A 111,656-nucleotide genomic window follows, 5' to 3' on the forward strand; every position below is an offset into this window, starting at 1 on the left:
GCGCAGCAGGCGAAATGGGCCGCGGCGAGCGCGATGAATTGCGGCGTGCGCAGCGCCTGCGCCGCGGTCAGCTCCACGGTCGGTGCGGCGTCTGCATTCGTGTTGCCGGCGGCCAGCGGCGCCGGACGCACCAGGAAGCAGGCGGGGATCAGCAGCGCCCAGGCCGCGCACCCGATCACCAGCATCGCGGTGCGCCAGTCATAGGCCGTGATCAGCCAGCTCGCGGCCGGCGCGATCGTCACCGGCGACACGCCCATGCCGGCCGAGACCAGCGCCACCGCGAGGCTGCGATTCTTTTCGATCCAGGCGCTCGCGAGCGCCATCATCGGTGCATAGAAGCTGCCGGCGGCAATGCCGATCAATACGCCGAAGAAGAGCTGGAATTGCCAGAGGCTCGTGGCCTGGCTCGCGGTGACGAGGCCGAGTCCGAGCAGCAGGCTTCCCGCGAGCACCACGATGCGGGTGCCGAACCGGTCCGACAGCGTGCCCCAGAAGAACGCGGCCACGCCCATGCAGAGAAAGTCCAGCGTCGCCGCCGCCGACACGCCGGCGCGCGACCAGCCCATCTCTTCCGAGATCGGCTGCAAAAACACCGCCAGCGACAGCATCGTGCCGAACCCGACACACGTCATCAGCGCACCCGCGGCGACAACGACCCAGCCATAGTCGAAGCGTGACGGGTTGCTCATGCGTTTCCTCGGCGCTGTTGGTTTTGTTGATGGTGCGCGGCAGGGATGGTGACTGATCCGCGGGGCGAGAGCAAGGCGGGTTGCCACCGCAGGCTGACACGGCCCACCCGCAATGATAGCATGCGGCGCGTCACCAGCCTGCGATGTTGTTCTCGTGAAGCGCGCACCCACCAACGTGCGGGGAGGCAAGTGCAATGAACTGGGGAGCGTCGTTTAGGCCGCGCGGGTGCCGCTGGCTTTTCCTGCCCGTCATTTTTGCGTCCGCGATCTGGTCGCCCCTAGCGTGCGCGCAGGACGTCCGAAGCGCGCCCGCCGCGCCGGGGCCGGTCTTTTCGGATAGCGGTCCCGATGCCGAGCTCTACGGTGCGGCTGAAGGCTATCCGGTCGGCACGCGCGGAGCCGCTCCCCCGCTCGATAAGCTCGTCGGCAGCTACAGCCATTTCGGCGAGATCTATCCCTCGCGCCGGGTCGCTCGCTCGACGGCGCCCTGGCAATTCAAGCGCGCGCCGGAGCCACAGGTCACCTACAGTTTTGGCACCGAAAAGCTCGGCATTGCGGACTACCTCAAGCGCAACCCGGTGACGGGCCTCCTGATCGCGAGGGATGACACCATCCTGTACGAGCACTATCAATATGCGCGGACCGACCACCACCGCTTTGTCTCGCAGTCCATGGCGAAGACGGTGGTGGCCATGCTGGTCGGGATCGCGGTCTCGGAGGGACGGATCAAGTCGATCGACGACCTTGTCTCGACCTACGTCGGCGGCCTTGCAGGCACGGAATATGGCGACACGTCCATCCGGGCCTTGTTGAACATGTCGTCAGGCGTCGCATTCTCGGAAGTCTATGACGGGAACGACGACATCGCCCGGCTTGGGCGGGCCCTGTTCGCCGGCCCGCCGAAAGACCCCGCCGCCATCGTCGCGCAGTTCAACACACGGACCGCGCCGCCAGGCACCAAATTCCACTATGCCAGCGTGGAAACGGAGATACTCGGCTTGGTCCTGCGCGCCGCCACGGGCACGCCGGTCGCCGACTATCTCCGCGACCGGATCTGGGACCCCATCGGCACCGAAGCGGATGCCTCGTGGGCGATCGACGGCAGCGGACAGGAGGTCGCCTTTTGCTGCTTCAACGCGACCTTGCGCGATTATGCGCGCCTGGGCCGGTTGCTCGCCCATGACGGCGCCTGGGAAGGCCGTCAATTGATCCCCCGGCAATGGTTGCTGGATGCCACGATTGTGCGGCCGGCCGATGGCCATCTCGCCCCGAAAGTGGCCACGCCGTATTTCGGTTACGGCTACCAGGTGTGGCTCCTCCCCGGCGAGCCGCGCCGATTTGCCCTGCTCGGCATCCGCGGTCAGTTCATCCTGGTCGATCCCGCCTCCAAGCTCGTCATGGTGCACACCGCCGTGCGCCAGAAGCCGTCCGAGCCGGGCGCACTCCGGGAGCCGCTCGCGTTGTGGTTCGCCGTGCTGCAACAGCTCGGGCAATGATGAATTGCTGACGCCTGCCAATGGCATACAGCTGCGGCGGTGCGCGGTCGATTGCGTTCATCCTCCTGCCTGGTACTTGGCGACCGCCCGGCGATGGGCCCACGAGCCACGGCTGCATTGAACCTGTCCGGCGTCCGGGAGCACCAACCGCGCGTAAGTCCCGGTAGCCACCACGAGGGAAGGCGCGATGAGGACCCTGAAAGCATCGATCTGCATTGCAGTCACGGCGCTTGCCTTGGGCCTGTCGTTCGGCGTGCCGTCCGATGCCGACGAGGACGAGTCGGGCACGCTCGCGCGGCAGATGAAGGTGCTTTATCGGGCCGGGAAGTACATGGAAGCGCTGCCGCTCGCCCAGAAGTCGCTGGCCCTTCGCGAGAAGGAGTTCGGCCCTGATGATGCCCACGTCGCGATGCCGCTGAACGACCTTGGCACGATCCATTACAATCTCGGCCAATACGCTGTTGCCGAACCGCTGTACAAGCGCGCGCTGGCGATCCGGGAGAGGACACTCGGTCCGAATCATGCCGAAGTCGCCATGGTGCTGAACAATCTGGGCGATCTCTATCGCGCGGAAGAGCGTTACGCAGAAGCGGAGCCGCTCCTCAAGCGCTCGATCGCCATCAGCGAGAAGACGGTCGGCCCCAATGATGCGTCGATCGTGATGGCGTTGAGCAACCTCGGCGCGGTCTACAGCCATCAGGGCCAGTACGATCAGGCCATACCGCTATTCAAGCGAGGCCTCGCCGTGCTGCAGAAGGCGCTCGGTCCCGACGATCCCGAAGCCACGGTGCTGATGAACAATTTGGCCGACGCCTATATCAATCGCCATCGCTATGCCGATGCCGAGCGCCTGCTGAAGCGGTCGATGGCGGTGACCGAGAAGGCGTTCGGCCCGGATCATCCCGACATCGCGCAGGCACAGAACAATCTGGCTGCGCTCTACGGGCGTCAGGGCCGTAACGCGGAGGCCGAGCGGCTGTTCAAGCGGTCGGCGGCCACTTTCGAAAAAACCCTCGGCCCCAACCATCCGGATCTCGCCGGCGTTCTGGAAAACCTCGCCGGTCTCTACAAGTATCAAGGCCGCTATGCCGATGCCGAGCAGGTCCTGAAACGGTCGATGGCCATTCGCGGGAAGACAAGGCCGATCTGAAGAGCAGGATGTTAGGGCAATGCGTCCGCTGTAGCTCGAAAAACAAAGGCGCAATCGAAGCCCTTCGAGCGCCGTGCCTGCCATTCTTCCCGACCGCACGCAATCTCGTGGGCACGCTCCGATTTGCCCACCCTACGAAGCCATCGAATGCATCGACTTGCATCAGTCAATCATTCGATTACCCCGTCCGCGTGGGCCAGCAATGTAGCAGGTAGTTCGATCCCGAGTGTCTTTGCAGTCTTGAGGTTGACGAATAGTTCATACTTGGTTGGTTGCTCGACCGGCAGATCCCCGGGCTTGGCGCCCTTGAGGATTTTATCGACGTAATCAGAGGCTAGCCGGTTCAAGTCGATGATATCCGCTCCGTAGGACAGGAGCGCACCGAGTTGAACAAATTCCTTGCCAATGGCAAACAGTGGCAGCCGATGCTCTGCGGCGAGCTCGGCGATGCGCTTGCGTGCAATGAAGAACATCGGGCTGGGAAATAGGAAGACTGCATCGGCACGCGCGCCCGCAAGCGCGGAAAACGCCTCGCCCAGCCCGTCAGGATCCTGGACGGCAATCAGTTGCAAATGAACGCCCACGGTTTTTGATGCGGACTCCGCAGCGCTGATCATGCCTTGAGTTGTCGTCTTGCCGTATGCGGCCGGGTGCCAGATCGCTGCTATGCGAGACGCCTTGGGCAATGCTTCCTTCAATTGCGCGAGCCGCTTGGGAACAAGCTGCGGGCCGATGAAGGTTAGTCCCGTGATGTTACCTCCTGGTCGGGCGATGCTGGCGACGAGTCCGTCTTCGACGGGGTCGCCCATAACTGGCACAACAACAGGAATTGTTTTGGTAGCTTGCTGCACTGCCCGCGCAGCAAGCGAATTCTGTGCAACGATAAGAGCAGGATTGAGACGGACGAGGTCACTCGCCAAGGCCGGGAGTTGTTCGGCCTTTGAATCGGCTGCTCGAAGCTCGACGATGATATTCTCTCCGTCGACATAACCGCGTTCGCGCAGTCCTTGATGAAAGGCAGCCATCGAAGTCCGGGTTTGCTCGATCGAGCCGGTGGTCAAGAAGCCAATATGGGGGACTTTCTTCGGCTGTTGCGCGCGAGCAAGGGGTGACCAGGCCGCCGCGGCGCCGATCAGTGCGAGAAATTCCCGTCGCTGCATGACACCTCCTCTGATTGAGGCTCAACCACAATAACGCGAGCGCCGACCCGAGCCAACAACCACTTGCCCAGCGCCCACGCAATCGTTCCGTGACGCGATGGCGCTATCGGGGTCCGTAATACGCGTGGGAACGAGCACGCATGTTTCCCGAGCGGGATTGCGCGCGGGCCGAAACAATTAACGACGCTGACGCTATTGCAGAAGCCCGGTATGCCGCAGCGCCTAGGCTGCCAAGTATCTTTGCGACGCGTGATATTTGCACGGACCATGAAATTGCTCCATGCATGAATGATCGAGAGTCGAAAAAATCAGATGGACTATCGTGCCGGCTCATCCGGCCCTCTCCGATAGTGCCACCATACCCCTGTTTTGCCCGACGGATCAAACCGGATTCGCAAAAAGCGAAAAAGCGCAATGCCGCCAAGGGGGCGGCTACTGTGCATGGGGTTGTTTTCGCACTTTTGTTTTGCCGCCCGGAGGCCGCCTGTTTCCCGGCCCCGAAGACCGGACCGGCCCTCCCAAGCCCCCGCCTCAGCTATCCACCTTCAGCGCGGCAATGAAGGCTTCCTGCGGGATGTCGACCTTGCCGAACTGCCGCATCTTCTTCTTGCCTTCCTTCTGCTTCTCCAGAAGTTTTCGTTTACGCGTGATGTCGCCGCCGTAGCATTTGGCGGTGACGTCCTTGCGCAGCGCGCGCACCGTCTCGCGGGCGATCACCTTGCCGCCGATCGCCGCCTGGATCGGGATCTGGAACATGTGCGGCGGGATCAGCTCCTTCATCTTCTCGACCATGGCGCGGCCGCGCCCTTCCGCGCGGGTGCGGTGGACCAGCATCGAGAGCGCGTCGACCGGCTCGTTGTTGACGAGGATCTGCATCTTGACGAGGTCGGCCGGCTTGTAGTCGGTCAGATGATAGTCGAACGAGGCGTAGCCCTTGGAAACCGATTTCAGGCGGTCGTAGAAGTCGAACACCACCTCGTTCAGCGGCAGATCGTATTTCACCATCGCGCGGGCGCCGACGTAAGTCAGCTCCTTCTGCGAGCCGCGGCGGTCCTGGCACAGCTTCAGGACGCTGCCGAGATATTCGTCGGGCGTGAGGATCGTCGCCTCGATCCACGGCTCCTGGATCTCGGCGATCTTGACCACGTCGGGCATGTCGACGGGATTGTGGATCTCGAGCTCGCTGCCGTCGGTGAGCTTCATCTTGTAGATGACGCTCGGCGCGGTCGCGATCAGATTGAGATCGAACTCGCGCGACAGCCGCTCCTGGATGATCTCGAGGTGCAGGAGTCCGAGGAAGCCGCAGCGGAAGCCGAAGCCGAGTGCGGCCGAGGTCTCCATCTCGAACGAGAAGCTGGCGTCGTTGAGGCGCAGCTTGCCCATGGCGCCGCGCAGCGTCTCAAAATCGTCGGCGTCGACCGGAAACAGGCCGCAGAACACCACGGGGATCGCCGGCTTGAAGCCGGGCAGCATTTCGGTGACCGGCTTCCTGTCGTCGGTGATGGTGTCGCCGACGCGGGTGTCGGCGACTTCCTTGATCGCGGCGGTGATGAAGCCGATCTCGCCGGGGCCGAGCTCGTCGACCTGTGTCATCTTCGGCGTGAAGAAGCCGACACGCTCGACGTCATAGGCCGCGCCCGTGCCCATCATGCGCACGCGGCTGCCCTTCTTCATGACGCCGTCGACGACGCGAATGAGAACGACGACGCCGAGATAGACGTCATACCAGCTGTCGACCAGCAGCGCCTTGAGCGTCGCGTCGCGGTCGCCCTTCGGCGGCGGCAGGCGGGTGACGATGGCCTCCAGCACGTCGGGGACGCCGAGGCCGGTCTTGGCCGAGATCATCACCGCGTCGGAGGCGTCGATGCCGATGACGTCCTCGATCTGCTGCTTGATCTTCTCGGGTTCGGCGGCGGGAAGGTCGACCTTGTTCAGGACCGGGACGATCTCGTGATTGTTGTCGAGCGCCTGGTAGACGTTGGCGAGCGTCTGCGCCTCGACGCCCTGGCTGGCGTCGACCACCAGGAGGGAACCTTCGCACGCTGCCAGCGACCGCGAGACTTCGTAGGCGAAGTCGACATGGCCGGGCGTGTCCATCAGGTTGAAGATGTAGTCCTTGCCGTCCTTGGCGCGGTACTGGAGGCGCACCGTCTGCGCCTTGATGGTGATGCCGCGCTCGCGCTCGATGTCCATGGAATCGAGCACCTGCTCCTTGCCCGCCATCTCGCGGTCGGAGAGGCCGCCCGTCATCTGGATCAGGCGGTCGGCCAGCGTCGATTTGCCATGGTCGATATGGGCGACGATGGAGAAATTGCGGATGTTCGAAATGGGGACGGTCGTCATGGGCGCGGGATACCACTCACATCCCCGTGCGGCAACCATATTGCTGTATTTTCAGGGCCTTTGTTCACGCCAAGCTGATTCCACGGCGGGACGAAACGCGCTACGCAAGCCCCCATGTCCACCACGTCTCTTCCTGCCCATAGGGCGCGCACGAAGACCCGCCTGAGCTTCAACCGCTTCCGGGCCTGGCTGGTTGCCTGCGCGGTCCGCCCTGAGGCGAGATTGTGGCTGGTGATCCAGCTCGCGATCCTGCATGCGGTGCTCTGGACCCTCATCCTGATCAATCTCAAGGCCGCGCAGGACGTTCACATGGACGTCGCAGAGGCCTATGGCTGGGGCCAGAAATTCCTCTGGGGCTACGGCAAGCACCCGCCGCTGTCGGGCTGGGTCGCCGGCCTCTGGTTCACGGTGTTCCCGGCGGCGGACTGGGCGACCTATGCGCTGGCGATGGCGACCGTCGGCGTCGGCATGGTGATCTGCTGGCTCCTCGCGCTGCGCGTGGTGGATGCGCGCCGCGCGTTCCTGGTCGTGGTGATGATCGCGCTCTACCCGATCTTCAATTTCAAGGGCTTCAAGTACAATCCGGACCTGCTTCAGCTCGTCACGCTGCCGCTGCTCGTGCTTGCTTATCTCAACGCCTTCGAGAAGCGGAGCTGGCAGTCAGGCGTCTTGCTCGGTCTCGCCGGCGCGCTGGCGCTGATGACCAAATATTGGGTGCTGACCATGATCGGCGCCGTCGGCATGGCGGCGCTGATCCATCCCGAGCGGCTGAAATTCGTCGCGTCGCCGGCGCCATGGGTGGCGATCGCGACGATGGTGGTGGCGATGATCCCGCACATCGTCTGGCTGGCGGATGCGCATTTCGTGCCGCTGACCTATGCCGGCGATACCTACAGCCTCCAGGACGCGAGCCAGGTGCATCAGCTCGTCGCCGGCTACATGCTGCATAATCTGGGGCTGCTGGCCTTGCCGGTGGTGCTGGCCGGGCTCGCGATGGCGCTGGTGCCGCCTTGGTTCACACTGCTGTTGCGCGCGCCATTGCGCATCGTCACGCGCGCCTGGGCGCGCGGCGCCAATTCGGGCGTCAATCTTTCTCAGGCGCTGAACGTGTGGACGATCCAGATGATCGTCGCGGTCGGCCCGCCGCTCGGCGCGCTCGTCTTCAGCATCTACATGAAAACGGATTGGGGCATCTCGCTGTTCTTCCTGGTGCCCCTGGCGCTGGTCGCGATTCCCGCATTGCGGGTGCAGAGCGCGAGCCTGTTCAATATCGCCGCGATCTGGTTCGTGCTCAGCGCCGCGACGCTCGCCGGCTCGCCCTGGATCGCCGCGCGCGAGATGGGCGCCAATGCCGGCAACACCGCGACCTATGGCGCGCGTTCGGAACTGGCGCGCGAATTGACCCAGGCCTGGCACGCCCGCTTCGCCTCGCGCTGGGCCGTCGTTGTCGGGTCGATGGAGACGATCCAGCCGATGGTATTCTACAGCCCCGATCATCCGAGCCCGTTCACGCCGAACGAAGCCTGGGCGTCCGGGCTGACCTCGCTCGACGACGTCAAGCGATACGGGTTCATCGGCGTGTTCGATGCGACCGACGAACGCCTGCCCAAGTTCGAGAAATGGGTCTCCGAAACCGCGCCGAACGCCGAGCGCATCGTGATGACCACACGCCGCTTTGCCCACGGCAAGCCCGGCCCGGCGATGGTCTGGAACGTCTACATCGCGCCGCCGGGGAAGTGACCGAAGGTCATTCCGGGACGATGCGCTGCAAGGGCCTGGTGCTTTCGCGCCATCCCGGAATGACGCGGAGAATCTAAACCCCTTCCTCGTTGAACTTGCTTTCAACGAGCTCCGTGATCGCCGCGAGCGCGGCTTCCGCTTCCGCGCCGGACGCCGCGACGGTGATCGTGGTACCCGGTCCGGCCGCGAGCATCATCAGGCCCATGATCGAGGTACCGCCGACGGTCTCGCCGCCGCGCGTCACCCAGACCTGCGCGTCGAAGCGTTCGACCGCCTGGACGAATTTCGCCGAGGCCCGCGCATGCAGGCCGCGCTTGTTGATGATCAGGAGATCCTTGGAGATCGCGCCCGCGGGCACGCCTGTCCCCGCTTGTGGCGCCTCCTCGCTCATTTGCCGGCGAGCACCCGGCTGGCGATGGTGACGTATTTGCGGCCAGCTTCCTGGGCCATCGCGATCGCGTCCGGCAGCGGACGCTCCTCGCGCACCTTGGCGAGCTTCACCAGCATGGGAAGGTTGATGCCCGCGAGCACTTCGACCTTGGGCCGGCTCATGCAGGATATTGCGAGGTTCGACGGTGTGCCGCCGAACATGTCGGTGAGGATCGCAACGCCGTCGCCGGAATCGACGCGGTTAACCGCCTCGATGATGTCGCTTCGACAAAGATCGGAATCGTCTTCGGCACCGATCGTGATCGCTTCGATTTGCTTTTGTGGGCCCATGACATGCTCAAGCGCTGCCTTGAATTCGTCGGCAAGGCGCCCGTGGGTCACAAGTACTAGACCAATCATCGGAAAACTCCTCGCGGGCGCTTTTGGTGCACCGCACGAACGCGCCACTTTGACCATCCAGAGCCCCTGCGCAAGAGGGGATGTTGCGTATCTCCCTGAATCTAGACGGATGGATGAGGGGAGCTGCGCCGGTCTATTCGGTCGCGATAGTGGGGTTCATGTGGTTACCATTTCCCTTCAAACAATCGCCTGAAGGGTTAACGGAAGATGAACTCTTGGTAGTGGTCAAGGCCGCGACAACTAAAGGGAGCGGTGAATAGTCGCGTCCAACCGGGATTCGCGGTATTTCGACACCGAAAATGCTTGTTTTCAGGGATTCGGCCGGCGGCAGGCGTTCCGCGTCGGCGGCGTCCAGATCGACCACGAGACCGACGGTCGCATGCTCCACGTAGTCGCACCGGCGGATCCCCAAGCCGCGGATCTCGATCAGGCCCGCCAGGCGAGAAGCGGCGCGAACCTCAATTTCATCGCCGACTGTCGCCAGATGGACACGGTCATCCCCGACCAGAACGGCCCTTTCGACCACCCCGGCGCGGCCCGCCATGATCAAATCGAAGGCAAGGCGCGACTTGCCGGAGCCTGAGGGCCCGCGGATCAGCACCGCCAGAGGCCCGACCTTGACCGCGGAGGCGTGAACGCTGGGCCCGCCGTCGCTCATAGCGCCGGCAGCCTCACGACGAAGCGCGCGCCCGATACCGTCGGAACGCCCTCGTCATCCGGTGGGCCTGCGCGGTTCTCGGCCCAGATGCGTCCGCCATGCGCGTCGATGATCTGCTTGGAGATCGACAGGCCGAGGCCGGAGTTCTGGCCAAAGCCCTGATGCGGGCGATCGGTGTAGAAACGCTCGAAGATGCGCTCCAGCGCGTCGTCGCGAATGCCGGGGCCGTCGTCGTCGACCACGATCTCGATCTCTCCGCGGACGCGGCGGCAAATGAGACGTACCTTGCTGCCGGCTTCCGAGAAGGATTGTGCGTTGGAGAGCAGGTTGGAGACCACCTGCCCGAGCCGTGAATCGTGACCGGTCACGGCGAACGTGTCGGACGCGCTGCGGCCTTCGAAGCGCATCTCGACCGCGACGTCGTGGCCGAGCTTGGTTTCATTGGCGACGGAGACCAGGGTCGTCAGCAGGCGGCGCAGGTCGACCGGGATCGCGTCCTGGCGCTGCAATTCGGCATCGAGGCGGCTGGCGTCGGAGATGTCGGAGATGAGCCGGTCGAGCCGCTTGACGTCGTGCTCGATCACCTCGAGCAGACGCGCGCGGCTGTTCTCGTTGCGCGCCAGCGGCAGCGTCTCGACCGCCGAGCGCAGCGAGGTCAGCGGGTTCTTCAGCTCATGCGCGACGTCCGCAGCGAACATCTCGATCGCCTCGATGCGGCTGTAGAGCGCGCTGGTCATGTCGCGCAGCGCGCCGGAGAGGTGGCCGATTTCGTCGCGGCGGCGGGTGAAATCCGGGATCTCGATGCGGGCCTTGATGCGGCGGCGGACGCGCTCGGCGCTGTCGGCGAGCCGGCGCACGGGACCCGCGATCGTGCTCGCGAGCAGCAGCGACAGCATGATCATGACGGCGGCCGCGACGCCGCCGACCTTCAGGATGGCGAGGCGCTCGGCGGTGACCATCTGGTCGATGTCGTCGCCCTGCGTCGAGAGCATCAAGGCGCCGCGGATGGCGCGCGAGCGCAGCACGGGGACCGCGACCGAGACGATCACCTCGCCGCGTGCATTGACCCGCACCATCGAGCGCTTCTGGCCCTGGAGCGCATCGCCCACCTCCGCATAGCCGTTGCCGTTCTCGGGGCCGAGCTCGCGGTAGAGCGGCAGGTCGCCGCGATTGAGCCAGGTGCGCACCGCGACCATGCCGCGCTCGACGATGCCGGGCTTCTCGGCCGGCGGCGGCAGATTGTAGCGCAGCACGTTCTCGAGATTGCGGCTGTCGACCAGCAGGCTGCCGTTCGGATCGTAGATGCGGGCACGCGTCTTGGTCGGCGAGATCAGCGTGCGCAGCACCGGGGCCACGCGCTCCGGATTGATCGGGAAGTCCAGCGGCGAATATTCGTCCGGGCCGCCATAGGTCTCGCCCGGCTTGAGGTCGAGCAGCCGGTCGGGGTCGATGGTGATGGCGTTGGTCTGCACGGTGGCGGAGGCCGCGATCGCGCCGGCGATGATCTCGGCCTGAACCAGGAGGCTCTGCGCCCGCGCGTCGATCAGGCCGGCGCGGAATTGCGACAGATACAGGATGCTCGCGACCAGCGCGACGAGACCGGCGAGGTTGAGCGAGACGATGCGGCGGGTCAGGCTGGAGAAGGACAGCGCGAAGAAGAACTGCCCGGCGCGCGTCAGCCAGTTCAGCGGCCGAAAGCCCTGCCGCTTGTCTTCGGCGACGTGCTCCTGAACGCCGTCGGACGTGGCATCCCCGGCGCTCTGGTTCGAATCAGGCTGCGTTCGGTCAAGCAATGCTTACGCCCGCGTTAGGACGGCTCGTCGAGAAGGTCCCCGCATCCTAGAGCCATCCCGGTCCCGATGGAATCAGAACCGGCGATGCCCTCAGTCTTTCGTGAAGCTATGAGCCTCAGGCTTCCTTGAAACGGTAGCCGACGCCGTAGAGCGTCTCGATCATCTCGAACTCGTTGTCGACCACCTTGAACTTCTTGCGAAGCCGCTTGATGTGGCTGTCGATGGTGCGGTCGTCGACATAGACCTGGTCGTCGTAGGCGGCATCCATCAGCGCGTTGCGGCTCTTCACCACGCCGGGCCGGGTCGCCAGCGCCTGCAGGATCAGGAATTCGGTGACGGTCAGCGTGACCGGCTCGTTCTTCCAGGTGCAGGTATGCCGCTCCGGATCCATGCGCAAAAGGCCGCGGTCGAGCGCCTTGGCATCGTTCTCCTTCGGCGCGACGGTCGGGTCCTTCGGCGCCGAGCGGCGCAGCACTGCCTTGACGCGCTCGACCAGAAGGCGCTGCGAGAACGGTTTGCGGATGAAGTCGTCGGCGCCCATCTTGAGGCCGAACAGTTCGTCGATCTCTTCGTCCTTGGAGGTCAGGAAGATCACCGGCAGGTCGGACTTCTGCCTGAGACGGCGCAACGTCTCCATGCCGTCCATGCGCGGCATCTTGATGTCGAGGATGGCGAGGTCAGGCTGGGTGGTGCGGAAACCGTCGAGCGCGGAGGCGCCGTCGGTGTAGGTCATGATGCGGTAGCCTTCGGCTTCCAGCGCGATCGAGACGGATGTGAGAATGTTGCGGTCGTCGTCGACCAAAGCGATTGTGGGCATGAGCCTCTGCTTTCTGCTTTCCGTTTGGGTCGTGGCTTGAAACGGCGAGCAATCCACTGATGCGCCGCATACATGGGTGCCGAAATCGGCATTCGAACCTTGTCACCGAGCAATGCAAGCTGGGCTGAAGTGTGACCAAGTTCCACGAAACACGGCAGATTCGCCGCATGTCGACCCATAACCGGGCCCTCGTTTACCCGAAAAAAGGCCCTCCTTGCAACCACCTGAACCGAGAAAGCCGATGCAACTGACCCCTGATTTCGACCCCGGAAGGCTCGCAAAATCCCTGCTGCGTCGATCACGGCAGGGGGCGCTGGCAACTCTCATGGCCGGCAGCGGCGATCCCTATTGTTCCCTGGTCAATCTGGCCAGCCATCCCGATGGCTCGCCGATTTTGCTGATCTCGGGCCTCGCCGTGCATACCAAGAACATCCTGGCGGACAGCCGGGTCTCGCTCATGCTGGACGAGCGGGCGGCCGGCGATCCCTTGGAAGGCGCCCGGATCATGCTGTCGGGCCGGGCAGAACAGGACGACGCCGAGAAGGAGTTGCTCCAGCGGCGCTATCTCAATGCCCATCCTTCGGCCGAAGGCTTTGTTTCCTTTAAGGATTTCTCGTTCTTTCGGATCCGCCCCATGGGAACCCATCTGGTGGCCGGCTTCGGCCGGATCGTCGATCTCAAGCCCGAGCGGTTCCTCACGGACCTCACCGGCGCCGAGGACCTCCTGGCCGCGGAGGAGGGGGCTGTCGCGCATATGAACGCCGACCATCGCGACGCCCTGAGCCTCTATGCGACGAAGCTCCTGGGTGCGGCCGAAGGCGACTGGCGCTGTACCGGCTGCGATCCGGAAGGTCTCGACATGCAGGACGGCCAGACCGCGCTGCGGCTGGATTTCCCGGAGCGGGTCACCGACGGCACGTCGCTGCGCAAGATGCTGGTTCGTCTCGCTGGCGAAGCGCGCAGCAAGGTGGACGATTAGGGCGTGTATTCCCGAAATCGAGGTCGGCTCTGAGCGCCGAGCGGAAGTTTTCTGATCGGTTAGGGCGGGACTTGCTGACCCGGTGCGGATGAGCCGCTCTATTTCAAGCGCCGTCCACGCGCGAGAACCTCCGAGGGAAGTTCTCCGAACATATTCCGGAAGTCGTTGGCGAAATGACCTAAATTGGCAAAGCCGCATTTGAAGGCGATTTGGGAGACGGAGGTTCTTGGATTTCCTTCCAGGAGCATTTGCCTGGCACGTCGGAGCCGAACGGACTTTGCAAACTGCATCGGCGAATATCCGCGATACTTCTTGAAAGCTGCGTAGAGGCTGCGAATGCTGGTGTTCGTTTGTGACGCCAACTCCTCGATGACAACAGCACGAGCCCAATTAGCTTCGATGTATTCTTCGGCCGAGCGGACTATGAGAGGCGCAGGCTCCGTGGCGGGGCTCTCCAATAGTTCGGTGTAGTTGTGTTTCTGAGCCGAGAGAAACGTCATGATCAGCGCTTGCTCGAGTTCGATCAGCGTCGGTCTAGGTAACTGCGCTGCCGTTGAATTGAGCTGGTCAGCCAAGAACATTGTGAGCTGGCGCAACAGATGAGCTGCAGGCTGCTTCAGCGGCGCGATGGGGTCAAACAACAGTTCCCCACGAGGTGGTCCTCCCAAAAGTGCTGTTAACGCCTTCTCCAGCGCACTCGTCTTGATGCGGAGGATCAGCTGCTCGAACCCGCCTTCGAAGATGATGGTGGCGGGCTGCCCTGGCGGGGTAATGCCGGAATGCTGCTCGTCCACGGGCAGCGTCGTGGCGCCTAGAACGACTCCCGCTTTCCCCTTGAGGCCAACTTGTAGTCTTGCAAAATCGCCCTCGGGAAAATCGACGATCGTTCTGGCAGCATATCCACAAAAGCCGAGCCCGATGTGAGGCAATACCAGGTAATTCGCTACTCCTTCGAAATCGATTGAATCCGTGACATCAAATCCGGTTGCCCCATAGACCGTGCGCAGCGCGTCTCTCATCTCTTCCGGGTTGCGTGTGCGGACGACCGGAGAGCGGCTGAGCGGGTGATCCATTTCATCCATTTAAAAGCTGCTGAAGCAGAATGATGCATTTGGCACTGATCTGGATCAAGACATGCTTCGATGCCGGAATTGAGTAGTGTTTGCAGAATCTGGCCATGAGAAATCGTTGTGCCGGCACGACAGGTGAGACATGCTGCCGCAATCGATAGCGGTGCTCACTACAAGATCCGACTTGGAATCGTGACGAGTCCTGCCAAAGGCGCTGCCTGCGTTCGCAGCGGTGACTAGGAATGCCACCAATATCGTTGAGATAACTAAACCGGACAGCTTTCAATCACGTAATTATACTACTTTCTTTCGTCCGTTGGCAGCCGGCTGTGGCCGCCGCCCATGGCTTCCCCAAGCTGCACCGAACGAAAACTGACCGTCGCATGTCCGGCGGTCCATTTCTCTCTCGGATTCAGCAGGCAATTGCTCAATGAGTGCCTGACGCTGCGAAACTTGAGCACACTTTGCAGGATTCGATCTTGGATGACTGTTCGCATACGGCGCGAACCAGATTAGCGTCTTATGGTCCGAAGGAGAAATGAGGTGAGCCATCCGATAAGCGATGCCTTCCTGACCACTCAGAACGTCAAACACTTCAGAGAACTCTTGAGCAAGGAAAGGCGTCCGGAAAGGCGCAGCGAAATACTCGACTTGCTTGCAGCTGAACTGGCCAAGCTTCCCGAACCTTCACAACGGGTCGAATTGATCAGGACGGCGAAGTATCTGGTAACGTGACGGGACATCTCGGTTTAGCCATGCACAACGTCATTCAATTTCCAGCGGCACGTCCTCGGCCCGATTTGGAAGGAGATGTTCGGCGCGCCATACTCCTTCTCGAGGTCTCCATTTTTCGGACTGCCAGCTTGATCGCGACCTGCCCTGCGAGCGAACGGAAGCTTGAATTCGATGGGAAGCTTCTAGATCTGCAAGCCAAGCTCGAACACCTGCGCGGTCTGGCTCGAAGCACCTTTGCTGAAACCCGCCGTTGAAAGTGATTTCCGATTTTGGGCCCATCCGCGACCTCCGACAACGACCGGCTTTGGACCGCTGTTGACGGGGGCGGACACCCCGGGGGGCGCCCAAACCAAGCGCCGGATTATGAGTACCCCTGGAACGCAATGCTTTGAACGCCGCGCCCCATCGCTGCGACCCAAGATGGTAGGTCTTGAGGCTCGCAGCGAGAGGGTTCATGGCGCGTCGTCGTTTGGCATTGGCTGCGGGGCTGGCGCTCGCGATCAATGCGTCCTTTGCCGTGCCCGGTCTTGCCCAGAAGGGCGATCTGTCGGCGCAGAGCGCGCGCGTCACCGCGCTCCGGGGCGCCGGCAAATATTCAGAGGCGCTGCCGCTGGCGCAGGCCATGGTGGCCTCGCTCGAGAAGACCGGCAACAATCGCGACCTGGCCGCCGCGCTCAATAATCTCGCGCAGATCCACGCCGACCAGGGCCACGACGATCAGGCCGAGCCGCTCTACACGCGCGCCATCGCGCTGATGGAGAAGGGGACCGGTCAGGGCAGCGTCGAGATCGCGCCGCTCCTCAATAATCTGGCGGCGCTCTATCAGCGGCAGAGCCGCTTCACCGAGGCCGAGCCGCTGTTCAAGCGTGCGCTTGCCGTTCGCGAGCAGGGGCTGTCGCGCGAGCATCCCGACGTCGGCCAGGCCCTCAACAATCTCGCCACGCATTATGTGAAACAGCAGCGTCATGCCGACGCCGAGCCGCTGTTCCGGCGCGCGCTCGCGATCTATCAGAAGGCGGCCGGGCCCGAGCATCCCGCGGTCGCCACCGTCCTGAACAACATCGGTCAGGTCGATCGCGACCTCAACCGCGACGTGAATGCCGAGGTGCCGATCAAGCGTTCGCTCGCCATCCGCGAAAAGGTGTTGGGACCGGATCATCCCGACGTGGCGCGTTCGCTGAACAATCTCGCCGGGCTCTACGAGCACCAGCAGCGCCATGCCGAGGCCGAGCCGCTCTATCGCCGCGCCCTCTCGATCCGTGAGCGTGCGCTCGGACCCGGTCATCCCGATGTCGCGACCTCGACCAGCAATCTCGCCTATTTCCTTCAGGTGTCGGGCCGGACCGCAGACGCTTTGCCCTTCGCGCAGAGGACGCTTGCCGGCGATCGCGCGCAGCTGCGTGTCGTGCTGCCGGTCCTGTTCGCTGCGCGGCAGCAGGCGCTGCTGGCGAGCGACAAGGCGCTTGACGACGCGCTTGGCGCTGTTCAGCGCGGCACGCAATCTTCCGCCGCCTCCGCCGTGAACAAGCTCGCGGTGCGGCTGGCCGCCGGCAGCGACCGGCTTGCCGAGTTGGTGCGCCGGGACCAGGATCTCACGGCTGAAGCCGAGGCGCTCGACAAGGCGATCATCGCCGCCGTGTCGAAGCAGTCGGCCCAGCGGGACGCCGCGGCCGAGCAGCGCAGCCGCGCGCGGATTGCAACGATAGCGAACGAGCGTGCAGGCTTGCAGAAGACGCTGGCCGTCGAATTTCCCGATTACGCCTCGCTCTCCAACCCGCTGCCATTGGCCGTGAAGGATATCCAGCCGCTGCTGTCCGCCGACGAGGCGATGGTGATCTATTCCGTCGTCGACAAGCAGAGCTATGTCATCGCGATCACGCGCGAGGGCGCCGAGTGGAAGGAGATTTCGCTCGGTGCGGACGCGATGGCACGGAAGGTGGCGGCTTTCCGCAGGGGGCTGGACGTCGGCAAGGCGCGCGATGCCTCCGGCAAGTCGGGACTGTTCGACCTCGCGTTCGCAAACGAGCTCTATGTCGCGCTGCTCGGCCCGGTCGAGGCGTTGACGAAGGACAAGCGCAACCTGTTGGTGGTGCCGTCGGCGGCCCTGACCGCGTTGCCGTTTCATCTATTGGTGACGGAGAGGCCGCAGGCTGCGATCCCGGACAGGCTCGAGGGCTATCGCGACGCTGCCTGGCTGCTCCGGCGTCAGGCCGTCTCGGTGCTGCCGTCGGTGATCAGCCTGAAATCGCTGCGTGCCTTCGCCCGCAGGGATCAAGGCACGAAGCCGATGACCGGCTTCGGCGATCCCGTCTTCAACCCCGCAGCCGAAGGACCCGCCGACCGTCGCGCTGCCGGTGGCAAGGTCGCCGCGCGCAGCATCGCGACGATCGCCTATACCGATTTCTGGCGCGGCGCCGGCGTCGACCGCGCGCGGCTGGCGCAGGCGCTGCCGCAACTGCCCGATACCGCCGATGAGCTGAACGCCGTGGCGAGGGACGTCGGCGCCACCGATGCCGACATCCATCTCGGGCGCGATGCCAGCGAAACGACGCTGAAGCGTGCAACGCTTGCTCAATACGGCATCATCTACTTCGCCACCCACGGCCTCGTTGCCGGCGACGTCAAGGGACTGGGTGAGCCCTCGCTTGCGCTGTCCATTCCCGAGCGGCCGTCGGAGTTCGACGACGGTCTTCTGACCGCGAGCGAGGTGGCCCAGCTCAAGCTCAACGCCGATTGGGTGGTGCTGTCCGCCTGCAACACCATCGCCGGCGACAAGCCAGGCGCCGAGGCGCTGTCGGGATTGGCGCGCTCGTTCTTCTACGCAGGCGCCCGCGCGCTCCTGGTCTCGCATTGGGCCGTGGATTCGGAAGCCGCCACCCGCTTGACCACATCGACGTTCGAACTGCTCAAGAACGAACCAAGGATCGGTCGTGCCCAAGCCTTGCGCCGCGCGATGTTGACCTTTGTCGATGACACCTCGTCGCCACGCAACGCCTACCCCGCGATGTGGGGGCCGTTCGCGCTGATCGGCGAAGGTGAGGTAAGATAAGAAGCTACGGCGGGATTGTGCGTCGCAATAACCTGACGTAACGCGCAAACACGCGTTTGGTTGCGCGATCATTCGTGATTTCTTGACGCATGCGCTCAAGGCAGACATGCGCGACGTTTGGCGCGGTCCTTGAATAAACCAAATCCTGCGGGATCAGCTTGGCAACGCCAGCGTTCATCATTATTAGGTCGTTCAGCCGAGGCCGAATGGCCCATTCATCACGGTGACCGCGATGGCGTCCAACCATGGTCGCGCTGAGTGTCGCGGGTTCTAGGAGGATTTTTTCGTGCAAGAGACGGGCGTGCGCAACGGTGCCTTCGGCGCCGACAAATTCGGCTTAAAGAATCTCAAGCAGGTTCACTGGAACCTCGGTGCGCCGCAACTCTATCAATACTCGCTCGCTGCGGGCGAGGCGGTGCTGTCCGCTGACGGCGCGCTCTGCGCCGACACCGGCGAGTTCACCGGGCGCAGCCCGAAGGACAAGTTCACGGTGCGTGACGCCACCACCGACAAGAAAATGTGGTGGGCCGGCAACCAGTCCATCACCGCAGAGCAGTTCGAGACGCTCTATCAGGACTTCCTCAAGCACGCCGAAGGCAAGAAGCTGTTCGCGCAGGACCTCTACGGCGGTGCCGATCCTGCCTACCGGATCAAGACGCGCGTCTTCACCGAGCTCGCCTGGCACTCGCTGTTCATCCGCACGCTGCTGATCCGTCCCGAGGCGATCGAGCTGCCGACCTTCGTGCCGGAGCTCACCATCATCGACATGCCGAGCTTCCGCGCCGATCCTAAACGTCATGGCTGCCGGTCGGAAAACGTCGTCGCGATCGATTTCGCCCGCAAGATCGTCCTGATCGGCGGGTCTTATTATGCCGGCGAGATGAAGAAGTCGGTCTTCACCACGCTGAACTATTATCTGCCCGAGCGCGGCGTGATGCCGATGCACTGCTCGGCCAATGTCGGCGCCAAGGGCGACGCGGCAATCTTCTTCGGCCTGTCGGGCACCGGCAAGACCACGCTGTCGGCCGATCCCAACCGCACGCTGATCGGCGACGACGAGCACGGCTGGGGCCCGAATGGCGTCTTCAATTTCGAGGGCGGCTGCTACGCCAAGTGCATCAAGCTCTCGCAGGAAGCCGAGCCGGAGATCTACGCGGCCTCGACGCGCTTCGGCGCGGTGCTTGAGAATTGCGTGCTCGACGAGGACACCCGCGTGGTGGATTTCGACGACGGCTCCAAGACCGAGAACACGCGCTCTGCGTATCCGCTCGAGTTCATCCCGAACGCCTCGCGCACCGGCCGCGCGCCGCAGCCGAAGAACGTGGTGATGCTCGCCGCCGACGCCTTCGGCGTACTGCCGCCGATCGCAAAGCTCACGCCGGCGCAGGCGATGTATCACTTCCTGTCCGGCTACACCGCCAAGGTCGCCGGCACCGAGCGCGGTCTCGGCAACGAGCCGCAGCCGGAATTCTCGACCTGCTTCGGCTCGCCCTTCCTGCCGCTCGATCCATCCGTCTACGGCAACATGCTGCGTGACCTCATTGCCCAGCACAATGTCGATTGCTGGCTGGTCAACACCGGATGGACCGGCGGCAAGTACGGTGTCGGCTCGCGCATGCCGATCAAGGTGACGCGCGCACTGCTCACCGCCGCGCTCGACGGCTCGCTTCGCAACGTCGAGTTCCGCACCGACAAATATTTCGGCTTCGCGGTCCCGACCGCGCTGCCCGGCGTGCCCGCCGAGATACTCAACCCGGTCAACACCTGGAAGGACAAGGACGAGTTCGACAAGACCGCCCGCGCCCTGGTCGGCATGTTCCAGAAGAACTTCGCAAAGTTCGAAGCCCAGGTCGACGCCGAGGTGCGCGCGGCCGCGCCGGACGTGAAGCTCGCGGCGGAGTGATCGCTCCGTCTTCAATGCAAAAGGGCGGCCGCGAGGCCGCCCTTTTTTCTTACCTTCTCCCACAAGAGGAATGGGTAAGAACAGCTACGCCTTGAAATACGCGATCTGCGTGCTCGTCGCGAGCAGCCGTCCGTTCGGTGACCACAGCTCGGCGTTCTGGTCACCATAGCTCTTGTGGAAGATCTTTGCGTCCGCCGTCGCCAGCACGCGCGTGATGTCTTCGCTCGCGAGCGCCTCGCTGTCGGTGTGGAAATACGTCGTGAGCGACACCGTGCCGAACGGCACCAGCGCGCGCCGGGCGTGGAAGACGCGGCCGAAAAAGGCGTCCGACATCGCCATCAGCGACAGCATGTCGAGCTTGCGCGGCGCGCGGTCGCTGATCCAGAGCTTCGAATAGGTGCCGGCAGGCTCGGATTGCTGTGGGCCGATCCGCATCTCGCCCTCGACGAAGCGGAACTCATACTGGTTGGCCCAGGACGCCGCGATCTTCGGGAACGGCAGTGTCTCTTCGAACGGCCTTGCGTCCGGGCACTTCGCCACGTTGTGCTGCCAGGACGGCCGGCGCTCGGCGAACACCGCGGTGGCGAGCGTTGCGACCTCGCCGCCGCCTTGGCTGAGCTCGACGCTCCAGTGCTGGCTGGAGCGATTGGCCTTCACCAGCCGCACGTCCAGATCGAACGGGCCCTTCGCGATTGGCGCGCAGTAATTGACGGTCAGCGCCAGCGGATCGCCGGCGCGTTGCGGATGATCGATCAGCGCGCGCAAAATCGTCGCGGCGGTGGCGCCGCCGAACGGGCCGACGAAGGCCCAGTAATCGTCGCTGGTGTGCCCCTGCCAGCTGGAGTCGCCGACAGTGACGCGCGTGACGTCGTCGAAGGGGTGCGGGAGCTTGGCGTGCATTTTCATTTCCGTCTGTCGTTCCTAGGCCATGCGACGGAACCGCGCAGCGGCCCGGAGCATCGAACCCGGAAGCTCGAGATTCCGGGTTCGGCTCTGCGAGCCGCCCCGGAATGACGGTCGTCATATCGCAGTCATTGCGTCGTTGCGCAATTACCCAAGGCGTAACGCCACTTCCACGCTGCGGAAAATCAGCCTGCGATGTCGCGCAAATTCGGCAGCTGCGGCGTGGTCGGATTGACCGGCACGTTCCAGATCTCCTCCGCGTATTCGCGGATGGTGCGGTCCGAGGAGAACCACGCCATGCGCGCGACGTTGAGGATGGAGGCGCGGGTCCATGCCGGCGAGACCAGCCAGCGCGCATCGACGCTGCGCTGCGCCTCGTAATAGGAATCGAAATCGGCGCTGACCATGTAATGGTCGAGATAGCGCAGCGCGTGCGCGATGGATTCGAAGCGGCCGGGATCGCCGGGCGAGAACTCGCCGGCGCCGATCGCATTGATGGCGCGCTGCAGCTTCGGCGAACTGCGGATCACGTCGGAGGCGTCGAGCCCCTGCTTGCGGCGGATCATCACGTCGCCGGCCTCCATGCCGAAGATCGCGATGTTCTCGGCGCCGACATGGTCGCGGATCTCGATATTGGCGCCGTCGAGCGTGCCGATGGTGATGGCGCCGTTGAGCGCCAGCTTCATGTTGCCGGTGCCGGAGGCTTCCATGCCGGCGGTCGAAATCTGCTCGGAGAGGTCGGCCGCTGGAATGATCACCTCGGCCAGGCTGACATTGTAGTCCGGCAGGAACACGACCTTGAGCTTGCCGCCGATCGCCGGATCGTTGTTGACGGCTTCCGCGACGTCGTTGATCAGCTTGATGATCAGCTTGGCGTATTTGTAGCTCGCCGCGGCCTTGCCGGCGAAGATCTTCACCCGCGGCACCCAGTTGCCGTTGGGGTCGTCCTTGATCGCCTGGTACAGCGCGACCGTCTCGATGACGTTGAGGAGCTGGCGCTTGTATTCGTGGATACGCTTGATCTGCACGTCGAACAGCGCGGTCGGGTCGACCTTGATGCCGAGCCGCTCGCCGATCAGGCGCGCCAGCGCGGTCTTGTTGTGGAGCTTGACGGCGCGGAATTTCTTCTGGAATTCGACGTCGCTGGCGCGCGCTTCGATCAGCGAGAGCTGGGTCGGGTCGTCGAGCACGGCCTCGCCGCAGGTCTCGCGCAACAGATCGGTCAGCTTCGGGTTCGCCAGCATCAGCCAGCGGCGGAAGGTGATGCCGTTGGTCTTGTTGGTGATGCGGCCGGGATAGAGATGGTTGAGGTCGTGGAAAACGGTCTCGCGCATCAGGTCCGAATGCATCCCCGAGACGCCGTTGATGCGGTGCGAGCCGACGAAGGCAAGCTGGCCCATGCGCACGCGGCGACCGCTCTTCTCGTCGATCAGCGAGACCGAGGCGCGGAAGTCGATGTCGCCGGGGCAGCGCGCCTCGGCGAGCGCCAGATGCTGCACGTTGATGCGGTAGATGATCTCCAGATGCCGCGGCAACAGCCGCTCGAACAGCTCGACCGGCCAGGTCTCCAGCGCCTCGGGCAGCAGCGTGTGGTTGGTGTAGGAGAGCGTGGCGACCGTGATCTTCCAGGCCTCGTCCCAGCGGAAATTGTGGAGGTCGACGAGGATGCGCATCAGCTCGGTGACGGCGAGGCTCGGATGGGTGTCGTTGAGCTGCACCGCGACCTTGGACGACAGGCTGCGGAGCTGGCCGTCGGAGGAAAGATGCCTTTTCACCAGATCCTGAAGCGAGGCCGACACGAAGAAATATTCCTGACGCAGCCGCAGCTCGCGGCCCGCCGGGCTCTCGTCGTTCGGATAGAGGAATTTGCAGATCGCCTCGGCGCGCGACTGCTCGGCGCTGGCGCTGACGTAGTCGCCCTTGTTGAAGGCATCCAGCTTGAGCGGATCGGGTGAGCGCGCCGACCACAGGCGGAGCGCGTTGACGTGCTGGCCGCGCCAGCCGACGATCGGCGTGTCATAGGCGATCGCCTGCACGGTCTCGGCCGGATGCCAGATCGCGCGGTCGCGGCCCTTGTCGTCGACATGCTCGACGCCGCCGCCGAAATTGATGTCGTAGATCACCTCGGGCCGCTGCAATTCCCAGGGGTTGCCGAAGCTCAGCCATTCGTCCGGATATTCCTGCTGCCAGCCCTGGTTGATGATCTGGCGGAACAGGCCGTAATCGTAGCGGATGCCGTAGCCGATCGCGGGGATCGACAGCGTCGCCATGCTCTCCATGAAGCAGGCTGCGAGCCGCCCGAGGCCCCCATTGCCGAGCGCGGCGTCCGGTTCGCATTTGCGCAGCTCCGGCAGCGAGACGCCGAGATCGCCGAGCGCGACCTCGAAGATCTTCAAAAGGCCCATATTGTTGAGCGCGTCGCTGAAGAGGCGTCCGATCAGGAATTCGAGCGAGAGATAATAGACGCGCTTGCGGCCTGCGTCGTAGCTGTGCTTCTCCGCGGTGAGCCAGCGATGCACGATGCGGTCGCGCAGCGTGAGCGCAGCGGCCAGATACCAATCGTGCCTGGTTGCCATGCCGGCATCCTTGCCGATGGCAAGGCGCAACTTCGCCAGGATCGCGCCCTTGATCTCAGCCAGCGCGAGTTCGTCGATGGGCTGCGTGGAGGCGGGAAAACTGGGCTGGAACGATTGATCTTGCAAAGCCGTCACTTCCTGGTCGAAAGAACACTACTCACCCTACGCGTCCTGCCCCTGCACCGGAATCGTCACCGGCGCGGCCGTGCACTGCGCTGGCGTCAATTTATGCAAGTAATGGGCCGCTTTGGGAACCCGGACGAGCACGGAGAAACCGGGATTCGGTGATAGATTGCGGATCAATTCAGCCATCAGTGTGGAGGAACATCCTCATGAGACTGCTGATCGAAATCGCCGCGGCGGCCCTGCTCGTCGTCTGCATCAGCGCCTCCAGTGCCGCGTTTGCCGCCGGCAAGCCCGGGCGCAGCGCCGACGGCCTGAGCTGCGGCTTCACGGTCCCGCAGAATGCGTCGCCAGCGGCCCGCTGCGCCGCCATCAAGCGCCAATGCGGCGGCAAGTTTCATGCGAGTGCGTGCGGCGACAGGCTGATGTCCGCGGCGAATTGAGCGGCGGTGGCCATCTCGCGGCGCAAGCCGGCTTCAGGCCGCCTTCAAGCCGCCTTGGCCTGCACCGCATCGCAAAACTCGGCGAGACGACCCGCAAGCCGCAGCGTTGCCGGGCTCGCGTCCGGCGAAGCCATCAGCGCGACCTCGGTCTTGTCGATCGGCGCAAAACCGTCCTTCGCCGTCAGCACGCGGTGGTCGGACTGGATCGACATCTCCGAGAGGATGCTGAGGCCCATGCCGGCGGCCACCGCGGCCTGGATGCCGGAGAGGCTCGATGAGGAATAGGCCATGTGCCAGGCGCGGCCGGCGCTTTCCAGCGCGTGAATGGCGCCGGCACGGTAGAGACAGCCGGTCGGAAAGCCGATCAGCGGCACGGACGCCGCGTGGACATCGACCGGATGGTTCTTGCTGGTGACCCAGTGCACCCGCTCCGGCCACACCGCGATGGCGCCGTTCTCGCCGGCCGCACGCTTGAACAGCGCGAGGTCGAGCTCGCCGCGCTCGAGATCGCGCGCAAGGTGCTTGCTCTGGTCGGCGCGCACGTCGAGCCGCAGGCCCGGATGCGAGCGCGAGAACGCGCCCAGCAATTTGGTCAGCCGGTATGCCGCGAAATCCTCGGGAATTCCGAGCCGGATCGCGCCTTCGCCATCAGGCTGGCGCAGCACGTCGCGCGCCTCCTCGGCCAGAGAGAGCAGCCGTCGCGCATAAGAGAGCAGCCGCTCGCCGGCCTCGGTCGGGCGCACGTTCTTGCCGTCGCGATGCAGCAGCACCTGGCCGACGTCTTCCTCCAGCCGCTTGATCTGCTGGCTCACGGTCGATTGCGTGCGATGGACGCGCTCGCCGGCGCGGGTGAAGCCGCCGGCCTCCACCACCGAGACGAAGCTGCGCAGCAGCTCGAGATCGAGCATGGCCGCCTCCATTCGAAATGCCACTGGATCTGAGTTAATCATTTAATTTCCAAATGACAAGCGGCCTCCCTAGATCGAGGTTTCAGGAGAATGCCCGCATGTCGCTCGCCCCCTCGATGTCGGTTCCCGGCCGCCGTTTCAACACGCTGCCGCTTGCCATCGGACTGTTCTGCCTGCTCTGGAGCTACGCCTTCGTCGCCGGCAAGATCGGTGTCACCCATTGTCCGCCGCTGATCCTGCTCGCCGGGCGCTTCTCGCTCGCGGGCATCTTGATCCTGGGCGCCACGCTGCTCCGCGGCGAGACCTGGTCGCTATCCTGGCGCGACGCGGCGATCTTCGCCGTGCTCGGCATCGCAAACAACGCGCTCTATCTCGGCCTCGGCTACACGGGCCTGCAATCCGTCTCCGCCGGCCTCGGCGGCCTGATCGTGTCGGCCAATCCGGTCTTCACCGCGGCGCTGGCGGCCTTGCTGCTTGGCGAAAGCATGACCTGGCGCAAGGCAAGCGGATTGCTGCTCGGCATCATCGGCGTGACCGCGATCGTCTGGCATCGCCTGTCGGTGGGCACGGATTCCCTGCACGGCATCGCCTTCACGCTGGCTTCGCTGGCCTCGCTCGTCGCCGGCACGATCCTGTTCAAGCTGCTCGCGCCGAAGGGCTCCCTGTGGATCGGCAACGGCGTGCAAAAACTCGCTGCCGGCGTCGTGTTGACGCCGGTCGCGCTGACCTTCGCCGACATTCACGCGATCGATGTCACGCCGGGCCTGATCGGCGCCTTTGCATTCCTCGTGCTGGGCGGCTCGATCCTGGCCTACTGGCTCTGGTTTCATCTGCTGAAAGTGTGCGGCGCCACCGCCGCCAGCGCCTATCATTTCCTGATGCCGCCGCTCGGCATGCTGTTCGCGTATCTCGTGCTCGGCGAGCACGTCGAGGCCCGCGACCTCCTCGGCATCATCCCGGTCGCGCTCGGCATCTATCTCGTGACGCGGCCGGCGAAGGCGGTGTCGTGAGGCCCGTTTCCCCAATGTCGCCCGGCCTCAGCCGGGACGACATGCTCAATCCTTCCGAAACACAATCGAGGCCATCCAGCCCGTCATCAGCGCCATTGCCGCGGTGACGAGGCCGTAGATCAGCCCGTTATGCCTGGCGGTGGTAGCGACGAACTGCTCGAAGCCGACCTTGACGATCTCGAACGCGGTCTCGGTCTTGCCGATGAACGCGCCGTTCGCAAACAGCTTGATCTCCACCTCATACGTTCCGATCGGCACCTCCGCCGGCAATGGAATGCCGGTGCGGAACAGCGTCGGCGTCAGGAACGTCACCGCGCTTCCATCCTCGCGGTAGAGCCCGCGCTGGGTGCGCAGGCGGATGAAGGCCGAGCGGAACGCATCGTTCGGCACCACGTCGGCAAAGTCGCCGCTGACCCGCTGCGTCAGCAGCACGTTGTTCAGTCCGATCTGCTGCCGTCGCGCGATCTCGGGCGAGGTGATCCCGTCGAAGGGGCGGTTGGCGAACAGCGCCAGATAGCTCGGTACCTGCAGGAACTGCCGGTAGTCGGTGTTGATCCAGATCCCGAAGGTGCGCTCCTTGCGCCGCGTCACCATGTCGGCGCGCGGGCCCATCACGGTGACCACGAGATCATAAGCCGTGCGATCGGCAGGAGTCGTCGCATCCTTCTCGACCGAGCCGAACAGCACCAGCTCCTCGCCGGAATAGTTCGGGGTCACCGTGACGCGGTGGTTGGAGACCGACACGATCAGCCGCTCGGCGCGCGCGGCGCCGCAGGCCAGCAGAACGAGAAGAGCCGCCACGAGCGCGCGCGTCATCCGGTAACTCCGAGCTCACGGATGGTGAAGAGGTCCGCGGGGCGGATCACCAGCTCGATCGCGAAGCGGATTCCGACCGAGAGGATCAAGAGTCCCAGCAGTAGCCGCAGTTGCTCGCCGCGGATCTTCTGCCCGGCACGGACGCCGAACTGCGCGCCGGTGACGCCGCCGACCATCAGGATCAGCGCCAGCACGGCGTCGACGAGGTGGTTGGTCACCGCGTGCAGCATGGTCGCGAACAGCATCGTGACCAGCGTCAGGACCATCGAGGTCCCGATCACCGTCGAGGTCGGCACCCGCAAGAGATAGATCATTATCGGCACCAGGATGAAGCCGCCGCCGATGCCCATGATGGCGCCGATGAAGCCGATCATGACGCCGACGACCACGATGGGGATGACCGAGAGATAGATCTTCGAACGCTTGAACCGCATCTTCAGCGGCAGGCCGTGGATCCAGTTGTGCGTGCGCCGCGGCGGCAGCGCGCCGCGCCGGGTCCGCATCAGGGCGCGCAGGCCTTCGGAGAACATCAGGCTGCCGACGGTGGTGAGCAACACCACGTAAGAGAGCGCGATCATCAGATCGAGCTGGCCGAGCGCGCGAAGCTGCGTGAAGGTCCACACGCCGAGCGCTGTCCCGGTCACGCCGCCGCAGAGCAGAACGCTCGCCAGCGCCGGATCGATCGCCCGCCGCCGCCAATAAGACAGCGCGCCGGAAAAAGAGGAGGCCGCGATGTGGCTCGTGACGGAAGCGACCGCGACCGCCGGCGTGATGCCGATGAAGATCAGCAGCGGCGTCATCAGGAAGCCGCCGCCGATCCCGAACATGCCCGAGACGAAGCCGACCGCAGCGCCCATGGCGAGCACCAGGAAGACGTTGACCGGAAGATCGGCGATCGGAAGATAGAGCTGCATGGGACCACGCGCCGGCGAGACGGATCGACGATCGCGGAACGCCCGCGGGACGATCGGACCGATTGCCGCGCCCCTCAATAGCGGAATTTGCGGCTGGGAGGGACCGCGAATTTCGGGCGTGGTGAATGTGTTATGTGAGATCAGGTGGTTGCTCACCGCGCGCCGCGGCTTCCACCACCTCCTCCACTGTCATGCCCCGGCTTGACCGGGGCATCCAGTACGCCGCCCCCGTTGTTGTGAGAGCGAGCTTCTTAACGTCGGCCTCTGGAATACTAGGTCGCCCGGTCAAGCCGGGCGACGACAGGAGGAGAGAGCGCAGTAAGTCGCTTAATGCGCCGCCGAGGCGGAGCGCTTGGTCGCCACAGCCTTCGCGGCCGGCTTCGTGCTCGCCTGCGGCGCGCTGTCCCAGCCGCCGTTCGGGGCCGGAACGTTGACGGCATCATCCGGCTGCGGCTCGGCGCTGAAAGTCTGAATCGCGAGCTTGGCGGCGGCGAGCGATTGCGGGTCGAGGCGCTTGGCGACGTCGTCGCGCTTGCCGGACGCATCCCCATCGCCCTGCGCGGCGGCCAGGCTGAACCATTTGTAGGATTCGGCGAGGTTCTGCTCGACGCCGATGCCGCGGGCATAGAGGATGCCGAGATTGAACTGGCTGTCGGCGACACCGCGATCGGCCGCTTTCCGGAACCACTGCGCCGCGCTCTTGTAGTTGGCGCCGCGTCCGCCGCCGTCGGCGTCGAGCACGGCGAGATTGTGCATCGCCTTGGCGTTGCCGCGCTCGGCGGCCTGGGTGTAGTAGCGGCGGGCGATGTCGGCGTCCTTCTTCACCCCCAAGCCCTTTTCGTAGAGCGTGCCGAGGCGGAAGGTGGCGGGCACGACACCGGCCTGCGCCGCGCGGTCGTACCACTTGGCAGCTTCGTCGTAATTCGTCGCAACGCCCTTGCCCTCGGCAAAGCGCACGCCGATCTCGTAGGCCGCGGTCGCATCGCCCTTCATCGCAGCGGTGCGCAGGCCCGGGCCGCCGATGCCGTCAGGCAGCTTTTCGCTCGGCGGCACCTGGATATGACTGAGCTTGGCGCGGCTCGTGCCCGACAGCGCACCGGTGATGTCGCTGTTGGTCGCAGGTGCGGGCGGTGTCGTGGCTGGCGCCGTCGGAATCTCGACCGAGGCCGAGTTGGCGGCTGGAGCCGGTGCGGCGTTGTTCTGGGATTGCCGTCCGATCGGCGTCGGCGACGTCATCGATGGCGTGACCTGCTCGGGCGTGGCGGGCTTGTTCTCGATCACCGGCGGCGGCGGGGCCGGCGGAGCGGGCTGGCTCGAGGTGTTGTCCATGGCCTGAGGTGCCGGCGTCGGGCTGCCCTCCAGGAGATTCATCGCCATCTTGAAAGTGCCGAGCACGATCACCACCACGCTCGCGCCGACCAGCAGCGAGCGGATCTTCGAGGTGATGGTCGAGCCGCCGTCCTTGTCCTTGGCGCGATCTGCGCCGGCCTTCGCTCCACCCTTGGCACCGCGCGCCGGCTTTTCCGGCTGCGCTGCGGCGGCCTGGGCGGCGCGGCGGGCGGCCGCGATGAAGCTCGACGACGAGACCGGCTCTTTCGCAGCAGCGGGGATGCCGCTGATCGCGCTCTCGGAGGCGGCGATGCGTTCCGACGGCGATGCGGCGCGTCCGCCCGGCCGTGTACCCGGCTCGAGCGGATGATCCGGCGGCAATTCCGGGGCGAGCGCGGCGCGCGCGGGCGCCGTGTGCGGCTCCAGGATTTCGCTGATCGCGCGCGGCGGCAAGGGTGGTGCGACTTGCGACGCCATCGGCGCGGGCACCGGCGGCGGGGCAGGGGCCGCGGCATGGAATTCACGCGGCGCCGCGGCGAAGGCGCCTTGTGCCTGTTGCTGCGCGGCGGGATTCGGAAGCTCGGGCTTGGGATCGTATTTCGGCTGCTGCGCTTGCGGCCGCGGCTCGCGCGCGACAGGCGCGGCCTCCATGGCAGGGGCAATGGGAGCGGCCATCGCCATGGGCATGGGCTGCGGCGCAGGGGCCGGCGGCGCGGTCCGCACCGCGCGCAGATCGCCCTCGATCATCGAGAGGCGATCGACGACATGGCCGAGCGCGCTATGGACGGCGTCGAGCGAGTCCTGGGTGCTGCGGTTGGTCTCGGCCTGGTTGAAGCGGATGTCGGACAGCTCGCGCTTGACGAGATCCACCATGCCGGAATCGGCAGGCGGCACGGAGCTGCGGCTTTCCGCCAGCGCAGAGTAAGTTGCCTGCTGCCGCTCCAGGTGCCGCAAGATGTCGTGCAGCCCGTCCTCGACGCGGCTCAAATTGCCGTTGCGCGGGTCGGAGGCGGCTTCGATCCGCTCCAGCAGATACGAGACGCGCTGTTCGAGATGCGCGAAGGTCGAGGCCGAATCGTTGCCGACCTGCATGCGGTCGAAGCGGTCCGACAGAGCGCGGATCGCAGATTCGAGATGTTCGGTGCTTTCGGACGGCTGGGGCCGCTCGCGCGTTTCCAGCGCCGCGGTGAGCGCGGCGATGCGCTGCTCGAGCACCGTAAAGCTGTCGCCCTGGCCGGAGGCGCGGGTAACCTGGTCGACCTTGGACGACAGCAGCTGCACGTCTTCGGACAGGCGGGCCAGCGCTTCGTTGGACGCGACGTTGGAGACGATGCCGCGCAGCGCCGCGATCGCGCTTTCGAGCTGATGCACCGTCGAGGGATCGTCATTGGCGCGCAGGATCAGATCGAGCTTGGCGCCGAGATTGCGGATCGCCTCGTCATAGCCGGTGAGCTGCTCCGCCGGCGTCAGCGTGCGCAGCACCTGTTTGATGTCGGACAGCGCGTGCTCGATGCCCGACAGGACCTGGCCGTCGGTGCCGCTCGAACGCGTCTCGTCGATCCGCCGATGCAGCGAGCGGATCTCGTTCTCGATCGATTCGATCGCGCGCCGCGGCATCGCCTCGGTGATGGCGGTGCGGATTTCGGCGAGCTCGCTGCGGAAGGCGTTGATCGCCTGCTCGGTATTGTCGGGGCGCTGCAGCGACTCGATCTGACTCGTGATCTTGAGCAGATGACGCTCGAGCGACGAGAAATCCGGCCCCGCCTGCTGTGGCGGCGGAGCATAGGCAGGCGCGGGTGGCGCCGCCATTGGCGTCATGGGGGGCGCGAAGGCAGCCGCATGGGGCGCAATGGGGGGCGCGGCACGCGGCGGCATCTGCCTGGGCGTAAAGCCGTCGAGCTCGCTCTGCCGCGCGGTGATCTCGGCGACGGCGACGTCGAACGAAGCCGGGCTCAGGGGAGGGGAGTTGCGATAGACCTGCGCTGCCGCGCGCTCGACCGCGTCGGCCTGTCGCTGGCGCGTCTCGACGGGAGACGGCGCAGGCGAAGATGAAGGTGCCGGCCGCGGCGCCGGAGGCTGCTGCGGCTTGGAAATTTGCGACAGCCGCGCGTCGAGCCGCGAGATCGCATCGTTGAGCTGGCGCGCGACGCCCTGCTCGCGTGAGACGTCTTGCCGTGAAGGGTCTTGTCGCGAAGCGTCCTGTCTTGAAGCGTCCTGGCGCTGCGCGGGCTTGGAGATGCGTTCGATCTGCTGGGTGATCGCGTCGAGCCGCTGGTGGATGTCGGCGACTTCGCGGCTTTCCTGACTCGGTGCTGGCGGCATGTGGTGCGGACGCTGGTCATAAGGTCCGCGAAAATCTGGCGGGGCGGTCTCGCCGAGCGTGGAATTCAGCCAATCGTTGAGTGACATGCCGGCTCTGCGCGCAGCAGCTTCGGCCCTCTCCCGGACGGATGGGTCGATGCCGTCAACACTCCACGATACGCGCGAATTCATGACTCTGTCCGGTTCCGACTCCGGCGCCCACCCGACGCCTCCAGCCTTCCCACGCGTGCCAGTTGCAAACACAACCGAATTTGGCGCGGGTCGTCTGCCTCGAAAACCGACTTTTGTCCGTTACGGTAAATAACGGGTTAAGGAATGCGGCACCCCTGTCTTAAAGTTGGGCGGGGGAACCCGCGATGGATCGGCGATCTCGCCATCTCTACCGCTGTCATGCCCCGGCTTGACCGGGGCATCCAGTATGTCGCGCCTTCTCGATTCTGGCCACGCCGTATCTGGAATGCTGGATCGCCCGCCTTCGCTGCGATGGCGGTGAGGCGGCGGCGAGAGGCTCGCGCAACGTGGGCGCCCTTCAGCCCTTCTCGCGCTTGCTGTCCTCCAGCGGCACCACTGTCCCCTTGCCGCTCATTGCCGACAGCGCGGCGAGCGTCTCCTCGCAGAAGTCGGCCACCATCTGCTCGTGGCGGGCGCCCAGGCGGAGCAGCAGCAGGTTGCCGAGGTCGAGCCTTCCCTCGGCGGTGCCGTCCGGAAAGCGCTTCTTCAGGATGCGCTCGTAATTGGCGTGGCGGTCGCGATGGTGCTCCAGGCGCGCCATCAGGTCGGTGCGCAACGGCTCGATGTCGATGCTGTCGAGTGCATGGAGGCGGACCAGCAGGTCGTCCTTGGTCGAGGCTGGCGTGCTTGGTCGCGCGGCCCAGTGCCGCAGCGCTGTTCGCCCTTCCGGAGTGAGCGTATAAACCAGCTTGTTGGGCTTACCCGTCTGCACGACCTCGCGGCCCTGGATGTGGCCGCGGTCGCGCAGCTTGGAGAGCTCGCGGTAAATCTGCTGATGGTCGGCCTTCCAGAAGAAGCCGATCGAGGAATCGAATGTTTTGGCGAGCTCGTAGCCCGTCATCGGACGTTCCGTCAGGCATGCGAGGATCGCGTCGCCCAGGGCCATACCCGGCCTCCTTGTTTCAACCTCGACCATCATGCTTGACTTTATGCGCATTGGCGCATATGCGTCAATGTGCATATAGGGATACATCGGGCCGGACGAAAGATTCGACCCGAAAAGTCCAGCGAAATCAATTGCCTCGCTACTGTGCATGGGGTTGTTTTCGCGTTTTTTGTCCAGGCCTTTAGGGAGGCACCGAGAATGACCGGCCTCGATTCCTGGTACGCCTACATGAAGTCTCACGACCGCGCCGCGCTCTGGGACCTCCTGCATCCCGACGCCGTGTTCGAAAGCCCCGTCGTGCATTCGCCGCAGCGCAGGCGCGACATCACCTTCAAATACCTTTCCAGCGCCGAGAAGGTGCTCGGCGGCCCCGGCTTCACCTATGTCGGTGAATGGCACAGCGACAATGGCGCCGTGCTGGAATTCAAGAATGTCATCGACGGCATCGAGATCAACGGCGTCGATATCATCAGTTTCGATGCCGACGGACGCATCACCCATTTCAAGGTGATGGTGCGTCCGCTCAAGGCGATCAACATGCTGCACCGCCTGATGGCCGAGCAGCTTGCCGCCGCCCAATCATAAGCCCAACATCATCCCTTCAAGCCCCATGCCGGGAGACCACCATGCCGATCTACAAAGCCCCCGTCGAAGACGTGAACTTCCTGCTCAACGACGTCTTCCAGATCGACCGCTACGATAATCTCGCCGGCTTCTCCGATGCGTCGAGCGACGTGCGCGAAGCCATCCTCGGCGAAGCCGCCAAGCTCGCCGAAGAGGTCCTGCAGCCGCTCAACCGCGTCGGCGATCTCGAAGGCTGCAAGCGCGCCGACGACGGCAGCGTGACCACGCCGAAGGGCTTCAAGGAGGCGTACAAGCAGGTCGCCGAGGGCGGCTGGCTCGGCCTGTCGGCGCCGACCGAGTTCGGCGGGCAGGGGCTGCCGGTGACGCTGAGCCAGGCCGTCAACGAATTCCAGATCTCAGCCAACATGGCGTTTTCGATGTATGGCGGCCTCACCATGGGTGCGACCGCGGCGCTGATCGTTCATGGCTCGCCCGAGCAGAAGAAGACCTATGTGCCGAAGATGGTCGCGGGCGAATGGACCGGCACCATGAACCTGACCGAGCCGCATTGCGGCACCGATCTCGGCATGCTCCGTACCAAGGCGGTGCGCCAGGCCGACGGCAGCTTCAAGATCACCGGGACCAAGATCTTCATCTCCGCCGGCGAGCACGATCTCGCCGACAACATCATCCACCTCGTGCTCGCCCGCATCGAGGGCGCGCCCGCCGGCATCAAGGGCGTGTCGCTGTTCGTGGTGCCCAAGTTCCTCGTGAATCCGGATGGCTCAGTCGGTGCCCGCAACGGCGTCGTCTGCGGCTCGATCGAGCACAAGATGGGCATCCACGGCAATTCGACCTGCGTGATGAACTACGACAACGCCACCGGCTGGCTGATCGGCGAAGAGAACAAGGGCATGCAGGGCATGTTCGTGATGATGAACGAGGCGAGGCTCGGCGTCGCCGTGCAGGGCCTTGCACAGTCCGAGGTCGCCTATCAGAACGCGGTCGCCTATGCCCGCGAGCGCATCCAGGGCCGCGCGCTGACCGGCGCCAAGGCGCCGGACAAGCAGGCCGATCCGATCATCGTGCATCCCGACGTGCGCCGCACGCTGCTCTCGATCCGCGCCTTCAACGAGGCCGCGCGCGCCTTCGTGATGTGGACCGCGCTGAAGAGCGACGTCGCTCATCGCTCCGAAGATCCGAAGGACCGCCAGGCCGCCGACGACCACATGGGCCTGATGACGCCGGTGCTGAAGGGCTTCCTCACCGATTACGGCTTTGCCAATGCGGTGCAGGCACAGCAGATGTATGGCGGTCACGGCTACATCGCCGAGCAGGGCATGGAGCAGTTCGTGCGCGATGCGCGCATCGCGATGATCTACGAAGGCGCCAACGGCATCCAGGCACTCGACCTCGTCGGCCGCAAGCTGCCGCGCGACGGCGGCCGCGCCATCATGGCGTTCTTCGGCGAGGTCATGGCCTTCGCCAAGGAGAACGGCGGCGACGAGGCGCTCAAGCCCTTCATCACGCCCCTCTCGGCCTCGCTCGGCCATCTCCAGCAGGCGACGACCTGGCTGATGCAGAACGCGATGGCCAAGCCTGACAATGCCGGCGCGGCCGCAACCGATTACCTGCATCTCTTCGGCTTCGTCGCGCTCGGCTATATGTGGGCGAAGATGGCCAAGGTGACGCAGGCGAAGATTGCCGAGAGCGGGGCGACGCCCTATCTCTCGACCAAGCTGGTCACCGGCCGTTTCTTTATGGAGCGGATGCTGCCGGAGACCGCCGCCAATCTCGCGCGCATCCAGGCCGGCTGCGCCACCATCATGGAATTGCCGGCGGAAGCATTCTGAGCCTGCTTCCGCTGCCTGCTCCCAATCGTATCGAACATCATACCAGGAGGGCGTCATGCCTGAGGCATTCATCTACGACCACGTTCGCACCCCCCGCGGCCGCGGCAAGGCGGACGGCGCGCTGCACGAAGTCACCGCGCTCGCGCTCGCGACCGTGCCGCTGAAGGCGCTGAAGGACCGCAACAACCTGCCCGAGGATTCCGTCGATGACGTCGTGCTCGGCGTGGTCGATCCGGTCGGCGAGGCCGGCTCCGACATCGCGCGCTTCGCCGCGCTGAAAGCCGGTCTCGGCGAAGCCGTCCCCGGCGTGCAGATCAGCCGCTTCTGCGCTTCGGGCTTGGATGCCGTGAACTTCGCTGCCGCGCAGGTGATGAGCGGCCAGCATGAGCTGGTGATCGGCGGCGGCGCCGAATCGATGAGCCGCGTCGGCATCGGCGCCTCCGGCGGCGCCTGGCCGATGGATCCCTCGATGGCCGTGCCGGCCTATTTCATGCCGCAGGGCGTCTCGGCCGATCTGATCGCCACCAAATACGGTTTCTCGCGCGACGACGTCGACGCCTATGCGGTGCAGAGCCAGCAGCGTGCGGCGAAGTCCTGGGAGGAAGGCCGCTTCGACAGGTCGATCGTGCCGGTGAAGGACATCAACGGCCTCACCATCCTGGCCAAGGACGAGCACATGCGTCCCTCGACGACGATGCAGTCGCTGGCGCAGCTGCAGCCCTCGTTCACGATGATGGCGCAGATGGGCGGCTTCGACGGCGTCGCGATCCAGTCCCATCCCGAGATCGAGCGCGTCAACTACGTACACCATGCCGGCAATTCGTCGGGCATCGTCGATGGCGCCGGCGCCGTGCTGCTCGGCAGCAAGGACGCGGCGGCGAAATACGGCTTGAAGCCGCGTGCAAAGATCCGCGCGTTCGCCAATATCGGCTCCGAGCCGGCCATGATGCTGACCGGTCCGGTCGACGTCACCGAGAAGCTGTTTGCGCGGTCGGGCATGAAGAAGTCGGACATCGATCTGTTCGAGCTCAACGAAGCCTTCGCTTCGGTCGTGCTGCGCTACATCCAGGCCTTCGACATCGACAACGCCAAGATCAACGTCAATGGCGGCGCCATCGCGCTCGGCCATCCGCTTGGCGCCACGGGTGCGATGATCCTCGGCACCGTGCTCGACGAGCTCGAGCGCACCAACAAGTCCACCGCCCTCGTCACGCTGTGCATCGGCGGCGGCATGGGCACCGCGACCATCATCGAGCGGGTCTGACTTCTTACCCTCTCCCACAAGGGGAGGGGGTAAGACGAGATCTCAATTCAACCGCCGGGCCTGAGACCGGCTGCGGCCCGAGGAGCCACCAACATGTCGTACAAGAACTTCAAGGTCGAGACCGACGCAGACGGCATCGCGCTCGTCACCTGGGACATTCCGGGCCGTTCGATGAACGTGCTCGACGAGACCTCGACCAGCGAGCTGGACGCGATCGTCAAGGCGACCACGGCGGACGCCGCGGTGAAGGGCGTCGTCATCACCTCTGCCAAGGAAGCCTTCTGCGCCGGCGCGGATCTGTCGATGCTCGAGGGCATGAACCAGGCCTATGCGAAGGTCTTCAAGGAGCAGGGCGAGACCGCCGCGAACCAGATGCTGTTCGACCAGAGCCGTCGCTTCTCGCAGGTGCTGCGCTCGATCGAGACCTCAGGCAAGCCGTGGGCGGCCGCGATCAACGGCCTCGCGCTTGGCGGCGGTTTCGAGATCACGCTGTGCTGCCACTATCGCGTGGCGGCTGAGAATCCCAAGACGCGCCTCGGCCTGCCCGAGGTCAAGGTCGGCCTGTTCCCCGGCGCCGGCGGTACGCAGCGCGTGCCGCGCCTGGTGCCGCCGCAGGACGCGATGACGATCCTGCTCAAGGGCGATCCTGTCACGGTGGACAAGGCCAAGGCGCTGAACCTGATCCACGCCATCGTTCCTGCCGCCGACCTCGTCAAGGCCGCAAAGGACTGGATCAAGGGCGGCGGCAAGGCGGTCGCGCCCTGGGACGAGAAGGGTTTCAAGCTGCCCGGCGGCCCGGTGTTCTCCAAGGCCGGCATGATGATGTTCCCGGCCGGCAACGCGATCTACCGCCGCGAGACCTACGACAATTATCCGGCCGCGCGCGCCATCATGAGCTGCGTCTATGAAGGCCTGCAGTTGCCGATCGACGCGGCGCTTCGCGTCGAGTCGCGCTACTTCACCTCGGTGCTGCGCTCGAAGGAAGCGGCCGCGATGATCCGCAGCCTGTTCCTGTCGATGCAGGAGCTGAACAAGGGCGCGCGCCGCCCGAAGGACGTAGCCCCGACCAAGGTGAAGAAGATCGCGGTGATCGGCGCCGGCTTCATGGGTGCGAGCGTCGGCTACGTCTCGGCCCGCGCCGGCCTCGACGTCGTCTTGATCGACCGCGACCAGGAGAGCGCCGACAAGGGCAAGGCGCATGCTCAGAAGGTGATCGAGGAGCAGATCAAGAAGGGCCGCGCCAAGCCCGGTGATGCCGAGGCGCTGCTCGCGCGCATCACGCCGACCGCGGACTATGCCGCGCTGAAGGACGTCGACCTCGTCATCGAGGCGGTGTTCGAGGACCGCAAGGTCAAGGCGGAGACCTTCGCCAAGGCACAGCAACATCTCAAACCCGACGTGATCTTCGCCTCGAATACCTCGACGCTGCCGATCACCTCGCTGGCCGAGAGCTTCAAGGACCAGGGCAAGTTCGTCGGCATCCACTTCTTCTCGCCGGTCGAGAAGATGATGCTGGTCGAGATCATCAAGGGCAAGAACACCGGCGACCTCGCGCTCGCGACCGCGCTCGACTACGTCCGGCAGATCGGCAAGACACCGATCGTCGTCAACGACTCCAGAGGCTTCTTCGCCAACCGCTGCGTCGGCCGCTATGTCGCCGAGGGCAACGAGATGTTCCTCGAAGGCGTGCCGCCGGCGATGATCGAGAACTGCGCCAAGATGGCCGGCATGCCGGTTGGCCCGCTCTCGCTGTCGGATGAAGTCGCGCTCGACCTCGGCCTCAAGATCATGAAGGCGACGGAGGCCGATCTCGGTCCCAACGCCATCAACCCCGACCAGAAGAAGCTGATGGTGGAGATGGTCGAGAAGCAGGGCCGTTTGGGCCGCAAGAACAGCAAGGGCTTCTACGACTATCCCGAGAAGGGCAAGGGCCAGAAGAGCCTGTGGCCTGGCCTCTCGGCCTTGCAGCCGAAACAGCTCGACCCCGACACGCTCGATATCGAGGAGCTGAAGCAACGCTTCCTGGTGGTGCAGGCGGTGGAAGCCGCGCGCACGGTCGAGGACCATGTCATCACCGATCCGCGCGAGGCGGATGTCGGCTCCATCCTCGGCTTCGGCTTCGCCCCGTTCACCGGCGGCACGCTGTCCTATATCGACTTCATGGGCCCCAAGACGTTCGTCGAGCTCTGCCACAAGCTGGAGGCGAAATACGGCTCGCGCTTCACGCCGCCGAAGCTGCTGGAGGAGATGGCCGCGAAGGGCGAAACCTTCTACGGCCGCTTCGCGCCGAAGAAGGCGGCGGCCTGACGGGGCCCGGAGCCCCGGATTGCGCTGCGCTCCATCCGGGCTACGCACAAATGAAAGGCCGGATCATTGATCCGGCCTTTCCATCATCTCGTATGTTGAGCCCCGGCCTTACTTCGCCTGGACCAGCCCTTCCTCCTTCAGGGCTTCCTGCACCTGAGGCCGCGCCGCGACGCGCGCCTTGTAGGCGGCGAGGTTCGGCATCGCCGAGAGGTCGAACTTCATCCGGTCGCCCCAGGTGAGCATCGTGAAGAGATAGCCGTCGGCCACCGTGAACTGCTTGCCCATGAGATAGTCGCGGCCGGCGAGCTGGCTGTCGATGTATTTCAGCTTGCCCATGACGCGATCCCTGAAGAAGGCCTTGGCTTCGTCGTTGAGGGCCGGCGCGAACAGCGGACCAAAGCTCTTGTGCACCTCGGACGTGAGGAAATTCAGCCACTCCAGCAGCTTGTAGCGCTCGGAACTGCCGTGGGCCGGTGCCAGCGCCTTGGCTGAAGCCTGATCGGCGATCATCTGGACAATCACCGGACCTTCCGTCACGATCTCACCGCTGTCGAGGCCCAGCGCAGGGACTTGGCCCTTGGGGTTCAGCTTCAGATAATCCTCGCCATTTTCGAGCTTCTTGGCCCGGAGATCGACCTTGACCAGCTCATAGGGCAGGCCGGCTTCCAGGAGCGCTATGTGGGGGGACAGCGAGCAGGCACCGGGCGCATAATACAGTTTCATGGAATTTCCTTCTCTTGAAGCTTGGTTCGGCCGAAACTGCGATTACATGCAGCTGCTTGGAATAGTCAAGATTGATGCAGCTGCATCAAATGGGGTAAGAGACGGCGACGAGCTTGAGCTGGGACCATGAAACGCAAACCATCGACCGAAGCGACGTCCGCCTGGATCCGCCTGATGCGCGTGCCGAGCCGGGTGCTCGATTGCGTCGAGCAGGACCTGAAGAAGGCCGGCTTCCCGCCGCTGGCCTGGTATGACGCCCTGCTCGAATTGTCGCGGGCGCCCTCGGGCGAGCTGCGGCCGGTCGAACTCGAACGGCAGATGCTGATCCCGCAATACTCCACCTCGCGCCTGATCGACCGCCTGGTCGACGAGGGCCTGGCGTCGCGGCGCGAATGCAAGATCGACAAGCGCGGCCAATTCGTCGAGATCACGGAAGCCGGCCGCGAGTTGCAGAAGCGGATGTGGAGTGCCTATTCGGCCGCGATCGAGAAGTATGTCGGTTCGAAACTGTCCGACGCCGATGCCATCAAGCTCAGCGGGCTGCTCGACCGCCTGGGCTGCTCGTGCGGCGAGATGAAACTACCGCCCGCGGGCGTCAACGAAAGCATGCCGTCGCGATGATCGCGCGGCAAATCCACGCGTCCGCGCAACCGGTGGGTTCGCGGACCATCCTGTCACCCGCGCGCGTTCGGTCGAAGCGCCTTTTGATTAGAGTTTGATATGGCGCGAGACCAGATCGATATGACGCCGCTGCAATCGCGCGACGAACTCGTCGCGTGGTTCGAGGCCGGCAGCAAAGACCCGTCCGAATTCCGCATGGGCACCGAGCACGAGAAGACGCCGTTCACGCTCGAAGGCCACCGTCCGGTGCCTTACGAGGGCGCGCGCGGCATCGGCGCGTTGCTCGAGGGCATGAAGCTCCTGCTCGGCTGGGAGCCGATCATGGAGAAGGGCAACATCATCGGCCTCTACGACGTCACCGGCGGTGGTGCGATCTCGCTCGAGCCCGGCGGACAGTTCGAGCTCTCGGGCGCGCCGGTCGAGAACGTGCACCAGACCCAGAGCGAGTTGATGGCGCATCTGGCGCAGGTGCGCGAGATCGCAACGCCGCTCGGCATCGGCTTCCTCGGTCTCGGCATGACGCCGTCCTGGTCGCGCGCGGACATCCCGATGATGCCCAAGGGCCGCTACAAGATCATGACCAACTACATGCCGAAGGTCGGCCAGTACGGCCTCGACATGATGTACCGGACCTGCACGGTGCAGACCAATCTCGACTTCTCCTCCGAAGCCGACATGGTCAAGAAGCTGCGCGTCTCGCTCGCTCTTCAGCCGATCGCAACCGCCCTGTTCGCCAATTCGCCGTTCACCGAAGGCAAGCCGAACGGCTTCCTCTCCTTCCGCTCGGAGATCTGGCGCGACACCGACAATGCGCGGTCGGGCATGATGCCGTGGGCCTTCGAGGACGGCATGGGGTTCGAGCGCTATGTCGACTACGCGCTCGACGTGCCCATGTATTTCGTCAAGCGCGGCGAGGAGTACATCGACGTGTCGGGCTCCTCGTTCCGCGCGTTCTTCGACGGCCGCAACAACAACCTTCCCGGCGAGCGTCCGACCCTGTCGGACTGGGCAAACCATCTCTCGACGATCTTCCCGGAGGTGAGGCTCAAGCGCTATCTGGAGATGCGCGGCTCCGACGGCGGCCCGTGGGGACGGTTGCCGGCGCTGCCGGCGTTCTGGGTCGGGCTGCTCTACGACGATGTCGCGCTCGATGCCGCCTGGGAGATCGTCAAGCACTGGAGCGCGGCTGAGCGTCAGGCCCTGCGCGACGACGTGCCGCGCTTCGGCTTCAAGGCACGGATCAAGGACCGCTATCTGTTCGAGATCGCCAAGGAATGCCTCGCTCTGGCACATGCGGGCCTGCGCCGGCGCGGCCGCATCGACCAGCTCGGTCGCGACGAAACGCGGCATCTGGAGCCGCTCGACCGCATCATCGATTCCGGCCGGACCCCGGCCGAGGAAATGTTGGACAAGTTCAACGGTCCCTGGAAGGGCTCGGTGGAACCAGCCTACGCCGAATACGCGTTCTAGTGGGTAGGCCGCCGCTCGGGATTTCAGCCGTTCATCGCCCATACAGGTTTGCGGCGATCAAATGACCGGCTGAAAAAACCTGAGCGTCGTCAATAACTCGAAAGCTGTTCCGATGGGGAAGGGCCGCCTGTCCGGCGCCGTCATGGCAAAGGTCCTGCCAAGCGTCGTGGCATGTGTCACGCTGCTCTCGCTCGCATGCGCGAGCGTGCCGGCGCGCGCCCAGACTGCGTTCGACCGGCCCGGCGGCGACTATTTCAGCTCACCGGTCGCCTCAGGCGATCCCGAGGATTGCGCGCTGCTGTGCGAGCGTGACCGCCGTTGCCGTTCCTGGAGCTTCAACTATCCCGACGTCGAAGGCGGTTCGGCGGTGTGCTGGCTGAAGAACACCGTGCCGGCGCGCGTGCCGGGCAGTTGCTGCATCTCCGGTGTGCGCGGCGCCGGCGTGATCGAGCCGCGGGTCGAGGGCGTGGAGACGTCGATCGACCGTCCCGGCGGAGATCTGCGCAATTTCGAGCTGAAGGAGGGGGAGGGCGTCGAGGCCTGCAAGGCCGCGTGCACCGCCGACAACAAATGCCGCGCCTTCACCTATGCCCGCCCCGGCTACACCGGACGTGAGGCGCGCTGCTTCCTGAAAAAGGAAATCAAGCCGCCGCGCCGCAAGGCGGGATTCACCTCGGGCGTGGTGCGATAAGCTCCGCTCTCTTCGTCGTCGGCGCTGCCGTAGGGTGGACAAAGGCGCAAAGCGCCGTGCCCACGATCTTTGCGATATGACGACAGACGAGTGGGCAGGCTACGTTTTGCCCAACTGCGATCTCTCACTGGCAATCACCTACGAGATCTCACTCTGTGGCGATCACGGTGAGCTCCGGCCACAGCGCCCGCCATCGCGCGGCCTTTGCCGCGTAGTTCGCCGTTGAAAAATTCGGGCTTGGATTTGGCCGCACGATCAACCCTACGACATCGTCAAACCCATGCGGCGCGTAGACCTCGTAACCATCTCCTGCGCGCCGGACGCCGACCTGCGTGTTCTGCGTCAGGAAGCGATCGATGCCTTCTCTCGAGCTTCTCAGGGACGGATAGGGCAAGCCGTGCTTGGCGGGGTACCACAGATGCACGCGGGCCTGGTTGCGGATCTCGACTTTGACGCCGAGATGCGCGAGCCGCGCGTGCAGCTTGCGGATGACCGTGTCCTCCGCATCCCACGAAGTATCGGGATCGAAATAGAACACGTCATAGTCGGCGATGCCGTGATCGATCGGGCGGCGCGTGAGCACGTTCCACACGGTCTGCACCAGGCATCCGGAAACCAGCCAGGTATCCGGCAGCCCGAGGCGATGCAGTTCATCGATGATCGCGACGTTGACGGGATTTCTCAGCGCGAGCGCGAGGAATTCGTCACGGTTCATCGTCGTGCAGTGAGGTGACCTAATGTACCGCGGTGAAGAACCGTGCCAGCCTGAATCCCGACAGCCAGGTCCACACCGGCTGGCCGCGCATGCCGAGATCCCAGGAGCCGAGCACCGCGTCCGCACGGCCGATCAGATTGTCGATCGGCAACAGGCCGACGCCGCCGGACCGCAGCGGCACGCGGCTGTCAGAGGAGTTGTCGCGGTTGTCGCCGAGCACGAACAGATGGCCTGATGGCACCGTCACTTCCGGCGTATTGTCGAGCGGACCGTTGTCGCGCATCTTGAAGATCAGGTGCGAGACGCCGTTCGGCAGCTTCTCCACATAACGGTAGGCGGGCTCGCTGCCGCCATTGTCGTCCTCGGCCGCACCGACGCCGTCCGGCTTGAGCTCGGCGGGGCGGTCGTTGATGAAGAGCTGGCCCTGCCGCATCTGGATGCGATCGCCCGGCAGTCCCACGACACGCTTGACCCAGGCCTGCGAACGATCGCCGGGCCAGCGAAACACCACGACGTCGCCGAGCTTCGGCGTCTCCGCGAACACGCGTCCGGTCTCGGGCAGGCTGATTTGAATCGGCAGCGACGAGGTGCCGTAGCCATAGGGAAATTTCGAGGCGAGCAGCGCATCGCCGATCAGCAACGTCGGCTCCATCGAGCCCGACGGCACGTAGAACGGCTCGGCGAGCGCGCCCTTGGCGATGAAGACGGCGGCGACGATACCGGCGAGCTGAACGATCTGTCCGCCCCAGCCGCTGCTCTTACGCTTGGGCGTGACAGTGACCTTTTCTTCAACGCTCATGCGCCCGTTCCACCCACCGTGATGCGTTCCATCAGCAGCGACGGCTGGCCGACGCCGACGGGCACACCCTGGCCGTTCTTGCCGCAGGTGCCGATGCCGGTATCGAGCGCAAGGTCGTTGCCGATCATGCGGATCCGGTGCAGGTCGGTCGGCCCGTTGCCGATCAGCATGGCGCCCTTCAGCGGGGCGCCCAGCTTGCCGTTCTCGATCTTGTAGGCCTCGGTGCACTGGAACACGTATTTGCCCGAGGTGATGTCGACCTGGCCGCCGCCGAAATTCGCGGCGAAGACGCCATTCTTCACCGAGGCGAGGATCTCGGCCGGATCGCGGTCGCCCGCGAGCATGTAGGTGTTGGTCATGCGCGGCATCGGCACGTGGGCATAGCCCTGGCGGCGCCCGTTGCCGGTCGGCTTCATGTTCATCAGGCGTGCGTTCTGGCGGTCCTGCATGTAGCCGACCAGGATGCCGTCTTCGATCAGCACGGTGCGATTGGTCGGCGTGCCCTCGTCGTCGATCGACAGCGAGCCTCGGCGCGAGGCAATCGTGCCGTCGTCGACCACGGTGACGCCCTTGGCTGCGACCTGCTGGCCCATCAAGCCGGCGAATGCAGACGTCTTCTTGCGGTTGAAGTCGCCCTCGAGGCCATGGCCGACCGCTTCGTGCAGCATCACGCCGGGCCAGCCGGCGCCAAGCACGACGTCCATCTCGCCGGCCGGCGCCGGAATCGATTCCAGGTTGACCAGGGCTTCGCGCAGGGCGCCATCGGCGGCGTCGCGCCAGTTCTTGCTCTCGATGAATTCGGCATAGCCGGCCCGGCCGCCATAACCCTTGCTGCCGCTCTCCTGGCGATCGCCCTGGCCGGCGACGACGGAGACGTTGACGCGCACGAGCGGGCGAATGTCGCGATAGCTCTCGCCGTCGGGCCGCAGGATCTCGACCACCTGCCAGGTTGCGCCCAGGCTGACGCTGACCTGCCGCACCCGAGGATCCTTGTCGCGCAGGTAAGCGTCGATCTCGGCGAGCAGTTTGACTTTTGTCTCGAAGCCCGGCGCGTCCAGCGGATTGTCGTCGCCATAGAGGCGCACATTGGTACGCGGGGGCGGGGACGCAAAGCTGCCGGAATAGCCGCCGCGCACGGCCGCGACCGCGTCCGCGGCGCGGATCAGCGCGGGCAGCGACACGTCGGAGGAATGCGCGTAGCCGACCGCGTCGTCCTTGACCGCGCGCAGGCCAAACCCTTGCGAGGTGTCGTAGGTCGCCTGCTTCAGACGCCCGTTGTCGAACATCAGCGCTTCGGTCTGGCTGTATTCCAGGAACAGCTCACCGTCGTCGGCGCCAGCGAGCCCGCGCGCCACCTCGCTGCGAACCTGGTCGCGATCGAGATTGGCGCGGTCGAGCAGGGAGGTCGTGGCAGGGTTTGTCATGCGTCCGTCCATTAGCGGAAGATGTAGGGCAAGATAATGGTTTCGGACCGGTTCCGCGAGGGCGCCAAGTCTCACATTACGGAAACAATAGGATCGCTCACCGGCGGTCCAGACCGCTACGGCAGCTTGTCATAACCCTCGCCTAGCCCGTTCAGGCTGAGCGGGAAGCCGATGCCTTCTTCCGGGGTCTCGAAGATGATGAAGGTGGCGGTCTTGGCGTTGCGAAGCTGGCCGAGCAGCTTGTCGTCCATGACGACCTCGGCGACGCAGCCATTGGGCAGGCAGCGGACGAATCCGGCGCGGCCGACGTCCTGGTTGTCGAGCTTGAGGCCGAGGCCGGAGGGTAGCAGGACCCCTAGCGGCGCGACCACGCGCATCAGGCGGCTCTTCTGGTCGGCGGTCTTCAGCACGATGACGGTCAGGCCGGCATTGGAGCGGTCCTCCGCCACCACGCTTTGGATCAGGGCGCATTGCTCTGTCTGGGCGCCCGGCGGCGTGTCGCAGCGGATCTGCCAGTCGCCATGGACGGAGCGTACCGCGCCCTGCGCATGGGCAAGGCCGGGAAGTGCCAGAAGGACGATCGCAGCCAGCAGAGCCGCCAGCGACGGGAGGCGGTCAACCTTCCTTGTAGCCGGCCTTGCGGTCGATTTCGAAAGCCCCATCGGGTCGGTCCCTTTGCTCGCCGGGGGCGCTCGCACCTGGCGGACTAATCTGGCGGACTGATACGGGAATGACGGCGTCTTGAAGGCGATTCCCAAGCAAATTCCACGCCGCTTGGCATCGCCGCCGCCCGCACGAATCAGGTTCCTGCGCGGCCATCCGCCAGTGCCTACCGCGGGCAATTCCGCTGTCAAGCCACAGCATCCCGGGAAACGGTATTTTTGTCTGATGTTACTAGGAAATATCTTGCGGGTGATCGCTGGCAGGTCAGGCTCAAGACTGCATTGCGATAGATCAAGAATTATGGTTTGAGAGGCTTGATTTCGGCGTTCTAGCGATCTGGCCCCAATTCCTCTTAGAGGTATTCTTGCGCGGCGGTTTGTCAGGCGGGCGGATCGAATAAGCGTTTCCCGGACATAGGGCGGCGCACTTGGGGTGATTTCGTAAGGGGAGCGCGAACGGCATGAGGATGTCGATAGGCCGGATGGGCCGGCAGTTGCTGGGATTGACCGTGGCGGGTCTGACGCTGGCGACGGGCGGTGTGGCGTTCGCCGAACTCGGGCAGCCGGCGCCGTGGGAGTGGACGCTTCAGCAGTCCGGTTCCCCGGTCATGGACAACATCGTCTGGTTCCACAACTTCCTGTTCGTGCTGATCACGCTGATCACGCTGTTCGTTCTGGCGTTGCTCGTCATCGTGGTCGTCAAGTTCAACGCGAAGGCCAATCCGGTGCCGTCGCGGACCACCCACAACACGCTGATCGAGGTGGCCTGGACGCTCGTTCCGGTCCTGATCCTGGTCGGCATCTCGGTGCCGTCGTTCCGGCTGCTGTTTCTGCAGCTCGACATCCCGAAGGCGGACCTGACGGTCAAGGCGACGGGCAAGCAGTGGTACTGGTCCTATGCCTATCCCGACAACGGCAAGTTCGAGTTCGACTCGCTGATGGCCCAGGACAAGCAGCCCCGCCTGCTCGGCGTCGACAACGAGATGGTCGTGCCGGTCAACAAGGTGGTTCGTGTCCAGGTTACCGGCGCCGACGTCATCCACGCCTTTGCGCTGCCGGCTTTCGGCGTCAAGATCGACGCCATTCCGGGCCGGCTGAACGAGACCTGGTTCAAGGCGACCAAGATCGGCATGTATTACGGCCAGTGCTCGGAACTGTGCGGCAAGGATCATGCCTTCATGCCGATCGCGATCCGCGTGGTCGACGACCAGGAGTTCGCGTCCTGGGTCGAGGCGGCGAAGAAGAAATTTGCCAGCGGCGGCACCAGCACCTACGCCTCCGCGGCCGGCCCGACGCAATAAGCGTCGGGTCACGGCGCGAAGGACTGAAAGCGACATAAGGGCGGGACCTCCACAGGTCCGAATGGGACGCAAGGCAGGATTTGAAAATGGCAACGAGCGCAGCGGCACACGGCGATCACGCCCACGGACATGACGAGCATGCCCATCCGACCGGATGGCGCCGCTACGTCTATTCGACCAACCACAAGGACATCGGCACGATGTACCTGATCTTCGCGGTCATCGCCGGCGTCATCGGCGCCGCGATGTCGATCGCGATCCGGGCCGAGCTGATGTATCCGGGCGTGCAGATCTTCCATGAAGCGCACACCTATAACGTGTTCGTGACCTCTCACGGCCTGATCATGATCTTCTTCATGGTCATGCCCGCGATGATCGGCGGCTTCGGCAACTGGTTCGTGCCTCTGATGATCGGCGCGCCGGACATGGCGTTCCCGCGCATGAACAACATCTCGTTCTGGCTGCTGCCGGCCTCCTTCGCGCTGCTCCTGATGTCGACCTTCGTCGAGGGCGAGCCGGGCGCCAACGGTGTCGGCGCCGGCTGGACCATGTACGTCCCGCTGTCGAGCTCCGGTCATCCGGGCCCGGCCGTCGACTTCGCGATCCTGTCGCTGCATCTGGCGGGCGCCTCCTCGATCCTCGGCGCCATCAACTTCATCACCACGATCTTCAACATGCGCGCGCCGGGCATGACCCTGCACAAGATGCCGCTGTTCGTGTGGTCGATCCTGGTGACGGTGTTCCTGCTGCTGTTGTCGCTGCCGGTGCTCGCAGGTGCGATCACCATGCTGCTCACGGACCGCAATTTCCACACGACGTTCTTCGCGCCTGAGGGCGGCGGCGATCCGGTGCTGTTCCAGCATCTGTTCTGGTTCTTCGGCCACCCCGAGGTGTACATCCTGATCCTGCCCGGCTTCGGCATGATCAGCCAGATCGTCTCGACCTTCTCGCGCAAGCCCGTGTTCGGCTATCTCGGCATGGCCTACGCCATGGTCGCGATCGGCGGCATCGGCTTCGTGGTGTGGGCGCACCACATGTACACGGTCGGCATGTCCTCGGCGACGCAGGCTTACTTCGTCGCCGCCACGATGGTCATCGCGGTTCCGACGGGCGTGAAGATCTTCTCCTGGATCGCCACCATGTGGGGCGGTTCGATCGAATTCCGCGCCCCGATGATCTGGGCGGTGGGCTTCATCTTCCTGTTCACGGTCGGCGGCGTCACCGGCGTCGTGCTGGCGAACGCGGGCGTCGACCGCGTGCTCCAGGAGACCTACTACGTCGTTGCGCACTTCCACTACGTGCTGTCGCTGGGCGCGGTGTTCGCGATCTTCGCCGGCTGGTACTACTGGTTCCCGAAGATGTCGGGCTACATGTACAACGAGTGGCTCGCGAAAGCGCACTTCTGGGTCACCTTCATCGGTGTCAACTTGGTGTTCTTCCCGCAGCACTTCCTCGGCCTGTCCGGCATGCCGCGCCGCTATATCGATTATCCCGACGCATTCGCCGGCTGGAACCTGGTCTCGTCTTTCGGCTCCTACATCTCCGGCTTCGGCGTGCTGATCTTCCTCTACGGCGTGATCGAAGCTTTCGCGAAAAAGGTGCCGGCGGGCGACAACCCCTGGGGTGCGGGCGCGACCACGCTGGAATGGACGCTGCCTTCGCCGCCGCCGTTCCACCAGTTCGAAGTACTGCCCCGCGTGCAGTAAGCAATCTCCCGCGGCGCCCATGACGGGCGCCGCGGTGCTATAACGAAGCGAGTTGAATTAGTGTCCGTCCTCGACCACAACGCCATCGACATCAATCCCCGCATCTCCGAGGCGGAGGTCGGCGACTACATCGCGCTCCTGAAGCCGCGGGTGATGTCGCTGGTGATCTTCACCGCGCTGGTCGGGATGGCGATGGCGCCGGGACACTTCCACCCCGTGCTCGCATTCACCTCGCTGCTCTGCATCGCCGTCGGCGCCGGCGCCTCCGGCGCGCTCAACATGGCGCTCGAAGGCGACATCGACTCCAAGATGTCGCGTACGGCGAACCGGCCGATTCCGCGCGGCCGCATCACCCGGCCCGAAGCGATGGCGTTCGGCCTGACGCTGTCCTTCTTCTCGGTGATGACGCTCGGCATCCTCGTCAACTGGGTCGCCGGCGCGCTGCTCGCCTTCACCATCTTCTTCTACGTCGTGATCTACACGATGGGCCTGAAGCGCTGGACCGCGCAGAACATCGTGATCGGCGGTGCCGCCGGCGCGCTGCCGCCGGTAGTGGCCTGGGCCGCCGTGACGGGCACCGTCGACGTCGAGCCGCTGCTGCTGTTCGCCATCATCTTTTTCTGGACGCCGCCGCATTTCTGGGCGCTGGCGCTGTTCCGCTCCGACGACTATGCGCGCGCCGGGATTCCCATGCTGCCCAACGTCGCGGGTCCCGATGCGACGCGCCTGCAGATACTGCTCTACACCATCGTGCTGATCGCGGTCGCCGCCGCGCCCTGGGCGCTCGGTTATTTCGACGCCGTCTACGGTATCGTCTCGCTGATCCTAGGGGCCGGCATGCTGGTGCTCGCGATCAACGTCTATGTGCGTCGTGAGCGCAGCCAATCGCTGCGCGCGACCCGCAAGCTGTTTGCCTTCTCGATCCTCTATCTGTTCGCGCTGTTCGCGACCCTGCTGGCCGAGGTCGTGTTCCGGGCACTGGCTCCGATGGTTGGGGGCGCATGATCACAGCGATGGCAGACAAACCCGAGACAGACGGAATCGTCCTCACCGAGGCGCAAAAGAAGAGCCGTCGTCAGCGCTCCATTGCCATTGCCTTGGCGCTCGGCGTGCTCGTGGTGCTGTTCTTTGCCGTCACCATGGTCAAGGGACCGGCAGTTCTCGTGCGGCCGATGTAGGAAACATGCATCACGAGTCGACCATATCGCGGGATCAGAGCCGGACGGCCAGCAGGGGGCGCGCGCCTTTCAAGGGCCTCGGCCGCGACGCGCTGGTCGCCTCGATCTGCGGCGGCGTGGTCGCGCTGATGGTCGGTGCCTCCTATGCCGCGGTGCCGTTCTACGACTGGTTCTGCCGTGCCACCGGTTTCAACGGCACGACCCAGGTTGCGACCTCCGCGCCGGCCACCGGTCCGATCGCGCGGAAGATCACGGTGCGCTTCGATTCCAATGTCGGGCCCGGCCTGCCCTGGAAGTTCGAGCCCGAGCAGAACGAGATCGAGGTCAATATCGGAGAGGTCACGACCGTGTTCTACACCGTGACCAACCAGGCTGCACGCACCACGGCCGGGCAGGCTGCCTACAATGTCGCGCCGCTGACGGTCGGCTCCTATTTCCAGAAGATCAACTGCTTCTGCTTCACCGAGCAGACCATGGCACCCGGCGAGAAACGCGAGATGCCTGTCGTGTTCTACGTCGATCCTTCGATCGCCAGCGACCACGAGAACGACGGGCTGAACACGATCACGCTGTCCTACACCTTCTATCCGGTGAAGGATCCGGTGGTGAAGCCGCTGGCATCGGGTGAAAACGACAAGCGCAAGGGAAATCTCTGATCGCCGGGCTCGCGCCCGGGAGGTCGGAAACGAGGGGATAAGTGCCTGACAGGCACGGGATTGAGGAGAGAGACCGCAAATGGCAACGGCGCACACCAAGCATCACGACTATCACCTGGTCGATCCCTCTCCGTGGCCGGCCGTCGGTTCGCTCTCGGCCTTCATCATGGCGGTCGGTGCGATCGCCTGGATGCATCACATGTTCTCGGCCGCGCCGATCGTGTTCGGCGTCGGCACCGTCGGCGTGCTCTACACCATGGCGAGCTGGTGGGGCGACGTGATCAAGGAAGCCCAGTACAAGGGCGACCACACCCGCGTCGTGCAGTTGCATCACCGCTACGGCATGATCCTGTTCATCGCCTCCGAGGTGATGTTCTTCGTCGCCTGGTTCTGGGCCTATTTCAACGCCGCGCTGTTTCCCGCCGACGCCGTCCATGCCACCCGCGACGCCGTATTCGGCTGCGGCCTCGGCACACAGGCCGGGGCCTGCGCCGTGCCGGGCACCTGGCCGCCGAAGGGCATCGAGACTTTCGATCCCTGGCATCTGCCGCTCCTGAACACGCTGATCCTGCTCACGTCGGGCACCACCGTGACCTGGGCGCACCATGCGCTGCTCGAGAACGATCGCCAGGGCCTGAAATACGGCCTGATCCTCACCGTCGTGCTCGGCGCGCTCTTCACCTGCGTGCAGGCCTATGAGTACAGCCACGCGGCGTTCTCGTTTGGCGGCAACGTCTATGGCGCGACCTTCTTCATGGCGACCGGCTTCCACGGCTTCCATGTGTTGGTCGGTACCATTTTCCTGCTGGTGTGCCTGATCCGCGCCTATGCCGGCCACTTCACACCGAAACAGCACCTCGGCTTCGAGTTTGCCGCCTGGTACTGGCACTTCGTCGATGTGGTCTGGCTGTTCCTGTTCCTCTGCATCTACGTCTGGGGACACGGCGCCGAGTCGATGGCCCACGGCGCGCACTGAGGCGCGCGACGAACCGATCAGCAAGGGCGGCCGCTGGGCCGCCCTTTCGCTTTTGGGCAGCCGGAAGCTTCGACGAAAATTGTGATAGAGTCCGCCATCATGAACGACACCGCCGGCAGGCCCGAGCCCGAAACCACACTCTTGCAAAGCGCGCTGCGTGGGCTTGCCTGCAAATGCCCGCGCTGCGGCCAGGGCAAGCTCTATGCGGGCTTCCTGACGCTTGCCCCCGCCTGCGACCGCTGTGGCCTCGACTACGCCTTCATCGATGCCGGCGATGGTCCGGCGATCTTCATCATCATGCTGGCCGGCGGGATCGTCGTCGCGGCCGCACTCATCGTCGAGGTCAAATACCAGCCGCCATACTGGCTGCATGCGGCGCTGTGGTTGCCGCTGATCCTGGCCACCACGCTGTTGCCGCTGCGTGCGATGAAGTCGCTGCTGATCGCGCTGCAATTCCACCACAAGGCGGCGCCGGGCCGGTTGGTCGACCGCGCGAAATGAACGAGCCTGCGCGCAAGCCCCGCGTGGCCGGCTTCGCGCTGTTCACGCTGTTCCTGACGGCCGTCTTCGTCGCGCTCGGCGTCTGGCAATTGCAGCGGCGAACGGCCAAGCACGAGCTGATCGCGGCACTCACCGAGCGTCTCGCGGAAGCCCCTGTCGCGCTGCCGCCGCCGGCGCAATGGGCCGCGCTGAATCCCGCACGCGACGAATTCCGACGCGTCAGCTTCACCGCCACCTACGCAGCGTTGCCCGATGCGATGGTCTATTCCTCCGGCTCGGCGGTGCGCAAGGACGCCTCCGGACCGGGCACCTGGGCGTTCCTGCCGGCGCGGCTTCCCAGCGGCGAAACAGTCGTGATCGATGCGGGCTTCGTCGAGAACACCATGCAGGATCGCAGCGTCGAGGACCGCGCGGTGAAGAAGCTCGTCACCGGGCAGCCGGTCGCGCTCACCGGTTATCTGCGCTTTCCCGAGGCGGCCGGCTGGCTGACGCCGGCGGAGAATCGCGACAAGCGGCTCTGGTTCGTGCGCGATCATCTGGCAATGGCGGGCGCGCTCGGCTGGGGTGCGGTTGCGCCGTTCTATGTCGATCTCGAGCAGCCGGCGTCCGAGAACGGCATTCCGCGCGTGGGACCGCTCGACGTGCATCTGAAGGACGATCACCTGCAATATGCCATCACCTGGTTCACGCTCGCAGGCGCCGTGCTGATCGCCTTTGCCGTGTGGGCAAGAGGCCGGCGGCAGAGCTGATCTCGTCGGAGGTCCCCCGAGGGGAACCCGGTATCGCCCGGGGTATATTATTCAGCGCACATTCACGAGTGTGGTCCTAAGCCGCCGGTAGTGTCCCGCGGCAGACAGGATTGCGGCGTGAGCGATTTCGATCAGATGGGAATTGTCGTCGACTGGGTGGACGCCTGCCGGAGGGGCGACCTTGCGACGTTGCTCGACCTCTATGCGGACGATGCACAGGTCGAATGCACGTGTAACGGGGCGCGGCGCTATCGCGGCCGGAACGAGCTCGAGGCCTATTGGCAGCCGCGGCTCAGCGCCTTCTCCCTGGCGGGTTTCGGGCTGGAGGAGATCGGCCCAGTGTCCCACGGCGTCGATCTCGAATATTCCGTCGCCGGCGCGCTGCGCATTCACGCCTCGTTTCGCTTCAGCCCGGACGGCAAGATCCGCAGCACGCTGTGCGAGCCGGCGCGACAGAACGCGCTTGACGGCTGCTGTGCATGCTAGCCGCCGACCGGCACCTCGCGTGCGGGTTCGGCCGGAAGGCGGCAGCGGACATAGGTTCGCCCATCCACGCGCAGCAGTGACAGCGATCCGCTGAGCGCACGCACGCGCTCATGCATGCCGGTCAGGCCACGGCCGAAGACATTGTCGGCGGGAAAGCCGCCGCCGTCGTCGGAGATCTCGATCACCAGCGCCTCGCCGCTGACGGTCGCCTGGACATGGGCGCTGCTGGCCCTGGCGTGGCGCAGCACGTTGGTCAGTGCCTCCTGGATCACCCGATAGATGGTCCGAGCCAACGGCCCGTCGATCACGTTGAGATCGGGATCGATCGCATCCGTCAGGACGACATGCGGCGCCTGCTTGCGAAAGTTTCGGAGCAGCGTCTGCACGCTGGCCGCAAGGCCCAGCTCCTCGATGTAGAGCGGCCGCAGCCGATCGAGGATCCGGCGGTTGGTCTGCTGGAGCGCCTCGACCGATTGCAGCACCTCCTGGGCCGAATTGCCGAGATTTCCCACCGGAGGCGAGGCTTCGATCAGCGCGATCGTACCGGCGCGGATGCTGAACAGCAGCGGCCCGAGTTCGTCATGCAATTCGCGGGCGAGATCACGCCGCTCGTCGTCCTGGAGCGACACCAGGCGGTGCATCAGATCGCGATTGTCCTGGCTCAATTGCGCCAGCGTTGCAGCCAGCGCATTTGCTTCCATACAGCTCCGCCGAATCTCCGACGGTCCTCCGACCGGGATCGGCTTTGCGTAGTCGCCCCGCCGCATCCGCGTCAGGCCTTCACCGAGATGCTGCAGGGGACGAAGGGTCGATCCCGCGAAGACGTATGCGATAATCCCGGTGAGCACCGTCAGTATGGCGACGAGGCTGGCTAGCGCCAGGAAGCCGATCCATTTCTCGAACAGGTCGGCTGAGAGGTCCGGCAGGAACACGATGTCGCCGATACGTTTGCCGTCGATCAGCACCGGGGCCACAGCATCCGTGTCCGGTACCATGACCAGGTTGCTGAACCACTGTGGTACAGCTTTAAAGTTGTGTCTGTCGTTCGTTGGCGAAGGCACAGTCGTACCTTCCGCGGACCGGAATTGGATGTCCGAGGACGCGGTCAAGGATTGGACAAAGGCGTCGAGAATCTTCTGCGGATTGTCCGACGCGCGCAAAGTGCTGTTGAGCGCGCTGGCGATCGTTCGGATCGAACGTCGCGCCGGCTCGTTCTCGTCGGCCAACTGACCGCTTGCGAAGATGTGGAGCAGCACTCCGCCCAGGATCAGGGCTGCAAGAAAGCTCGCGCCGAGTGGAAGAAACAGTTGCGTTCTGAACGAGAGTCGTTGCCACATTAGGTCAATTCTAACGCTCATCGACGGAATTTTCTCTTTCCATTTGTTCCCGCCGGTCTATGAGTCAAGAAAAAGCGAGTGCGCGATGCAAGATACTGCCAAGCCGGGTACCCGGGTCCTTATCGTGGATGACCATCCCGTGGTGCTGTCCGGTTGCCGCACCCTGTTCGCTTCGGACCATTCGATTCGTATCGATGAGGCGACGGACGCCAAGTCCGGACATCGCGCCTATGTCAGCAAGCGGCCGGACGTCACCGTGATCGATATCAGCCTGCCCGATGTCTCCGGCTTCGAGCTGATGCGACGCATCCGCAAGGACGATCCCGACGCCAAGATCATCATGTTCAGCATGAACGACGATCCGGCTTTCGTGGTGAGGGCAGTCGAGCTCGGGGCTCAGGGCTATGTCTCCAAAGGCGACGATCCCAGGATTTTGCTGAAAGCGGTGCGCAAGGTGGTCGCAGGCGACAACTTCATCTCGCCGCAGCTTGCGGAAGCCGTGACGTTTTCCGGCGCGGCGATCAAGGCCAACCCGGCCTCGCAGATGACGCCGAGGGAGCTCGAAATTCTCCGCCTGCTTGGACGCGGCGACAAGATCGTGGAAGTCGCCGAGGCGCTTGGCATCTCCTACAAGACGGTCGCCAACACCACGTCTCTGCTCAAGCAGAAGCTGGGGGCCAAGAACCATTCCGACCTGATCAGGATCGCGGTGGAAATCGGGATGAACTGACGTCGCCGGGCGCGAGGGCACGGACACGCCGCGCGGGCCTTGCAGGTCGGGTCCTACCGGCCCGGCCACTGCCAGCCCGGAAGCACCGAACCGGCTACTTCAGGATGCAGCCGGTTCGGCGGGACGGATCGGCGCCAGCGTGCAGCCGGGCAATGCATGGACACCGCCGACACCCATCCGCGGAAACAATGAGCCGAGCCGGCAATCGTTCCGGTGCTGTCGGGATAAGATGGCAATCGACGGAGCAAATGCGCTCAAGCTCGCTCAAGAGAGACGCAAGCTTATCGGGAAAAATAGGAACATCGTCCTGCGCCCGTCGTTTCGCTCTTGACGATTTCGTGACGGGCGACGAAAGCTTGGCGGACAAAGTTTCAGCGGGGACGCCACCCCGAAAGAGGCAAACCGGTCTGCACATGTCAACGACAGACCTTCCAAGAGAGGGCTGCGGCATCGCCGCAGCCCTTTTCGCTTGGAACGGGTGCAGACGGGAAGCGGTTTCCTGATGCCGCAAAACACTTTAAGGTGGCCCAAAGCCTCTGGCTGGTAACAAGTAATTTTGTAAAATCAAAGGCTTACAGATCGCGCAAAAGCCCGGTCGGCCTTTGGAGGGCAGTTTGACTCGCTATATCTCGACCCGGGGCGAAGCCCCCGAACTCGGCTTCTGCGACGTGATGCTGACCGGGCTCGCCAGGGATGGCGGCCTGTATGTGCCGACCACCTGGCCGCAACTCTCCACCGAGACGATCGCCGGCTTTTTCGGCCGTCCCTATTGGGAGGTCGCGGTCGATGTGATTCGTCCCTTCGCGGGCGGGGAGATCAGCGACGCCGAGCTCGGCCGCATGGCAAACGAGGCCTATGCGACCTTCCGTCATCCGGCGGTGGTGCCGTTGCGCCAGATGTCGCCGCATCAGTTCGTGCTGGAGCTGTTCCACGGTCCGACGCTCGCCTTCAAGGACGTGGCGATGCAGCTGATTTCGCGGCTGATGGACCACGTGCTCGCCAAGCGCGGCCAACGCACCACCATCGTGGTTGCCACCTCCGGCGATACCGGCGGCGCGGCGGTCGAAGCCTTCGCCGGCCTCGAGAATGTGGATCTCATCGTGCTGTTTCCGCACGGCCGCATCTCCGAAGTGCAGCGGCGGATGATGACCTCGACGGGCGCGGCCAATGTCCATGCGCTCGCGGTTGAAGGCAATTTCGACGACTGCCAGGCGCTCGTGAAGGGAATGTTCAACAACCATCGCTTCCGCGATGCGACCTCGCTGTCCGGCGTCAATTCCATCAACTGGGCGCGCATCGTCGCCCAGGTGGTCTACTATTTCACTTCGGCCGTTGCCGTCGGCGCGCCGGCGCGCGCGGTGGATTTCGTCGTGCCGACCGGCAATTTCGGCGACATCTTTGCCGGCTATGTCGCCAAGCGCATGGGCTTGCCGGTGCGTACCCTTCGCATCGCCGCCAACGTCAACGACATCCTGGCCCGCACGTTGAAGACGGGGATCTACGAGGTGCGCGAGGTGCATGCGACGGCATCGCCGTCGATGGACATCCAGATCTCGTCGAATTTCGAGCGGCTGCTGTTCGAGGCCGGCCGGCGCGATGCGACGGGCGTACGCCGTCTGATGGATTCGCTGAAGCAGTCAGGACGTTTCGTGCTGCCCGATGCGACGCTGGCCGCAATCCGCGAGGAGTTCGACGCCGGGCGCGCCGATGAGACCGAGACCGCGGCCGCGATCCGCGCCGGCTGGCGCGAGGCGGGCGAACTGGTCGATCCCCATACGGCGGTGGCTCTTGCGGTCGCCGACCGCGACACCACCGACACGAGGGTGCCGAGCATCGTGCTCTCCACCGCCCATCCGGCCAAATTCCCCGACGCTGTCGAGGCGGCCTGCGGCCAGCGGCCGCAATTGCCCGCCTGGCTCGACGGATTGATGACCAAATCCGAACACATGAAGGTGATGAAGAACGATCAGGCCGAGATCGAGCGGTTCGTGCTGTCGGTCAGCCGCGCCGCAAAGCAAGGAGTTGCCGGATGAGCGTCGAGATTTCCAAGCTTGCCTCCGGCCTCACCGTCGTCACCGACAAGATGCCCCATCTCGAGACTGCGGCGCTCGGCGTCTGGGCCGGCGTCGGCGGACGCGACGAGAAGCCGAACGAGCACGGCATTTCGCATCTGCTCGAGCACATGGCGTTCAAGGGCACGACCAAGCGCTCCTCGCGCGAGATCGTCGAGGAGATCGAAGCGGTCGGCGGCGACCTCAATGCCGGCACCTCGACCGAGACCACATCCTATTATGCGCGGGTGCTCAAGGCCGACGTGCCGCTCGCGCTCGACGTGCTCGCCGACATCCTCGCCAACCCCGCCTTCGAGGCCGACGAGCTGGAGCGCGAGAAGAACGTCATCGTGCAGGAGATCGGGGCCGCGCAGGATACGCCCGACGACGTCGTGTTCGAGCATCTCAACGAGCTCTGCTATCCCGACCAGCCGATGGGCCGCTCGCTGCTCGGCACGGCCAAGACGCTGCGCGCCTTCAACCGCGACATGCTGCGCGGCTACCTCTCGACGCATTATCGCGGCCCCGACATGGTCGTGGCGGCGGCCGGCGCGGTCGATCACAGCCAGGTGGTCGCCGAGGCCGAGAAGCGCTTTGCCAGTTTCGAGGGGACGCCGGGCCCGAAGCCGCAAACCGCCCAGTTCGGCAAGGGCGGTGCCAAGGTGGTGCATCGCGAGCTGGAGCAGGCGCATCTGACGCTGGCGCTGGAAGGCGTGCCGCAGAGCGACTTGTCGCTGTTCTCTCTTCAGGTCTTCACCAACATCCTCGGCGGCGGAATGTCGTCGCGTCTGTTCCAGGAGGTGCGCGAGAAGCGCGGCCTCTGCTACTCCATCTATTCGTTCCACGCGCCTTATACCGATACCGGCTTCTTCGGCCTCTACACCGGCACCGATCCGGCCGATGCGCCGGAGATGATGGAGGTCGTGGTCGACATCATGAATGATTCGGTGGAGACGCTGACCGAGGCCGAGATTGCGCGGGCCAAGGCACAGATGAAGGCTGGCCTGCTGATGGCGCTGGAGAGCTGCTCTTCCCGCGCCGAGCAGCTCGCCCGGCATGTGCTGGCCTATGGCCGGCCGCAGACGGTCGAGGAGCTGGTCGGCCGGATCGAGGCGGTCAGCGTCGAATCCACCCGGGACGCGGCGCGTGCGCTGTTGTCGCGGAGCCGGCCCGCCGTCGTCGCATTGGGCAGTGGCAGGGGTCTGGACACGGCGGTGTCTTTTGCGGAAGGATTGACCCGGGCGCGGGCCAAGGCGCGGCTGCATTAGGAGCCGCGCGCGGGGCCCGATCTGCCCAGGGGAGCATCACCATGGCCCTCTTTCGCCTGCCATCCAGTGGACCCGCCGCCCTCGCGCCGCGCGGCAACGGGCTGTTATTGCGCGCGCCGCAGATGTCGGATTTCCTGCAATGGGCACATCTGCGTGAGTCCAGCCGCGACTACCTGACGCCCTGGGAGCCGATCTGGCCATCGGACGATCTCACCCGCTCCGGCTTCCGCCGCCGTCTGCGCCGCTATTCCGAAGACATCGCCGCGGACCGTTCATACCCCTTTCTGATCTTCCGCGAGCTCGACGGGGCCATGGTCGGGGGAATCACGCTGGCCAACGTACGGCGGGGTATCGTGCAGGCCGGCACCATCGGCTATTGGGTCGGGCAACCCCATGCCCATCGCGGCTACATGACGGCTGCGCTGCGGGTCCTCCTGCCGACGCTGTTCGGCGAGCTCAACCTGCACCGCGTCGAGGCAGCCTGCATCCCGACCAATGCGCCGTCGATCCGGGTGCTGGAGAAGTGCGGCTTCTCCCGTGAGGGGTTGGCGCGCCGCTATCTCTGCATCAACGGGATCTGGCAGGATCATTTGCTGTTCGGTCTCTTGCACGAGGATTTCCGCGGCTGAGCCCGTTCATTCATGTGACCAAAGTCTCTTTGGTCCCGCCTCGTTTGCGGCCTTGGGTTCGCCGATTTTGACGATATAACGCGCAGGCCTGCCGGCGATCGGCCGGGGATTTTGTCATGGAGTACGGGCTTTGATGGGGAAGCAGCTTCGGTCATCGCGGAATACGCTGCGGCGGATTCCGGCGATCGCGCTGGCATTGTCGGTGTCGTTCGCGGCGGTTTCGCCGGCTGCGGCGCAGTCATTCACCGATCGCTTCAAGAGCCTGTTCGGCGGCAAGTCGGACGAACCGGCCGAGCCCAAGCCGGCGCCTGCGCCGGGCCAGCCGGCCGACGACGATATCGATTGCCCGCAGGTGACCGTGCGCGCGGGGGCTTCGACCTACGCGGTTGGGGCCACCGGCAAGCCGGCCGTTGGCAATGAAATCCGCTTCCAGGCCTCGATCACCAAGATGGCACGCGAATGTGCGCGCGGCGGCGCCGGCATCACGGCGCGGATCGGCATACAGGGCCGCGTCATCGCCGGTCCTGCCGGTGCGCCGGCCTCCGTCGAGGTGCCCCTGCGCATCGCCGTCGTGCAGGGCGGCGTCGGCGAGAAGGTGATTGCCTCGAAGGCCTACCGGACCACGGTCGATATGACCGCGGGCGGCAGCGTGCCCTTCACCTTCGTCGCGGAGGATATGTCCTATCCGGTGCCGCCAGCCTCGGTCGCCGAAAACTACATTTTCTATGTCGGCTTCGACCCGCAGGCGCTCTCGCCCGAGCCGAAGGGGCGGAAGAAGAAGTAGGGCTCGAAATTGAGCCGTCATGGCCGGGCTTGTCCCGGCCTTCGACGTTCTTTGCTTGTGGCGACCAAGACATGGGTGCCCGGGACAAGCCCGGCCATGACGACGAGGAAGCATCTCGACAAACAAAAAAGCCGGCGCTCATCGCGCCGGCTTTTTGACTGGTGAGGCCAAAACACTCAGTTCAGCTTCTGCCTGACTTCGGTGATGCCCTTGGCGAGCAGGTCGTCGGCGACCGAGCCTTTGACCGACTGCGACAGGATCGTCGAGGCGGCCTGAACGGCGGCTTCCGCGGCCGCGGCGCGGACATCAGCCAGCGCCTGGGCCTCGGCGAGCGCGATCTTGCTCTCCGCGGTCTTGGTTCGGCGGGCGACGAAGTCTTCCATCTTCGCTTTGGCGTCGGCTGCGATGCGCTCGGCTTCGGCCTTGGCATTGGCGATGATATCAGCCGCCTCGCGCTCGGCCGTCGCGCTGCGCGCCTTGTAGTCGGCGAGCACCTTGGCCGCCTCCTGCTTGAGGCGCGCGGCGTCGTCGAGCTCGGCCTTGATGCGATCGGCGCGGTGATCGAGCGCGGTCATCGCCGACTTGAAGACCCCGAAATAGCCGAACACGACCATCAGGATCACGAAGGCGATGGCGACCCAGGTTTCAGGATCGTAGAACATCTCGACTAGCCCTTCATGGATGCGTCAACGGCAGCACCGACAGAAGCCGCATCCGGAACGACGCCGGTGAGCTGCTGCACGATCTGGCCTGCCGCATCGGCCGCGATGCCGCGGACGTTGCTCATGGCGGTTGCGCGGGTCGAGGCGATGGTCTTCTCCGCCCCGGCGAGCTTGGCCGCCAATTGCTCTTCCAGCGTCTTGCGCTCGGCGTCTGCCTGCGCATTCGCCTTGTCGCGGGATTCATTGCCGATCGCCTGTGCCCGCGTGCGCGCCGAAGCGAGCTCGCTCTCATAGGCCTTCAGCGCCGCCTCGGACTGGTCCTTCAGCTTCTGCACTTCGGCGAGGTCACCCTCGATCTTGTTCTGACGTGCTTCGATCGCACCGCCGACCTTCGGCAGGGCGAGCTTGGACACGATCACGTAAAGCAGGACGAAGAAGATCGCGAGCGACACCAGCTGTGAAGCGTAGTTGCTGCTCTCGAACGGCGGAAACCCGCCACCGTGGTGACCACCGTCAGCCCCGGTGTGGGCGCCTGCCGCCGGACCTTTTGCGCCGCCATGACTTTCAGCCACGGAGTTCTCCTGTTGCTGTCACACGCGCCGTCCCATCGGGATGGAACGGCGCGAAAAACGTCGTCCTCAGAGCGGAACGAACAGCAGCAGCAGCGCGATCAGCAGCGAGAAAATGCCGAGCGCTTCGGTCACCGCGAAGCCGAAGATCAGGTTGCCGAACTGGCCCTGAGCGGCCGAGGGGTTGCGAACGGCTGCGGCGAGGTAGTTGCCGAAGATCACGCCGACGCCGACGCCCGCGCCGCCCATGCCGATGCATGCGATGCCCGCGCCGATAAGTTTTGCTGCTGCCGGATCCATTTTAGACTCCTTGGAAGAAAGATTGGGTTGTGGGTGGAAATTCCCCGGACCGCTCAGTGTCCCGGATGAATCGCGTCGTTGAGGTAGATGCAGGTCAGGATCGCAAACACATAGGCTTGCAGGAACGCGACCAGAATCTCGAGCGCGTACAGCGCGACCGTGAGGGCCAGCGGCAGCACGCCGCCGACCCAGCCGAGGGCGCCGAGCGAGAAGCCGAGCATGGCGACGAAGCCCGCGAACACCTTCAGAGCGATGTGGCCGGCCAGCATGTTGGCGAACAGACGGACGCTGTGGGAGACCGGCCGCAGGAAGAACGACAGGATCTCGATGAACATCACCAGCGGCAGGATGTAGCCGGGGACGCCGTGGGGCACGAAGATCGAGAAGAACTTCAGGCCGTTCTTGGCAACGCCGTAGATCAAGACCGTGAAGAACACCAAGAGCGCGAGCGCTGCGGTCACGATCAGGTGGCTCGACACCGTGAAGGTGTAGGGGATGATGCCGACCAGGTTCGAGACGCAGATGAACATGAACAGCGAGAAGATCAGCGGGAAGAACTTCATGCCTTCCGCGCCGGCCGTCGAACGGATGGTCGAGGCGACGAATTCGTAGGAGATCTCGGCGACCGACTGCAGGCGCCCGGGAACCAGCTGCGAGCCGCTGGCAAGCATCAGGATCGAGATGATCGCGATCGTCACCAGCATGTAGAGCGACGAATTGGTGAAGGCGATCGTGTGATTGCCGATATGGCCCAGGGTGAAGAGAGGCTCGATGTTGAACTGGTGGATCGGGTCGATTTTCATCAGCGCGGCATCTCTTGGTCTGCCGGGCAATGCCGGCGGGTCTCGGTCTGCCGGCCGGGCCGGCCCGTACCGGCGAAGCCGGCACGATCATTCCTCTCCTGGTGGAACGGCTTACGAACCACCGCGCCTGTTTTGACCTGCGCCCGCCGTTCTCACCACATTCACCACGCCGGCGACGAAGCCCAGCAACAGGAACACGATGAACCCGAAAGGCGACGTCGACAGCAAGCGGTCGAACCCCCAGCCAATCCCCGCTCCGACAACGACGCCGGCGATCAACTCCGAGGATAACCGGAAACCAAGCGCCATCGCCGAGGCTCTGGCCGCTCCGTCTCCACCGTCACCTGCGGGTTGCTCGGTCTTGATCCGGCGGTCGCGAAACTCGGACAACCTCTGATCAAGACTTCCGAGCCGTTCGGAAAGCGCAGCTTCCTCGGACGATTTATCGCGATCTCCATTCCCGCCGTGTCCCGTGCCCTGTGTCATGCAACGAAGACCCGAAACGCCGCGGCTGAATGGAAATTACGCCCGCCACCCTCAAAAGCCGCGCGGACCATACTGATGGCCCATAATCAAGTCAAGCCAAGTCACGATTGCGTCGCTTTCGCTTATGTGACTGATTTATTTGATGATATTGGCCTGCACGGCAGCGCTGCACACAGCGTGACGCCGCACCGCAGCAGCTCGTCTCATGATCGGCGAATGCGGTCGCCCTTTCGCCGCGCCGCCGGGATCAAAGACACCGCGGCGATCGTTGATCTCAAGGCGCGTTTTGGGGCGGCGGATCGTCTCGGCGGGGTGTAGAATTTGTCGGATTGCCACCTGCACGTCGTGGCGGAGAGCGCGATGAGACCCGTGACGTCATCCACAACATCCTGGCTTGCGGTGGCGGCCTTCGCCGCCGCGATGGCTATCGGCGGCGACCTCGAGGCCGCGCAAGCCGCGCCCGACGGCGAAAACGGCCGCTACAGCATGACCCCGATCCCCGAAGGCGTGCTGCGGCTCGACACGCGCACCGGCACGGTATCGACCTGCACGAAGAACGGTGCCGGCTGGGCCTGCTACGCGGTGCCCGATGAGCGGACCGCGCTCGACGCCGAGATCGGCAGGCTCCAGGCCGAGGTCGAAAGGCTGAAGGAGCAGCTCGCGGCGGGGCCGACGGTGTCGGGCAAGATCGGCGAGGCACTGCCGAAATCCGACCCGCTGAAGAAATCCGAGCCCAGGAACGCCGAGCCCAAGAATGCCGAGCCCCGGGGCGCCGAGGGCGAGCGCAAGATCGAGATCCCGTTGCCGAGCGATCAGGACGTCGATCGCGTGATGTCGTTTCTGGAAAAGGCCTGGCGACGGCTGATCGACATGGCCAACCGCGTTCAGAAGGACGTCGCGGGGAGGATTTGATGAGCCGCCCTCGAGTGGGCAAAGCGAAGCGGGCCCACCACCTTTGATAATCGGGAAAGATCGTGGCCACGGCACACACGCGCCTTTGCCCACCCGACGGCAGCTTCCCGACTTGAGAGACCTTTCATCATGACATCAGCCAAATCCGTCACGCGCTCGGCAGCATTGCAAGCCACCACAATCGCTTCGTCATTGCTGAGCGTGCAGACGTCGGGCCGCGGCTTCACGGATCTCACCGGCGAAGCCGCAAAATTCGTCGCCGAGGCTCACGCGCGCGACGGCGCGTTGACGCTGTTCATCCGCCATACCTCGGCCTCGCTGACGATTCAGGAGAACGCCGATCCTTCCGTGCTCGTCGACCTCACTACGGCGTTGTCCCGGCTCGCGCCGGAGAACGCTGGATGGACGCATGACAGCGAAGGCCCGGATGACATGCCCGGGCACATCAAGACAATGCTGACGCACACATCGCTTCAGGTCCCGGTCCTGAACGGCAAGCTCGCGCTGGGCACCTGGCAGGCGATCTATCTGATCGAGCATCGTGCTCGTCCGCACCGGCGTGAAATCGTGTTGCAATTCATAGGCGGCAATCAATAGAGCGTTTTCGAGCGAAGCGGGTGCCGGTTCACATAGAGAAAACGCGTCAGAACAAAGCTCCCACAAAACAAAACCGGCCGCGGAGACCGCGGCCGGTTCGTATCGATTGAGGTAGGCTGCCGTCGATCAGGTCGCCTTGATGTCGACGTCCTTGGTTTCGGGCAGGAACAGCGTGCCGATCACCACGGTAATCGAGGCGAAGATGATCGGGTACCAGAGGCCCGCATAGATATCGCCGGTCGAGGCCACGATGGCGAAGGCGGTTGCGGGGAGGAGGCCACCGAACCAGCCGTTACCAATGTGGTAGGGCAGCGACATCGAGGTGTAGCGGATGCGGGTTGGGAACAATTCGACCAGCATCGCAGCGATCGGGCCGTACACCATGGTGACGAACAGCACCAGGACGAACAGCAGTCCGATGATTGCCGCCGGCTGGGCACGGAAGATGTCGAACGGATGCGACATTTTCACGATGCCGGTGTCGCCTGGCTTCGGATAGCCCGCCGCCTGCACCGCCGCGAGGACGGCCGGGTTGCTGTCCTTCGCGTTGGTGTAGGGCACTTCCTTGCCGTTGACCGTCACCTTCACGCCGGAGCCGGCCGGGCCCGGTGTCGTCGAGTATTTGACCGACGACTGGGACAGGTAGGCACGTGCGGTGTCGCAAGGCGCGGTGAAGACGCGGGTGCCGACCGGGTTGAACAGGTCGCCGCAGCCCGCGGGATCGGCCACCACCTCGACCTTGACCTGCTCGATGGCCTTTTCCAGCGCCGGGTTGGCGTTGCTGGTGATCATCTTGAAGATCGGGAAGAAGGTCAGTGCCGCGATCAGGCAGCCGCCGAGGATGATCGGCTTGCGGCCGATCTTGTCGGAGAGCATGCCGAACACGATGAAGAAGCCGGTGCCGAGCAGCAGCGACCAGGCGATCAGGAGGTTGGCGGTGTAGCCGTCGACCTTCAGGATCGATTGCAGGAAGAACAGCGCGTAGAACTGGCCGGTGTACCAGACCACGCCCTGGCCCATCACGCCGCCGAGCAGGGCGAGCAGCACGAGCTTGCCGTTCTGCCAGTTGCCGAAGGCTTCCGTCAGCGGCGCCTTCGAACCCTTCCCCTCGTCCTTCATCTTCTGGAAGATCGGCGATTCATTGAGGCGGAGCCGGATCCAGACCGAGATGCCGAGCAGCAGCACCGAGACCAGGAACGGAATGCGCCAGCCCCACGCCGCGAAGTCGGCTTCGCCGAGCGCGGAACGGGTAAACAGGATCACCAGCAGCGACAGGAACAGGCCGAGCGTCGCCGTGGTCTGGATGAATGAGGTGTAGTAACCGCGCTTGCCGTTCGGCGCGTGCTCCGCGACGTAGGTCGCCGCACCGCCATATTCGCCGCCGAGCGCGAGGCCCTGGGCGAGGCGCAGCACGATCAAGATGATCGGAGCCGCGATGCCGATGGTGGCTGCGTTGGGCAGCAGGCCGACGATGAAGGTCGACAGGCCCATGATCAGGATGGTGACGAGGAAGGTGTATTTGCGGCCGACGATGTCGCCGACGCGGCCGAACACGATCGCGCCGAACGGACGGACCAGGAAGCCGGCTGCGAACGCCAGCAGCGCGAAGATGTCGCGGGTTGCCGGCGGATAGGCCGAGAAGAACTGGGCGCCGATGATGCCGGCGAGCGAACCGTAGAGGTAGAAATCGTACCACTCGAAGACGGTACCGAGCGAGGAGGCGAGAATGACGAACCGTTCGTCCTTCGTCATCCCTCCCGCGCTTGTTTGAGATACGGCCATTGTCGACATGTTGAGTCGCTCCCCGAAAATGTTTCCTCGCGGCCCAGACGTCCGGACATGCCGGATCAACCCAGGTCTTGCCCGCAAGGTAACATCGGCGTGAAAGCAGCCCCAATACGACTTTCGGCCTTGCGCACTGGCGTGGAGCTGGCGCCGGTATCAGGCGCTGGCCTGCGGTCGCGGCGGCTTTTGGATTAACCCCTTTGCAGCAAAGGGATAATGTGCACTTGCATGCCACGGCCGCTCGGGGAAGAATTGACGCACCCGGGAATCTGTCCGCCGGCCCGCGAACGACAGCAAGAGAACGATGAACGCTCCCTCGACCCATCTCGTCATCGCCGATGACCATCCGCTTTTCCGGGACGCACTGCGACAGGCGGTGGCCGGGGTCCTGACCTCGGCCAGAATCGACGAGGCCGGATCGTTCGAGGATCTGACCAAGCTGCTGGAACAGGCCTCGGACGTCGACTTGATCCTGCTCGACCTCTCGATGCCCGGGATCTCGGGCTTTTCCGGCCTGATCTATCTGCGCGCGCAATATCCGGCGATTCCGGTGGTGATCGTTTCGGCTTCCGACGACAGCGCCACGATCCGCCGCTCGCTCGATTTCGGCGCCTCCGGCTTCATTCCGAAGCGGTTCGGCGTCGAGACCTTGCGCGACGCCATCCTCAAGGTGATGGAAGGCGACGTCTGGATTCCCGCCGACACCGATTTGTCGGCTGCGGCCGATCCGGACATGACGCGCCTGCGCGACCGCCTGGTGACGCTGACGCCGCAGCAGGTCCGGGTCCTGATGATGCTGTCGGAGGGGCTCCTCAACAAGCAGATCGCCTACGAGCTCGGGGTCTCCGAGGCCACCATCAAGGCACATGTCTCGGCGATCCTGCAAAAGCTCGGCGTCGAGAGCCGCACCCAGGCGGTGATCGCGGCCGCCAAGATCGCCGGGGGCCAGTGGAAGCAGGGCACCCCGACGGGGTGAGCTTCTACTAAAGCGTCTTCAGGAGCGCATCGGCGGCCCTGACGTCCGCCGTCTCGGAACCTGCAGCGAAACCTCCGAGCGCCGATTGGAGCAATAGTCTTGCATCCTTGCGGCCGCTCCGTCCGGCAAGAAACTGCGCAAGATCGATCGCCGTGCGAAGCTCCCACGCCTTCGCTCCCTTGTCGCGGCTGAGCTCCAGCGACTGCAGGAGAGCGGCCTCCGCGCCCCCTCTGTTGGGCTCGGGAAGAGACAGCAGCGCCTGGCCCTTCATGCGCAGCAGCTCGGGCATGTAGAGGTGATCGCCGCCTTGCTCGACAAGGCGGATCGCATCCTCGATCAGTTCTGCGCTCTGCTCGATCTGCCCGAGCGCCAGCAAGCCCTGAACCAGCGCGATGTTGAACGTGGTGGTGAGCAGCTCGTAGCCGGCATCGTGGAGCTCGCGCAGGCAAGCCCTGATCGTCTCGACGCCAGCCGCGGCGTCGCCGCGCCGGATTGCCAGCTCGCCTTTGACACCCCGGCCGACGGCGAGATAAGGCCCCATCGAGCGCGCATTGGCATGCGCGATGAAACGGTCGATGTTCTCCTCCGCATTGTCGAGGTCTCCGCTCCAGAGGTCGATCGAGACCGCCCAGATCAACGCGATGCAGAGCGTGATCGGGTGATCCATCTGCGCGGCCTCGGTGACCGTCTGCCGCGCCAGTTGCAGCGCATCTGCGGGCCGGCCCTGCAACCAGAGTTCGCGGGCCAGCGTGATGCCGGCCCGGTTGCGATGATCGAAGCCATGCACGGTGCTGATTCGTTCCGTGCCGGGTCCCTGCCAGGCGACCTCCAGCATCTTCAGCGCGTCGCGATGATCGCCGGCCAGATGCAGCGAGACGCCGAGGAGGGAATGGGCGAGGGCGATCGAGGCGGGGTCGCCCAGCGACCTCGCGACGCTGAGGCTCCGCTGCGCGTAGCCGAGTGCGGCGTCGAACTCCCCCATCCGCTCGTGAAAGATGTGCATCCGGCCGAGCAGCTGGAGCTGGTTGATGTCGTCGCTGCGCGCCTCGGCGATCGCAAGGCTCCTGCTCAGGGCGCTACGCGCCGCCTCGCTGCCGCCGCGGGTGAACATCAAGGTCAGTCCGAGGGCGGCCTGGATGTGCATCTCCTCGGCGCTGCCGCGCGAGGCGGGAGCGATTGCCAGTAGCGCACGTTCCGACCAGCGCCGGCATTCGATCAACAGTGACATCGCCAGGAAAATCGGCGCCGCGGCGGCGGTGAGCGCAATACCGATGTCGAGGTCGCCGTCCGCGCCGAAGCACCAGTCGAGCGCGGCGCGCACATTGTGAAGCGCGGAGAAGTGAGCCGCCCGTTCGTCGGCGCTCGGCACCGCGGCCCATGCCATGCCGGCCTGCTCCAGCCATCGCCGGTAGTAAGTCGCGTGGCGGACGGCGAGAGCCGCGTCGCCGGGTTCGACCTCGAGCAGATAGGCGCGCGTCGTGTCGAGCAGACGGTAGCGCATCATGGCGCCGATCGGCCGCGGCGCGACCATCGATTTGGCCACGAGGCTGTCGACGGCGTCGAACAGGCGGGCGTGGTCGACGCGCTCGTCCGGAACGACCTGGAGCGCTGCATCGATGGTGAAATGCCCGGCGAAGACCGCGAGCCTGCGCAGCACGAGGCGTTCGAGATCCGACAGCAGGCCGTAGCTCCAGTCGAGCGTGGCCTGCAATGTCTTCTGCCGGGGTGGCGCCGTTCGCTGGCCTTGCCAGAGCAGATTGAGGCGCTCGTCGAGCAATGCGGCCGTCTGCTCCAGGCCGTAGGCTTCGACCCGGCCGGCGGCGAGCTCGATCGCCAGCGCCATGCCGTCGAGCTTGCGGCAGATCCCCGCGATGATGGTCGCATTGGCGTCATCGAGCGTGATCTGCGCGCCGCCGGCTGTGGCACGTTCGAGGAACAGTTGAAGCGCGGGATAGGTCCGGGCTGCGGCGAGCGTCAGCGACGTGCCGTCGTCGGGCGGAACGGCGAGCGGAGCCAATCGATAGACCTGCTCGCCCTCGACGCGCAGGGCCTCGCGGCTGGTCGCGAGGATATGGACATGCGGCGCCGCTTGGAAGATGTCTGCCGCCAGCGGTGCAGCGGTCGCGATCACATGCTCGCAATTGTCGAGGATCAGCAGCATCCGCTTGTCGCGGAGATGCGCGAGCAGAGCAGGCAGGGGGTCGTCGGCCTCTGCCGGCAGGCCGAGCATCAGCAGGATCGATGTGATTACGAGATCGGGATCGCTGAGCGCGGCAAGGTCCACGAAGTGCGCGGCATCGGAGAATGTTTCGAGTAGCTCGTGCGCGATCGCCACGGCGACCGCGGTTTTGCCGACGCCGCCGGGGCCGGCAATCGTGACGAAGCGCGAGGCGATGAGCTTGTCGGAGACGGCGGCGATCGCATCGTCGCGCCCGACCATCCGCTGCAACCGGTTCGGCAATTTCACTGGCGGCAATTCCAGCCGCGGGGCGGGGCGCTGTGCCGCCGCAACGTCCGTTCGTGAAATCGGCGCCACGAAGCAATAGCCGCGGCCGGGGAGCGTTGTGATGTAGCGGGCGCCATCCTTGCCGTCGCCGAGCGCCTTGCGAAGCGCTGCGACGTGAAAGCGCAGATTGGCCTCCTCGACGGTGACGCCGGGCCACACCAGCGCCATCAGGTCCCATTTGCTGACGGCCTCGTTCGGCCGCGACATCAGGGCAATCAGCGTGTCGAAGGCTTTCGCGCCGAGCGGCAACGCGACGCCGTCGCGCATCACGAGCCTTTCATGCGGCGTCACGGAGAATGGCCCGAACGACAATGTTCCCGTCGCGGTGCCGGCCGGCTCAGTCATGGCGAAATCTTGGTCCTTTCGACAGGACCGGATAGCCAGATGATCGCGATCCCGCAAGGCGCCTCCCTGCATCGGCATCAGACCGCGGATGCAGGCCTTGTGAGGCGCGTAAGGTCAGGCCTCACAACTTCTCACAAGTCCAAACGGGTGTGCTGCCGCGGCCGCTGCTAGTCAATGGCGTGACGGCAAGGAGATCACTATGACGCAGGCGGCAAAGACGCTCTACACGGCCAAGACCCACACGAGCGGCGGGCGGCACGACGGCATGTCGCGCAGCTCTGACGGTCGGCTGGACGTCAAGCTGTCGCCGCCGGGCGCCACAGGCACCGGCACCAATCCCGAGCAATTGTTTGCGGCCGGCTGGTCGGCCTGCTTCGAGGGCGCGATGGAGATCGCGGCCCGCAAGCGCAGCATCGAGCTTCCCAGGAAATGTGCCGTCGATGCCGAGATCGATCTCGTGCTCGACGAGGGCGCTTATTCGCTGCGGGCACGCCTCAATGTCAGCCTGCCAGGGCTCGCCCCTGAGATCGCGCGCGGCATCATCGACGATGCGCACCGGACCTGTCCCTATTCCAAGGCCGTTCGCGGCAATATCGACGTCACGGTCGCACTGATCTGACGCGCCATCACCCACCATCAAAAGGTAGCACGACCATGAAACAGATCATCGACCAGCATCGTCGCCAGTTCTTCGGCGTCGCCGCCGGAACCGTCGCCGTCGGTCTCGGCGTGATCGACCTCGCGCGCGCCGAAACGGAGACCTCGCGTACCCAGGCATCGAATGCGTCCTTCGGCGCGATCAAGCAGATCGATGCCGGTGTTCTCAATGTCGGCTATGCCGAGGCAGGACCTTCGAACGGTCCCGTGGCGATCCTGCTGCACGGCTGGCCTTACGACATTCACGCCTTCGTCGACGTCGCGCCGATCCTGGCAAAAGCCGGTTATCGCGTGATCATCCCGCATTTGCGCGGCTACGGCTCGACGCACTTCCTCGCCAGTGAGACCCCGCGCAACGGCGAGCCGGCCGCGATGGCCGCCGACATCATCGCGCTGATGGACAAGCTCGACATCAAGAAGGCGGTCGTCGCCGGCTTCGACTGGGGCGCGCGCACGGCCGACATCATCGCCGCGCTATGGCCGGAGCGCTGCCGCGCGCTGGTGTCGGTCAGCGGCTATCTGATCTCGAGCCAGGCCGCGGGCAATGCGCCGCTGCCGCCGTCGGCCGAGCTGCAATGGTGGTATCAGTTCTACTTCGCGACCGAGCGCGGCCGGGCCGGATACGAGAAGTACACGCATGATTTCGCCAAGCTGATCTGGAGGCTCGCCTCGCCGCAGTGGAAATTCGACGACGCCACCTTCGCCCGCAGCGCGGCGGCTTTGGACAACAAGGATCATGTCGCGATCACGATCCACAACTACCGCTGGCGACTCGGCCTCGCCCAGGGGGAGGCGAAATACGAGCATCTCGAAAAGAAGCTCGCGGCGGCTCCCGTGATCGAGGTGCCGACGATCACGATGGAGGGCGATGCCAATGGCGCGCCGCACCCGGATCCCAGTGCCTATGCCAGGAAGTTTTCAGGCCGATACGAGTTTCGCCTGATCACCGGCGGCATCGGTCACAACCTGCCGCAGGAAGCGCCGCAAGCCTTTGCCAAGGCCGTCATCGACGCCGACGGCGCTTGAAGATCCGTCAAGACCTTGGTCCAGCCAGGCTGCACCGAGGTTCGCCCGTCGATCCCAGCTTGATGAAACATCATGACGCCCATCGAATCCAAAACGAAAAAGCACTCCTATGCCATGGCTCTCACCCTGGCCGCGCTCTTACTTGTCGTGCTCCTGACTTGCCTGCCGTATCTCGTCACGATCGCTCTTGCCGAGGGGCCGGCGCAAGGCAGCGGAGCCGACGCTTCGCCAATCTTCGGCGTCACCATTCCGCCCGGCTACAAGCAGTGGGAACTGATCGCGCCGGCCGAAGAGGCCGCGCCGCTCGACGAGCTTCGTGCCGTCATCGGCAACCAGACGGCCATCGACGCGTATCAAGCCGGCAAGCTTCCGTTCCCGGACGGTACCATTCTGGTCAAGCGCGCCTGGAAGCGGAAACAATCGCCGGAGTTCGCGTCCGCGACGATTCCCGGCGCCGCCACCACGGTTCAGGTGATGGTCAAGGATTCCAGGAAGTACGCCGCCACCGGCGGCTGGGGGTTTGGCCGCTTCGTCAACGGCAAGCCGGTCGACGAAGCCCAGCACCGCACCTGCTTTGCGTGCCATGAAGCGCGGGCCAAGAGTCGCGATTACGTCTTCACGCGGCTCGCGCCTTAAGGCCATCTGGAGATCGCCATGAAGACTTGGTTCGTGAGCGGCGCCTCGCGTGGACTTGGTCGTGCCATCGTGGAGGCCGCACTCGAGGCGGGAGATCGCGTGCTCGCCTCGGCCCGGGACCCAACGCCGCTCGAGCCCTTGCTCGGCCCCTTCGGCGAACGGCTCCAGCTTGCAACGCTGGACGTCACCGACGAGGCGGCGGCGCATGCGGCCATCGGCCTTGCCGTAGCGACGTTTGGCAACCTCGATGTGGTGGTGAATAATGCCGGTTACGGCGAGCTCGGATCGGTGGAGGACACCAGCCTTGATTCGTTCCGTCGGCAGATCGAGGCGAACCTGATTGGCACCATCATCGTCACCAAGGCGGCGATCCCCGTGCTGCGCCGGCAGCACCGCGGGCACATCGTGCAAGTGTCATCCGTCGGAGGCCGCATCGGCGCTCCGGCACGCGCGGCCTATTCGGCCGCGAAATGGGGGATCGAGGGCTTTTCGGAGTCGCTGGCACGCGAGATGGCGTTGATCGGCGTGCACGTGACGATCGTCGAACCCGGCGGCTTCCGCACCGGCTTTGCCCAGGCCGCGCATGCGGCGGGCGAAGGACACCCGGATTACGACGCGGTCGTCGGCGCTGCGGTTAGGATGCAGCGCGACTACGATGGCCGCCAGCCCGGCGACCCCGCCAAGGCCGCAGCCGTCGTGTTGAAGCTTGCGGACATGGATCGTCCGCCTCTGCGGATCGCACTCGGCAGCGACGCCGTCGACGCCATCGCCGTGACGGATCGGCTCCGTCTCGAAGAGCTGGAGAAGTGGCGCACGCTCAGTGTCTCGACCGATTATTGACCGACGCGTCCTACTCCGCCGCGACCAGCTGCTGCGTGCGCCACTGGCCGAGCAAGGCGCGGAGTGAGGCTGGTTTCACCGGCTTGTTGAGCACCGCGACCTTCTCGTCGCGCGCGGCGATTTGCACGGCGGGGCTGCGGTCGGCGGTGATCAGGATCGCGGGGATGGTGTCGCCGAAGCGACGGCGAATGTCGCGGATCGCGGCGATGCCATTGCCGCGGTCGAGATGATAGTCGACCAAGAGGCCGGTGACGCGTCTGCCGGCGGCCTCGATGGCGGCGATCGCGCCTTCCGGATCGGCGACCGCGATCACCTCGGCGTCCCAGGCCTTCAGCAGCGTGCGCATGCCGTCGAGGATCGCCGCGTCGTTCTCGATGCACACGATCAACGCGCCCGAGATCGGCGTGCGCGCCAGTGGCGTCGCACTGGTCACGGCGGCGGTATGGGTGATCGCCTTGGCCGTCGGCACCGTCACGGAGAACACCGAGCCGCCGCTCTTGTTGCCGTCGATGGCGATGCCGTGCTTGAGCACCCGCGCGAGGCGCTCGACGATGGAGAGGCCGAGCCCCAGCCCGCGCGCGATCCGCGCGCCCTGCTCCAGGCGATGGAATTCCTTGAAGATCTCGCCGCGCTTGACCGGCGGGATGCCGACGCCGGTGTCGTAGACGCAGATCTTGAGCGCGGCGCCTTGGCGGCGGCAGCCGACCAGCACGCGGCCACGAGGGGTGTATTTGATCGCGTTGGAGATCAGGTTCTGGAGCAGGCGCCGCAGCAGGAGGCGGTCCGACTCGACCGGCAGCGAGCAGGGCACGAAAGCGAGCTCCAGGCCCTTGGCGCGCGCGATCGGCGCGAACTCGATCTCCAGCGAGCGCATCAGGTCGGCCATCTTGAAGCTCGAGATCGAGGTCGTCATCGCTCCGGCGTCGAGGCGGGAGATGTCGAGTAGCGCACCGAGAATCTCTTCGATCGCCTGCAGGGATTCGTCGATGTTCTCGACCAGCCGGGTCTCCTCGCCGCTGTGTTGGCGCTCGACCAGGCTCGTGACATAGAGCCGCGCCGCGTTCAGCGGCTGGAGGATGTCGTGGCTGGCGGCGGCGAGGAAGCGCGTCTTGGAGATGCTGGCGTCTTCGGCCGCGCTCTTGGCCAGGGCCAGTTCGGAGTTCAGCCGCGTCAATTCCTCGGTGCGGTCGCGCACGCGCTTTTCCAGGGTCGCGTTGGCGCGCTCCAGCGCTTCGGCCGCCTCGAAGCTGGGCGTGACGTCGGTGAAGGTGATGACGAAACCGCCGCCGGGCATGCGGTTGGTGAGCACCTCGATCACCATGTGGCGGTCCGGCAGGCGCTCGAGATAGGGCTCGCTGTCGGTGGTGTAGGCGGCCAGGCGCCGCTCCAACATGGCTTCGCGCTCGACCGGATCGTCCGGACCGGCCACGCCGATGAACTCCAGGATCTCGCGCAGGGGCGAGCCGAATTGGAGGATGTGCAGGGGGACGTTGAGGAGATCGCCGAACTGCCGGTTCGAGCAGATCAGTTGCAGGTCGGCATCGAACACCGCGATGCCCTGGCGTACGTGGTTGAGTGCGGTCTGGAGGATCTCGCGGTTGAAATGCAGGGCCGCGTGCGAATCGTCGAGCAGCTTGAGTGCGGCCTTCGCCGACACCGTCCGTTTGCGCAGCAGCAGTGACATCACCAGCCGCGAGGAGGCCGCGCCGATCGAGGAGGCGATCAGGTGCTCGGCATGCTGCAACAGTTCGAAATCGGCGGGGGCCCCTGGCTCCAGCCGCAAATTGCGCTGCGCAGAGAACGCCTCGAAGGAATGCCGTGCGCGGTCGGGTCCGAGATATTGCGCGACGGTGGTCTGGATGTCCTGCACGGTGACGGTGGTGCGCCAGCGGCGGAAACCCGGAGAGATCGGCGCGAGCGTGTCGGGCACGAACAGGTCGGCCTGCAACAGCTCGATCGACGACGGCCTTCGCGCCAGCGACAGCAGCACATAGGTCAGGATGTTAAGCGACAGCGACCAGATGACGCCGTGCATCAGCGGCGGCAAATCGGCGCCGAACAGCGCCTGCGGCCGCAGCGCCTCGATTCCGAACGGTCCATGCTGGAGCAGCAGGATTCCGGTGCTCGAGGTGTCCATGAAGCTCGGAATGAACAGCGTATAGAGCCACACCACGAAGCCGACCAGCATCCCGCCGATCGCGCCGCGCGCGGTCGCGCGCCGCCACAGCAGCCCGCCGAAGAAGCTCGGCGCGAGCTGGGCGATGGCAGCAAAGGAGAGCAGGCCGATCGCCGCGAGCTGGGTACTGCCGAGCGCGCGGTAGTAGAAATAGGCCATCACCATGATGGCGAAGATGGCGAGCCGCCGCGAGCGCAGCAGGAAGTCGCTGAAATCGGCGCCGCCGGCGCGCCCCTCAGGCCGTCGCTGCAGCACCAGGGGCACCACGAGGTCGTTCGAGACCATGATCGAGAGCGCGACGCATTCGACGATCACCATCGCGGTTGCCGCCGACAGGCCGCCGACGAAAATGGCGACGCTGAGCAGGTCCGCACCGCCCTCCATCGGCAACGCCAGCACATACATATCCGGGTCGGCCGTGCCGAACGGGAAGCTGACGAGGCCGGCGAGCGCGATCGGGATCACGAACAGATTGATGGCGATGAGGTAGAGCGGGAACAGCCAGCGTGCGCGGCCGACTTCGGCATCGGAGGAGTTCTCGACCACGCTGACGTGGAACTGGCGCGGCAGCAACATGATCGCGCATAGCGACAGCAGCGTCATGGTGAGGAAGTTGCCGATCGACGGCGAATAGTTGATGGCGCGCACCGCCTCCGGCGTCTTCATCGCGCGCTCGATCAGTTCCTGCGGCGAGAACATCCAGAAGGTGACGAAGATGCCGGCGGCGAGGAAGGCGACCAGCTTGATGATGGATTCGGTCGCGACCGCCAGCATCAATCCGTGCTGGTGCTCGGTGGCGTCGGTCTGCCGCGTGCCGAACAGCACCGCGAAGGCCGCCATCGTCAGCGTCACCATCAGCGCCATGTCGCCGAGAATCGGGATGTGGGAGAAGGCCTGATCCTCGCTCAGGATCGTCGCGAGCGAGGAGGCGACCGCCTTGAGCTGGAGCGCGATGTAGGGCACCGAGCCGATGATCGCGATCAGCGCCACCGTCGCCGCCACCGCCTGGCTCTTGCCGTAGCGGGCTCCGATGAAATCGGCGATCGAGGTGATGTTGTGGGCTTTCGCGAGCTGGATCACGCGGCGCAGGACGCCCGCGCCGAGCCCGATCATCAGGATCGGGCCGAGATAGATCGCGAGGAAGTCGGTCGAGGTGCGGGTGGCGAAGCCGACCGAGCCGAAGAAGGTCCAGGAGGTGCAGTAGATCGCCAGCGACAGCGGATAGATCAGCCCGGAGGCACGACCGCGCCCGGCCGGCGAGCGGCGATCGCCATGGCTCGCCACCAGGAACAGGAAGCCGATATAGCCGAAGGCGGCGGCGATCACGCCCCAATCGTGCAGCATGGGTCGGGGGCTCTCTCCCTGGGCGCTGGCGGCGCCCGAGCTTATTTTCCCTGCGAACCTAGCGCGTTGGGCCGGTGGAGGCGACAGCCAAATGCCGGGCGAGGGCGGGAACTGGGCTCGTCGTTAAGGGAGGCGCCCTGTCAGCGCTCCCTCCCCCCGCAAGCGGGGAGAGGCGAAGGAAGAAGCTCTACTCCGCCGCCATCGACTTCGCGCGCAGCGGCAGGCCGAGGCGGTCCCATACCTGCAGCAGGGCTTCGGCGAGCTGATCGATCAGGCCGTCGTCGTGATAGGGCGAGGGCGTGATGCGCAACCGCTCGCTGCCCTTGGCGACCGTCGGATAGTTGATCGGCTGGATGTAGATGCCGTGCTCTTCGAGTAGGAGGTCGGAGGCCTGCTTGCACTTCTCGGGATCGCCGACGAACAGCGGCACGATGTGGGTGTCGCTCGACATCACAGGCAGGCCGGCGGCGTCGAGGATCGCCTTGACGCGGGCGGCACGATCCTGGTGGCGCTCGCGCTCCCAGCTCGAGGTCTTCAGATGCTTGATCGCGGCGGTCGCGGCCGAGCAGATCGCCGGCGGCAGTGCGGTCGTGAAAATGAAGCCCGGCGCGTAGGAGCGCACGGCATCGATGATCTGGCCATTGGCGGCGATGTAGCCGCCGAGGCAGCCGAACGCTTTCGCCAGCGTGCCTTCCAGAATGTCGATGCGGTGCATGACGCCGTCACGTTCGGCGATGCCGCCGCCACGCGGGCCGTACATGCCGACCGCGTGGACCTCGTCGACATAGGTCATCGCTTTGTACTTCTCGGCGAGATCGCAGATCTTGGCGAGCGGGGCGACGTCGCCGTCCATGGAATAGAGGCTCTCGCAGACGATCAGTTTCGGCCGGTTCGGGTCGGCCGCTTTCAACAGCGCCTCGAGATGCGCAACATCGTTGTGGCGGAACACGACCCGCTCGCAGCCCGACTGGCGGATGCCCTCGATCATCGAATTGTGGTTGAGCTCGTCCGACAGAATGAGGCAGTTCGGAATGAGCTTTGCGATGGTCGGGATGCCGGTCTGGTTCGAGACATAGCCCGAGGTGAACAGCAGCGCGGCTTCCTTGCCGTGAAGGTCCGCGAGCTCGGCCTCGAGCTGGACCAGCGGATGATGCGTGCCGGCGATGTTGCGGGTGCCGCCGGCACCGGTGCCGACGCGGGTTGCGGTCTCGACCATGGCACCGACCACCTTCGGGTGTTGGCCCATGCCGAGATAATCGTTGGAGCACCAGATCACGACGTCGCGCTTGCCCTTGGGCGAGTGCCAGCTCGCGTGCGGGAATCGGCCGGCCGTGCGCTCGAGGTCCGCGAACACGCGGTAGCGCCGCTCGGCGTGGAGACGATCGAGGGCGGAATCGAAGAACTGGTTGTAATCCATCGGCAAGACCTGCAACGGAACCCGGCCACGGCGGCCGCTCATTTTTAGAGCTTTTCCAGCTCCAATGTCTATGCGCCAGCTCACATTTGTAGCGAGGCGCGCGGGTGTATTGATAGCGGCCTATCGCCGGCGATAGTTGATGTGGATCAAACGCCTAATACGGGCCTGCGCGCGGGACCGAGGCTCCAGGGAAAGGCAGGGACCCTGGCAGGTGCCATGGACATTTTGTCCAAGGCGCGCGCTCCGTCCGCTCACGTCGTCCGGAACTGCAGCACGCCGTCCTTCGTCTCCGCCGTCAGCCGGCCCTCGACGATCATGTAGTTGACGTGCGCGACCAGCTCGCCGGCGGCGAATCCCATCTGGTGCTCGTCGAGCACGTGCTTGTTGAACACGACGGGCACCAGGGCGCGCGAGGTCTGCGGCACCTCTCGGCAGGCTTCCGCGATCAGGCGGCAGCGCTCTTCATGGTGGTCAGCGAGCTGCTTGATGCGGGTCTTCAGTCCGTAGAACGGCACGCCGTGACCGGGCAGCACCAGCACGTCGTAGGGGAGCGTCGTGGTGAGGCTGGCAAGCGAGGCCAGATATTCGCCGAGCGAGTTCTGGTCCGGCTCGACCGCCCAGACGCTGACATTGGGCGAGATCTTGCTCAGCACCTGGTCGGCGGAGAGGAACAGCTTGTCGTCGGCGCAATACAGCATCACCTGGTCGAGCGCATGGCCGCCGCCGGTGATCACCTTGAAGCGGCGTGTGCCGATCACGACGTCGTCGCCGTGGGAGATGCGGCGGTAGGAGGGCGGCAGCACAGAGACGCGCTTGAGATAATCCTGGCCGCGGCCCAGCAGCTTTTCGGTGAGCGACTCGTCCATGCCATGGCGGCGGAAGAACAGCCGCTGCGCTTCCTGCCGCTCGGCGGTGCCGCGGTTCTGGTGATAGACCGACTGCAGATATTCGACCTGCGACATCACCAGCGGGCAGTTGAACCGCTCGACGACCCAGCCCGCAAGTCCGACATGGTCGGGATGGGAATGGGTGACGATCAGGCGCGTGATGGTGATGCCCTTCAGCGGTCCGTCGAACAGCTTCGTCCAGGCCTCGATCGTCTCCTCGTTGCCGAAGCCGGTATCCACCATCGCATAGCCGTCGCCATCGGCGAGCAGGTAGATGTTCACGTGGTTGAGGCGGAACGGCAGCTTGAGCCGTGCCCACAACACGCCGGGCCGGACCTCGACGATCTCTTCGGGACCGGGGTGCTGGTCCCAGGGGTAGCGCAGGGCCTCGGCGGAGGACTGCACGGTGTCGGTTTTTGAACTCATGCTACCGGATTAAACCCGCCGCGGGCGGCGCGCCAGCCGAAAAAGGGCGGGCGCGGTGTCCGCATGGCGGTCATACCGGGCGCTTTTTCCGTAGCCCGGATGGCGTCGTCGAAAAACGCAGTCATTCCGGGACGCGCGCGAGCGCGAACCCGGGTGCGCGGTTGCGCACCCGGGAGTCCCGAGATTGTGGCGCGAGGGTTCGGCGCTGCGCGCCGCCCCGGAATGACGATCAGGCCGCCCGCATGTTGTTGAGGAAGGCGTCGATCTCTCCGCGCAGCAGGTCGGCTTCGCGCCGCAGCGCGTCGGAGGCGCCCAGCACTTCGTTCGCGGCGGCGCCGGCTTCGGCCGAGGCGGTGGAGACCCCGACGATGTTGCTGGAGACTTCGCTGGTGCCGCCGGCCGCATGCTGGATGTTGCGCGCGATCTCGCGGGTGGCGGCGCCCTGCTCCTCGACCGCGGCCGCGATCGTCGTGGTCACGCCGTCGATCTCGCCGATGATCCGGCCGATGCCCTGGATGGCGCCGACCGCCGATGTCGTGATGTTCTGCATGCTGGCGATCTGGCTGCGGATTTCCTCCGTCGCCTTGGCGGTCTGGCTCGCGAGACTCTTCACCTCGGAGGCGACCACTGCAAAGCCGCGGCCGGCCTCGCCGGCACGCGCCGCCTCGATGGTGGCGTTGAGCGCGAGCAGGTTGGTCTGCGAGGCGATGGTCTGGATCAGATCGACCACGACGCTGATGCGGCTTGCGCTGTCGGCAAGGCTCTGCACCGTTGCGTCGGTGGCGCCGGCCTCGTCGACCGCCTTCTTGGCGATCGCAGCCGAAGTGACGACCTGCCTGCTGATCTCCTCGATCGAGGACGACAGCTGCTCGGTGCCCGACGATACGGTCTGCACGTTGACCGAGGTCTCCTCGGCGGCGGAGGCGACCGCGTTGACCAGTGCGTTGGACTGGTCGGCGGTGGTCGACATGCTCTGAGCCGTCGATTGCATGGAATTGGCCGACTGCGCCAGATTGTCGAGCGCGGAGCGCACCGTATTCTCGAATTCGGCGATCTTCGCTTCCATGCGCGCGGCCCGCTCGGCCTTGGCGATTCGGTCCTTGTCCTGCTCGGCGGCGAGCGCGCGGGCTTCGATCATGCTGTCGCGGAACACTGTCAACGTGTCGGTCATCGCGCCGATCTCGTCATTTTGCCTGGCGCGCGGGATCTCCGTGTCGAGATCGCCGGCCGAGAGCCGCTGCATGGCGCGCTGCAGGCCGGTGATCCGGCGCAGGATGTTGCGGCCGACATAGAGCCAGACGAACAACGCCGAGCCGACCAGCATCATGGCCCCAAGGGCCAGCATCGCGGTCGTCGCGAGCGAGATCTCCTGCTGTGCCTGGAAGGTCGAGGCGTTGGTCTCTTTCTGCACGCCCTCGACGAGCTGCTGCACGCTGATGCCGAGGCCGACATTGAGCTTGCGGGTCTCGTCCAGGATGGTCTGGCCGTAGTCGACGGAATCGAGCTCCTTCTCGCGCAGATTGAACACGCCGGTCTTGCCGGTGCCGAGCGCGAGCAGCTTCTCCGCCGTTTCGCGCAGCATCTTGTTGCCCTGATTGTCCGGCAACAGATCGAGGTTGGAGCGCAGGCGGCCCTGTGCCGTCTTGAATTCCTTCTGGATGTCGTCGAGCTTGTCGCTGGTGTTGGCCGACAGCGCCGCGCTCATGTTGGCGGCTGCGAGATTGCCGCTGGCGACGACGTTGCCGAGCTGGCCGACGGTCTGCGCGGCGTCGGAGGCGTCCGCGGCGGACAAATCGGCCGAGCCGAGAATGGCGTTGACTCGGGTTTGCGCGTCGAGCATCGCCGGGCTGGCCGCGCCGACGAAGGCGCCCTGCGCGCTGCGCAGCGCGTCATACTGCTTGTCGTGAAGGGCGGCGATGTCCAGCCGCTCGCGGGCGGCCTTGGCCAGGCTCTGGGCCGCCTCGTTGATGCTCTTCATCGTCTCGCTGAGTCCGGAGACGACGGTCTTGTCGCCGCCGAGCTCGATGATCTCGTTGAGCTTCTTCTGCGTCTGCTCCTGCAACTCCTTGAGCTTCGCGGTGCGCTCCTTCAGGGCTTCCTCGGTCTGAGCCGCAAGCAGGGCCGGCCCCTGTGCCGCAAGGCTCGCGCTCAGTGCCGATAATTGCAGACTGGCGGCGAGGCGCGGAATGTCCCGCCCGCTCAGCTCGTTCATGCGTCCGCCGAGATTTTGCAGCACGAGGCCCGCGCCGGCCGAGATCACGAGGCCCATGCCCGCGATCACCGCGAAGGCCGCGAACAGGCTGCCACGCACGCCCCAGGTCGGCATTTTGAGACGGGGCCGCATTCGGCCAAGTGAGCCGCTAAGGCTGAGACGGATCGCCATCGAAATTCCCCCAACGTTCTTGCTTCTGGTTGTGGTGGGCAGTATCCGCACGGCGAGTTAAAAAATCGCAATCTGCGCAAACGGTTGGCGTGTTCCGCACAGCGAAAAAAGAAGGGCCGGCGACATCGCCGGCCCTTGGTATTGGTAAGGTTCTGGTAACCGATCAGTAGCGCGCCACAGTCGGGGCTGCCCAGTTGAAGCGGTAGTTGACGCCCGCCTTGATGGTGTGATCGTCGGTGGTGAAGCTGCCGGTCCCTACGAGCGGACCGGCGGTGAAGCTCGCGTCGCCGAAATTGTAGTACTGGTACTCGGCCTTGGCCGACCAGTTCGGGGCGAACATGTATTCGAGACCAGCGCCGACGGTGTAGCCGTTGCGGTGATCGCCAGTGATCACGAAGGCGGTCGGCACGCCGCCGACGGTCACCTTCTCGTTGTTGTCCGAGTAGGCATAGCCGCCCTTCACGTAGATCAGACCGGGGCCCCAGGTGTAGCCGACGCGGCCGGTGATCGAGCCGAGGCCGCGCTGGTCGTTGGTGTAGGCGATGCCGCCCGGAAACACCGCGCCGACGCTGCCGGATAGCCAGGAATACTGGCCCTCGACGCCGACCAAGAAATTCGGATGGAACTGCCAGTCACCACCGACCTGCACGCCGCCGAGGAAACGGCCGTTGCCGTTGTTGCCGGTGGAGAGGCCGTTGAAATTGTTGTCGCTGGAGAAGGCGCCGCCGATATGGCCGCCGACGTAGAAGCCGGTCCAGTTGTAGATCGGCGCGGCATAGGCCGGCGCGGGCGTCTTGTAATAGTTGCGGTTGCCGAGATCGGCACCGACGGCCGGCGCAGCAGCGCCCACCACGAGCAGCGCAACGGTCGCAAACAGAATCTTCTTCATCGTCTTGAACTCCAGCACTCAATGTCCCCGGCAGGCGCGCTGTCCGCGCCGCGTTGGTTTTGCAGATAGCTCGCTTTTGACGAAAATGCTGTCACATGCATGGCACAAGGGCAGCCAACCTAACTTATTGGGCTGCAAATGATTTTCGTGCTTAATGTCGGCTTAAGAAGTGCTGAAGAAAGACCTAATTTCGGCTCTGCCCGGTAACCTCTGGCGCGTGCTTCGTTAACCAAGACGCCGTCGCGCCTCATCCCGCATCTGTTCGCGGAACGCCGCGCGCTTTGCGGGTCGGTCCTCTACGCGCACGTCATGGCGATCGAAGATGTCGAACTTCTCCAGGATCGGATAGCGCTCGCTCGCCATCGCGAGCACGCGCAGCACTTTGGTCGCGGAGGGCGTCGGGCCGCTGACCTCCCAGCGCCGGATGGTGTCAGCGCCGCCCTTCTCCGGTAATCCGCACAGCTTTGCCATGTCCGCCGCCGTGAGCTTGCGCTCGAGCGCGTCGGAGAGGTCATTGCGGAGTTGCTTCAGTTCGGCGCCGGTCATGCTGCTCGCGTCCAGGGGAGACTGAACGCAATGCACTAACGCTGATTCGGGTCCATCCGAAGGCGCGCATGATCGTGATAGTGTTTTCCGCGCCGGTCGAATGTCAGCGAGGGAATTGCCATGCCCGTGTTCAAGCTGCCCTTGTCGGGGGATGTCGTCCAGTCCATCTATCCGTCGTTCTTCAGCCCTACCGGCGGCCAGTTCGGCCTCGTCAACATCACGGTCGGACAGTCCTCGGCGCCTGATGTCGAGAAGGACCTGCTGTCGGATGTCGGCAGCTACGGCAAGCAGATCGGGCAGGTCGCCGACGCGCTGCTGGCCGTGATCGAGCATCTCGAAAGCCGCACCGATTGCGCGCCGGTTGAAGATGAGGCGATCACCGTCTTCAAGGAACTGATGCATTCGATCGCGGCTGTGAAGGAGCGGCACGACCGTCATGCCTGCCGGCCGACGCGGCGCTGACGTGCGGCGCTATCGTGCCCGGCACCTTCGCGCGCGCACGGAGTTATGAACTTGTGCCTCTGGAAATCGTCCGGCGAACGACCAGATGGCGAAAGGGGCCTCAGCGACGCAGGGATCAGCCATGACAGGCATCAAACTCGCAATTGCCGCACTCGTCTCTGCCGGACTTTTCGTCGCGCCGTTCGCGGCTGAGGCGAAGAAGCTCCGGTCGAGCAGACATTCCAGCACCGGTGTGGTGGCGCCGACCTATGGCGGCGCGGGAGCGCCGGCAGCGCAGCCGAGAGCGTCCTACGGGTCGTCCGGACAGTCGGTCGGCACGGTCACGGCGCCGTCGATCGGATCGTACAATTGGCCTTCGGTCGGTGTGACCAATTCCGCTCCGACCTGGAGCAACACCACCCGATAGAGCGATGCCGATCAGCGTGCCGGAAGCGCGGGCCATGAATTCGCCGGCGGCGAATTGTCCACACTCGCGTGCTCGCTCGGTCGGAAGAAGCTTCGTTGCTAGATTCCCCTGCCGCTCTGCTTCCCGATCACGCAGCGCCATGCAGCGAGGCGTTCGGCCGGATGCTGGTTCATCCAGTCGGCGAGCTGCGGCGCGCCCATCAGGCAGGATTGTACCGAGATCTCGGCGAAGTCGGAGGTGGTCACGACCTGCTCGTGACAATTGCTCGGAGAGGCGAGGCTGCAGAGCACGGCGATGATCTTGATCATGCGAGGTGACTCCCGTCGGCGCGGCCAAGCGCGCGGCCCGTCGCCTTGTCCTGTCTCTCGCTGGCGGGATCAGCCGGCGGGAAGATGCTGTCGTAGATGGCGCGTGCCTCCTGAATGAGACGAACTCGCTCGCGCTCGGACTTCGAAACAAATTGGATGACTTCGCCCATGGTGGCTCCGAATATCAGTTGGCAAATCCGTCATCAGATGACGGTGATCATTCCATCCAGATCTATGACGTCGTTTCGACTTCGAAACGGCACAGCCGGTCACGTCAGAACAAATGCGCGTGATGGCACTCCGGCGGTCCGACGTCCCTGTTGTTCTCTCGCTTGAATTGCGAAGCCGCGCACCGCCTCATAACGCGCGAGTGCCGGTGCCAACTTACCCCTTGCTGCCGCCAGCAAGACAACTCGCCAGGCAAATGCCGCTCGATCGAATATGTTTCTCGCTGTGCGGCGGGCAAGTTTTGGAACATTCCCGAATTCGGGGCCGCACGCGTTTCGCTCAGGCCGCCGGCGCGCGGTCCTTGCGTCCCGGCACCGCTGCAAGCAACTCCCGCGTATAGGGATGCTCCGGGGCTGCGAAGAGCTGTGCCGTCGGCTTCAGCTCGACGATGGCGCCGCGCTGCATCACCGCGATGCGGTCGCAGATTTGGGCCGCGACGCGCAAATCGTGGGTGATGAACAGCATCGACAGGCCGAGGCGCACCTTGAGGTCTTCGAGCAGCCTCAGGACTTGCGCTTGCACGGAGACGTCGAGCGCGGAGACGGCCTCGTCCGCGACGATGATCTCGGGCTCGAGCGCGAGCGCCCGCGCAATGCCGATACGCTGGCGCTGGCCGCCCGAGAACTCATGCGGATAGCGTTCGAGTGCGCCGGCATCCAGGCCCACCATCTTGAGAAGATCGCGGGCGCGGTCGAACGCGACCTTCGGATCGATGCCGGCCGCGATCGGGCCGTCGGCGATGATGTGGCCGACCTTGCGCCGCGGATTCAGCGAGGCGAACGGATCCTGGAAGATCATCTGGATGCGATGGCGCTCGGTGCGCAGCGCCTTGCCAGCGAGCGAGGTGAGATCGGTGTCGCCGATCCGCACCGTGCCGCGGTCGGCCTCGATCAGCCGCATCACGAGCCGCGCCACCGACGATTTTCCGGAGCCGGATTCGCCGACGAGGCCGAGCGTCTCGCCCTTGAAGATATCAAAATTGACCGCGCGCGCCGCATCGACGCGGCGATCCTCGCGAAACCAGCCGCCCGATGTCACATAGGTCTTGTCCAGCCCGATCACCTCGACCGCCCTGGCCTGATCATCGAGCGGCTTTCGCGCCGGCGGATCCATCGAGGGGACCGCTGCGAGCAGCGCCTTGGTGTAGTCGTGCTGCGGCTCGTTGAAGACGGCCGCGGCCGGGCCTTCCTCGACGACCTTGCCATGCCTGAGCACCACGACCTGGTCGGCGATGTCGGCGACCACGCCGAAATCATGGGTGATGAACATCACCGCCATGTTGCGGTTGCGCTGGAGGTTACGGATCAGCTTAAGGATCTGCGCTTGCGTGGTGACGTCGAGCGCGGTGGTCGGTTCGTCCGCGACCAGCACGGCCGGCTCGAGCGCGAGCGCCATTGCGATCATGGCGCGCTGGCGCTGGCCGCCCGAGAGCTGGTGCGGGTAGGCGCGGACGATGCGCTCGGGGTCGGGCAGGCCGACCTCGCGCGCCAGCGCCAGCGCTCGCGCGCGTCGCTCCCTGGGCGTCAGCAGGCCGTGCGCCTCGAACATCTCCGCCATCTGGTCGCCGATCCGCATCAACGGATTGAGCGCGGTCATCGGCTCCTGAAAGATCATCGCCAGCCTGCGGCCGCGCAGATCGCGCCAGCCGTCGTCATCGAGCTTGAGCAGGTCGCGGCCTTCGAACTGGATCTCGCCGGAGGCGATGGATACCGTATCCGGCAACAGGCCCATCAGCGCATGCGCGCACATCGACTTGCCGGAGCCGGACTCTCCAACGACGCAGACGATCTTGCCGGGCCGCAAATCCAGCGAGACGCCGTCGACGGCGAAGGGCCGCTCGGCGCCCTTCGGCAGCGCGATCCTGAGGTTCTTGATGGAGACGGCGGGCGGCGCGGTCATCGTCAGCGTCCCTCCCGCGACAGGCGCGGATTGAGCGCGTCGTTGAGGCCTTCGCCGATCAGGTTCAGCCCGAGCACGGAGATCAGGATGGCGACACCGGGGAATACGGTGATCCACCAAGCCTGGCGGATCACGGTGCGGCCGGCGCCGACCATGTAGCCCCAGGAGATCAGGTTGGGATCGCCGAGACCGAGGAAGGACAGCGAGGATTCCAGCAGGATCGCGGTCGCAACCATCAGCGAAGCCAGCACGATCACCGGCGACAGCGCGTTGGGCAAAATCTCGCGCAGGATGATCCAGCTGTTGCTCTGCCCGGTGACCACGGCGGCCTGGACATATTCGCGCGTGCGCAGCGACAGCACTTCGCCGCGCACGAGGCGGGCCACCGGCGGCCAGCTCACCAGCGCGATCGAGGCCACGATCGAATAGATGGAGGGCTGCAGGATCGCGACCAGCACGATCGCAAGCGCGAAGCTTGGAATGGTCTGGAAGAACTCGGTGAAGCGCATCAGGGCGTCGTCGACCTTGCCGCCGAAATAGCCGGACATGGCGCCGATGGGAACGCCGACGACGAGTGCCACCAGTGTGGAGACGAGACCGACCAGCAGCGAGACGCGGGCGCCAAAGATCATGCCGGCGAACACGTCGCGGCCGAGCGCGTCGGTCCCGAGCGGCACCGTCGAGAGCGTGAAGGGCGGCAGGAACGGCCGCTGCACCATGCGCCAGGGCGAGTTCGGGAACAGCATCGGCCCGAACAATGCGACCGAGATCGCGAGCACGAGAATGACGAGCCCGATGACGCCGCTCGGGCTGCGCAACATCGATTTCCAGAACTGCTTCATGCGGCGAATTCGATGCGTGGATCGACCAAGCGATAGACCAGGTCGGTGATGAGGTTGAAGATCAGCACCATGGCGGAGCAGATCACGAAGACGCCGAGCAGCAGATTGTAGTCGCGCTGGAGCAGGGCGTCGTACATCAGGCGCCCGATGCCGGGCCAGGCGAACACGGTCTCGGTGATGACGGCACCGCCGATCAGCGTGCCGGAATGCACGCCGGCGAGCGTCACGACCGGCAGCAGCGCGTTGCGCAGCACGTGGCGGCGCTGGATCACGGCGTCGGACAGGCCCTTGGCCCGCGCCGTCTTGACGAAGTCGAGCCGCTTCACCTCCAGCATCGAGGCGCGCGTCATGCGGGTGTAGGTCGCCATGAAGAACAGGCCCAGCGTCATTGCCGGCATGATCAGGTGTTTTGCGACGTCGATCGCGTGGGCAAGGCCAGTGAGATTGGCGCCGACCGTCTCGTAACCGAAGCTAGGCAGCCAATCCATGGTGACCGAGAACAGCAGGATTCCCATCAGCGCCACCCAGAAAAGCGGCATGGCGTAGAAGATCAGCGCGAACACGGTGATGGCCGTGTCGAGGAAGGTTCCGGCAAAGCGCGCGGCGAAGGTGCCGAACAGAATGCCGAGCACGAGCGAGATCGCGAATGCCGTCAGCGTCAGCAGCAGCGTCGCCGGCAGCCGTTCGCCGATCAGCTTGGCCACCGGCGCCTGCTGGCGGAAGGAGAATCCGAGGTCGAGCGTGACCACGCCCTTGACGTAGATCAAGAGCTGCTCGGGCAGCGGCTTGTCGAGGCCGAATTTTTCCCGGAGCTGCTTGACGAAGACCTGGTCACTGGCCCCGGCCTCGCCCGCCATCACGACCGCGGGGTCGCCGGGCGCGAGCCGGATCAGGAAGAAATTGAGGACGACGATCGCGAGCAGGACGATCACGCCCTTCAGGACACGCTGAGCGATGAAGGAGAGCATAGTTAGAGCGACGCTTGTTTGACGAGAGGGTCGCCGCAGCGACGGTGCGCCCCCTCTCCCGCTTGCGGGGCAGGGTTGGGGTGGAGGTGTTTCCGCAGTGGAAGTCTTCGCGTGGAGAGCGCCTCCACCCGCCGCGCTTGGGACGATGCTTCGCATCGCCCGGCGCGCGTCGACCTCCCCCGCAAGCGGGAGAGGTGCACCTTTTCCGTGGCTCGGACAGTCATCATTCGGCGAAAGCTACAGCACGAGAGATCAGACGCGAGGCGTCCCTCACTTGTCGAGCCACGCGTCCTTGAAGCCGTCATTGACCCCGATGCCCGTGGTGATCAGGTTCTTGACCTTGCACCGTGTGATCGTCGGGAATTGCAGCTCGAGCATCCAGGCCACGGGCACGTCCTCGACCAGGATCTTCTGCGCCTTCTCGTAGATCTCCTTGCGCTTGGAGTCCGGGGTCGCGACCGCGCCGTCTGCGAACAGCTTGTCGATCTCCGGGTTGGAGTAACCCTCGACATTGTTGAAGACCTGGCCCTTGGCGATGTTGCTGGAGATGTAGTTGCGGCCGACGCCGAGTGCGGGATCGCCGTATTGGTAGAGATAAGTGAAGGCGATGTCGTAATCCCAGTCGCCGATCTTCTGGTTGCCGCCGGCAACGTCGGTGGCGATGGTCTCGATGTTGATGCCGACGTCCATCAGGTTCTGCTTCACGGCTTCACCCCAGCGCTGCCAGGTCTCGCCATAGGCGAGCGGCAACAGGCGGATCTTCTCGCCCTTGTAACCGGCCTCCTTCAGAAGCGCCTTGGCCTTCGCGGGGTCGTACGGATATTTCTTCACATCGTCGGTGTAGTATTTGATGGTCGAGGCGGACGGCCCCGTGGCGACCTTGCCGAGCCCGTTCCAGATCACGTGCTTGGCGAAGTCGCGGTCGATCGCATACATGACCGCCTGCCGCACCCGCTTGTCGGCGAGCGGACCCTGGCGGTTGTTGAGCCACAGCCAGGAGAGCGGCGAGAAGAACTCCCAGCCGGCGCCCGTGACGCAAGTGTCTTTGAGCTTGGACAGGCGCGGCACGTCGAAGTTCTCGACCGAGCCGCCGGGCAGCACGTCGACCTTGCCGGTCTCATACGCCACCGAGCGCGCGGCGGCGTCGGGAATGATCTGCCAGTAGATCTCGTCGATATAGGGCTTGCCCTTCTCGTAATAGTTCGGGTTCTTGACCAGGCGGATGAACGAACCCTTCTGCCATTCCCTGAACATGAAGGGTCCGGTGCCGATGGGCGCGTTGTTGTAGGGATTGGTCTTGAAGTCGGTGCCTTCATAGAGATGCTTCGGCACCATCGGCATCGAGCCGACCTCGAAGATGCCGAGGAACGGGCCGAACGGCTGCTTCAGCGTGAAGACGACCGTATGGTCGTCCGGCGCCTCGATCTTGTCGACCTGGGCGAGGTTGGTGCGGGCACGCGCATGCGTCTGCTTCAGCATCTCGACCGAGAACAGCACGTCGGCCGCAGTGAAGGGCTTGCCGTCATGCCAGGTCACACCCTTCCTGAGCTTGAAGGTGTAGGTCTTGGCGTCCTCGCTCACGCTCCAGCTCTCGGCGAGCTCCGGCTGCGGTTCGAGCTTGGGGCTGTAGCGCAACAGTCCCTCGAAGATGTTGCCCGACACCATCTGTGTCGGACCGTTCTGGACGATGGCGAGCATCAGGCCGGGCGGCTCGGGCTGGATCACGGCGTTGATCACGCCCCCCGTTTTCGGCTCTTGCGCCAGCGCCGGGGCCGTGAGGCCGCAAGCCAGGAGGAGACCAAGCAACACTCGTTTTGGCATGTCGTATCTTTCTCAAGCGAGACCAGCCGTGAACGCTTTGCAACGTCCTCGCGCGCAAAGCGACGGCCGACCCATCCCAGTCCCCATCCGGCATCAAGGCTCACATAGTCTCGTTCGGCGCTGCAAGATGAAAGTCGCGACAGTGTTCGCACAAAAAATGTACAGCGCGTCCTGTTTCCACTTGATTCATCGTCGTGTCATGGGGACAAGTCGGTCATGGACAACGCCAGCCGCTCCGAACGATCCCGCAACGCTGCGCTCGAGGCGGCCATCGCGATCGTCGCGCGCGACGGGCCGGGCCGGTTGACGCTCGATGCGATCGCGCGCGAGAGCGGCCTCAGCAAGGGCGGCGTGATGCATCAGTTCCGCACCAAGGAGGCGGTGCTGAAGGCGTTGCTCGAGCGGCAACTGGCGCATTTCGAGGAGTTCTCGACGCGCTATATGGCGAAGGTCAGTGCGACCTCGGCAAATCCCCATCTGGCGACCCAGCTCGCCACTATCAGGGAAGCGGCCAGCTCGCCGAATTCCGCCGCGCTGGCGCTGGTTGCGGTGATGGTGGAAAATCCTCGCCTGATGGCGCTGCCGCGCGAGCGCGAGGCGGAACGGATGGCGGCGATCAAGGACGAGGCCACGGATCCCGATCTTGCGATGCTGCGCTGGGCCGGAGCGATGGGTCTGCTGCTGAGCTCGTTGTTCGGCATGTCGCCGCTTAGCAAGAACGAGCATCAGCGGCTGTTCGCGCGCTTGCTCGACGATTCGCAATGGGCCGATCTCACTCAGCCGGCCGCAACGGGCGCCGCCAAATCCGGAACGGCCGCGGTCGCCAAGGCCGCAAGCCGGCCCAAGCGCGCCTGATTCACCGTTAACGAAAGCCCAATGATGACCTGCACAAAGCCGCGCCTGCGGCCAAATGCGCCAGGTCTTCAATTTCGAACTTTACAAACCATCTGGTCGGTTTTATAAATCCAGGCACTGAGACAACCCGAAGCTTCCGAGATGGCCCCCAACGAAGCCGAGAGTTGGCAATGGTGAGCGCCGCAGCCGTGTCTGGTCCCTGACGCGGCTGCGGTCGCCAACGCACTCAGCAGTGCCAAGAGGAGTCTGGAATGGATCGCTCGATCGCGCTGCGCGGTCTGGGAACGCTGGTGCTTTGCGCGGGCATGGCCGGCTGTGCCTCGGTTGCGCCGGTGCCTTATTCGGAGATGGCGTCCTCGGCCTATCTGGCCCCGGACAAGTCGGATGCCTCCGGCCGCGTGCCCTACCGCTATTCCACGCCGGTCGACTGGCGCGCCTATAACAAGGTGATCCTCGATCCCGTCGTGGTCTATCGCGGGCGGGATCACCAGTTCGGCGACATGTCCGACAGGGACAAGGCGACGCTCGCTGCCTACATGCAGAACTGCTTCGCCGACCGGCTGCGCGGTCGCTTCGCGCTGGTGCGCGAGCGCGGACCGAGCACGCTGCGGGTCAGGCTGACGCTCACCGGCGCCGTCGCCAACACGCCGGTGCTCGGCACGCTCTCGCGCTTCGACATGGCCGGCGCGATCTACAACGGCGTGCAGGCCGCGCGCGACGGCGAGGGGACGATGACCGGCTCGGTCATCTACGGCGTCGAGATCTTCGACGCGACGACCTCGCGGCTGCTCTCGGCCTACGTCACCAAGCAATATCCGGCTGCCTACGACATCAAGGCCACCGCCGGCGCGCTCGCGGCTGCCACGGCCGGTCTCGACAAGGGGGCCGACGCGCTGATGGCGCAACTGCGCTGACGCCCGAGATCCATTCAACGAAAGGTGCTGCCGATGAACATTCTCCTTCGCTTCGTGCTGCGTATCGCGATCACGATCGCGATGCTAGCGTTTGGCGGCCGCGCCGGCGCCACCACACCGGCAGATCCGAGCGGCACCTGGCTGGTCGAGGACGGCCGCGCCCGCATTCGCCTCGAGCGCTGCGGCCCCTCGCGCGACCGTCTCTGCGGCTTCATCGTCTGGATGAAGGAGCCGGTCGACAAGCGCGGCCAGCCTTACCGCGACAGCCAGAATCCCGATCCCGACAAGCGCGCCCGCGTACTCCTCGGCCACCAGCTCATCATGGGCCTGCAGGCGACGCCCGAGGGGCGCTTCGTCGGCGATATCTACAACGCCGAGGACGGCAAGTCCTATTCGGTGTCGATCTGGCGCGAATCTCCGGACCGCCTCAAGCTCAAGGGTTGCCTCATCAAGTTCCTTTGCCAGACCCAGACCTGGCAGCAGACCCTCGATGTGCTGCCCGGCCAGCTCGTCGGCCTGACCGGCGATCTCAACGGCCCCCGTGCCGACAGGGAATGGGCGGCGCTGCCGGCCCCGAGGCCGATCCAGGCGAAAGCCAAGTAGCCTTCAGGAGCTCCGCAGCGCCTGGCGCAATTCGTCGAGCGCATCCGCGAGCTGCTCGCGGTGTGCGATGTCGTCCTTGGGGAGGGCGGCGACGCTGACGGCGAGCTCACGCAGGATGCCGGCGAGGAGGCCGAAATTGAGGTGGAGGTGCACCGATTTTCGCTCGTCGGCCGCGCCGGGATGTTGCAGCACCAGCGCGACACCGCTGCCGTCGAGCCGCGCCTCGAACCGCGATGAATGCTCGAAGGTGCCGACATAGAATTTGTCGGGATATTCGAGCGCGACCTCTGCCTTGTCGGGAACCGGCCTGGACATCTGAACCTCGTCGATATCAGTCACTTCTGACCGGGAATGAACCGGGCTGCCTTGCGATAGGTCAGAGACGGCGTTCGGATTTGATCCGGATCAAAGCCGGGTTGCCGCTTTTGCGATCGAATGGCAACTGGCTGGACCCGGAACTGCGTGTCCAGCTCCCTTCAGCCGTGAGACGATCGATGGACATCCAAGCCGCGACTGTTGCCGTGGATCACGAGTGCGGACCTGATGTCGCCAGCCATGAGCACCCGCCGGACGCGGGCGTGCAGCACTGCCTGCAATTGTTGGGCAATGCCGGCCTGCGCCCGACGCGTCAGCGCCTCGCGCTCGGTCAATTGCTGTTCCTGGGCGGCCATCGTCATGTCACCGCTGAGAGCCTCTATGAAGAGGCGATGGCGGCGAACGCGTTTCTGTCGCTCGCGACGGTCTACAACACGCTGAATCAGTTCACCGAGGCGGGCCTGCTCCGCCGGATCGCGGCCGACGGCATCAAGTCGTTCTTCGACACCGACACGTCGGTGCATGCGCACTTCTATCTCGAAGGCGAGGATATGCTGGTCGACGTCGCCGACGGCCTCGCCTTCACCAAGATCCCCGAGGCGCTTCCCGGGCACGAGATCGCGCGGCTCGACGTCATCGTCCATTTGCGCCGCAAGCGCACGACGTCCTCGCTGATCCCATAGCCGAAATAATCCTGTGCGGCATCGCCGCTCATGTTCTCGAAGGCGTGCACGGCGATCGCCTTCACCGGCCGCTGGGTCCTGCGCGGCGGCATTGATCCCTCTGTTCAGCGCGGAATCCGAGACGACTTGATTGCTCCAGATCCGGCCGATCGGGTCAGCCTTGCTGACCGCACGCGCGCGTTGCGCGACGAGATAGAGCAGGCGATCGAACACTTGCTGCCGCAAGCGGCACGGCGGCCCTGCCGCAGGTGAGTTCCCGCAGAAACGCCGTCGCGCACGTCGTTTTCAACGCGAAAACGCACGTTTTCGTCGTCTCAAGCAAAAATCAAAGTCGCCTCAGGCGAAAATCAATCGTTCGCGAAAGCTCCGGGCCCGTCCGGGATGCATGGTGTGGTGACCAACGAAGTGCCGGCGCTTTGGCACAACGGAGTTTTCCATGTCTCAGATTGATCAGATTCATTCGATCGGCCCAGCGATTGCGGGCTCACGTATTTTCAAGGTCGCCGCCTTTCTGTACGGAATTGCGGCTTATCTCGTGTTCTTCGTCACCATTCTCTATGCCATCGGCTTCGTCATGGGGGTGATGGTACCCAAGACCATCGACACAGGAACGCAGACTCCGCCGGTTGAAGCCGTCATCGTCAATCTGCTCTTGATGTCGCTGTTCGCCATTCAGCACAGCGTGATGGCGCGCCAGCGGTTCAAGGCGTGGTGGACGCAGTTCGTCCCCAAGCCGGTCGAGCGAAGCACCTATGTGCTGGCGGCGAGCCTGTCATTGCTGCTCCTGTTCTGGCAGTGGCGTCCCTTGCCGTCCGTGGTATGGAACGTCGAGAATCCGGATCTTGCGGTGACACTGGTCACGCTGTCCTTCGCCGGCTGGGTGGTGGTGTTCACCTCGACCTTCATCATCAATCATTTCGAATTGTTCGGATTGCATCAGGTGACCAACCACCTGGCCGGGAAGGAGATGACGCCGCCGCGCTTCAAGACGCCGCTGCTCTACAAGTTCGTGCGCCATCCGATCTATCTCGGATTCATCATCGCGTTCTGGGCGGCGCCGACCATGACCGCGGGTCATCTGCTGTTCGCGGTCGTCACCACGCTCTACATCTTCGTCGGCATCGCGCTGGAGGAGCGCGACCTCGTCGCTCTCTTCGGTGACGAGTACCGGCAGTACAAGCAACGGGTCTCCATGCTCATTCCCTGGCGCAGGTCAGTCTAATCTCGGCCTCGTGGCAGCAGCTTCAACGGGCCGACGAAGATCAGCCTTATTCAGGCGTTAGCGCCGTCGCGAAGGACGAGGCGTGCGCTCGGCGCTCTCCAAAGCGCGGCTTCTGCATCATATCGAGAGGGCGGCAGTACGCCGCCCTCTCCTTTCTTCAAGGCAGAACGACGGATCAGCCGCCGCGCGATTCGACGACCTTGCGGCAGGAGTCCGAGAGCTTCGACTTGTTCTCGCGCAGACAGGCGTTCATCTGCGGGGGCTTGCCGACATGTTCGGCGCAGAACTTTCCGGCATCACCGCGGCAGGCCATTTGCTCCTGGACCGATGGACCGGATTGCGCGGCAGCGGGCAGGACGGCGGCAGTCAGCAGCAGCGCGGCAAGAGCTGAAATCTTCATGAAGCACCTCATTGGATCGGCGTTGGTCCCGACCGGGATCAATCGGCCCGAACCATTCCGCGAAGGCCGCTCACGGGTCCATGCCATGTTCATGGCATCGGCGCCGCAGTGCGGTCACGGCATCCCCCATCTTCATGGCATGTATCCGCGCGCCGACTTTTGCCATTCAGGCTGCACCTCGGCTGCGAAATCCGGTGATTGCATCGGAACGCCGAACGGAAGCAGGAGAGCGAAGGATGTCGAAGAAAGCTGGAACGCTGAGCGCGGGGTTGACGGCCATGGCGCTGGCCGGCGCGGCGATGGTGTCGCTGGGCACGAGCCCGGCGCAGGCGGTGGTCTATTGCAAGACCGTCGGCGTGCCCAAGGGCTGCGTGGTGCGGCCGACTGCGGTGGTGGTGGGAGCCCCGGTCGCGAGGGCCGCGGTCGCAACCCCCGGCGTCGGTGCGCCCGGTGTCGGCGTGCGGGCGGGAACGCCGATGAATCGTGGCGGCCCGGTCAATCGCGTCGGCGTGCGCTGATATTTCCATTCGATTGAATGGATTGCATCGCTTCGGGCCAGGGCCTTGCGGACGAACGCCCCCCGTCCTCCGCAGGCAAATCATCCGGCCCGTTCCCTCTCTCCGCGTGCCCCACACGTTCGGAGAGGGGGCCTTTCAGCCCGCGGCCGCGTCGCTGTCGGGAAAGCGCTGCGGCAATTGCAGCCGCACGCGCGTGCCGGACGCATCCGAACTCAGATCGAGCACCGCACCGCAGCGCGCGGCGCGGCTTCTCATGTTGCGCAGGCCGCGCGCGGTTTGGCCCGCGCTGGCGGCCTCGCCATGGCCGCCCGGCGCGAAACCATGGCCGTCGTCGGTCACGCTGATCACGCCGTACGGCCCCCGGTCCCCGTCGAGCGTGTCGATCGTGACCGCGATGCGGCGGGCCTCTGCGTGCTTGACCGCATTGGTCACGGCCTCGTCGAGGATGCGCACGATCTGGATGACGTGCCATGGCCTGAGCTCGGGATGCAGCGGCAGGCCCTGCGGCGTCGCCACGCGCCAGTCGAGCGTGATGTCGTGCGGCCGCAATTGCGCGCTCGCGCGTTCGCGCCAGGAGCCGAGGGCGAGCATCAGGTCGCCGCCGATGTCGTCCATGGAATCGATGACGAGACGCAGATCCTTCAGCGCGGCACGGGCGGCGTCGGTGATGGTCGCGCCCTCATGGCCGCGCTCGGACAGCGCGACGATGCTGACGAGCTGGCCGCCGAGGCCGTCATGCAGGTCGCGCATCAGGCGCGTGCGCTCGTTGGCGAGTGCGGCGGCGCGCGCGCGCTCCTCCTCGCGGGCAAAGCTCGCCTTCAGCCGCTCTTCGGCCTCGCGCACCCGCGTCACGAGCTGGCCGGCAAAGCTGTCGACCTGGTTCAGCGCGCGGGCAAAGCGCCAGGTCAACCCGGCGCCGATCGCGACCAGCATCGCCGAATAGGACAGGCGCGAGACGAAGATGCGATCGTTGCTCACGATCTCGAGCACGGTGAGCATGTCCTGGATCCAGCAGACCAGCACGATGGTCACGGCACAGCCGATCGTGAAGCTCGCCGCGTCCTGCCGCCGCACCACGGCGGTTGCGGTGACGCAGGCCATCAGGGCCAAGCAGAGCCCGACGGTGGGGATGCCGAGCACCAGGAACAGGATGCGCGGCAGCGGCGGGCCCCCGATCAGCCCGACCACGAACACGACGATTCCAGGCACGAACAGCAGCATGGCGTAGCGCGGCCAGCGCCAGCCGAAGAACAGCACGGCGAACATGACGATCAGCGCGCTCTCGGTCGGCGCGGACGCCAGCAGCACTGCGGCCAGCCGGGACACGGCGGCCGGCGGCACCGGCGGCGGCGCGAAGGCCTGCACCACGCCGAGCACCATCGCGGCGGCCAGCACGCCGTAGACCGGCTCGTGGCGCCGCATCAGCCACATGATCGCGAGGATGACGGCCAGGATCGACTGCCAGGCCGAGAACACCACGGGAAGCGTGACGAACAGCAGCGTGCGCGTTTCATAGGCCGGGCGCAGGGCGGCGTCCGGCCCGACATAGACCGTATCGAGAAAGCCCTTGAGCGGTCCCCATACGAACAGCCGCACCGTGATCTCGTTGCTGCCCTCGCGCAGCAGCGATGCGGGGATCGCTGCGATCTGCGGCGTGTTGCGGTCGGGCCGGTTGGCATTGGCATCGCGCCGGGAGTCGAGCACGACGACACCGCCGACGGCGACCTCCACCGCGTTGCTGAAGCGCGGCAGGTACACCGACCATCCCGACGCCGCGTCGCCGCTACGGAACGTGAAGGCGCCGGTGTAGAGCGGCGGATCGGCCAGCGAATGGCGCGACGCCGTGAAATGCGGCAGCGTCACGGGCAACGTCACGCCCTCTTCCCGCAGCGAAAACCCGCTTAGCGCGAAATCGTCGGGATCGCTCGGCTGCAGCAGCCGCAGCCCCAGAACGGTGGCGATCACGATCAGGGCCTGCAGCAGCAGATAGGGCACGAGGCGCGAGGTAATCAGTCGGCGCCGCGGTCGCGTGGGTGCCTTTGCAGGTGCCTTCGAGGACGCCTTGGCCGCGATCTCGCTCACAGCTTGATCAGGCCTTGCTGCACCGCCTCGAACACCGCTTCGCTGCGCGTGTGCACCTCGAGCTTGCGATAGATGTTCTTGATGTGGCCGGGCACGGTCTGCTTGGACAGGCCGAGATGGCTGGCGATCTCGGCATAGCTGAAGCCTTTGGCGATGCCCCAGAGGATGTCGATCTCGCGCGGCGTCAGCCTCGCCGTGTTCAGCGCGGGGCCGGGCGGCGGCTCTGCCGAGCTCTGCGCCGCACCTTGCGTCCTGCGCACGATGAAGCGCGCGATCGAGGCCGAGATCGGCGAATGGCCGGCGACGAGATCGCGCACGGTGGTGGCGATGTCGGTTGGGAAGGCGTCCTTGAGCAGATAACCGGTGGCGCCGACCGTGATCGCGGAGATCACGCTTTCCTCGTCCCCCAGCGCCGAGATCACCATGATCTCGGTGTCGGGAAAGCGCTGTCGCGTTTCGCGAATCAGCTCGATGCCGTGGCCGTCGGGCAGCCGCAGATCGGTCAGCAGCACGCGCGGCGCGCCGCCGGCAAGCGCAGACCGGGCTTCACCAAGCGTGCCGGCGCTGCGCACCTCGTAGCCGGCCTTCACCAGCGCATCCTGTAGCCGCCAGCAGGTCGGCGCGTCGTCCTCGACGAGGAGGATGGTGATGGTGTCACCCGTCTCGCCCTGTTCGGTCATGATCATGGCCCCGCGACCCGCGTGTCCCCCGCGGCGCAAGACAAGTTTACCCGGACCGGGGATGACGGGACACCCATAATCATGGGGGCGGCGACAACTCGGTCCGGGGTCAGGCGTGGAGGGTTGGTTGCGCCTGGGCGAGCGCGCGTCCTCGTCGTTCGCGCTGCAATCGGGGCGCTGATGAGGTCTGCTCTGCCCCAGATACCGGGCCATTGTGGCAGCTCATCGAACGTCCGAGTTGGCCAGAAGCAGACTTGAGTCGCCAATGTCCCAACGCTATCCGCCCTATGTAGCCTTCGATCTCTGCCTCTACTTCGGAGACCTAACATCGATGTTGTAAAACGCTTCCATTAACCAGCGACCATCTCGCCGCACAAAAACTTCCATAAGCTGCGTTCTGCTTACGCCATCACCTGATAGAGCAGCGCCGCTGGGTGTGTCCTTGAGGCCGTGTATCTCGTTATCGATATCCACGATGGCTACGTCGCCCGTGATGAAACGAAGCCGTCGAATGTTTTGTTTTTTTGTCGTTCCTTTGAAGATGCCCGCCAAGATTTGAACCTGTCGTTGGCAGAAAACCTCTTTGCCAGACATATCAGTTCCCGATGTATTGAACGCCGAGATGTCCAGTGCCGCCGATTGGCAAAAGCGGGATCCATCGCCATCGTTCCATGCGGACACTTGCTCTGCAACAATGGCGCGTATAGCCGCTTCCCCAGCACCATCTTGTGCGTTTGCGGAATGAGAAATCACAGTAGTCACCAAGATCAGAACAAGGCGATTTTTCAACATGATCAACACCTCAACGCCGGGAGGAGCGGGGCCGTCAAGAGCGTCGCAATGACGTTGTCAATTCAAATACGAAATTGCTCTGGCGAAAAATTAGGATTGCGGTCGGTCGTCGTAGTTGTCGTAGTGTTCGGTATCTAGCTATCTGAACCGAGCACCACCTATCTGCCGCTGTGGCGAAACGCAATCCTCTCCCCATTCTGTACGAAGGTCGGACTGGGAGGCAAGGTCTTCAGGCCAAGTTGGCCAACCAAAATGTCCGCTTCAAGTCAAAAATTGCCCTCAACATGTCCGCTTGGGTCACAAGCCGCCGATCACGATCACGCGGGGTAACTTCCGCTTTGCCTTGCGGACCAAACGTTAGCAGCGCACACCCCAGCCCGGCTCAGGAAAGATCACCCCGCGGCGGCGGATAGCGCCCGGCCAGCATCGACAGCGGCAGACGCCGTTCGTCTTGCGGCAGCTCCAGATAGGCCAGCACGAGCGGTCGCTTCCAATCGCCGACGCCGAAATCCATCGCCGTCCATTTCTGCGGCTCGGGCCCTTCGAGGCCCCGCACCCAGACGAAATAGCGGGGAAGGTCGTCGGTGTCGGCTTCCGTCGTGCGTCTCCTGGCCATCGAAGCTGTCCCACTGCACCAACAATCATTGCAGCACGATATAGGAAATATCCGGGCGAAGTCGAACGCCATGCGGATTAAGGAAGCTGCCCGCGCGGGCCGGCGAGCGGCATGGCAGCCGTTGCCGTCAGGATTCGATCCGCTCCAGAAATGATCGCGTCAGCGAGACAACCTCATCGAGGTTGGTTTCAAGCAGCCAATGGCCGCCATCCAGGAGATGCAGTTCGGCGTCCGGCAGGTCACGCAGATAGGCTCGCGCAGACTGTTCGGGCATGTAATGATCTTGCGGCCCCCACACGATCAATGTCGGCGGCTTGTGCTGCTGAAGATAGCGGCGGTGCTCGGCAAACCATTGGCGGTTCGCCTTGAGGCCGAACAGAACGTCTGCCGCGGCGTCCTTTCGCCGCTCGGTCATCAGCGACCAGTGCAATTGCCAAAGATCCGGTGCGATGAGGCCCACCAGATCTGAACGCACGTGGTTGAGGAACTCGTCGCGGAAATTGTCCTCAGTGACGGCCGCCCGCATCGCGGCACGCAATTCCTCGTCGGGCAGCGACCAGGACTTCTCGATGTCGGCGTATTTCGGGCCCAGCGCATCTTCGTAAGGGATGTCACCGTTCTGAATGATCTGGGCCACCACCCTCTCGGGCCGCATGATCGCCAACCTGGCTCCGACCGGTGAGCCGAAATCATGAAGGTAGATCACGAAGCGCTCGATCTTCAGCTCCGTCACGAACTGGTCGAGCCAGCTGGCGTTGTCGGCCAGTCTCGGCATCAGATTGCGGAATTCGTAGGATGAGCAGGGATAGCCGTGCGGCAGGAGAACGACGGGCGCGCGTTCTGGTCCTGCTTCGCGGTAAAAAGTGTCCACCGATCCGATCTGAACCCTGCGATGTCTGACGCGTGTGTCCATGTTCGCTTCCTTTGTACATAAAGCGCCCTTTGCGGAAGGGGTTCCCCGGCATTCCATCTGTTCGCGCCGGGTAGAACACGCGTGGTTCGGACGGAACAACGATCGCAAGCGACCGTTACGAACGACATTGGAACGGGGAGGTGGTCTTGATCCACCATGTCTCGGTCGGCACGAATGATGTCGAACGCTCGAAGCGCTTTTACGATGCCGTCTTGCCCATTCTCGGCATTGTTCCGATGGCCGAGGACGAGGGTGGACTGGGGTACGGAAGCGGCACCTTTCACTTCAGCGTTCAGGTTCCGATCGACGGACAGCCTGCGACCGTCGGCAACGGCTCGCATATCGCCTTCGCCGTCGAAAACCGTTCGATGGTTGATCGATTTCACGCAGCAGCATTGAAGCACGGCGGCAGCGACGATGGCGCTCCGGGGCTGCGGCCGAATTACGATCCCAACTACTATGGGGCGTTTGTCCGCGATCCGGATGGTCACGAGATCGAGGCCGTGACCTATTCAGCGAAATAGTCGCGAGCGGGAGGCGCCCATGTCGACCATTTCCTATGCCATCATCGAAGCTCCTTCCACGCTGGGCCTGGCGACCGACGGTGTGGAGCGCTTGCCCGAGCAACTCTTGGACCTTGGATTTGCCGAGCGCATCGGCGCGCGACGCGCCGCGCGGCTGGCGGTGCCGCCGAAGGACCCGGCGCCCGATCCCGAGACCGGCACATTGAACGCCAGGGCACTTGCCGCGTGGTCCCCCAAGCTCGCCGACGCGGTGGAAGCGGTGCTTGACGCGGGTGAATTTCCGGTGGTGCTGGGCGGCGATTGCACGATCCTGCTGGGCGCGATGCTCGCGTTGCGACGGCGCGGCCGCTACGGCCTGTTCTTCATCGACGGTCACGCCGATTTCTTCCAGCCCGAGGCGGAGCCCAACGGTGAGGGCGCTTCGATGGAGCTCGCTTTCGTGTGCGGCTTCGGTCCCTCGCTCCTGGCAGACATCGAAGGTCGCGCTCCTCTGGTCCGCGCTGAAGACGCTGTCGCGTTCGCGTATCGCGATCACCGGGATCAGGAGGAGTACGGGAGTCAGCCGCTTCCCGAAGTGCTCAAGGCGCTGGATCTCCCCGCAGTGCGCGCAAGAGGTATCGAGGCCGCTGCGTGCGAGGCGGTCGATCACCTGACGCGAGCCGAACTGGACGGCTTCTTCATCCATCTCGACGCCGACTGTCTCGACGACGCCGTCATGTCGGCTGTCGATTTTCGCGTGCCGGGCGGGTTGTCGTGGCACGAGTTGTCGACCGCGCTCGGCGTTGCCCTGGCGAGCGGCAAGGCAGTAGGCCTCGAGATCACCATCTACAATCCGCACCTGGATGCAGACGGCAGCGCCGGGCGCGGCCTGGCCGATGTGCTCGCAGCCACGCTCGGAACAGCAGCACCGACACGGCGAACAACCAGCGCTCGCCGGCGCAGCTGAGCGGACTCCGAACGACAGCGTGGGATGTCTGCCGGGCCGGCCACGCGGGACCGGAGGTTGGTCCAAAAGATTCTGGTTGACCGAAATTCGGAAATATCGTATACGTCGCCATCCCGGCCCATGGATAAGGGGCGTTTCGCGATCGTCACGATACGCGGGCGGGGTGGCGGTGGACGTGGAGCGCATCGGCGCGCCAGCAATCGCAGGGCGGGCTTTGCCCGTGAGCGGTTGAGCAGCGCGCACACGACCGGTGCGGTCCGCGTACGGCAAAAGCGTGTCGTCCTGACGCCCGGGGTCTGTGCGTCAAGGCTTGCGGTGATGTCGCTGCCCGACCGGGCGTGCGCGTCAGCCATCCGCAAGGCGACGGGGGCAATAGTGCATCGCTCCCCGGGGAGAGCACGCCATAAGCCGTCAAACCACTGCGCAGGGAAAGGCCGGGATGTCCAGGCTGCCCTGTATGCCGCTGTGCATCTATCTTCGCGCAATTTGCGCACAGCGGACCGCGGGTGCCAGCCGGCGCCCGGCCTTCCCTGCGCCCTTTCCAAGGAAGGGGCGTCAAGAGAAGCACAGGACTCGGGCGTCATGCGCCGCGAGGCTGTAGGGGCGTGTCTTCGTAGCAGGGTGTCTTCGGTCTGGCATGGCCGCGCCACGCGAAACCCAAAGGGCGAAGCGTGGTGCCCCTGGCCGGAATCGAACCAGCACTCCTTGCGGAACTCGATTTTGAGTCGAGCGCGTCTACCAGTTCCGCCACAGGGGCCCTCGGTCGGCCCTTGAAGGGAGCGTCGCGAAGCCGGCGGACTATAGCCATGGACAAAGCGGGGTCAACCCGCGCCAAAGTGATGCCCAGCGTTCTCGACAGCCGCATGGACCGGAGTTAGAGGCTTGGGGGCGCGACCCACCGGAAAGAGGCTGCCGTGACGATCCAGAGTGCCGCGATACCTGCGTTCAAGCCGGCCGCCGGCGGCGCCGCGCTGGCGGCCTCGCTGCTCGTCACGCTGATCGCGGCCGCGACCATCGCGGGCGCCTGGTTCTTCCAGCTCGTGCTGGAGATCTTGCCCTGTCCGCTCTGCCTCGAGCAGCGCTACGCCTATTATCTCGCGATTCCGCTCGGTGCGCTCACGGCGATTGCGGCGCGAAGCGGCGCGCCGCGGCCGTTGCTGCTGGCGGGACTTGCCATCCTCGCGCTGGCGACGCTCGCCAATGCCGGTCTCGGCGCCTACCATTCCGGCGTCGAATGGGGGTTCTGGAAGGGGCCGACCGATTGCTCCGGTCCCGTCGTCAATCTCGGCAATGCCGGCGATCTTTTTTCGAGGCTCGACACCGTGAAGGTGGTGCGCTGCGACGAGGTGCAGTGGCGCTTCCTCGGCCTCTCGCTCGCCGGCTTCAACGTGCTGATCTCGCTCGCGATGGCCGCGATCGCCGCATGGGGATTCGTGGCGACGGCGAAGCGTGCGTAGCTGCCGTGGGTGCCCTAGGGCAAAGGCGCGCTCTTCGCGCGCCGCGCCCACTACCTCTGACGATTGAGAGAGATCGCGGGCACGGCGCAAGTGCGCCTTTGCCCACCCGACGAGAGTGGCGCTCTGCTAATCGTCCACGTCGTCCTGGGTGCGTCCGAACAGATGCACGATCCCCGGCGTCGCGATCGTCACGAACACGAAGCGCGACAGATGATGGGCGCCGACGAAGATCGGGTCGATGTGCAACGTCAGCGCCAGGGCCAGCATGGCGTCCATCGCCCCGGGCGCGAAGGCGACGACGACGTCGGAGAATTTGACCTGCGTGGTGAGTGCGACGATGCCGACGAAAATGGCGGAGACGGCGATCGCCACGGTAAACGAGCCCAGTGCCGCGTTGATGTGGCCGGCGAGCGTCTTGATCCGCATCCGCGCGAAACGGCTGCCGATCAGCGCGCCGATCCCGACCAGAGCCGCGCCGCGGCCCCAGTCCGGCAGGCCACCCTCGATCCAGCCGGCGCCATGCAGCACGCTGGAGGCGATCATGGCGCCGAACATCCAGCTCGCCGGAAACCTGATCAGCCGCAGCAGAAGCGCCAGGGCCAGCGAGGCCGCGACCAGCTCCACGATGTCGAGCGGCGAGGCAATCGTCGTCGCCATCGGCGACGGCGCGGCAGAGGGGGCCACGCCTGCGAGCGCGAGCACCACCGGCAGTGCCGCGGTGAGGATGATGACGCGCATGGTCTGCACCACCGCGATGCCCGGCAGGTCGGCGCCGCGCTCGACCGCCAGGATCGTGATCTGCGACAGCGCGCCGGGGCTGCCGGCAAGGAAGGCCGAGGTGCGGTCCCAGCCATGGATACGTTGGAGGTAATAGCTCGAGCCGAAGGTCGAGCAGAAGGTTGCGAGCGCAAGCAGGCCGATGGTGAGGGGATAGGCGCCGACCTGCTGAAGCAGATGGCGCGAGACCACCGAGCCCAGCGAAATGCCGAGCAGCACCAGCACGGCCTGGGTCAGCAGCGGCGGCAGCGACAATTGGCGACCGGCGATTGCGGCGATGGCGACCGCGATCATCGAGCCCGAGATCAGCCCGCCGGGAAGGCCGGCAAACAGAAACACCAGGCCGCCGGCGGTGCCGATGACGAGCGTCTCCGCCGCGCTCAAGATACTGGCGCGGCTCGGCCATTTGAACGGCAGGGAGGCGGTGATCTGCTTCACGCCGCCTTATTGCAAATCGGCGAGAGGCGCACAATTGCAGGCTCGTCATGCCGCAATGCGCGCGCCTCGCCCTGATGCTCGTGGAGGATCGCGCGCGACTTACTTCTTGTCGGCGGCAGGCGCGGCAGGCGCGGCAGGGGCGGCGGGCGCGGCAGGCGCCGCGGTGCCGGCCCTCGCCTGCTTCTTGCACTCGCGGCGGAATTTCTTGCGCTCCTTGCCCTTCAATCCCTTGGCGTCCGCCTGCCTGGAGCATTCGAGCGATTCCGCCGAGCGTTCCTTCGGCGCCTTCCTGTCGGCAATGGCGGCTGCATCGGGCTTGGTTGCCGGCGCGGCGGTCTGCGCGAAGGCGGCGCCGCTGGCGAGGAGGGAGGCGAGAGCGACGGCGGCGAGGCGGGACGTGAAGGTCATGTGTTGCACTCTGCTTGCGAGAATTACGAAGGGCTGCGAACGTCGGCTCGCGTTGCTGAACGCGACATGAATGATGAGAACGACTCGATCACTATATTTTGCCGGCCTAACGCATCGCATCCTTGTCGCAAGCGGCCGGCACGCTAGGATAGCAATGTTCGTTTCACTTCCGTCGAGGAAGACAAAGGAGGAGAACCAGGGATGACCGTTCAATCGAAACTGTTGTGTGTGATCGCAGCGTCGGGCGTCGTCGCATTCATTGCGAGCGCGCCGGCGCAGGCGCTGACATCGCAGGAATGCAGCGCGAAATATCAGGCGGCCAAGAAGGACGGCTCGCTCGGCACCATGAAGTGGAATGATTTCCGCAAGGCCCAGTGCGGTGCCGACGCAACGCCTGCGGCTGCGCCTGCCGCGGCGGCTCCGGCCGCGCCCGCGGCTCCCGCCGAGCCGAAGCAGGCGAAGAAGGAGGCCGCGCCCGCCGCCGCACCGGCGCTGCCGGCCGGTCCGGCGATCTATCCGAACGCGGTCGATCCGAAATATGCCAAGGAGACCGCCGGCAAGGCCCGCCTGCACACCTGCGTCGACCAGTACAACGCCAACAAGACCACCAACGGCAATGGCGGCTTGAAGTGGATCCAGAAGGGCGGCGGCTATTACAGCGAATGCACCAAGAAGCTGAAGGGCGCCGCCTGAGCTCGGGTCCAACGCGACAACGCGATGGCCGGAGTTGAGCTCCGGCCATTTCTCGCAAGCCAATCGCCTAGTCGAGCAGCTTTTCAGCCGACTTCGCCACCAGTTGCGCCCGCTTTCGCGGGCCGCGCTCGACGAACAAGAGGCTCTGGCCGAAGATGAAGCAGTAGAACAGGAAGGCCTGCGCCTCGGCCTCCTCGGCTGCAAGCCCGGTCGCGCGATAGAGTTCGGCGACGTGCTTGAGCCGCGCGGCATCCACGCCTGCCACCGCGGCCGCAGCGTTCTCGTCCGAACGAGCCCATTGCCGGATCGCGAGCTCGATCGCCATGGCTTCCGGATTGAGCCGCTCCGAATAGAGCTGGATTACCGCCTTCAGCCGTTCGCGGGGCTCCTGGCCGTCGAGGCGAGTCTGTTGTGCAATCGAGGCTGCGCGCCCCTCGCGCCAGCGTTGCAGCATGGCATCGAGCAGCGCGGCGCGGTCGGCGAAGCGGCGGTAGAAGCCGCCCTTGGTGACGCCGAGGCTCTTGGCGAGCACCTCGACCCTGACACCCTCGACCCCCGAGCGGGCGAGCTCGGCAAACCCCGCCTCGACCCAGACATCGCCCTTGCCGTCGCTCATGAAGGAAGCCTCGCCAATTCTTGATACGGTGCCGTATTGCTAGCGCGGCGGCGCCCTGATACGCTACCGTATCAAGAAGCCGCCAAAGGGCAGAACAGAGCGGGAGGAATTGCGATGGAGCGAGAGGCGCCCTATCGCGGCACGGTCTATCCGTGGCAAAGCGATATTGCCGGCTTGCACATGGATCGCAGCCAGCGCAGCTCCACACCGTTCGTCGATGCCATCCGCGAAATTGCGTTGCGGCACCTTGCCGAAGTGGTTGGGGTGTAGGCCATGGCCGCGTTCGAGCCGAAGAATCCGGGGTATCGCGCGGCTGCCATTGCCTTGTTCGACGGTCAACCGGCGATGCGCACGCTCGGCATCGTGATCGTCCGCCTTGCGCCGGGCGAGGTCGAATTGGCAATGCTGCATTCGCCGGCCTTCACGCAACAGAACGGGTTCGTCCATGCCGGCATCATCACGGCAGGCCTGGACAATGCCTGCGGTGTTGCCGCATTCACCCTGATGCCATCAGAGGCGGATATCCTCACCGTCGAATTCAAGACCACGCTGCTTGCGCCCGCCCGCGGCGAACGCTTCGTCTTCAAGGCCGAGGTGGTCAAGCCCGGCCGCACGCTGACCTTCTGCGAGGCCAAGGCCTTTGCCGAGCACGAGGGCAAGACCGCGCTGATCGCCACCATGACCGGGACGCTGATGGCGATGGTGCCCCGCGCCTAGCACGCGATGACATCGTGCCCGCGACACTCTATATGAACGGTAACAACTCCCGGTCCCGAACCGTATTTGCGAAAGATGGGACCGAAACGGGACGAGATATGGCTGAATCTGGGAACAAGGGCCTGGTGCCGACGCGGCGCGCGGCGCTGACACTGATCGGGGCGGGCGTCCTGGCGGCAGGCCGCATCACGTCGGCGCGGGCAGCCGCCGAAAATGACGAGGTGCTGACCGAAGCCAAGGTGCTGCGCGACCCTGATACGCCGGTCGCCGGCAATCCGAATGGTAACATCACCATCGTCGAATGGTCCGACTACAATTGCCCCTATTGCCGCAAGCTCGAGCCCGAGCTGCGCCAGGTCGTCCAGGACGACGGCAAGGTGCGGTTGGTGATGAAAGACTGGCCGATCCTCGGGCCGGTCTCGGTCACGGCCGCGCGGAGCGCGCTCGCCGCGAAATTCCAGGACAAGTACCACCCGGCCCATGACGCCTTGATAGGCGTCAGCTCGCGCCTGACCGAGCCGCGCATCAACGAGCTGCTCGCGGCCGCCGGCGTCGACATGGATCGCCTGAAACGTGATCTTGCCGGCCGTGGCAGCGACATCGACGCCCTGCTCAAGCGCAACAACGAACAGGCCGAAGCCTTCGGTTTCAGCGGCACCCCATCCTTCATCGTCGGCAAGTACCGCGTCCCCGGCGTGCTCAGCATGACCGAGTTCGAGCAGGTCATCGCCGATGCCCGCAAGGCCAAGATGAACTGACGCGCAGCGTTGGTCGTAGCCAACGCAAAGGCGCCGCCGCGGATCCGCGACGGCGCCTCATTCATGATACGGCCTCGTTACTTCGACGAGATCCGGACCCAGTCCTTGTGCGCGCGATCGCGCAGCGCATCCCAATCCGCCTTTGCCACGTCCCAGTTCACGATGGTGCGGTTGGCGGCTGCCACCTCGCCCTTGGCGACCGATGACGTCTGCATGGAATCATAGACGTAGACGCCGCCCGCAAGCAGCAGCGCGCCCAGGATCATTCCGAAAAAAGTCCGCATGGTAACCTCCGGTGACCAGCAATAACGTCGGCGCGATGTGATGGTTCCCCGGCAGTGCGGCGCCGACAGGGAGGAGTTGTTCATCCCGCATTCAGCCACTGCATCAGCTCCGCATTGATCTCGCGCGGATAGGTGTGGCTGAGGTCGTCGATCTCGCGATAGCTGACATCGGCGCCGGCCGCTGCGAGCGCCGCCTGCGTCTGGCGCGCGGTCTGCACGGGAAACATCCAGTCGAGCTTGCCGTGGGTGATGAAGACAGGCAGCCCCTGCAGGCGCGTGGCGTCGGCCATCTCCGCCATCAGCGGATGGAAGGTTGCGGACACCGGCGCCAGATGGGTGAAGGGCGAGGCGCCGTCGAGCCCGCTGACGTAACAGAAGGTGCCGCCGTCGCTCATGCCGGTCAGCAACATGCGCGAGGCGTCGACGGCCCAGCGGCTGCGCACGGTCTCGAGGATACGCATGAGATTGGGCGTGTCGGCATCATCACCCATCAGCGCCCAGGTCGGGCCGGTCGCGGTCGGCGCCACCAGGATCGCGCCGAGGCTGCGGGCATCGCGCAGCCAGCTCCACAGAAAGCCGCGTCCGTTGCCGCTGCCGCCATGCAGCGCCATCACCAGCGGCATGGCGCGACCTGGCGTGTAGTATTCGGGCACATAGACCGAGAAGCCGCCGCGGCTGCCGGGCTCGTTGTGATCGTGGAAGATGCCTGCCTGCTCGCCTGCACCGACTTCCAGCCGCGACAACAGGTCCGCATTTTCGCGATGGGCAGTGTTGAGAAAGAAGTTGCTCACCGGCGGAAACTGCGGCGCCAGCGGATAGAGCGCCTCCTGTGCGCGCGGCAGGTGGCGCAGCGCGCGGAAGACCGCGACGAGATCGCCGTTGCCGCGCTCGACCTCGCGGATGCCGGCAAAGGCGGCGAGCGTCTCGTCGCAGGCCCCATCCAGTCGCTCGCGCAGGCCGGCGAATTGCTCCGGCCAATCTCCGATCGCAGTGCGTGCGGCTCGAAGTGCCTCGTCCGGCGCGCCGATTGCGTTCATGACGGAGGCAAAGGCCGGTGGATGCAATTGCCTTTGGAAAAATCCAAGCGCTTCCAGCGCGTTGAGCAGCGGCGGCAGCACGGCCACGATGTCGTCCACAACGGCCTCGGTCATCGTGGATCCCTTCAGCGTGGACTCAATGCAGCTTCGGCGCCTTCAGCAGCTTGAAGCGGTCGGTCGAGGTCACCGTGACGTCGAAGGTGACGCCTTGGTGGTGCACGGTCAGCGGCACGTCGACGCCGGCGCTGCCGAGCGACCACAACTTCTTGTAGAAGGCGGTCTGGCTCGTGACCTTGTCGCCATCGACGGCGAGGATGATGTCGTCGGTCTTGAGCTCGGCGCGCGCCGCCGGACCGTTGGTGGAGATCCCGATCACCACCACGCGGTTGTCGATCTCGGTCGAGTAGAGCCCGAGCCACGGTCGCGCCGGCTTGTTGACGCGACCGAATCTGCGGAGATCGTCCAGGACCGGCTTCAACAGGTCGATCGGCACGACCATGTTGACGTGCTCGGCCTTGCCGTCGCGTTCGCGATCGAGCTGAAGCGAGCCGATGCCGATCAACTCGCCGTGCTCGTTGAGCAGCGCGGTGCCGCCCCAGTTCGGATGCGCGGGATAGGTGAAGACGGCTTCGTCCAGCAGATATTCCCAGTAGCCGGCGAATTCCTGCTTGGCCACGATCTGGCTCGCAACCGACCGCGTGCGGCCGCCGGCGCCGCCGACCACGACGCGGTCGCCGATCCGGGTTGCCGCCGATGAGCCGAGCGGCAGCGGCTCGATGTCGAGCTGGCCGAGCGCCTGTACAAGCCCGAACCCGGTCTCGGAATCGAAGCCGAGCGCATGCCCCTCCACCACGCGTCCGTCGGCCCGGTGCAACCAGACCGACTCTGCCTCAGTGATGAGATAGCCGATGGTGAGGACCAGGCCGTCGTCAATCACGACGCCGTTGCCGGCGCGTTCGGTGCCCAGCGTCTCGGCGCTGAAGGCGTCCGGCGGGACGATGGCGTGCAGGCCGACGACGGATGCGAGCGCGCGGTCGAGATCGAAACCGTAGTCGCTCGTCCGCGGCTGATTGGCCGGCGGCACTCTCCATTCGGTCAGGGCGGGCATGGAGTTCTCCTGGCTGAGTGCATCGCTCCGCCATGCGAGCGGAGCGACGCGCGAAGCAGGTATAATTTATGCTGGGGGAGGCCGTCTTGAAAGCCTCGTTCCCAACTATTCCGGAGCAGGCCGTCTGAAATCTTCGCAATGCGCAGGAACTGACGTGCACAGGAGGCAGGCGGCCGCTCATTCCGGCCTCAACCGCATGGCTGATGTCCTCGCCGCTGCTAGGCGCCGTGCGATGAAGCTGCTAACCATTGCCGCTTCGTTTGACCAGGGATCACGGAACGAAGCATGGATAACCGCAGCGACATCTGGCGTGGCATCGACACGATCAAGGGGCGTTTCATCGACCTCAGCGACAAGGTCTGGGGCATGCCCGAGGTGTGCTACACCGAGGCGCGGTCCGCCGCCGAGCATCTCGCCGAGCTGCGTCATCAGGGTTTTCGCATTACGGAGAACGTTGCCGGCATACCGACCGCGGTGATGGGCGAATGGGGCGAGGGCGGTCCGGTCATCGCCTTCATGGGGGAATACGACGCGCTGCCCGGCCTCAGCCAGGAGGCAGGCGTCGCCGAGCATCGCCCGGTCGAGACCGGCGGACACGGCCATGGCTGCGGTCACAATCTGCTCGGTTCCGCCGCACTGCTCGCCGCGACCGCGATGAAGGATTGGCTCGCCGAGAACAAGGTGCCCGGTCGCGTGCGCTATTACGGCTGCCCGGCGGAAGAAGGCGGTGCGGCAAAGGCCTTCATGGTGCGCTCGGGTGCGTTCGAAGATGCCGACATCGCCATCACCTGGCATCCGCACAGCTTCTGGGAGGTCGCGGTGACGCCCTCGCTCGCCAACACGCGCGCGGACTTCATCTTCACCGGCCGAACCTCGCATGCCGCGGCCTCGCCGCATCTCGGCCGTTCCGCGCTCGATGCG

At 64.9% G+C, this 111,656-nt stretch carries 110 protein-coding genes and 1 tRNA gene (2 of these 111 cut by a window edge); 55 read left to right on the forward strand and 56 right to left on the reverse strand.

Annotated elements, in window-relative coordinates; all coding sequences use genetic code 11:
- Nucleotides 1-689 carry the 5' portion of an MFS transporter gene (locus RX330_RS03680; protein ID WP_317242112.1) on the reverse strand. The gene continues 532 nt to the left of window position 1, outside the view, so only the first 689 of its 1,221 coding nucleotides appear in the window; it begins with the start codon at nt 687-689; its stop codon lies off the left edge, out of view.
- Nucleotides 690-883: 194 nt separating this feature from the next.
- Here RX330_RS03680 and RX330_RS03685 point away from each other — a divergent pair, with 194 nt between their 5' ends.
- Together RX330_RS03685 and RX330_RS03690 are read left to right on the forward strand one after the other, a co-directional pair.
- Nucleotides 884-2,185, forward strand: coding sequence for a serine hydrolase domain-containing protein (locus RX330_RS03685; protein ID WP_317242113.1), 1,302 nt, complete (start codon nt 884-886; stop codon nt 2,183-2,185).
- Nucleotides 2,186-2,372: 187 nt separating this feature from the next.
- On the forward strand, nt 2,373-3,335 hold the full coding sequence (locus RX330_RS03690; protein ID WP_317242114.1) for a tetratricopeptide repeat protein: 963 nt from the start codon (nt 2,373-2,375) through the stop codon (nt 3,333-3,335).
- A gap of 170 nt (nt 3,336-3,505) precedes the next feature.
- On the opposite strand, the gene RX330_RS03695 is transcribed toward RX330_RS03690, so the two are convergent.
- Both RX330_RS03695 and lepA read right to left on the reverse strand, forming a co-directional pair.
- Nucleotides 3,506-4,495: an ABC transporter substrate-binding protein gene (locus RX330_RS03695; protein ID WP_317242115.1), complete on the reverse strand. Its 990-nt coding sequence runs from the start codon at nt 4,493-4,495 to the stop codon at nt 3,506-3,508.
- 531 nt (nt 4,496-5,026) lie between these two features.
- The gene (gene lepA, locus RX330_RS03700; protein ID WP_212079668.1) at nt 5,027-6,838 is read right to left on the reverse strand and encodes a translation elongation factor 4; all 1,812 of its coding nucleotides are present in this window, start codon (nt 6,836-6,838) and stop codon (nt 5,027-5,029) included.
- 114 nt (nt 6,839-6,952) lie between these two features.
- Here lepA and RX330_RS03705 point away from each other — a divergent pair, with 114 nt between their 5' ends.
- Nucleotides 6,953-8,578, forward strand: coding sequence for a glycosyltransferase family 39 protein (locus RX330_RS03705; RefSeq protein ID WP_317242116.1), 1,626 nt, complete (start codon nt 6,953-6,955; stop codon nt 8,576-8,578).
- A gap of 73 nt (nt 8,579-8,651) precedes the next feature.
- Here RX330_RS03705 and RX330_RS03710 read toward each other — a convergent pair whose 3' ends face one another.
- The 5 genes from RX330_RS03710 to RX330_RS03730 form a co-directional block, all read right to left on the reverse strand.
- A complete protein-coding gene (locus tag RX330_RS03710; RefSeq protein ID WP_212079670.1) occupies nt 8,652-8,969 on the reverse strand; it encodes an HPr family phosphocarrier protein in 318 nt (105 codons plus the stop codon).
- Nucleotides 8,966-9,367, reverse strand: a complete 402-nt coding sequence (locus tag RX330_RS03715; protein ID WP_007597752.1) for a PTS sugar transporter subunit IIA — start codon at nt 9,365-9,367, stop codon at nt 8,966-8,968. The genes RX330_RS03710 and RX330_RS03715 overlap by 4 nt, the downstream gene beginning before the upstream one ends.
- 133 nt (nt 9,368-9,500) lie before the next feature.
- Nucleotides 9,501-10,025, reverse strand: a complete 525-nt coding sequence (locus tag RX330_RS03720; protein ID WP_212079671.1) for an HPr kinase/phosphorylase — start codon at nt 10,023-10,025, stop codon at nt 9,501-9,503.
- Nucleotides 10,022-11,818, reverse strand: coding sequence for a sensor histidine kinase (locus RX330_RS03725; RefSeq protein WP_212079672.1), 1,797 nt, complete (start codon nt 11,816-11,818; stop codon nt 10,022-10,024). The genes RX330_RS03720 and RX330_RS03725 overlap by 4 nt, the downstream gene beginning before the upstream one ends.
- 115 nt (nt 11,819-11,933) lie before the next feature.
- A complete protein-coding gene (locus tag RX330_RS03730; protein ID WP_008542552.1) occupies nt 11,934-12,635 on the reverse strand; it encodes a response regulator transcription factor in 702 nt (233 codons plus the stop codon).
- Between the two features lie 241 nt (nt 12,636-12,876).
- Here RX330_RS03730 and RX330_RS03735 point away from each other — a divergent pair, with 241 nt between their 5' ends.
- Nucleotides 12,877-13,614, forward strand: coding sequence for a HugZ family protein (locus tag RX330_RS03735; RefSeq protein ID WP_317242117.1), 738 nt, complete (start codon nt 12,877-12,879; stop codon nt 13,612-13,614).
- Nucleotides 13,615-13,712: 98 nt separating this feature from the next.
- Here the strand turns inward: RX330_RS03735 and RX330_RS03740 are convergent, their stop codons facing one another.
- On the reverse strand, nt 13,713-14,696 hold the full coding sequence (locus RX330_RS03740; RefSeq protein ID WP_317242118.1) for an AraC family transcriptional regulator: 984 nt from the start codon (nt 14,694-14,696) through the stop codon (nt 13,713-13,715).
- A gap of 531 nt (nt 14,697-15,227) precedes the next feature.
- Here RX330_RS03740 and RX330_RS03745 point away from each other — a divergent pair.
- From RX330_RS03745 to RX330_RS03755, 3 genes are all read left to right on the forward strand, one after another.
- Nucleotides 15,228-15,419, forward strand: a complete 192-nt coding sequence (locus RX330_RS03745; RefSeq protein ID WP_317242119.1) for a hypothetical protein — start codon at nt 15,228-15,230, stop codon at nt 15,417-15,419.
- Nucleotides 15,420-15,873: 454 nt separating this feature from the next.
- Nucleotides 15,874-18,468, forward strand: a complete 2,595-nt coding sequence (locus RX330_RS03750; RefSeq protein ID WP_317242120.1) for a CHAT domain-containing tetratricopeptide repeat protein — start codon at nt 15,874-15,876, stop codon at nt 18,466-18,468.
- Between the two features lie 286 nt (nt 18,469-18,754).
- Nucleotides 18,755-20,371 carry a phosphoenolpyruvate carboxykinase gene (locus RX330_RS03755; RefSeq protein ID WP_212079677.1) on the forward strand — a complete coding sequence of 539 codons (1,617 nt, stop codon included), beginning with the start codon at nt 18,755-18,757 and terminating at the stop codon, nt 20,369-20,371.
- An 84-nt stretch (nt 20,372-20,455) separates the two neighbouring features.
- Here the strand turns inward: RX330_RS03755 and RX330_RS03760 are convergent, their stop codons facing one another.
- The 3 genes from RX330_RS03760 to RX330_RS03770 form a co-directional block, all read right to left on the reverse strand.
- The gene (locus RX330_RS03760) at nt 20,456-21,271 is read right to left on the reverse strand and encodes an acyl-CoA thioesterase (RefSeq protein WP_317242121.1); all 816 of its coding nucleotides are present in this window, start codon (nt 21,269-21,271) and stop codon (nt 20,456-20,458) included.
- 188 nt (nt 21,272-21,459) lie between these two features.
- Nucleotides 21,460-23,976: a glycogen/starch/alpha-glucan phosphorylase gene (locus tag RX330_RS03765; protein WP_317242122.1), complete on the reverse strand. Its 2,517-nt coding sequence runs from the start codon at nt 23,974-23,976 to the stop codon at nt 21,460-21,462.
- A 36-nt stretch (nt 23,977-24,012) separates the two neighbouring features.
- On the reverse strand, nt 24,013-24,162 hold the full coding sequence (locus tag RX330_RS03770) for a hypothetical protein (protein ID WP_317242123.1): 150 nt from the start codon (nt 24,160-24,162) through the stop codon (nt 24,013-24,015).
- A 20-nt stretch (nt 24,163-24,182) separates the two neighbouring features.
- On the opposite strand from RX330_RS03770, the gene RX330_RS03775 reads away from it, so the two are divergent.
- Complete coding sequence (locus tag RX330_RS03775; protein WP_212079680.1) at nt 24,183-24,416, forward strand: hypothetical protein; 234 nt, start codon at nt 24,183-24,185, stop codon at nt 24,414-24,416.
- A 44-nt stretch (nt 24,417-24,460) separates the two neighbouring features.
- Here RX330_RS03775 and RX330_RS03780 read toward each other — a convergent pair whose 3' ends face one another.
- Nucleotides 24,461-25,324: a LysR family transcriptional regulator gene (locus RX330_RS03780; protein WP_317242124.1), complete on the reverse strand. Its 864-nt coding sequence runs from the start codon at nt 25,322-25,324 to the stop codon at nt 24,461-24,463.
- A gap of 98 nt (nt 25,325-25,422) precedes the next feature.
- Between RX330_RS03780 and RX330_RS03785 the strand changes: the two genes are divergently transcribed.
- Nucleotides 25,423-26,334: a DMT family transporter gene (locus tag RX330_RS03785; protein ID WP_317242125.1), complete on the forward strand. Its 912-nt coding sequence runs from the start codon at nt 25,423-25,425 to the stop codon at nt 26,332-26,334.
- Nucleotides 26,335-26,379: 45 nt separating this feature from the next.
- On the opposite strand, the gene RX330_RS03790 is transcribed toward RX330_RS03785, so the two are convergent.
- The 4 genes from RX330_RS03790 to RX330_RS03805 form a co-directional block, all read right to left on the reverse strand.
- Nucleotides 26,380-27,150 carry a TIGR02186 family protein gene (locus tag RX330_RS03790; RefSeq protein ID WP_317242126.1) on the reverse strand — a complete coding sequence of 257 codons (771 nt, stop codon included), beginning with the start codon at nt 27,148-27,150 and terminating at the stop codon, nt 26,380-26,382.
- Complete coding sequence (locus tag RX330_RS03795) at nt 27,147-28,064, reverse strand: sulfite exporter TauE/SafE family protein (RefSeq protein ID WP_317242127.1); 918 nt, start codon at nt 28,062-28,064, stop codon at nt 27,147-27,149. Before RX330_RS03795 ends, RX330_RS03790 begins: the two co-directional genes overlap by 4 nt.
- A gap of 327 nt (nt 28,065-28,391) precedes the next feature.
- On the reverse strand, nt 28,392-31,886 hold the full coding sequence (locus tag RX330_RS03800; RefSeq protein ID WP_317242128.1) for a tetratricopeptide repeat protein: 3,495 nt from the start codon (nt 31,884-31,886) through the stop codon (nt 28,392-28,394).
- Nucleotides 31,887-32,244: 358 nt separating this feature from the next.
- A complete protein-coding gene (locus RX330_RS03805) occupies nt 32,245-32,832 on the reverse strand; it encodes a PadR family transcriptional regulator (RefSeq protein ID WP_212079687.1) in 588 nt (195 codons plus the stop codon).
- 198 nt (nt 32,833-33,030) lie between these two features.
- Here RX330_RS03805 and RX330_RS03810 point away from each other — a divergent pair, with 198 nt between their 5' ends.
- From RX330_RS03810 to RX330_RS03825, 4 genes are all read left to right on the forward strand, one after another.
- On the forward strand, nt 33,031-33,417 hold the full coding sequence (locus RX330_RS03810) for a nuclear transport factor 2 family protein (protein WP_317242129.1): 387 nt from the start codon (nt 33,031-33,033) through the stop codon (nt 33,415-33,417).
- Between the two features lie 41 nt (nt 33,418-33,458).
- Entirely contained in the window at nt 33,459-35,249 is a 1,791-nt protein-coding gene (locus RX330_RS03815) for an acyl-CoA dehydrogenase C-terminal domain-containing protein (RefSeq protein ID WP_212079688.1), read from the forward strand.
- Between the two features lie 55 nt (nt 35,250-35,304).
- On the forward strand, nt 35,305-36,513 hold the full coding sequence (locus tag RX330_RS03820) for an acetyl-CoA C-acetyltransferase (protein WP_317242130.1): 1,209 nt from the start codon (nt 35,305-35,307) through the stop codon (nt 36,511-36,513).
- A 93-nt stretch (nt 36,514-36,606) separates the two neighbouring features.
- Nucleotides 36,607-38,820 carry an FAD-dependent oxidoreductase gene (locus tag RX330_RS03825; protein WP_317242131.1) on the forward strand — a complete coding sequence of 738 codons (2,214 nt, stop codon included), beginning with the start codon at nt 36,607-36,609 and terminating at the stop codon, nt 38,818-38,820.
- 108 nt (nt 38,821-38,928) lie between these two features.
- On the opposite strand, the gene gstA is transcribed toward RX330_RS03825, so the two are convergent.
- Entirely contained in the window at nt 38,929-39,543 is a 615-nt protein-coding gene (gene gstA, locus RX330_RS03830) for a glutathione transferase GstA (protein WP_317242132.1), read from the reverse strand.
- A gap of 126 nt (nt 39,544-39,669) precedes the next feature.
- Between gstA and RX330_RS03835 the strand changes: the two genes are divergently transcribed.
- From RX330_RS03835 to RX330_RS03845, 3 genes are all read left to right on the forward strand, one after another.
- Nucleotides 39,670-40,164, forward strand: coding sequence for a MarR family winged helix-turn-helix transcriptional regulator (locus tag RX330_RS03835; RefSeq protein WP_212079692.1), 495 nt, complete (start codon nt 39,670-39,672; stop codon nt 40,162-40,164).
- Between the two features lie 99 nt (nt 40,165-40,263).
- Complete coding sequence (locus tag RX330_RS03840) at nt 40,264-41,634, forward strand: glutamate--cysteine ligase (protein ID WP_317242133.1); 1,371 nt, start codon at nt 40,264-40,266, stop codon at nt 41,632-41,634.
- A gap of 112 nt (nt 41,635-41,746) precedes the next feature.
- A complete protein-coding gene (locus tag RX330_RS03845; RefSeq protein WP_212079694.1) occupies nt 41,747-42,325 on the forward strand; it encodes a PAN domain-containing protein in 579 nt (192 codons plus the stop codon).
- A 148-nt stretch (nt 42,326-42,473) separates the two neighbouring features.
- On the opposite strand, the gene RX330_RS03850 is transcribed toward RX330_RS03845, so the two are convergent.
- The 4 genes from RX330_RS03850 to RX330_RS03865 all read right to left on the reverse strand — a co-directional run bounded on the left by RX330_RS03850 (nt 42,474) and on the right by RX330_RS03865 (nt 45,925).
- Nucleotides 42,474-43,040 (reverse strand): nucleotidyltransferase family protein, encoded by a 567-nt coding sequence (locus RX330_RS03850; RefSeq protein WP_317242134.1) that lies wholly within the window; start codon nt 43,038-43,040, stop codon nt 42,474-42,476.
- A gap of 19 nt (nt 43,041-43,059) precedes the next feature.
- Nucleotides 43,060-43,839 carry a signal peptidase I gene (gene lepB / locus RX330_RS03855; RefSeq protein ID WP_212079696.1) on the reverse strand — a complete coding sequence of 260 codons (780 nt, stop codon included), beginning with the start codon at nt 43,837-43,839 and terminating at the stop codon, nt 43,060-43,062.
- The gene (tldD, locus tag RX330_RS03860; protein ID WP_212079697.1) at nt 43,836-45,263 is read right to left on the reverse strand and encodes a metalloprotease TldD; all 1,428 of its coding nucleotides are present in this window, start codon (nt 45,261-45,263) and stop codon (nt 43,836-43,838) included. Before tldD ends, lepB begins: the two co-directional genes overlap by 4 nt.
- Nucleotides 45,264-45,379: 116 nt before the next feature.
- A complete protein-coding gene (locus tag RX330_RS03865; RefSeq protein WP_212079698.1) occupies nt 45,380-45,925 on the reverse strand; it encodes an invasion associated locus B family protein in 546 nt (181 codons plus the stop codon).
- 461 nt (nt 45,926-46,386) lie between these two features.
- Here RX330_RS03865 and coxB point away from each other — a divergent pair, with 461 nt between their 5' ends.
- The 9 genes from coxB (at nt 46,387) to RX330_RS03910 (ending at nt 53,478) form a co-directional block, all read left to right on the forward strand.
- Nucleotides 46,387-47,226 (forward strand): cytochrome c oxidase subunit II, encoded by an 840-nt coding sequence (coxB, locus tag RX330_RS03870; RefSeq protein ID WP_212079699.1) that lies wholly within the window; start codon nt 46,387-46,389, stop codon nt 47,224-47,226.
- A gap of 86 nt (nt 47,227-47,312) precedes the next feature.
- Nucleotides 47,313-48,932 (forward strand): cytochrome c oxidase subunit I, encoded by a 1,620-nt coding sequence (gene ctaD, locus RX330_RS03875; protein WP_212079700.1) that lies wholly within the window; start codon nt 47,313-47,315, stop codon nt 48,930-48,932.
- A 60-nt stretch (nt 48,933-48,992) separates the two neighbouring features.
- Nucleotides 48,993-49,937 (forward strand): heme o synthase, encoded by a 945-nt coding sequence (locus RX330_RS03880; protein WP_317242135.1) that lies wholly within the window; start codon nt 48,993-48,995, stop codon nt 49,935-49,937.
- Nucleotides 49,934-50,110 carry a hypothetical protein gene (locus tag RX330_RS03885; RefSeq protein ID WP_063197888.1) on the forward strand — a complete coding sequence of 59 codons (177 nt, stop codon included), beginning with the start codon at nt 49,934-49,936 and terminating at the stop codon, nt 50,108-50,110. The genes RX330_RS03880 and RX330_RS03885 overlap by 4 nt, the downstream gene beginning before the upstream one ends.
- Before the next feature lie 5 nt (nt 50,111-50,115).
- Complete coding sequence (locus tag RX330_RS03890; protein ID WP_317242136.1) at nt 50,116-50,766, forward strand: cytochrome c oxidase assembly protein; 651 nt, start codon at nt 50,116-50,118, stop codon at nt 50,764-50,766.
- A gap of 79 nt (nt 50,767-50,845) precedes the next feature.
- Nucleotides 50,846-51,742, forward strand: coding sequence for a cytochrome c oxidase subunit 3 (locus RX330_RS03895; protein ID WP_212079704.1), 897 nt, complete (start codon nt 50,846-50,848; stop codon nt 51,740-51,742).
- Between the two features lie 99 nt (nt 51,743-51,841).
- Nucleotides 51,842-52,243, forward strand: a complete 402-nt coding sequence (locus tag RX330_RS03900; RefSeq protein WP_317242137.1) for a DUF983 domain-containing protein — start codon at nt 51,842-51,844, stop codon at nt 52,241-52,243.
- Nucleotides 52,240-52,992 carry an SURF1 family protein gene (locus RX330_RS03905; RefSeq protein WP_212079706.1) on the forward strand — a complete coding sequence of 251 codons (753 nt, stop codon included), beginning with the start codon at nt 52,240-52,242 and terminating at the stop codon, nt 52,990-52,992. The genes RX330_RS03900 and RX330_RS03905 overlap by 4 nt, the downstream gene beginning before the upstream one ends.
- A gap of 117 nt (nt 52,993-53,109) precedes the next feature.
- Nucleotides 53,110-53,478, forward strand: a complete 369-nt coding sequence (locus RX330_RS03910; RefSeq protein WP_212079707.1) for a nuclear transport factor 2 family protein — start codon at nt 53,110-53,112, stop codon at nt 53,476-53,478.
- On the opposite strand, the gene RX330_RS03915 is transcribed toward RX330_RS03910, so the two are convergent.
- Nucleotides 53,475-54,815, reverse strand: a complete 1,341-nt coding sequence (locus RX330_RS03915; protein ID WP_317242138.1) for an ATP-binding protein — start codon at nt 54,813-54,815, stop codon at nt 53,475-53,477. The genes RX330_RS03910 and RX330_RS03915 overlap by 4 nt on opposite strands.
- 85 nt (nt 54,816-54,900) lie before the next feature.
- Here RX330_RS03915 and RX330_RS03920 point away from each other — a divergent pair, with 85 nt between their 5' ends.
- The 5 genes from RX330_RS03920 to RX330_RS03940 all read left to right on the forward strand — a co-directional run bounded on the left by RX330_RS03920 (nt 54,901) and on the right by RX330_RS03940 (nt 60,277).
- A complete protein-coding gene (locus tag RX330_RS03920; RefSeq protein WP_094890791.1) occupies nt 54,901-55,545 on the forward strand; it encodes a response regulator transcription factor in 645 nt (214 codons plus the stop codon).
- 614 nt (nt 55,546-56,159) lie between these two features.
- Nucleotides 56,160-57,578, forward strand: coding sequence for a threonine synthase (gene thrC / locus RX330_RS03925; RefSeq protein WP_317242139.1), 1,419 nt, complete (start codon nt 56,160-56,162; stop codon nt 57,576-57,578).
- Nucleotides 57,575-58,864 (forward strand): M16 family metallopeptidase, encoded by a 1,290-nt coding sequence (locus RX330_RS03930; RefSeq protein WP_317242140.1) that lies wholly within the window; start codon nt 57,575-57,577, stop codon nt 58,862-58,864. Before thrC ends, RX330_RS03930 begins: the two co-directional genes overlap by 4 nt.
- Nucleotides 58,865-58,905: 41 nt before the next feature.
- Nucleotides 58,906-59,493 (forward strand): GNAT family N-acetyltransferase, encoded by a 588-nt coding sequence (locus RX330_RS03935; RefSeq protein ID WP_212079711.1) that lies wholly within the window; start codon nt 58,906-58,908, stop codon nt 59,491-59,493.
- 133 nt (nt 59,494-59,626) lie between these two features.
- Nucleotides 59,627-60,277, forward strand: coding sequence for a hypothetical protein (locus RX330_RS03940; RefSeq protein WP_212079712.1), 651 nt, complete (start codon nt 59,627-59,629; stop codon nt 60,275-60,277).
- A 176-nt stretch (nt 60,278-60,453) separates the two neighbouring features.
- On the opposite strand, the gene RX330_RS03945 is transcribed toward RX330_RS03940, so the two are convergent.
- From RX330_RS03945 to RX330_RS03965, 5 genes are all read right to left on the reverse strand, one after another.
- Nucleotides 60,454-60,939, reverse strand: a complete 486-nt coding sequence (locus RX330_RS03945) for an ATP F0F1 synthase subunit B (protein ID WP_212079713.1) — start codon at nt 60,937-60,939, stop codon at nt 60,454-60,456.
- A gap of 5 nt (nt 60,940-60,944) precedes the next feature.
- Nucleotides 60,945-61,511, reverse strand: a complete 567-nt coding sequence (locus tag RX330_RS03950) for a F0F1 ATP synthase subunit B' (protein WP_317242141.1) — start codon at nt 61,509-61,511, stop codon at nt 60,945-60,947.
- Nucleotides 61,512-61,577: 66 nt separating this feature from the next.
- Nucleotides 61,578-61,808, reverse strand: a complete 231-nt coding sequence (locus RX330_RS03955; RefSeq protein ID WP_007599451.1) for a F0F1 ATP synthase subunit C — start codon at nt 61,806-61,808, stop codon at nt 61,578-61,580.
- A 53-nt stretch (nt 61,809-61,861) separates the two neighbouring features.
- Nucleotides 61,862-62,611, reverse strand: coding sequence for a F0F1 ATP synthase subunit A (locus RX330_RS03960; RefSeq protein WP_212079715.1), 750 nt, complete (start codon nt 62,609-62,611; stop codon nt 61,862-61,864).
- Nucleotides 62,612-62,722: 111 nt separating this feature from the next.
- Nucleotides 62,723-63,097 carry an AtpZ/AtpI family protein gene (locus RX330_RS03965; RefSeq protein WP_212079716.1) on the reverse strand — a complete coding sequence of 125 codons (375 nt, stop codon included), beginning with the start codon at nt 63,095-63,097 and terminating at the stop codon, nt 62,723-62,725.
- Nucleotides 63,098-63,172: 75 nt separating this feature from the next.
- On the opposite strand from RX330_RS03965, the gene RX330_RS03970 reads away from it, so the two are divergent.
- The 3 genes from RX330_RS03970 (at nt 63,173) to RX330_RS03980 (ending at nt 64,606) form a co-directional block, all read left to right on the forward strand.
- The gene (locus tag RX330_RS03970) at nt 63,173-63,415 is read left to right on the forward strand and encodes a hypothetical protein (protein WP_317242142.1); all 243 of its coding nucleotides are present in this window, start codon (nt 63,173-63,175) and stop codon (nt 63,413-63,415) included.
- A 42-nt stretch (nt 63,416-63,457) separates the two neighbouring features.
- Entirely contained in the window at nt 63,458-64,009 is a 552-nt protein-coding gene (locus RX330_RS03975; protein ID WP_317242143.1) for a hypothetical protein, read from the forward strand.
- Nucleotides 64,010-64,138: 129 nt separating this feature from the next.
- Nucleotides 64,139-64,606 carry a secondary thiamine-phosphate synthase enzyme YjbQ gene (locus RX330_RS03980; protein WP_317242144.1) on the forward strand — a complete coding sequence of 156 codons (468 nt, stop codon included), beginning with the start codon at nt 64,139-64,141 and terminating at the stop codon, nt 64,604-64,606.
- A gap of 126 nt (nt 64,607-64,732) precedes the next feature.
- Here RX330_RS03980 and RX330_RS03985 read toward each other — a convergent pair whose 3' ends face one another.
- A complete protein-coding gene (locus tag RX330_RS03985) occupies nt 64,733-66,358 on the reverse strand; it encodes an MFS transporter (RefSeq protein ID WP_212079720.1) in 1,626 nt (541 codons plus the stop codon).
- A 337-nt stretch (nt 66,359-66,695) separates the two neighbouring features.
- Here RX330_RS03985 and RX330_RS03990 point away from each other — a divergent pair, with 337 nt between their 5' ends.
- Complete coding sequence (locus tag RX330_RS03990; RefSeq protein ID WP_212079721.1) at nt 66,696-67,367, forward strand: response regulator; 672 nt, start codon at nt 66,696-66,698, stop codon at nt 67,365-67,367.
- A 7-nt stretch (nt 67,368-67,374) separates the two neighbouring features.
- On the opposite strand, the gene RX330_RS03995 is transcribed toward RX330_RS03990, so the two are convergent.
- Nucleotides 67,375-70,218, reverse strand: coding sequence for an ATP-binding protein (locus RX330_RS03995; RefSeq protein WP_317242145.1), 2,844 nt, complete (start codon nt 70,216-70,218; stop codon nt 67,375-67,377).
- A 199-nt stretch (nt 70,219-70,417) separates the two neighbouring features.
- On the opposite strand from RX330_RS03995, the gene RX330_RS04000 reads away from it, so the two are divergent.
- The 4 genes from RX330_RS04000 to RX330_RS04015 all read left to right on the forward strand — a co-directional run bounded on the left by RX330_RS04000 (nt 70,418) and on the right by RX330_RS04015 (nt 73,377).
- Nucleotides 70,418-70,837: an organic hydroperoxide resistance protein gene (locus tag RX330_RS04000; protein WP_317242146.1), complete on the forward strand. Its 420-nt coding sequence runs from the start codon at nt 70,418-70,420 to the stop codon at nt 70,835-70,837.
- 35 nt (nt 70,838-70,872) lie between these two features.
- A complete protein-coding gene (locus RX330_RS04005) occupies nt 70,873-71,901 on the forward strand; it encodes an alpha/beta fold hydrolase (RefSeq protein ID WP_212079724.1) in 1,029 nt (342 codons plus the stop codon).
- A 72-nt stretch (nt 71,902-71,973) separates the two neighbouring features.
- Nucleotides 71,974-72,537, forward strand: a complete 564-nt coding sequence (locus tag RX330_RS04010; RefSeq protein WP_317242147.1) for a cytochrome P460 family protein — start codon at nt 71,974-71,976, stop codon at nt 72,535-72,537.
- An 18-nt stretch (nt 72,538-72,555) separates the two neighbouring features.
- Nucleotides 72,556-73,377, forward strand: coding sequence for an SDR family NAD(P)-dependent oxidoreductase (locus tag RX330_RS04015; RefSeq protein ID WP_317242148.1), 822 nt, complete (start codon nt 72,556-72,558; stop codon nt 73,375-73,377).
- 10 nt (nt 73,378-73,387) lie between these two features.
- Here RX330_RS04015 and RX330_RS04020 read toward each other — a convergent pair whose 3' ends face one another.
- The 6 genes from RX330_RS04020 to RX330_RS04045 form a co-directional block, all read right to left on the reverse strand.
- Nucleotides 73,388-76,897, reverse strand: a complete 3,510-nt coding sequence (locus RX330_RS04020; protein WP_317242149.1) for a hybrid sensor histidine kinase/response regulator — start codon at nt 76,895-76,897, stop codon at nt 73,388-73,390.
- Nucleotides 76,898-77,084: 187 nt separating this feature from the next.
- Nucleotides 77,085-78,314, reverse strand: coding sequence for a 5-aminolevulinate synthase (gene hemA, locus RX330_RS04025; protein ID WP_212080760.1), 1,230 nt, complete (start codon nt 78,312-78,314; stop codon nt 77,085-77,087).
- A gap of 251 nt (nt 78,315-78,565) precedes the next feature.
- On the reverse strand, nt 78,566-79,627 hold the full coding sequence (locus RX330_RS04030) for an MBL fold metallo-hydrolase (RefSeq protein ID WP_212079728.1): 1,062 nt from the start codon (nt 79,625-79,627) through the stop codon (nt 78,566-78,568).
- A 229-nt stretch (nt 79,628-79,856) separates the two neighbouring features.
- Nucleotides 79,857-82,010 (reverse strand): methyl-accepting chemotaxis protein, encoded by a 2,154-nt coding sequence (locus tag RX330_RS04035; protein WP_212079729.1) that lies wholly within the window; start codon nt 82,008-82,010, stop codon nt 79,857-79,859.
- 163 nt (nt 82,011-82,173) lie between these two features.
- Nucleotides 82,174-82,899 carry an outer membrane protein gene (locus tag RX330_RS04040; RefSeq protein ID WP_212079730.1) on the reverse strand — a complete coding sequence of 242 codons (726 nt, stop codon included), beginning with the start codon at nt 82,897-82,899 and terminating at the stop codon, nt 82,174-82,176.
- Between the two features lie 225 nt (nt 82,900-83,124).
- Nucleotides 83,125-83,445 carry a hypothetical protein gene (locus tag RX330_RS04045; RefSeq protein WP_212079731.1) on the reverse strand — a complete coding sequence of 107 codons (321 nt, stop codon included), beginning with the start codon at nt 83,443-83,445 and terminating at the stop codon, nt 83,125-83,127.
- 120 nt (nt 83,446-83,565) lie between these two features.
- Here RX330_RS04045 and RX330_RS04050 point away from each other — a divergent pair, with 120 nt between their 5' ends.
- Both RX330_RS04050 and RX330_RS04055 read left to right on the forward strand, forming a co-directional pair.
- Nucleotides 83,566-83,907 carry a hypothetical protein gene (locus RX330_RS04050; protein WP_212079732.1) on the forward strand — a complete coding sequence of 114 codons (342 nt, stop codon included), beginning with the start codon at nt 83,566-83,568 and terminating at the stop codon, nt 83,905-83,907.
- Nucleotides 83,908-84,028: 121 nt separating this feature from the next.
- Nucleotides 84,029-84,313, forward strand: a complete 285-nt coding sequence (locus RX330_RS04055; protein ID WP_212079733.1) for a hypothetical protein — start codon at nt 84,029-84,031, stop codon at nt 84,311-84,313.
- A 98-nt stretch (nt 84,314-84,411) separates the two neighbouring features.
- On the opposite strand, the gene RX330_RS04060 is transcribed toward RX330_RS04055, so the two are convergent.
- From RX330_RS04060 to RX330_RS04085, 6 genes are all read right to left on the reverse strand, one after another.
- The gene (locus RX330_RS04060) at nt 84,412-84,621 is read right to left on the reverse strand and encodes a hypothetical protein (RefSeq protein ID WP_212079734.1); all 210 of its coding nucleotides are present in this window, start codon (nt 84,619-84,621) and stop codon (nt 84,412-84,414) included.
- Complete coding sequence (locus RX330_RS04065; RefSeq protein WP_212079735.1) at nt 84,618-84,791, reverse strand: hypothetical protein; 174 nt, start codon at nt 84,789-84,791, stop codon at nt 84,618-84,620. Before RX330_RS04065 ends, RX330_RS04060 begins: the two co-directional genes overlap by 4 nt.
- Nucleotides 84,792-85,128: 337 nt before the next feature.
- Complete coding sequence (locus tag RX330_RS04070; RefSeq protein ID WP_317242150.1) at nt 85,129-86,748, reverse strand: ABC transporter ATP-binding protein; 1,620 nt, start codon at nt 86,746-86,748, stop codon at nt 85,129-85,131.
- Nucleotides 86,749-86,750: 2 nt separating this feature from the next.
- Entirely contained in the window at nt 86,751-87,590 is an 840-nt protein-coding gene (locus RX330_RS04075) for an ABC transporter permease (RefSeq protein ID WP_317242151.1), read from the reverse strand.
- Nucleotides 87,587-88,558: an ABC transporter permease gene (locus RX330_RS04080; RefSeq protein ID WP_317242152.1), complete on the reverse strand. Its 972-nt coding sequence runs from the start codon at nt 88,556-88,558 to the stop codon at nt 87,587-87,589. The genes RX330_RS04075 and RX330_RS04080 overlap by 4 nt, the downstream gene beginning before the upstream one ends.
- 270 nt (nt 88,559-88,828) lie before the next feature.
- The gene (locus RX330_RS04085; protein ID WP_317242153.1) at nt 88,829-90,379 is read right to left on the reverse strand and encodes an ABC transporter substrate-binding protein; all 1,551 of its coding nucleotides are present in this window, start codon (nt 90,377-90,379) and stop codon (nt 88,829-88,831) included.
- 216 nt (nt 90,380-90,595) lie between these two features.
- On the opposite strand from RX330_RS04085, the gene RX330_RS04090 reads away from it, so the two are divergent.
- From RX330_RS04090 to RX330_RS04100, 3 genes are all read left to right on the forward strand, one after another.
- Nucleotides 90,596-91,234, forward strand: coding sequence for a TetR/AcrR family transcriptional regulator (locus RX330_RS04090; RefSeq protein ID WP_317242154.1), 639 nt, complete (start codon nt 90,596-90,598; stop codon nt 91,232-91,234).
- 251 nt (nt 91,235-91,485) lie between these two features.
- Nucleotides 91,486-92,148 (forward strand): DUF3313 domain-containing protein, encoded by a 663-nt coding sequence (locus RX330_RS04095; protein ID WP_317242155.1) that lies wholly within the window; start codon nt 91,486-91,488, stop codon nt 92,146-92,148.
- Nucleotides 92,149-92,181: 33 nt separating this feature from the next.
- Entirely contained in the window at nt 92,182-92,751 is a 570-nt protein-coding gene (locus RX330_RS04100; RefSeq protein ID WP_212079742.1) for a DUF2147 domain-containing protein, read from the forward strand.
- A gap of 3 nt (nt 92,752-92,754) precedes the next feature.
- Here the strand turns inward: RX330_RS04100 and RX330_RS04105 are convergent, their stop codons facing one another.
- Nucleotides 92,755-93,066 (reverse strand): hypothetical protein, encoded by a 312-nt coding sequence (locus RX330_RS04105; RefSeq protein ID WP_212079743.1) that lies wholly within the window; start codon nt 93,064-93,066, stop codon nt 92,755-92,757.
- Nucleotides 93,067-93,245: 179 nt separating this feature from the next.
- On the opposite strand from RX330_RS04105, the gene irr reads away from it, so the two are divergent.
- From irr to mddA, 3 genes are all read left to right on the forward strand, one after another.
- Nucleotides 93,246-93,749, forward strand: coding sequence for a Fur family transcriptional regulator Irr (irr, locus tag RX330_RS04110; protein ID WP_317242156.1), 504 nt, complete (start codon nt 93,246-93,248; stop codon nt 93,747-93,749).
- A 30-nt stretch (nt 93,750-93,779) separates the two neighbouring features.
- The gene (locus RX330_RS04115; RefSeq protein ID WP_317242157.1) at nt 93,780-94,001 is read left to right on the forward strand and encodes a hypothetical protein; all 222 of its coding nucleotides are present in this window, start codon (nt 93,780-93,782) and stop codon (nt 93,999-94,001) included.
- 184 nt (nt 94,002-94,185) lie between these two features.
- On the forward strand, nt 94,186-94,971 hold the full coding sequence (gene mddA / locus RX330_RS04120; RefSeq protein WP_317242158.1) for a methanethiol S-methyltransferase: 786 nt from the start codon (nt 94,186-94,188) through the stop codon (nt 94,969-94,971).
- A 175-nt stretch (nt 94,972-95,146) separates the two neighbouring features.
- On the opposite strand, the gene RX330_RS04125 is transcribed toward mddA, so the two are convergent.
- A complete protein-coding gene (locus RX330_RS04125; protein WP_212079745.1) occupies nt 95,147-95,371 on the reverse strand; it encodes a cysteine rich repeat-containing protein in 225 nt (74 codons plus the stop codon).
- Between the two features lie 236 nt (nt 95,372-95,607).
- On the opposite strand from RX330_RS04125, the gene RX330_RS04130 reads away from it, so the two are divergent.
- Nucleotides 95,608-95,889 carry a hypothetical protein gene (locus RX330_RS04130; RefSeq protein ID WP_212079746.1) on the forward strand — a complete coding sequence of 94 codons (282 nt, stop codon included), beginning with the start codon at nt 95,608-95,610 and terminating at the stop codon, nt 95,887-95,889.
- Nucleotides 95,890-96,024: 135 nt separating this feature from the next.
- Here the strand turns inward: RX330_RS04130 and RX330_RS04135 are convergent, their stop codons facing one another.
- From RX330_RS04135 to RX330_RS04155, 5 genes are all read right to left on the reverse strand, one after another.
- The gene (locus RX330_RS04135) at nt 96,025-97,971 is read right to left on the reverse strand and encodes a sensor histidine kinase (RefSeq protein WP_317242159.1); all 1,947 of its coding nucleotides are present in this window, start codon (nt 97,969-97,971) and stop codon (nt 96,025-96,027) included.
- Nucleotides 97,968-98,651 carry a response regulator gene (locus tag RX330_RS04140; RefSeq protein ID WP_212080762.1) on the reverse strand — a complete coding sequence of 228 codons (684 nt, stop codon included), beginning with the start codon at nt 98,649-98,651 and terminating at the stop codon, nt 97,968-97,970. Before RX330_RS04140 ends, RX330_RS04135 begins: the two co-directional genes overlap by 4 nt.
- Before the next feature lie 309 nt (nt 98,652-98,960).
- Nucleotides 98,961-99,443, reverse strand: a complete 483-nt coding sequence (locus tag RX330_RS04145) for an SgcJ/EcaC family oxidoreductase (protein ID WP_212079748.1) — start codon at nt 99,441-99,443, stop codon at nt 98,961-98,963.
- A gap of 382 nt (nt 99,444-99,825) precedes the next feature.
- Nucleotides 99,826-100,059 (reverse strand): hypothetical protein, encoded by a 234-nt coding sequence (locus RX330_RS04150; RefSeq protein ID WP_317242160.1) that lies wholly within the window; start codon nt 100,057-100,059, stop codon nt 99,826-99,828.
- 127 nt (nt 100,060-100,186) lie between these two features.
- Nucleotides 100,187-100,972 (reverse strand): alpha/beta hydrolase, encoded by a 786-nt coding sequence (locus RX330_RS04155; protein ID WP_317244054.1) that lies wholly within the window; start codon nt 100,970-100,972, stop codon nt 100,187-100,189.
- A gap of 146 nt (nt 100,973-101,118) precedes the next feature.
- On the opposite strand from RX330_RS04155, the gene RX330_RS04160 reads away from it, so the two are divergent.
- The gene (locus RX330_RS04160; protein WP_317242161.1) at nt 101,119-101,496 is read left to right on the forward strand and encodes a VOC family protein; all 378 of its coding nucleotides are present in this window, start codon (nt 101,119-101,121) and stop codon (nt 101,494-101,496) included.
- Nucleotides 101,497-101,515: 19 nt separating this feature from the next.
- Nucleotides 101,516-102,442, forward strand: a complete 927-nt coding sequence (locus RX330_RS04165; RefSeq protein ID WP_317242162.1) for an arginase family protein — start codon at nt 101,516-101,518, stop codon at nt 102,440-102,442.
- Nucleotides 102,443-103,114: 672 nt separating this feature from the next.
- On the opposite strand, the gene RX330_RS04170 is transcribed toward RX330_RS04165, so the two are convergent.
- Nucleotides 103,115-103,199, reverse strand: a tRNA-Leu gene (locus RX330_RS04170).
- Nucleotides 103,200-103,356: 157 nt separating this feature from the next.
- Here RX330_RS04170 and RX330_RS04175 point away from each other — a divergent pair.
- Nucleotides 103,357-103,899: a disulfide bond formation protein B gene (locus tag RX330_RS04175; RefSeq protein ID WP_212079752.1), complete on the forward strand. Its 543-nt coding sequence runs from the start codon at nt 103,357-103,359 to the stop codon at nt 103,897-103,899.
- A 126-nt stretch (nt 103,900-104,025) separates the two neighbouring features.
- Here RX330_RS04175 and RX330_RS04180 read toward each other — a convergent pair whose 3' ends face one another.
- Together RX330_RS04180 and RX330_RS04185 are read right to left on the reverse strand one after the other, a co-directional pair.
- The gene (locus RX330_RS04180; protein WP_212079753.1) at nt 104,026-105,114 is read right to left on the reverse strand and encodes an AbrB family transcriptional regulator; all 1,089 of its coding nucleotides are present in this window, start codon (nt 105,112-105,114) and stop codon (nt 104,026-104,028) included.
- Between the two features lie 99 nt (nt 105,115-105,213).
- Nucleotides 105,214-105,522 (reverse strand): PsiF family protein, encoded by a 309-nt coding sequence (locus tag RX330_RS04185; protein WP_317242163.1) that lies wholly within the window; start codon nt 105,520-105,522, stop codon nt 105,214-105,216.
- A 201-nt stretch (nt 105,523-105,723) separates the two neighbouring features.
- Here RX330_RS04185 and RX330_RS04190 point away from each other — a divergent pair, with 201 nt between their 5' ends.
- Entirely contained in the window at nt 105,724-106,215 is a 492-nt protein-coding gene (locus tag RX330_RS04190) for a hypothetical protein (RefSeq protein WP_317242164.1), read from the forward strand.
- Nucleotides 106,216-106,282: 67 nt separating this feature from the next.
- Here the strand turns inward: RX330_RS04190 and RX330_RS04195 are convergent, their stop codons facing one another.
- Nucleotides 106,283-106,831 carry a TetR/AcrR family transcriptional regulator gene (locus tag RX330_RS04195; protein WP_212079756.1) on the reverse strand — a complete coding sequence of 183 codons (549 nt, stop codon included), beginning with the start codon at nt 106,829-106,831 and terminating at the stop codon, nt 106,283-106,285.
- Nucleotides 106,832-106,945: 114 nt separating this feature from the next.
- On the opposite strand from RX330_RS04195, the gene RX330_RS04200 reads away from it, so the two are divergent.
- From RX330_RS04200 to RX330_RS04210, 3 genes are all read left to right on the forward strand, one after another.
- Entirely contained in the window at nt 106,946-107,101 is a 156-nt protein-coding gene (locus RX330_RS04200) for a hypothetical protein (protein ID WP_317242165.1), read from the forward strand.
- A 3-nt stretch (nt 107,102-107,104) separates the two neighbouring features.
- Entirely contained in the window at nt 107,105-107,548 is a 444-nt protein-coding gene (locus RX330_RS04205) for a PaaI family thioesterase (protein WP_212079758.1), read from the forward strand.
- Nucleotides 107,549-107,646: 98 nt separating this feature from the next.
- Nucleotides 107,647-108,306 carry a DsbA family protein gene (locus tag RX330_RS04210; RefSeq protein WP_317242166.1) on the forward strand — a complete coding sequence of 220 codons (660 nt, stop codon included), beginning with the start codon at nt 107,647-107,649 and terminating at the stop codon, nt 108,304-108,306.
- 77 nt (nt 108,307-108,383) lie between these two features.
- On the opposite strand, the gene RX330_RS04215 is transcribed toward RX330_RS04210, so the two are convergent.
- From RX330_RS04215 to RX330_RS04225, 3 genes are all read right to left on the reverse strand, one after another.
- On the reverse strand, nt 108,384-108,590 hold the full coding sequence (locus RX330_RS04215) for a hypothetical protein (RefSeq protein WP_212079760.1): 207 nt from the start codon (nt 108,588-108,590) through the stop codon (nt 108,384-108,386).
- A gap of 80 nt (nt 108,591-108,670) precedes the next feature.
- On the reverse strand, nt 108,671-109,741 hold the full coding sequence (locus tag RX330_RS04220) for a phospholipase (protein ID WP_317242167.1): 1,071 nt from the start codon (nt 109,739-109,741) through the stop codon (nt 108,671-108,673).
- Nucleotides 109,742-109,763: 22 nt separating this feature from the next.
- Complete coding sequence (locus RX330_RS04225) at nt 109,764-110,735, reverse strand: S1C family serine protease (protein ID WP_317242168.1); 972 nt, start codon at nt 110,733-110,735, stop codon at nt 109,764-109,766.
- 285 nt (nt 110,736-111,020) lie between these two features.
- Between RX330_RS04225 and RX330_RS04230 the strand changes: the two genes are divergently transcribed.
- Nucleotides 111,021-111,656: the 5' portion of a M20 family metallopeptidase gene (locus tag RX330_RS04230; RefSeq protein WP_317242169.1), read on the forward strand. It continues 783 nt past the right edge of the window; 636 of the gene's 1,419 nt are visible here — the first part of the coding sequence; its start codon is at nt 111,021-111,023; its stop codon lies off the right edge, out of view.

This window comes from Bradyrhizobium sp. NDS-1 (assembly GCF_032918005.1).
In the GTDB taxonomy this organism is placed as follows: Bacteria; Pseudomonadota; Alphaproteobacteria; order Rhizobiales; family Xanthobacteraceae; genus Bradyrhizobium; species Bradyrhizobium tunisiense.

Bases quoted from the DNA above. Each gene is read 5' to 3' on its own strand.
- RX330_RS03685 (WP_317242113.1), top strand. From the start codon at position 884: ATGAACTGGGGAGCGTCGTTTAGGCCGCGCGGGTGCCGCTGGCTTTTC.
- RX330_RS03690 (WP_317242114.1), top strand. From the start codon at position 2,373: ATGAGGACCCTGAAAGCATCGATCTGCATTGCAGTCACGGCGCTTGCC.
- RX330_RS03695 (WP_317242115.1), bottom strand. From the start codon at position 4,495: ATGCAGCGACGGGAATTTCTCGCACTGATCGGCGCCGCGGCGGCCTGG.
- lepA (WP_212079668.1), bottom strand. From the start codon at position 6,838: ATGACGACCGTCCCCATTTCGAACATCCGCAATTTCTCCATCGTCGCC.
- RX330_RS03705 (WP_317242116.1), top strand. From the start codon at position 6,953: ATGTCCACCACGTCTCTTCCTGCCCATAGGGCGCGCACGAAGACCCGC.
- RX330_RS03710 (WP_212079670.1), bottom strand. From the start codon at position 8,969: ATGAGCGAGGAGGCGCCACAAGCGGGGACAGGCGTGCCCGCGGGCGCG.
- RX330_RS03715 (WP_007597752.1), bottom strand. From the start codon at position 9,367: ATGATTGGTCTAGTACTTGTGACCCACGGGCGCCTTGCCGACGAATTC.
- RX330_RS03720 (WP_212079671.1), bottom strand. From the start codon at position 10,025: ATGAGCGACGGCGGGCCCAGCGTTCACGCCTCCGCGGTCAAGGTCGGG.
- RX330_RS03730 (WP_008542552.1), bottom strand. From the start codon at position 12,635: ATGCCCACAATCGCTTTGGTCGACGACGACCGCAACATTCTCACATCC.
- RX330_RS03735 (WP_317242117.1), top strand. From the start codon at position 12,877: ATGCAACTGACCCCTGATTTCGACCCCGGAAGGCTCGCAAAATCCCTG.
- RX330_RS03740 (WP_317242118.1), bottom strand. From the start codon at position 14,696: ATGGATGAAATGGATCACCCGCTCAGCCGCTCTCCGGTCGTCCGCACA.
- RX330_RS03750 (WP_317242120.1), top strand. From the start codon at position 15,874: ATGGCGCGTCGTCGTTTGGCATTGGCTGCGGGGCTGGCGCTCGCGATC.
- RX330_RS03760 (WP_317242121.1), bottom strand. From the start codon at position 21,271: ATGCACGCCAAGCTCCCGCACCCCTTCGACGACGTCACGCGCGTCACT.
- RX330_RS03770 (WP_317242123.1), bottom strand. From the start codon at position 24,162: ATGGCTGAATTGATCCGCAATCTATCACCGAATCCCGGTTTCTCCGTG.
- RX330_RS03775 (WP_212079680.1), top strand. From the start codon at position 24,183: ATGAGACTGCTGATCGAAATCGCCGCGGCGGCCCTGCTCGTCGTCTGC.
- RX330_RS03780 (WP_317242124.1), bottom strand. From the start codon at position 25,324: ATGCTCGATCTCGAGCTGCTGCGCAGCTTCGTCTCGGTGGTGGAGGCC.
- RX330_RS03785 (WP_317242125.1), top strand. From the start codon at position 25,423: ATGTCGCTCGCCCCCTCGATGTCGGTTCCCGGCCGCCGTTTCAACACG.
- RX330_RS03790 (WP_317242126.1), bottom strand. From the start codon at position 27,150: ATGACGCGCGCGCTCGTGGCGGCTCTTCTCGTTCTGCTGGCCTGCGGC.
- RX330_RS03795 (WP_317242127.1), bottom strand. From the start codon at position 28,064: ATGCAGCTCTATCTTCCGATCGCCGATCTTCCGGTCAACGTCTTCCTG.
- RX330_RS03800 (WP_317242128.1), bottom strand. From the start codon at position 31,886: ATGAATTCGCGCGTATCGTGGAGTGTTGACGGCATCGACCCATCCGTC.
- RX330_RS03805 (WP_212079687.1), bottom strand. From the start codon at position 32,832: ATGGCCCTGGGCGACGCGATCCTCGCATGCCTGACGGAACGTCCGATG.
- RX330_RS03810 (WP_317242129.1), top strand. From the start codon at position 33,031: ATGACCGGCCTCGATTCCTGGTACGCCTACATGAAGTCTCACGACCGC.
- RX330_RS03815 (WP_212079688.1), top strand. From the start codon at position 33,459: ATGCCGATCTACAAAGCCCCCGTCGAAGACGTGAACTTCCTGCTCAAC.
- RX330_RS03820 (WP_317242130.1), top strand. From the start codon at position 35,305: ATGCCTGAGGCATTCATCTACGACCACGTTCGCACCCCCCGCGGCCGC.
- RX330_RS03825 (WP_317242131.1), top strand. From the start codon at position 36,607: ATGTCGTACAAGAACTTCAAGGTCGAGACCGACGCAGACGGCATCGCG.
- gstA (WP_317242132.1), bottom strand. From the start codon at position 39,543: ATGAAACTGTATTATGCGCCCGGTGCCTGCTCGCTGTCCCCCCACATA.
- RX330_RS03835 (WP_212079692.1), top strand. From the start codon at position 39,670: ATGAAACGCAAACCATCGACCGAAGCGACGTCCGCCTGGATCCGCCTG.
- RX330_RS03840 (WP_317242133.1), top strand. From the start codon at position 40,264: ATGGCGCGAGACCAGATCGATATGACGCCGCTGCAATCGCGCGACGAA.
- RX330_RS03845 (WP_212079694.1), top strand. From the start codon at position 41,747: ATGGGGAAGGGCCGCCTGTCCGGCGCCGTCATGGCAAAGGTCCTGCCA.
- RX330_RS03850 (WP_317242134.1), bottom strand. From the start codon at position 43,040: ATGAACCGTGACGAATTCCTCGCGCTCGCGCTGAGAAATCCCGTCAAC.
- lepB (WP_212079696.1), bottom strand. From the start codon at position 43,839: ATGAGCGTTGAAGAAAAGGTCACTGTCACGCCCAAGCGTAAGAGCAGC.
- tldD (WP_212079697.1), bottom strand. From the start codon at position 45,263: ATGACAAACCCTGCCACGACCTCCCTGCTCGACCGCGCCAATCTCGAT.
- RX330_RS03865 (WP_212079698.1), bottom strand. From the start codon at position 45,925: ATGGGGCTTTCGAAATCGACCGCAAGGCCGGCTACAAGGAAGGTTGAC.
- coxB (WP_212079699.1), top strand. From the start codon at position 46,387: ATGAGGATGTCGATAGGCCGGATGGGCCGGCAGTTGCTGGGATTGACC.
- ctaD (WP_212079700.1), top strand. From the start codon at position 47,313: ATGGCAACGAGCGCAGCGGCACACGGCGATCACGCCCACGGACATGAC.
- RX330_RS03885 (WP_063197888.1), top strand. From the start codon at position 49,934: ATGATCACAGCGATGGCAGACAAACCCGAGACAGACGGAATCGTCCTC.
- RX330_RS03890 (WP_317242136.1), top strand. From the start codon at position 50,116: ATGCATCACGAGTCGACCATATCGCGGGATCAGAGCCGGACGGCCAGC.
- RX330_RS03895 (WP_212079704.1), top strand. From the start codon at position 50,846: ATGGCAACGGCGCACACCAAGCATCACGACTATCACCTGGTCGATCCC.
- RX330_RS03900 (WP_317242137.1), top strand. From the start codon at position 51,842: ATGAACGACACCGCCGGCAGGCCCGAGCCCGAAACCACACTCTTGCAA.
- RX330_RS03905 (WP_212079706.1), top strand. From the start codon at position 52,240: ATGAACGAGCCTGCGCGCAAGCCCCGCGTGGCCGGCTTCGCGCTGTTC.
- RX330_RS03915 (WP_317242138.1), bottom strand. From the start codon at position 54,815: ATGTGGCAACGACTCTCGTTCAGAACGCAACTGTTTCTTCCACTCGGC.
- RX330_RS03920 (WP_094890791.1), top strand. From the start codon at position 54,901: ATGCAAGATACTGCCAAGCCGGGTACCCGGGTCCTTATCGTGGATGAC.
- RX330_RS03930 (WP_317242140.1), top strand. From the start codon at position 57,575: ATGAGCGTCGAGATTTCCAAGCTTGCCTCCGGCCTCACCGTCGTCACC.
- RX330_RS03935 (WP_212079711.1), top strand. From the start codon at position 58,906: ATGGCCCTCTTTCGCCTGCCATCCAGTGGACCCGCCGCCCTCGCGCCG.
- RX330_RS03940 (WP_212079712.1), top strand. From the start codon at position 59,627: ATGGGGAAGCAGCTTCGGTCATCGCGGAATACGCTGCGGCGGATTCCG.
- RX330_RS03945 (WP_212079713.1), bottom strand. From the start codon at position 60,939: ATGTTCTACGATCCTGAAACCTGGGTCGCCATCGCCTTCGTGATCCTG.
- RX330_RS03955 (WP_007599451.1), bottom strand. From the start codon at position 61,808: ATGGATCCGGCAGCAGCAAAACTTATCGGCGCGGGCATCGCATGCATC.
- RX330_RS03960 (WP_212079715.1), bottom strand. From the start codon at position 62,611: ATGAAAATCGACCCGATCCACCAGTTCAACATCGAGCCTCTCTTCACC.
- RX330_RS03965 (WP_212079716.1), bottom strand. From the start codon at position 63,097: ATGACACAGGGCACGGGACACGGCGGGAATGGAGATCGCGATAAATCG.
- RX330_RS03970 (WP_317242142.1), top strand. From the start codon at position 63,173: ATGGCCCATAATCAAGTCAAGCCAAGTCACGATTGCGTCGCTTTCGCT.
- RX330_RS03975 (WP_317242143.1), top strand. From the start codon at position 63,458: ATGAGACCCGTGACGTCATCCACAACATCCTGGCTTGCGGTGGCGGCC.
- RX330_RS03980 (WP_317242144.1), top strand. From the start codon at position 64,139: ATGACATCAGCCAAATCCGTCACGCGCTCGGCAGCATTGCAAGCCACC.
- RX330_RS03985 (WP_212079720.1), bottom strand. From the start codon at position 66,358: ATGACGAAGGACGAACGGTTCGTCATTCTCGCCTCCTCGCTCGGTACC.
- RX330_RS03990 (WP_212079721.1), top strand. From the start codon at position 66,696: ATGAACGCTCCCTCGACCCATCTCGTCATCGCCGATGACCATCCGCTT.
- RX330_RS03995 (WP_317242145.1), bottom strand. From the start codon at position 70,218: ATGACTGAGCCGGCCGGCACCGCGACGGGAACATTGTCGTTCGGGCCA.
- RX330_RS04000 (WP_317242146.1), top strand. From the start codon at position 70,418: ATGACGCAGGCGGCAAAGACGCTCTACACGGCCAAGACCCACACGAGC.
- RX330_RS04005 (WP_212079724.1), top strand. From the start codon at position 70,873: ATGAAACAGATCATCGACCAGCATCGTCGCCAGTTCTTCGGCGTCGCC.
- RX330_RS04010 (WP_317242147.1), top strand. From the start codon at position 71,974: ATGACGCCCATCGAATCCAAAACGAAAAAGCACTCCTATGCCATGGCT.
- RX330_RS04015 (WP_317242148.1), top strand. From the start codon at position 72,556: ATGAAGACTTGGTTCGTGAGCGGCGCCTCGCGTGGACTTGGTCGTGCC.
- RX330_RS04020 (WP_317242149.1), bottom strand. From the start codon at position 76,897: ATGCTGCACGATTGGGGCGTGATCGCCGCCGCCTTCGGCTATATCGGC.
- hemA (WP_212080760.1), bottom strand. From the start codon at position 78,314: ATGGATTACAACCAGTTCTTCGATTCCGCCCTCGATCGTCTCCACGCC.
- RX330_RS04030 (WP_212079728.1), bottom strand. From the start codon at position 79,627: ATGAGTTCAAAAACCGACACCGTGCAGTCCTCCGCCGAGGCCCTGCGC.
- RX330_RS04035 (WP_212079729.1), bottom strand. From the start codon at position 82,010: ATGGCGATCCGTCTCAGCCTTAGCGGCTCACTTGGCCGAATGCGGCCC.
- RX330_RS04040 (WP_212079730.1), bottom strand. From the start codon at position 82,899: ATGAAGAAGATTCTGTTTGCGACCGTTGCGCTGCTCGTGGTGGGCGCT.
- RX330_RS04045 (WP_212079731.1), bottom strand. From the start codon at position 83,445: ATGACCGGCGCCGAACTGAAGCAACTCCGCAATGACCTCTCCGACGCG.
- RX330_RS04050 (WP_212079732.1), top strand. From the start codon at position 83,566: ATGCCCGTGTTCAAGCTGCCCTTGTCGGGGGATGTCGTCCAGTCCATC.
- RX330_RS04055 (WP_212079733.1), top strand. From the start codon at position 84,029: ATGACAGGCATCAAACTCGCAATTGCCGCACTCGTCTCTGCCGGACTT.
- RX330_RS04060 (WP_212079734.1), bottom strand. From the start codon at position 84,621: ATGATCAAGATCATCGCCGTGCTCTGCAGCCTCGCCTCTCCGAGCAAT.
- RX330_RS04065 (WP_212079735.1), bottom strand. From the start codon at position 84,791: ATGGGCGAAGTCATCCAATTTGTTTCGAAGTCCGAGCGCGAGCGAGTT.
- RX330_RS04070 (WP_317242150.1), bottom strand. From the start codon at position 86,748: ATGACCGCGCCGCCCGCCGTCTCCATCAAGAACCTCAGGATCGCGCTG.
- RX330_RS04075 (WP_317242151.1), bottom strand. From the start codon at position 87,590: ATGAAGCAGTTCTGGAAATCGATGTTGCGCAGCCCGAGCGGCGTCATC.
- RX330_RS04080 (WP_317242152.1), bottom strand. From the start codon at position 88,558: ATGCTCTCCTTCATCGCTCAGCGTGTCCTGAAGGGCGTGATCGTCCTG.
- RX330_RS04085 (WP_317242153.1), bottom strand. From the start codon at position 90,379: ATGCCAAAACGAGTGTTGCTTGGTCTCCTCCTGGCTTGCGGCCTCACG.
- RX330_RS04090 (WP_317242154.1), top strand. From the start codon at position 90,596: ATGGACAACGCCAGCCGCTCCGAACGATCCCGCAACGCTGCGCTCGAG.
- RX330_RS04095 (WP_317242155.1), top strand. From the start codon at position 91,486: ATGGATCGCTCGATCGCGCTGCGCGGTCTGGGAACGCTGGTGCTTTGC.
- RX330_RS04100 (WP_212079742.1), top strand. From the start codon at position 92,182: ATGAACATTCTCCTTCGCTTCGTGCTGCGTATCGCGATCACGATCGCG.
- RX330_RS04105 (WP_212079743.1), bottom strand. From the start codon at position 93,066: ATGTCCAGGCCGGTTCCCGACAAGGCAGAGGTCGCGCTCGAATATCCC.
- irr (WP_317242156.1), top strand. From the start codon at position 93,246: ATGGACATCCAAGCCGCGACTGTTGCCGTGGATCACGAGTGCGGACCT.
- RX330_RS04115 (WP_317242157.1), top strand. From the start codon at position 93,780: ATGTTCTCGAAGGCGTGCACGGCGATCGCCTTCACCGGCCGCTGGGTC.
- mddA (WP_317242158.1), top strand. From the start codon at position 94,186: ATGTCTCAGATTGATCAGATTCATTCGATCGGCCCAGCGATTGCGGGC.
- RX330_RS04125 (WP_212079745.1), bottom strand. From the start codon at position 95,371: ATGAAGATTTCAGCTCTTGCCGCGCTGCTGCTGACTGCCGCCGTCCTG.
- RX330_RS04130 (WP_212079746.1), top strand. From the start codon at position 95,608: ATGTCGAAGAAAGCTGGAACGCTGAGCGCGGGGTTGACGGCCATGGCG.
- RX330_RS04140 (WP_212080762.1), bottom strand. From the start codon at position 98,651: ATGACCGAACAGGGCGAGACGGGTGACACCATCACCATCCTCCTCGTC.
- RX330_RS04145 (WP_212079748.1), bottom strand. From the start codon at position 99,443: ATGTTGAAAAATCGCCTTGTTCTGATCTTGGTGACTACTGTGATTTCT.
- RX330_RS04150 (WP_317242160.1), bottom strand. From the start codon at position 100,059: ATGGCCAGGAGACGCACGACGGAAGCCGACACCGACGACCTTCCCCGC.
- RX330_RS04155 (WP_317244054.1), bottom strand. From the start codon at position 100,972: ATGGACACACGCGTCAGACATCGCAGGGTTCAGATCGGATCGGTGGAC.
- RX330_RS04165 (WP_317242162.1), top strand. From the start codon at position 101,516: ATGTCGACCATTTCCTATGCCATCATCGAAGCTCCTTCCACGCTGGGC.
- RX330_RS04185 (WP_317242163.1), bottom strand. From the start codon at position 105,522: ATGACCTTCACGTCCCGCCTCGCCGCCGTCGCTCTCGCCTCCCTCCTC.
- RX330_RS04190 (WP_317242164.1), top strand. From the start codon at position 105,724: ATGACCGTTCAATCGAAACTGTTGTGTGTGATCGCAGCGTCGGGCGTC.
- RX330_RS04195 (WP_212079756.1), bottom strand. From the start codon at position 106,831: ATGAGCGACGGCAAGGGCGATGTCTGGGTCGAGGCGGGGTTTGCCGAG.
- RX330_RS04200 (WP_317242165.1), top strand. From the start codon at position 106,946: ATGGAGCGAGAGGCGCCCTATCGCGGCACGGTCTATCCGTGGCAAAGC.
- RX330_RS04205 (WP_212079758.1), top strand. From the start codon at position 107,105: ATGGCCGCGTTCGAGCCGAAGAATCCGGGGTATCGCGCGGCTGCCATT.
- RX330_RS04210 (WP_317242166.1), top strand. From the start codon at position 107,647: ATGGCTGAATCTGGGAACAAGGGCCTGGTGCCGACGCGGCGCGCGGCG.
- RX330_RS04215 (WP_212079760.1), bottom strand. From the start codon at position 108,590: ATGCGGACTTTTTTCGGAATGATCCTGGGCGCGCTGCTGCTTGCGGGC.
- RX330_RS04220 (WP_317242167.1), bottom strand. From the start codon at position 109,741: ATGACCGAGGCCGTTGTGGACGACATCGTGGCCGTGCTGCCGCCGCTG.
- RX330_RS04225 (WP_317242168.1), bottom strand. From the start codon at position 110,735: ATGCCCGCCCTGACCGAATGGAGAGTGCCGCCGGCCAATCAGCCGCGG.